This window comes from Pseudoxanthobacter soli DSM 19599, assembly GCF_900148505.1.
Classification (GTDB): Bacteria; Pseudomonadota; Alphaproteobacteria; order Rhizobiales; family Segnochrobactraceae; genus Pseudoxanthobacter; species Pseudoxanthobacter soli.
This window is the reverse complement of sequence record NZ_FRXO01000010.1, coordinates 56,479-145,402: the sequence shown is the minus strand read 5'-3', so window position 1 is coordinate 145,402 and position 88,924 is coordinate 56,479. Positions and strand designations below refer to the sequence as shown.

Here is an 88,924-nt window from a genome sequence, read left to right as displayed (position 1 = left end):
CGGATCGTCGACCATGTCGCACTTGTTGAGGAACACCACGATCGCGGGAACGCCGACCTGGCGCGCCAGCAGGATGTGCTCGCGGGTCTGCGGCATCGGGCCGTCGGCGGCCGAAACCACCAGGATCGCGCCGTCCATCTGCGCCGCGCCCGTGATCATGTTCTTCACGTAGTCGGCGTGACCGGGGCAGTCGACGTGGGCGTAGTGGCGGTTCTTGGTCTCGTACTCGACGTGCGCCGTCGAGATCGTGATGCCGCGCGCCTTCTCTTCCGGCGCCGCGTCGATCTGGTCATACGCCTTGAACGTAGCGCCGCCCGTCTTCGCGAGCACCTTCGTGATCGCCGCCGTCAGCGACGTCTTGCCATGGTCAACGTGACCAATCGTCCCGATGTTGCAGTGCGGCTTGGTCCGCGCAAATTTCTCTTTCGCCATGATCTCAGTCCTTAAGGCGCGATGTTCGCAGGCGCGTTCATTCGGCTGGCGCTTCCGCGGAGAGCAGATGCGTTCGTGGGAGCGCCCGTCAGCCAGGCGCGTTGCGCGCGCGTGAGCCCGGAGGAGGCGTCGCGCGAGACGCGCGACGACTTACGGCCCTTCGCGGCAAGGTTCAAGCGGAATTCGCAAAAACGCCCGGCGACGGACGGCAAGGCCGCTCTTGTCGTGGGGAGAGGCTGGAGCGGGTGAAGGGAATCGAACCCTCGTATTCAGCTTGGAAGGCTGCTGCTCTACCATTGAGCTACACCCGCGGCCGGCACTCGGGATGCCCACGCATCCCTCGCTTCCGAAGGCCGCCCGCGAGAGCGGAACCGGAAGCCGCGGCGCCCGGCGCGACATCGTCGCATGAGCTAACCGCTTTCGTCCCCCGCCGGCACGGCTGTCGCCGTGCGGCGCTTCCAATGCGGGAACGGATGGTGGAGGGGGTTGGATTCGAACCAACGTAGCTTACGCAACGGATTTACAGTCCGTCCCCTTTAACCACTCGGGCACCCCTCCAGGGCCGTTCCCGTGCGAACCGGTGGTCAGCCGGTCCGTGGCCGCAACCCCTTGGCCCGAAGGCCGGTCGTTGCGGCGCGTGTTATGGCGGCGCCTCCCCTTCCTGTCAACGCCGGTTCTGAGCTTCCTCCGATCCGCGACATTTTTCAGGGGATATCGTCGGGATCACGCCGCGAGCAGGCGCTCCACCTCGCGCACGAGTTCACGCAGATGGAAGGGCTTGGAGAGAATCTTGGCGTCCTTGGGGGCCTGGGAATCGGGGTTGAGCGCCACGGCCGCGAATCCCGTGATGAACATCACCTTGAGATCCGGGTCGAGGCGGGTCGCGCGACGGGCCAGTTCGATGCCGTCCATCTCCGGCATGACGATGTCGGTGAGCAGCATCGAGAACGGCTCTTCGCGCAGGCGCTCGTAAGCCGACAGGCCGTTGTCGAACGAAACGACGTCGTAGCCTGCCTTCTCCAGCGCCTTGGCCAGGAAGCGCCGCATGTCGGTATCGTCTTCCGCAAGCAGGATCCGTGACATGATCGTCAGAAGAGCCTCGTTGATCGACCGCAGGGGGCACCCGCGACAAGCCGGCGAATGCCGGGGCGGGTGCGAACGCAACACGTCCGGCGCCTTCGACACCGGGCGCGGCCGCACGCAAGGCCGCTCGTCCCGGGCGCAAGGCCCCAGCCGGGAAGGTGTCGCCCCGAACGGGGCCGCGCTGCCATGGCAGGATGCGACCCAGGATCGCCACCGTTCCGCCATCATGTGGCGCCCGAGCCAGTAAAGAACGGGTGAAAGGACTGTGTCGCCGCCGCCACAGGCGGGTATAAAACAGCTCGGCAATGGACATTCCGGCCCGGACTGTCATCATGATCGCCAGGAAGGCGGGGCCTTGCGGATGCCGGCGACAGTGCCGACAACCGCCCGATTCCGCCGCAATCAAGGCCACGACCGGCGCCTCTCACCCCGGGCGTGGCTCCAACAGAGCGCGCGTTTCCAACCGAGCGAATCTTGCCAATCGACCGGGTGTTACCGAGCCTCATGTCCTCGTCGTCGCGTTTCATTCCCCACGGTCGGGAATTGCCCCAAGGTCAGGAATTGCCCGAGATTCAGGATTTCCGGATCGTCCAGGACTTCGACACGGTGCCGGCGTTCGATGTCGTCGCGCCGGCCGTGCAGCGGGCGCCGTTCGTGTTCAATTCCCCCCATTCCGGGCGCTGCTATCCGGCCGCCTTCCTCGCCGCGTCCCGGCTCGGCAACCCGGCCATCCGCCGTTCGGAAGACGGCTATGTGGATGACCTGTTCCGGCCGGTGGTCGAACTCGGCGTTCCGCTGATGCGCGCGCACTTCCCGCGGGCCTTCCTCGACGTCAACCGCGAGCCATACGAGCTCGACCCCAAGATGTTCACAGGGCGGCTGCCGGCATTCGCCAACGTGCGTTCGCCGCGCGTGGCCGGTGGGCTCGGCACCATCGCCCGCATCGTCGCCGACGCCGAGGAAATCTATGCCGGGCCGCTGGATGTGGAAGACGCGCTGCAGCGCATCGAAGCGTTCTACAAGCCCTATCACGCCACGCTCGGCGCGCTGATCGCCCGCACCCGCGCGAGCTTCGGCACGGCGGTGCTGATCGACTGCCATTCCATGCCCTCTTCGGTGCGCGGCCAGGACCCGCGAATACGGCCCGACATGATCATCGGCGACCGCCACGGCACGAGCTGCGACCCCGCGATCAGCGAGACCGCCACCGATATCCTGAGCGATCTCGGCTTCATCGTCGCGCGCAACCGGCCCTATGCGGGCGGGTTCATCACCGAGCATTACGGCCGGCCGGCCGAGGGCATCCACGCGCTGCAGATCGAGGTCAACCGCTCGCTCTATATGGACGAGCGCCGGTGCCGGCCGACGGCTTCCCTCGCCGGCCTGTCGTGCCTCTTGACCCGCTTCGCGGCAGAGCTGATGGCGCGCTTCGGCTATGGCCGCGATGACGGAAGCCTGAGCCCGCTCGCCGCCGAATGAGGCCAGGACACGACCGCAGGCGGGCGGTGAGGCAGAGCCCGGGCCGGAGACGGAGCCGAGCCTGAAAAAGAAAAAGCCGCCTCAAAGGAGACGGCCTAAGTCTTGGGAGGAAACGCCCGAAAGGGCAAATGGAACGACGCAACGTCATTCCGCAGTGCAATATGCCTGTTGCAGCGCACTCAGTCAAGCGCTGCCACCGCATTTTTTCTCGCATCTGCGATATGGATCGCCCTGACGGTCCCGGCGGAATCGTCAGCCGGCTCTGACCCCGCCCGCACCACGCTTCTGAGATTCGCACCTTCGAGATTCACGAGAGCTGCCGTCGCCCACGCCTGTTCGCGGCATGGTAACGCGCCCGGGTGGAGCCGTGCGCCTAATGGCCACCGCAGTGCGGATCGAGCGAACGGCCGGCGGCGCGAACGGCGATGCAACGAGGCGTGCAAAAGAAAAAGGGCCGCGCGCGGAAGCGTCAGCGGCCCAAGTCTAGGGAGGAAACGCCCAAAGAGGGCTGCAAAACGACGCGGAGCCATTTCGCAAGTGCAAAATTATGATGTGCGCTGCAGCACGTCAAGGCCAATATGAACCGAATTGACCTGGAAGTGCTCGTTCTTGCGTGAATCTGAGCACTGTTGCTCAAATCAGACACCGCACCGATGCCCGGCGGGCCCGCCCGCACGCGAAGGCCCAGAAAAGAAAAAGGGCCGTCCGCGGAAGCGTCGACGGCCCAAGTCTAGGGAGGAAACGCCCAAGGAGGGCGGCGCGGCACGAAGAAAGCTCCGTGCGGCGTGCCCCCTAGATGTCAGTCGAAGGCCGCGAGATCAAGACTGGTCATACCAGTTTTGGGGCCACGCCCGGCTCGCATTGCAAAATGGCCACAGCGGACCAAACGGGTGGCACAAAGACCGGAGGCCGTATAACCCTTTGCCGATAAAGCGCTTCTTCCGCCGATGCGCGTCCTTCGCCCTCGCGCAGCGCCTCACGCATCCGCAGCATGCATAACTGCCCCGCATCCGGCGCGGTCCGGGGACGCACCGGGAAGGCCGGCCGGCGATGGCAAGGCGGGCGGGCACGGCTGGCGGGCACGCGCAAAAAAGGCGCCGGAGCTGCCGGCGCCTTCGGGAATCGGGAACGGGCGTGCGCTCGAAGCCGCGCGGATCACCAGCTGCCGCGGCACACCCGGTTCGCCCAATAGGGCGTGTAGCGGCACAGCAGGAAGGGGGCAGTCCAGCCCTGCGGCAACTGCCAGAACACCGGATCGACGCTCATGCTGACGGCACCGCCCGATTCCGGCAGCGTGCCATCGAGCACGTTGATCGAATAGGACAGCGTGTCGCCCGAGCCGGAGACATTGACGAGCTCGATCGTGACGGGCTTGCCGTTCTTGTCGCCGATGAAGGACAGCGCCGCGTTCGGCGGATCCTTCTTGAAGCCCTCCTGGGAGGCATTCCACAGCTTGACGAACTGGGCGGTGGTGAACTGCCCGACCGTCGGCTCCGGCCGCGCGGCGAAGAAGGTGGTCGAGGGCGACACGCCCTCGAGGGTCAGTGTCTTGCCGTCGAACTTCATGCCCGCGGCCTGCTGCACCAGCGTCAGCTCGACGGGACCGTTCACCTCGATCTGGGCGTTGCCTCCGCCCTCCTGGGCCTGGACGGAAGCCGTCAGGCCGTCCGCGCCCGCCAGCGCCACCACGGTCATCGTCGCAAGCAGCGGCGCCGCGAACCTGCGGCCTGCCCCCCTTCGGACGGTCGCCGACGGGCACGCGACGAATGAGCCTGCATCCGGTCGCATCGCATGTCGCAACGGCATCGTCATGTGATCCCTCTTCGTCACTCGGCGTCAGTGCAGGCCACGCGCCACATGAGCCCGCGCGGATCCGCATATGCCGCGCTAAGCATGTGCCGCGCTGAACTTATGCGGCACGGTATTCTATCTGCGGCCAGATTTGGGGCGCGATCAGAAACCGCACTTGAGGCGTCGGCAAGGCAGGAATAGCGATCTTTGGCAAACGCCGCATGTCCCTTATTCCGCCGGCTTGTCGTCGTCCCGCGTCTCGCGCTCGCGAAGCATGCCGGAAACCAGCGACACCGTTCGTCTGAGGTCGTCGATCGCCTGCTCGATATCCTGCTTCTGGCGCTCCAGCATCTCGATCTGGGCGTTGAACCGCTCGACGGCCGCGCGCATCTGCCCGAGCTGGCCATCGCGAAGATCGTAGAGATCGACCATCTCGCTGATCTCGGCGAGGGAGAGACCGACGCGCTTTCCCATCAGCACCAGCTTGAGCCGGGCGCGGTCGCGCCGACCATAGATTCGGGTCGCCCCGTCGCGCCGCGGATTGAGCAGGCCACGATCCTCGTAGAACCGCAGGGTGCGCAGCGTGACGCCGAACTCGCGGGCGAGCTGGCCGATGGTGAAGGTAGCATTGGGCGCAATGCGGCTGTCGCCCTCGTCGCGCGCGGCGCCGTCACCCATGAAATCGAGTTCGTCCATCACCGCCTCCATCGCGCGCGGAGCGCCGGAAGGCGCCGGCCGGTCTGCAGGGGATCGGCCGGCGGCATCTTGCCTTAACGTAAGCGTCATTTCCACCACTGGCGGCCGGCGACGCCCGTCCGGCGCGGGCGCGGACCGTGCGTTTCCGGTGGAAATCCGGACGGAGTCTTTTCGAATCAAGGCGTTTGGCACTACGGTCGATCTTCGTAACGCTCTGTTAACCAAGTTTGCCGATTCATTGATCATGGGCAGCATCGCGGCGGAAGCCGGCTCCAAGGCGCTCCGCGGCGGACGTGCCGTCGGACCCGCGGCGCTCCGCCAGAGCGGCGCCATCAGGAAAGGTGGCAATGCGGAGCGAAGGGGCGAGCAACCAGCCGAAAGGCAGCGAGCCGACGGACGAGCCGGGCCGGCATCTCCCGGGGCGTCGCGGCCAGGACCGTCCCGCAGGCGAGCGGCGCGGCGCTGAAGCCTTCCCCGAACCGCACCGTACCCGTCGCGTTCTCGACCCCGAAGATCCCATGGCGCCGCCGCATCGCATCCTCCCGTCCAGCACCGCACCCGCCATCGGGTCGCCGTCCGCCGCCAGCGCGGCCGGCCAGCGCGTGCGCGCGGCGGCGCGCGATGCCATCGACAGCGCCATCGAAGGCGCCTGGCCGCAATGGCCCGAGGATGTGCCCGCGCCCGGCGGCGCGGCCCGGATGGGCGCGCCGTCGACGCGCGCGCCGGCCTCGAAGCCGGCGAGTTCCGCCCCGGCGATCGGCCCCGTGCCACCGTCCACCGTCCGGCGCGCCGCGGGATACGCCTCCGCCATCCCCGCCCCGATGCCGGACGACGAGACCGTTGCGCTGCTGCGCGCGGCGCTTGCCCGCGAACAGGCGAAGCACGCGGCCGCGCCGCCATTGTCTCCGCAGGCGGCCCGGCCGAGGCACGACAGGACGGCCGCGAGGCCGGCGCATCTTCGCCTGCCGCCGGGATGGGACGACATCGCCCTCCCCTCCCTGCCAGAGCCGGCCGCCCGCACGACCATTCCGACCAGCGGTGAGCCGGCGCCGAAGCCGGCACCGGACGAGATCGAACTCGGCGAGACGGCGGCGGCCATCGTCGATGCCGCCCGGGAGCGCGCCGAGTCGATACAATTTGAAATTGCAGACGCGTCCGCGGCCATCGCGGCGCCCGCGGCGTCAGCGGTGTCCGCGGCCGATGCCGGCGACGGCCGGATCGAGCCGGCGACGGCGGGCGACATCACGGCTGGTGACATCGACGAATCCGCGTTTGCCGCGGTCGCGGCCGCCCTCGGGGAGATGGATCTCGGGGAGATGGATCTCGGGGAGACTGATCTCGCGGGCCTCGATGAAGACGCCCCGGATGAGGCTGTTGAGACTGTGCCGGCCGCACCGTCTTCCGTCGGCGACGCGACCGCAGCCCGACACTCCCCCTTCCTCGAAGGGGGAGCGGACACTGGCGAAGACGCATACGCCACGGCCTGTATAGGCGCCGACGCCGCCAAGGCCGAAGATGAGGGTACACGCGGCCTTGTCGATAGCGGGGACGATGCCGCCGAGGTCCACGGGCGCGTGCAGGATGCCGGAACGGCAGACACAGGCGCTTCCGTCGATGCAGGCGGAGACGGTAACCTGGGCGCGATGCTGGAGGCGCTCGACGAGATCGGCCGGCGCGTGCGCGCGCTCGCGGAAGGTCCGCCCGTCGCGGCGAACACCACGGCCGTTCCGGCGGAACCCGTTGCGGATGAAGCGCTTGCGCGCCCCGAACCTGCGCCTGAGCCTGTCGTTCCGCAGCCCGACCTTGCGGCCATCGAACGGCGGTTCGTGGCGCTGTCGGCCAAGATCGACCGAGCCTGGCGGCACGCGGAAGACGATCTGCGCACTGTCCGGTCCGATCTCGGCGTCGTTGTGGGCGATATCGGCGAGATAAGGCAGACACTGGCCGGACTAGCGGCCAAGGGCGAAACCCGCGACGTCGAAACCCGCGATCTGGAGCCGCTGACCGCGCGGATCGATTCGCTCGCCGCGCGCCACGAGGCGGAGCGGGAGACGGCGGAGAAGTCGCGCATCGAAATCTCCGCCGCGCAGGAGCGGCTGGTCGACGAGTTGGCGACGCTCGCCGACGCGCTGGCGGATGCGGATTTCGGCGCGCAGTTCGAGCGGTTGCACCGCGAGCAGCGGGTCCTCAATCGAAGGCTCGACGCGCTGCCCGTGCAGGCCGACCTCGCCCGCCTCGACGGCCGGATCGCCGACGTCGCCACGGCGCTGCATGCCGTGGCGGATGTCGCCCTGCAACCTCAGGATGAGAACGCTGCGGTTCTGGCGCTGGCGGACAAGGTCGACGGACTGTCCCAGCGCATGGACGTGGTCACCTCCAGCGTCGCCGCGCTGCACGCGCGGCCAATCGAGGTGGAAATCGACCGCGCGTTCGAGCGGAATCGGGAGCGGATCGCCGCCGCGCTCGGAGACCAGATTTCCGCACAGGTCGCCCTCGACGTTTCCGTTCAGGTTTCCACGGTACTTGCGGAGCAGTTCGAGGGGCTGATCGCGCTGGTCGAGGCGCGGCTGTCGGCGCCGGCCTCGCCGCTCCACCCGACGGCGGACACCGGGTCCGTGCGCGAACCTGCGATGCGGACGGCTGCGATCGCGCCCGCCTTCGCGGCGGCATCGGAGCCCGCCTACCGGCCGGCGACGACCGATGCAGCGGCCCGGTGGCCTGAGACCCCGGCCCCCGCCCCTGCCGCCACCCACCCGGCAGAGCACGAAGCCTATCGGCCGCCGCATGGCGACGCTTCGGCGACACCGCGATCCGGGCGGTCGCTCGACGCCATCCTCCGCGCGCGGGCAGCCGTCAACCGGGTGGTGTCGTCCGATCCCGAGGCCGACGCAGCCGCGGCGCCCATGCCGGTCTTCGGCGGCGAGATGGCGGCGTCTTCGCCGTCCCCTGCCGCGTTGCATGTCCGTCCGCCGGCCGCCGGGCCCACCCGGCCGGCCCCGGTCGCTCCGGTGTCCGAGCCTACGGGTCTGCGGGCCGAATCCGTGGCACCGGCAGCGCTCGCGTCACCTGTGCCACCTTCGACCGTGGCGTTTGAGGCGGACCGTGCGGCCGGGGCCCGGCCGCGTGCGGCAGCCGGGCGCGATCCGGACGCCGACAGCCTCCGGCATGGCCTATCCGACCTGATCGCGGCGGCCCGGGCCGGAATCGCGGGCCGCGACGGCGACGACAGCCCCCGGCCCGCGAGCCGGCGGTTCGGCCGCGCGCGGGTGCTTGCCGTCGCTGCGGTGTCGCTGGTCGCGCTCGCGTTGCTGGGCCGCGAGGGCGCGGCGGGAATCGCTGCCCTGTTCGGCCGTGACGCCCCGGCACAGAGCACGGCGGCGACCGACGAGGCCGACGATGCGGCGATCCGGGCGCTGGCGGCGCAGATGGTGGCGAATTCCGGCCGCGCCGCGCCGGCCGAGCCGCTCCGCACTGAGACCGCCGCACCCGCGCCGGCCGCTGTCGCGGCGCCGGCCGAGCGCTCTGCCGCAGCCCCCGCGGTGGCCGCGCCGTTCTCGCTGACGCCCGCCGATTCGACCGGGGCGGACGGCGCGGGCGGCCTGCCCGAATCGATCGGTCCGCGCTCGCTGCGCGATGCCGCGCTTTCCGGCGACCGGTTCGCCGCCTACGACATCGCGATGCGGTTCCTGGAAGGCAGCGGCGTTGCGCCCGATCCGGCCGCCGCAGCCGACTGGTTTCGCCGCTCCGCGCTCGCGGGCGACGCCCGCGCCGCCTTCCGGCTGGCGAGCATGATCGAGCACGGCACCGGCGTGGCGAAGGATCCCGCCGCGGCGCGCGGCTTCTATCTTCAGGCCGCCAACGGCGGCAACGTGCTCGCCATGCACAATCTGGCGGTGCTGCTTTCGGACGGCAGCGGCGGGACGCCGGACGCCGAAGGCGCGGCACGCTGGTTCCGCGCCGCCGCGGGCCACGGCGTCGTCGACAGCCAGTTCAATCTCGGCGTGCTTTATCTGCGCGGCTCCGGCGTGCCGGTCGACTACGCCGAGGCCTACAGGTGGTTCTCGCTCGCCGCTGCCGGCGGCGACGAACAGGCGAAGAGCCGCCGCGACGCCACGGCCCAGCGAATCGATGCCGGGACCCGCAGCCGCGTCGATGCCGAAGTCGCTTCGTGGACGCCCGAGCCCGCCGATCCCTTCGCGAACGCCGCCGAAAGCACGTCGGCGCCGGCAACGGCGCCGACGCCGGCCACATGAGCCGGCAGACGCGGCGTCACCAGCCGGTCTTCTCTCCGCGCGCGTGCCTGTCCCGGAGGATCTGCAAGGTCCGCTCGGCCGGCTGGGGACGGCCGAACAGGTAGCCCTGTCCGTATTCGCAGCCGAGTTTGACGAGGAAGCGATGGGTTTCCACGCTTTCGACGCCCTCGGCCACGACGCGCATGCCGAGATGACGGCCGAGATCGATCAGCGCCTTGACGATCGCCGCGTCGGCGGGGCTGCCCACGAGATCGCGAATGAAGGTGCGGTCGATCTTGATCTCGCTGACGGCGAGCTTGCGCAGATGGGTCAGCGAGGCGTAGCCGGTGCCGAAATCGTCGAGGGAGACCTCGATGCCCAGCAGCGCCAGACGGCTGATGAGATCGCGCAGTTCCGCCCCGTCCGGGCCAATCAGAGCGGTTTCGGTGATCTCGACGTGCAGGCGGCCGGGATCGATGGACTTGCGCTTCAGGAGATCGGCGATCCGCAGATCGTAGCGGTCACGCCGCAGTTCCACCGCAGCCGCGTTGACGGAGACGCTGCCGAAATCGAGCCCCTCCCGCGTCCACGCCTGGATGTCGCTGGTGACCTGATCGAGAATGCGGTCGGAGATGGCCCGCGCGAGGATGCCGTCGGTCAGCGCCGCCTGGAATTCACCGGGCAGCACGGTGTCGAAGCCCTGACGCTCCCAGCGCACCAGCGCCTCGAACCCGACGATGCGCAGGGGATTGAGCGCGACCTGCGGCTGGTAGTAGGCCACGATCTCGTCGCGGTCGAGCGCCTGCCGCATGGCCTCGCGCACGATCATGCCCGCTCCGGTGATGCCGTGGCCGGCATCGTGACGAAGCGCGATGCCGCGACCGGCCTCCTTCGCCCGGATCAGTGCGCCGTCGGCGGCGGCGAACATCGAGGCGCAATCGACCGCATCGTCCGGAAAGACCGCGACCCCGATGCTGACGGCGGTGGAAACGCCCTCCCGGCCGGTCGCGGAATGGGTGACCGCGATCAGATCGTCGGCGAGCGCCATCATCTCGTCGGCCGTGACGACCTCCGTCAGCACGACGCCGAACTCGTCACCCGCCATCCGCGCGACGACGCCACGATGCCCCACCGCGGCGGTCATGCGCGCCGCCACCGTACGCAGCACCCTGTCGCCCAGTCCCTGGCCATGGACGGCGTTGAATTCCTTGAAGTAATCGAGGTTCGCGATCATCAGGCCGACGCGCGTCGCCGATGCACGGGCCCGCTCGATCTCTTCCATCAGTACCGCGACCAGCCGGTGCCGCTCCGGCAGTCCCGTGAGGCGGTCGAGCGCGAGGTCGGCCGTCCCTGACGACGCCGCAGCGCCCCGCCCGGCGATGCGACCGGCGAGATGCACGAACTCCCGCATCCGCTCGACCGTCCAGGAGGAGAACCGCCTCGATTCCCGCGTCGCCGCCCACAGCACCACCTTCAGGGCGTTGCCGTCGAAGGCCTCCGCGCCGCCGATGAAACCGCGCAATTCGATGTCGGTGCCGGAGGCGCCACCGGCGACCGGCGTTGCGGCGTCCTCGATGGCAAGCGGGCCGCAGGCGTTCAAAAGCCGGCCGATCAGATCCGAAGACGCCGACGCTGCCGCTTCCATGTCTTCGAGGCCGTAGGCGGCGACCGGTTCGTGATGCGCGCCGTCGGACAGGCAGACCAGCACGAAGTCCACGTCCAGCATGTCGGCCACGAGCCGGGCGAGCATACGGCAATATTCCTCGGCGGATGCCGCAAGGGCATGCGCCAAGGTCTCCGACACGGCCGGCTCGCGCGGAACCGCGTTCACGCTATGGCCATCCTCAGACAAATACCCGTCCCCCGCCCGCAGGCGACCCTCTTCTTTCTAGTTTGCACCACCGCTCGTGCGAATTCTCTGTCTATCGAACACGACGGCGAGCGCGCGCCGGCTTTCTTTGGTTGAGGCCGCGCGATCCACCGCTTCGAAGATGCGGCGCGCCGTCGCCACCTCTCCCAGATTGTAGTAGGCCCACCCCCGCAGCAGCATATCCTCGCGCGATTCCGGCACGATGGCGTTGCGCTGCTCCATCGCGAGAATCGCATCGACATAGCGGCCGGCCTGATAGGCCGAGACGGCGCGCTGAGAGAGGATCTGCACACCGAGATCGGCGCGGCGCGAGAGGTCCTGCGGCGCGGCCGCGGCGGCGACGGCGGCATTGTCGGTGAGGCCAGCCCGGAGATAGGCGAGCGAGCGGCCGTAGGCCGCGTCGCTGGCCGTCTGCGTGCCGGGCGCGCCGTCCATCGCCGCCCCGAAGGCGACGGCGGCCTCCATCGGGCGGTTGAGATCGAGCAGGCACCAGCCCTTGGTGAGGGACTGGGAGGCGGACAGGCGCCCGGTTCGACCGACGAGCGCGCCGCAGCCGGACGGCCGCGACTGCGACTGGATCTGCGGCCGGGGCGACAGGACGCCGCCGCTGCTGCGCCCGCCGCCACCGGCGGGAGCCGACGTCGCCACCATCGGACCGCCGGCATCGGAGGCGACCTGCGTCACAGCTCCGCCGGACGCCGCAGCCGTGGCGACGACGGCCGAGCCGGCCGGAGCGGTGCCACGGATCGCAGTCGCAGCCGGCGCGGTGCCAACTGGCGACGCAACGCGCGCCTGGCCCGGGGCGAGCTGGGCCTCACCCGCTGCAACGGCGGTCCGGCCGGATGATGTCTTACCTGCCTCGGCCGCAGTCGCGGCGGTCGCTGGGTTCAGGGCCGACTGCAGCAGCGAGGGCAGCCGGGGGAACTGCGACTTCCAGGTCTCGACCGCATTCTGGAGGCCGGCTGTGTCGCCGAGCGCATTCAACGCAAGGCCCAGGCCGAAGGCAGCGGCTTCGGAGGGTTGCCAGGCGAGAGACTGGCGGAACCAGTCCGCGGCAGCCGCCGTCTGGCGGGTGTTCATCGCGTACCAGCCGAGGGAGAGCGCGCCGAGCGGCGAATGGCGCTGCATCACCACCGGCACGAACCGGTTGACGACGTCCTGATCGACCGGCGTCGCGGTGATGAGTTCCGGCGGCTTGCCGGTCTGCGACGGCGGATTGAGCAGCGTGCTCACCAGCAGGATATAGGCGACCATGTTGGCGTCGGACGCGTCGCGCCACTTGTACGCCGTCGGTTCGGCCCTGAGGTCCTGCCCCGCGGCGTGCATCGCGTAGACATAGCCTTCGGCCGCCTTCGCGCCGCCGCCCCGATCAAGGCTTTCCTTGAACCACTCGTAGGCCTGGGTGGTGTCGCCGTGGCGGGTGAAATAGAAGCCGAGCAGGTTGGCGTCGTCGGGGGACTTGCTTTCCCGCGCCGCGGCCTCGAGCAGGGAGAGTTCCTCCTCCGGCACGACGACGGATTCGTCGCGGGAGGCATCGCCGACGAGACGGCGGATGAAATCGAGCCGCGGCCCGGAGAACTCGCCCTTGCCGTCCGGCCCGATGCGCTCCATCGCGAACAGCGGCGTCACCATGGCCGACGGCAGCTTGGCGACGGCCCGGTCGATGGTGGCGCGGCGCTCGTTGGTGTTGGTGCAGTTCTTCAGGATGTAGGAATAGACGTCGCTCGCGCGCGACGGCTTGTTCGTGGCGATGAAGGCATCGGCCACCAGCCAGAGCACGTCGACGCGGCCGCAGACCAGAAGACTCGGCGTCTGGCCGGCGATGGTCAGCACCGTGTTCCACTGCTTGTTGGCGGCGGCGTTGATCATCCGCTGGCGGGCTTCGGCCTCGTTCAGCGCGGCGACGAGGTCGGCCGGGGGCTGCCAGCCGGGCTTGCTGGCCTGCAGGCGCCCCATCGCCCGCCGGGCCTCGGCGATGCGCCCCTCGCCGTAGAGGTCCCACACCGGCTGCACGTCGCTCGGTCCGCCGCCTGCCTTCGGGTCGAGCAGGTCCACCGGCGGCTGCCAGTTCGGATAAAGCGCCTTCAGCCGGCGGATTTCGGCCTCCAGGCGGTTGAGATCGCCCTGCTGGGCAAAATAGCGCAAAGCCGATTCGTCGACCGTCTGAGCCGGGGTGTCAGCCGTCGCGCCGGCGGCAGGGTTCTGGCCCGCGCCGGAATTTCCCGCTGTGGCGGCGGCGCCCGCGGCCGGCGCAGGCGTGCCCGTGCCGGCTGCGCCGCTCTGGGCCAGAGCCGCCGCCGAACCGAGCAACAGGATCGCCAGGGCGGCAACCAGCCTCACAAGCATTTCGCATACCGCCTCGCCAGGACGGTCATAGCCAGCAGATGAAGCGTGGACGCGAAATAGGACGTCGGCTGGAATTCCCGCAGATCATAGGGGACGGACGTCCCGCTGAGGGAACACGACACCAGCGCAGCCAGGATCTCGTAACCCGGCTCCGTCAGCCGTTCGACGACCTTCCCCGTCTCGACATCGACGATCAGGGGGCTGTAACGGCCGTCCTGCACCCAGGCATGATCATAGGGCTCCAGACGCTGCTTCTCGGTATGACCCGCGCCCAAAAGGTAAAGCGGTATCCTTAAGGAATTGTATCCGAACACGGGATCGAAGCCGGGCGCGGGCGCGAGATCGCCGTTCACGGAGACCTGGATCCAGTCGGACGGCAGGCTGTAGCTGCCGAACTGCGCCTTGGAAAGCAGGTCCAGCCCCGAGCGCTCGGCGCCGGTCCAGTCATAGTCGGGCGCGAGCGACGCCAGCACCGGCAGCGCCTCGAACACCCAGTATGACGGGTTGATGATGACGCCGCCGCCATCGGCCGAGTGGTCGAATCCGGCCGCGCCCGGAAGGATGAGCGTATAGCCGCCGAAGCTGCGCAGCATGGTCGAGCCGACCGCCTTGGCGATGCGGGTGGCCGCATCGCGATATCGCGGCTCGTTCCAGAGCGAGGCCGCCTGTGCCAGCGCCCAGGCGATCAGGATGTCGCCGTCCGTCGCGTTGTTGATGTCGACGACGTGCGGCTTGTGGTTCGGATCCCACTTCCAGGCCGCCAGCCCGTCGTCGCGGATCAGGAGTTCCGTGAGCGTGAACGTCCAGATCTGGTCGAACGTGGCCCAGTCGTTGGCATAGACCGCGAGGAGCAGCCCGTAGCCCTGCCCCTCGCTGTGGCTGATGTCGCCGTTGGCGGTATCGACCACACGCCCGCTGGCATCGAGGAAGGCCGCCCGCCACGCCGCCCAGATGGGAGCCGGCAATGTCCAGACCGTTGCGGCCTGCGACTGAGATGACTTGGCGGGCGCCGACTGCGACGGCGACTGGGGCGCCGCCGTCGCGGGCGCGCCCGAAGACGCGGCGGGACGCAGGCGATCGGCGGCGAAGCCGCGCTCCGCCAGGATCGGGGTGATCGCGATCGCGGCACTGAGAAGCGCCGCCGTCGAGCGGGCCCGGCGTCTTCGTGTCGTCGACGAAAGGAAGCTCACCACAAGTCGCCCTTTCGCGTCAGGTTTATCATGATCCAAGTCGCGACACCGAGTGCGGCGCTCGCAAGAATAAGGAAGAAGGCATAGCTTACGATATGCAAGGAAAACCAGTTCGCTGCGATGAGACGCCAGTTGGTGATCGAGAACGGAACCGTTTCGAACACCCGCTGCTTGAGATCGGCGGATGTGCGGACGAGACCTGTCTGCCGCAGATAGGATGACAGCTGACCGTCGAGCCGCCGCCACGCCTGCGGCGCGGTGATGCCCTCCGCCCCCGTGGCGAGCGCGGTGTTGTCGTCGGCGGTAAGCAGCGTCCAGGTCGTCATGCCGGACGATTCGGCGAAGTTCTGGGCGATGAGCGCGGTATATTGCGCCGGCACTTCAGCCTGGGAGCCGCCGCCGAGGCTCGCGCCGAGGTTCTGGGCATTGATGCCGATAGCGTCGTCGATCCAGCGCATCATGTCGCGGAACCACTTCCGCACCTGGTCCGCCCCGGACATGCCTTCGCGCCAGCGCGCATAGATTGCACCGGTATCGTCCATGTTCGCGGCGCCCGCCGCGTTGTCCGCGGCCTGATCGACCGGGACGCCATAGACCCCGTCCTGCTGCTGCTCGCGCAGCGCTTCGACCTGGCTCAGGAGAGCGTCGAACGTGCCGGCATCCTTGCCGGCCCCGCCTTGCGCCGGCACGCTCGCATCCGAGGTGTGGTTCTGCGGCAGGCTCTGCGCACCGAGCGCGAGTTCGGCGAGGCCGACCCGCGTCAGGATGCCGGGATCGAGGTCCGGCAAGGCAGAGACGATCACGGCGGGCCGGTGGTCGATCTGCGCTGCCGCGGTGGCGGCGGCGATGTTGAACACGCGGCCGCGGGACACGGCGAGTTTCGCCATCAGCGTCGCGGCGGCACCGGCGGCAGGCTGGCCGCCCGGCACATAGACCGCCACCGGCTGATCGGTGCCGACGCCGAGCGGGAAGCCGTTGGCGGAGAACGCGGCAAGGTTCGGCAGAACGCCGAGGCGGGCGAACACCGGAATGATCAGGCGCGAGGTGTTGAACAGCACGAAGCGCTTCGCCTGGTTCATCGTCGTGCCGGGAAGGCAGGCCTGATCGGTCCGCGTCGCCAGATTGGCCTCGACCCGGACGACGTTCGTGCCCGGGCGGAAGCTCTTCATCGGCACCGTGATCAGCCGCTGACGCAGGAATTCGCCATCGGTGCTGGTCAGGTTGAACGTCATCGCGATCTCGTCGTTGACGTAGAACTGCAGCGTGCTGCCGGCCAGAACCTCGGGCGTGTAGGCCGCATCGATGCGGAAGTTCACATTCGCGTAGCCCTGGGCATAGAAGTCCGGTGGCAGGTTGAACTCGAACGACGTCTTGAAGTGGCGGCCGGAGAACTCCTCCGTCGGCACGCCGAGCTCGCGGAAGGTGTAGCTTTCGCCGCCGAGATAGGCGGGCACGTCCGGCACACGCCACGGCAGGCGCCCGGCCGCGCGTGTCTGGTTGATGTCGCGCTCGACCAGGGCGTTCAGGCGGTCGATGGCGGCATCGACCTGCGCGGCATTGCCACCGGACAGCACGAGGATCGGCACGCCCCGCGACGGTTCGTTCTGGAACGCGACGATCGGGCCGTTCACCCCCTCGGAGGCTCCGGCCGAGGTCAGCGGCCGCACGTCGGCGACGGTGCCGACCGCGAGCACCATGGCCCCCGGTGCGACCGGCACCTTGTCGAGAGACTCGACGACCGTCACGACCGGATGGCGGAAGCGCCCGAGCACGCTCGCGACCTGGGCGGCCTTCAGCATCCGCCCGATGCTCACCGGGTCGCTGGCACCCGTGTTCAGCGCGTAGATCCGGGTGGCGCCGGTGTCGTCGGCGCCGACGGACGGCAGGTCGGACACGCGCGAGACCGGCTGGGCACCCGACGAGAACGAGAGGCCGGTCATCGCGGGCACGAGCTGCGTCCACAGCTCGTAGGTCCCGCCGATCGAGCAGTCCACGCGATGGCGCATGGAGGCGCCGATGCGCACCTGGTTCATACCGGGCCGCAGCAGGCCCGCCGGCAGCGGGAACTCGAAATAGAGCGGATCGCTGGTGGCCTCGATCGGCACCTCAATGGTCTTCTGGCCGTTGACCCAGACGACCAGCCGCGATGCTTCGGGCATCACGACCACGGAATTGACGAAGCCGACCGATATGCGCGCCGACTGGCTGGCCTCGGCGGGCGTGAGGAAGATCGGCGCGGAAACGGCATCGATCTCGCCGGTCAGCCGCACGTCCGGCCGGTCGAGCAGGAATCGGTTGATGCGCTGGGCGGCGGCGGGCGACACGCGCGATGCCGTCGGGCTACCGCCACCGGAGACAGGCAGATCGAAGGGAATCGGCGGCGGCATCGCGGAGCCGGTGCCGGTCCTTGCGGTCGGCGCGGCCGGCGTCACGGTCGGCGGCGGCAGGTCCTCGCCCGGCGACGAAGACGGCGCGGCGGGTGGCGACGCCTGCTGCAGGGAAAATCCGTCCGAGCCGCTTGCGGGGGAGTCGGGCGGCGCATCGACCGGCGGCAGGAACTCGCCGTCGCGCGTCGGCGTGAAGTCCGGTGCGCGCGGAACGCCACCGGCGTTGGTCTGCGAGCCCGGCGTCGGCGTGCCGTCGGTCGGCGACATCGAGAACGGCGCGACATCCGGGCCGGAAGGCGCCGCCTGGTCCGACGCGCCGGACGGGGGAGCGCCGACGGCCTGGGCGAACTGCCGCCCGCGATCTGCTTCTCCCGCCGGATTCGCCAGCGCTGCCGGCAGCGCGACTGGCATGCCCATTGCGGACAGACGGACGGCAGACGAGGCGCTGTCCGTGCCCACGGTCGCACCCGCCGGACTCGCCGCCGCGACGGTCCCCACCACGAAGACGACCGCGGCGGCTCCCCGCGCGCGGGCGACCAACGCCGCGAGCCGGCTCCGGGCCACCCGGGTGACGCGTGCCCGGTCGATGCGTGTTTCGTTCCGCAGCCGCATCATGCGCGTGCCTTGGCCGGCTTGCGACGGCGGCGCAACAGGTAGCTCAGACCACGGAGCGAATGGAACGCCGCGAGATGCAGATAGAACAGCGTGCCGTGCAGCACGCCGATGGTCCTGCGGCGACGCTGCTGGAAGTTCGACCACTGCGTTGAATCGCCGAAGACGAGATCGGCGATCAGCTTGACGTGGACCGGCTTCTCTCGCGTCGGCTGGCAGCCGAAATGCACGCCTTCGCCATCGCGGGCGACGTTGCGCACCACCATCGGCAGGCCGTCGTTGGGGATGTCCGACTTGGTCTCGAACCTCAGCACGACCTTGCTCATCCGTTCCGGCTCGCGATCCATCGGTATGAGCGGCCGCAGCCGCACGCCGCCCATCGAGCCGTCCTCGATCATCGCCGGCACCACCTGCCCGTCAAACTCCAGTTCGCCGGTGCGCGACATCTCCACACGCGGCGCCCGGCGCAGGTTGCGCCGCTCCGCCACCACGCCGATCGCGGCGGCCGCCATCAGGAGGTTGAACACGTTCCAGCCGCCCACCACCATCGTGATGTCCGAGAGATAGGGCTGGGAGTACATGCGCCAGACGGTGGCGCCGACGCCGACGAGCAGGATCGCGAACATGATGAAGTACGGCGCCGCGAGTTCGGAAACCTGATTCTCGTCGAGCGTGTCGCCCTTGGACGTCACCTTGAACGTCGGCTTGCGCGGGTTGAGCACGACCGCGACGATGGCGCGGAACAGATAGATCGACTGGATATATTCGTAGAGTTCAGAGATCCAGGGCCACCTGTACTTTCCGTACAGGTAGTTCTGAATCATCATGTTCACGATCATGTACGTGAACGTGTAGGCGAAGAATTCACCGCCGGACGACGAGAAAATCTGCAGGCCGAAGAACAGATAGAGCAGCGGCGAAATAAGGAAGACGAGCCGGCCGATCGGAAACAGCCAGAACAGCGGATTGGTCATGTAGCAGAGCCGCTGCGCCAGCGTCAGGCCGGGCCGGCCGATCGGATTCTTCAGGATCAGGATCTGCAGCATCCCCTGCGCCCAGCGGGAGCGCTGGCCGATGAAGTTCGCGAAGGTCTCGGGCTGGAGGCCCGCGATCATCGGCTTCTCGAGGTAGACACTGTGCCAGCCCTGAGCGTGCAGTTCGAGCGCGGTCTCGCAGTCCTCGGTGATGCTGACGCCGGAGAAGCCGTTGGTGATCTTCAGCGCCTGACGCCGCAGCAGCGCCGCCGAGCCGCAGAAGAACGAGGCGTCCCACCGGTCCAGCCCGCGCTGCACCATGCCGTAGAACTGCTCGTTCTCGGACGGCATCCTCTCGAAGGTGTTGAGATTGTGCTCCAGCGGATCCGGATTGATGAAGAAGTGGGGCGTCTGCACCAGGAACAGCTTCGGATCGGCGACGAAGAAGCCGACGGTGTTCTGGAGGAAATCGCGCGTCGGGCAGTGATCGGCGTCGAACACGGCCACCAGATCGCCGTTGGTCTTCTCCAGCGCGGCGTTGAGATTGCCGGCCTTGGCGTGCTCGTTGCGCGCGCGCGTCAGGTAGGTGGCGCCGAGATCGGCGCACATCTTCTGCAACGCCACCCGCCGCTGCTGCGCCTCGAGCGCCGCGGCCGCGTTGCTGGAATTGCACTTCTGGTCCGTGCCGCCGTCGTCGAGCAGATAGACCTTGAGCCGGTCCTTCGGATAGTCGAGCGCCACGGCGGCCGCGACCGTCGTCGCCAGCAAGATCTCGTCCTCGTTATAGGTCGGGATGAAGATGTCGACGCTCGGGGCCGTCTCCGGCGCGGGCGGCGGCGCCGGCTTGCGCGCGGTCGGATCGGCCACCGTGAACAGGCTGAGCGCCAGCATCAGCACGCTGTACATCTCGAAGATGTAGAGGATCACACCGGGAATGAAGTTCTCGGGCTGGTTGATCGGCGGAATGGTGCTGGTGCTGCGCCAGTAGACATAACGCAGGATGATGGTGGTGCCGAGCGCGAGGAACACCTGGCGGCGAAGGCCGACCGAGGGAAACCATTTGATCGCCGTGAGCACCAGCACGACGATGATTCCCACGATGAGATGGGCCTGCAGGCTGATCGGCTGCGTGATGAGAAACAGCACGACCACCGTGGTGAGGCCCCATGCCAGCGTGGCGAATGCCTTCGTCATGGCCTTTTCACGTCCCCAATGCACCCGATCGCCGGATGCGCCCACGTCTTAAGCCGCCCGGGGCACGGCACCGCCCACGCTCCGGCGACGAAAACCCCTGCCGGCCAACGGCTTCGCACGGTTTCGCACCACGCTCAAGCCGCGCCTTGCCCGGTGCGGCGCGCACGAACCGCCCTGACCGCCGCCGCTGGACCCTATCCCGTTCGGATCGAACCGATCCGAATCGGACGGATATGCTCAAGCCCTTGAATCCGAAGCGATTCCTTTCGATCGGATGGTTCCTGTCCGATCGGAAAGCGCTCTGGCGCCGTGCACGATAACCCGGCTTGTTTGCCAATTGCTCAACCGCAGCGCCCGGCACGCATGGTCGCGCGGCCGAACGCCGTCATTGCGCGGGGCCGATGGCGCTCGGCAGCTGCAGCGGGCCGCCAGCCGGCGCCGCCGGGGGCGAGCCGACGACGCGGATGCCGGACGACGTGGTCGCGGCGCCGCTGCCCGCGGCCGTGCCGGTCGGAGCGGCGGGCCAGCTCGGCGTGCCCGTCGGCGCAGGCGCATCCGCCTCCGCCGGCGGGGCCGGACCGCTGACGCCGAACCCGGTGGCGTTGTCGACGGCCGAAACCGGCCCCTTGCTGCCCGGCGAACCTCTGTCGGGAAGAGCCGGCGGAGCCTCGATGGCCGGCGCCTGCTGAGCCGCCGGAGCGGCGCCCGGACCGGGCGCGCCCGCAGCCACGCCGGGCACCGGCACGAGAACAGCCCCTGGCAGCGGCTCCTGCGTCACAGGCTGGCGCGCCGCCGTCGCCGCCGTGACCGCGGCGCGCGGCGCGCGGGACGAGGCGACGGGCGCGGGCGGCAGCACCCGGCCGAGCCGCGGGTCCAGCGGACCCTCGGTATAATAGGGATTGGAGCCCTGCGGCACCGGCAGCATCGGCGCGCCGAGCTTGCCGACATCCTCCGGCACGTCCGGTGCGGGGCCGTAGGGATTCCAGTTCGTCGGCAGGAAGTAGCTGTTGACGGTCAGGCCGTAGAGGAAGGCGAGGAGCTTGTCCTCGGTCACGCCCACGCGGCAGAGCCGCACGCGCAGGGTGAGCCAGCCGCGGCTGCTCGGCGCCATGAACTTGTTCACCGGCGGCCGGATGGTCTGCCAGCCATAGATGCAGGTGGTGCGGCCGCGCCGGCCCACCGCATAATTGAACGGCCCGTAGAAGTTCTGCATGTAGGTCGAGGCGACGAACATGCCGACGCCGGGAAATGCCTTGAGCATCTCGCGCTGGATATCGCCGACCATCGGGCGATCCGCAGACAGGGAATTGTCGCCCGCGCCGTAGCCGACCGGGCCGTACATCTTCACCTGGATGTAGTTCTCGCCTTCGAGCGCATCGGTGTTGGCGATGACAACCTTCTGCTCGATGGCGTTGGAGAAGCGCGTCTCGATGACGCCGACGACCGCCGGACCGCCTGGCGGCGGCAGCACGATCGCCTGGGTCGCCGGCACCTCGCGCGCCATAGTCGCCGTCTGCGGATCGTGCCCCGGTCCGTAGGGCATGGCACACGCCGACACGGCAAGCGCTATGAAGATGCTGAGCGCGTGACGCATCAAGGCCCCTGTGCCAGACGATGGTGCGGATAGCGGGCCCCGGCCTTTACCCGAAGCGTCTCCCGGGCGGAAAGCGCACCGGACTCAAAAGCTTGAGCCGATCCTTCCACCACCTCGATTAGCCATGAATAAGGTTAACAAACCGCTGACGGCGGTAACCTTCATGAACGGGGCCGGGGATGGCGGCGGGTTCAGGGCGCGGGACGGGCCGCGGGCGCGGCCGCCGGCGGCTCCGGCGCCTTCTCCACGTCCTCGCGCCCGCGTGGGGCCTCCTCGACCGGGATCACGTCCACCGCGACGCCGAGATGCTGGCCGCCGGAGGTGACGATCACGCCTTCAACCGGCGCCACGTCGGCATAGTCGCGGCCGATGGCGAGCACGATGTGGTCCAGGCCCGCCGGCACGCCGTTGGTGGGATCGAGCCCGATCCAGCCCGCATCCGGCCCGCACCAGACCGCGACCCACGCATGCATCGCGTCCGCCCCCTGAAGCCGTGCGACTCCCGGCGGCGGGATGGTGCGCAGATAGCCGGAGACATAGGCCGCGGGCACCCCGAGCCCGCGCAGGCCGGAGATCATCACATGCGCGAAATCCTGGCAGACACCGCGGCGCATCTCGAAGGAGACGGCCGGGGGCGTATCGGCATCCGTCGCCCCCGGCTCGTAGACGAAGTCCTCGATGAAGCGGTTGTTGAACTCCAGCACCGCTTCGAGGATCGGCCGGCCGGGCACCACGCTCTCGGCGGCGTAGGCGCGGATCTGAGGTTCCAGCGGGATGCGGCGGCTCGGGAACACATAGTGGGCCGGTGAAAGCCCGCCGAGGTCCGATGCGGCATAGGCGAGTTCGCGGATGGCGAGGAGGTCCGGCGTCGTCTCCGGCGCGGGCAGGTCCGGCTGGTCGACCTCGATCCGGGCGACCATAGTCACCACGAGCTTCTCGTGGGCCTCGTCGATGGCGATGGTGGTGAGCGCGTTGCCGAAGAAGTCCGTCACGTCCTCGCGCTCGGTCGGTGTCGGCTCGATGACGAGCGCGCGCGAGCGGACCTTCAGACCGTCACGGTCGCACGGCATCAGCCTGAGCACGTGGCGGGCGAACGGCGTCGGCGTGCCGTAGGCGTAGTTCGTGACGTGGCGGATGTCGTAGAGCATGCGAAGCGGTTCCCGCCCGACCGGACTGCCCGGCCCGTCGCCCTGTCGTCAGCCGAGGCTGTCCCAGGTGCTGCCGGGCAGGTTGCGGTGGGTAAAATAGCGGTGGGAGATCTCGTTCGACAATTCCATCAGCCGGCCCTCGATGCCGATGAGTTCGTCGATGGAAAGGGAGGCGGCATCCGCCGTGACGAGTTCCGCCTGCAGGCGCTTGGCGATCCGCACCGGCTCGCTGATCAGCCCGCCGTCGTCGAGGCCCGGCAGCGTCGCCAGATGATCGACCATCGCCTCGACCTGGAAGGCGACGGACCGCGGGTTGCCCGGATCGAGGGTGACGAGGTCCACCACCGGCGCGCGGGCGGCGGCCAGGATATAGCGCGTGCGATAGGTGATCTGGCTGTCGGCGAGTTCGAGCAGGATGTCGAGCCAGCGCGCCGAGGCGTTCGGCACCGCGAAATGGCGCACGAACATCGACGTCGCCAGCGCCCGCTCCAGGCGGCGCCCGACTTCCATGAAGTGCCACCCGGTGGAGCGGTTCATGTTCTCCTGGGCGAGGCCTGAGAACGCCGCGATCATCGTCAGCGCGGCATTGGTGCGCTCGAACGCATCGCCCTCCACCAGGATCGGCAGCGGATCGTTGCTGGCGAACAGGGCCTCGGTCTCGGTGAGCACGCGCCACGCGTCCGGCGACAGCCGGTCGCGGATGACGGAGGCCGTCCGGCGGGCGTTCTCCACCAGCACGGGCACGGTGCCGCCGAGATCGCGGCGGGCCAGCGCGGCGGCGGCGGCCCCGGCATGGTTGGTGAGAGCGAGGCCGACCGGCACCGCGTCCAGCCCCTCCAGAAGCGCCACGACGCGATGGCTGATGCGGTCGGAGGTGCCGACGTCTCCGAGGCGCCCGGTCATGGCCCGCACCAGCCGCAGCGTCGCCTCGGCACGCTCCAGATAGCGCCCGAGCCAGAACAGGTTGTCGGCGGCGCGGCTCGGCAGCGCCCCGGTGGTGCGGCGCACCGGCATGCGGTCGGCGGTCGGCAGCAGCGAGGATTCCGGCACCGGCGCGTCCGCCAGAACCCAGACGTCGGCGGACGAGCCGCCCTGCTGCATGGTGACGGCGCGGGCGTCCTTGTCGTTGGAGATGCGGCAGAAGCCGCCGGGCATCACCGTCCAGCCTTCCGGCGTCGCGGCCACGAACACGCGCAGGATGAAGGGTCTGGGCTCCAGCTTGCCCTTGCTCCACACCGGCATGGTGGAGAGCTTCACCACCTCCTGCCCGACCACGTCGACGCCGCGGCGATCGATCAGTTCGAGGAGGTCCCGGCGCGCCTTCGCGTCGAGCCGGGCGCCGAGTACGGCCCCGAACGAGGAGGGAAAGCCCGGCAGGCGCGCGCCGAATGCCGGGGCGACCGCCATGCGGTCCAGCCCCGCCTTCACCACCTCGCGCTCGGCCGGCTGGCCGCACCACCAGGTCGCGACGTTCGGTAGGGCGAGGCTTTCGCCGAGCACGGCGCCGCCGAGCGCCGGCAGGAAGCTCATCAGCGCCCGGGATTCGGCGAGCCCGGAGCCGAGCGAATTGGCGACGAGCACCGTGCCGTGGCGCACGGCATCGACGAGACCGGCGACGCCGATATGGGAGCGGGCGTTCAGTTCCAGGGGATCGGCGAAGTCGCCGTCGAGGCGGCGCAGCAGCGCATCGGCACGCTTGAGGCCGGCGACGGTGCGGATGTAGACGGTGCCGTCGCGCACCGTCAGGTCGCCGCCCTCCACCAGGAGGAAGCCGAGATAGCGCGCGAGATAGGCGTGCTCGAAATAGGTCTCGTTGAGGGGACCGGGCGTGAGCAGCCCGAGACGGGCATCCTCGCGCTGGACCTGCGAGGTGAGGCCGGCACGGAATGCCTGGAAGAACGGCGCCAGCCGCTCCACATGGAGCGAACGGTAGACATCGGGCAGCGCGCGCGACAGCGCGAGCCGGTTTTCGAGCGCGTAGCCTGCGCCGGAGGGCGCCTGGGTGCGGTCGCCCAGCACCCACCACTTGCCGTCCGGCCCGCGGCCGAGATCGACGGCATAGATGCGCAGATGCCGGCCGCCGAGCGGCTCGATGCCCACCATCGGCCGCAGGAATTCCGGGCTGCCGGCAAGGGCCGCCGCCGGAATGATGCCCTCGGACACGAGCTTGCCCGGGCCATAGGCATCCTGCAGCACCGCCTCGAGCAGCCGGGCGCGCTGGATGAGGCCGGCGACGAGCGTCTTCCACTCGCCCTCCGCCATCAAGAGCGGCACATGGGAGAGCGGCCACGCCCGCTCGCCGCCATCGGCCTGATTGTAGACGCGATAGAACACGCCCGAATCGCGAAGCGAGCGGTCGGCCACCTCGAAGCGGCGGCCGAGTTCCGTCGCCCCGAGACCTTCGAGCTGGGAGATGAACTCCGCCCAGTGCGGACGGGGACGCCCGTTGGCGTCCACCATCTCGTCGTAGACGCCCGGCATGGCGGAATAGTTCGCAACCAGGCTGCCGATCCTGCCGGATCGCGCCTTTCGTGCGCTCGAACTGTGTCCCGCCCCGGCCGTCATCGCCCTACATCATCGCCTCACGACAGCCGCGGACGCCGGAGATCGAGCGTTGCGGGGAATTCACCGGTCGCCTCCTCGGGCGGCGGAATCACCATGCCACCGGTATACCCGTGATGCTGGAAGCGCGCGAGCCTGCGGGCCTCCGCCTCGTAGCTGTTCACCGGGAAGGTCTCGTAGTTCCGGCCGCCCGGATGGGCCGAGTAGTACACGCAGCCGCCGAGGGAGTGATTGTTCCAGGTGTCGATGATGTCGAACGTCAGCGGCACGTTGACCGGCAGCGTCGGGTGCAGTCCGGACGGCGGGTGCCACGCCTTGAAGCGGACACCGCCGACATAGCTGCCGTTGGTGCCCGTCGACAGCATCGGCACCCGGCGGCCGTTGCAGGCGATGACGTGGCGCTGCGGATTGAAGCCGTCGACCTTGACCTGCAGGCGCTCGACCGAGGAATCGACATAGCGCACGGTGCCGCCGGAGGTGCCCTCCTCGCCGAGCACATGCCAGGGCTCCAGCGCCTGGCGCAGTTCGAGGCCGACGCCGCCGTGCTCCACCGCGCCGTAGAACGGGAAGCGGAACTCGCGCTGCGCCTCAAACCACAACGGATCGACGTCGTAGCCGCCGCGGCGAAGGTCGCCGAGGATGTCCAGGAAGTCGGCCCAGACGAAGTGCGGCAGCATGAACCGGTCGTGGAGCGCCGTGCCCCAGCGCACCGGCGGTCCGCTCTGCGGATTCTGCCAGAACCACGAAACCAGCGCGCGGATGAGAAGCTGCTGGGCGAGGCTCATGCGGGCATCGGGCGGCATCTCGAACGAGCGGAACTCGACGAGGCCGAGCCGTCCGGTCGGGCCGTCCGGCGAGAACAGCTTGTCGATGCAGATTTCCGCCCGGTGGGTGTTGCCGGTGACGTCGGTCAGGAGGTTGCGGAACAGCCGGTCGACAAGCCACGGGAACGGCACCGGACCCTGGCCGGGCGCCGGCACGCTGCCGAGCGCGATCTCCAGTTCGTAGAGCACGTCGGTGCGCGCCTCGTCGAGGCGCGGCGCCTGGCTCGTCGGACCGATGAACAGGCCCGAGAACAGGAACGACATCGCCGGATGGCGCTGCCAGTAGAGGATCACGCTCTTCAGCAGATCCGGGCGCCGCAGGAACGGGCTGTCCGGCGGGCTCGCACCGCCGATCACCACGTGGTTGCCGCCGCCGGTGCCGGTGTGGCGGCCGTCAGTCAAGAACTTCTCGGTGCCGAGGCGGGTCTGGCGGGCATCCTCGTAGAGCGTGGTCGTGATGTTGACCGCCTCCCGCCAGCTCGCGGCGGGGTGGACGTTGACCTCGATCACGCCCGGATCGGGGGCGACACGGATGACGTTGACGCGCGCGTCGGGCGGCGGAGGATAGCCCTCGATCTGGACCGGCAGGCCGAGTTCGGCGGCAGTCGTCTCCACGGCGCCGAGCAGGTCGAGATAATCCTCGAGCGTGCCGGTGGGCGGCATGAACACGCAGAGCTTGCCGTCGCGCGGCTCGACGGAGAGCGCCGTGCGCACGCTGGCACCATAGGTGAGCCGCTGCAGAACCTGCGACCTGCGCTCGGCGACGCTGGTTTGCTGATAGGCCTGCGCAATCTCGTCCGGGTCCGGCAGATCGCCATATTCGGCGAACGGATCGGCCGGCACGATGTGCGGATACGCCGCCGGCGCCACCCACGGCAGCGAGGCGAGCGGCAGCCGGAAGCCGACCGGCGAATCGCCCGGCACCAGGAACAGCTTCTTGCGCCTGAGGCCCCAGCGCTCGGAAACCCAGCCCGAACCGGCGGAGGCATTCCAGCGCTGCACCGGCAGCACGTAGCCCGCGGGCTTGGTCAGGCCGCGCTCGAACGTGCGCGCGATGCGGGTGCGGTCCTCGATGTTCTCCAGTTTGGAATCGAGCGCGTCGACGTTCTCCGGCAGGTCGGCTTCCTTGAGGATCCAGTGGGCGGGGTCCTCGTAGGCCGGCACGGCATAGTCGGGCTCGAAGCCGAGGCGCTCGGCGATACCCTCGACGACCTGCCGCGCCTGATCGACGGTGGCGGGGCTGGTCGGCACCTCCCGCGCGAACAGGTCGGGGTTGCGCCAGATCGGCTTGCCGTCCTTGCGCCAGTAGAGGCTGAACGTCCACCGCGGCAGGGATTCGCCCGGATACCACTTGCCCTGCCCGTAATGCAGGAAGCCGCCGGGCGCGAACGAGGTGCGCAGACGGTGGATCAGTTCGTCGGCCTTCTCGCGTTTGGTCGGGCCGACGGCGGAGGTGTTCCACTCCGCGCCCTCGTAGTCGTCGATGGAAATGAAGGTCGGTTCGCCGCCCATGGTGAGGCGCACATCGTTCGCCTTGAGATCGGCATCGACCTTCTCGCCGAGGGCGTCGAGCGCCTGCCAGGCCTCGTCGGAGAACGGCAGGGTAACGCGCGGCGCCTCGGCGACGCGGGTCACCTTCATGTCGAAGTCGAACGTGACTTCCGCCGGGTCGGTCGCGCCGCTGAGGGGGGCGGCCGAGTGATAATGCGGCGTCGCCGCGAGCGGCAGGTGGCCCTCGCCGGCGAACAGGCCCGAGGTGGCATCTAGGCCGATCCACCCGGCGCCGGGGATGTAGACTTCCGCCCAGGCATGGAGATCGGTGAAGTCGTAGGTGGTGCCGGCCGGGCCGTCGAGCGCGATGATGTCGGGCTTCAGCTGGATGAGATAGCCGGACACGAACCGCGCGGCGAGGCCGAGATGGCGCAGCACCTGCACGAGAAGCCAGCCGGAATCGCGGCACGAGCCCGAGGCGAGTGCCAGGGTCTCGTCCGGTTCCTGCACGCCCGGTTCCATGCGGATGGTGTAGCTGATGGCGCGCTGGATGCGCTGGTTCAGTGCCACCAGGAAATCGACGGTGCCGACGGGCTCGCGCGGGATCGAATCGACGAAGGCCTGGAAGCGCTCGCCCCCCGGCTCCTTGACCAGATAGGGCGTCAGTTCCTCGGCGAGCTGAGGCGCGTAGGTGAACGGGAACTTGTCGGCATATTCCTCGATGAAGAAATCAAACGGATTATAGACTTCAAGCGCGGCGAGAAGATCGACCTCGATGCGGAAATGGTCGGTCTTCTCCGGGAACACGTACCGGGCCAGCCAGTTGCCGAACGGGTCCTGCTGCCAGTTGACGAAGTGATTTTCCGGCGAAACCTTCAACGAATAGGCCGGCACCTTGGTGCGGCAGTGCGGCGCCGGGCGCAGGCGGATGACCTGCGGGCCGAGGGAGATCGGTTTGTCGTAGGTGTAGCTGGTAACGTGATGTAGAGCAGCCAGGATCGACATGAAGCCCCGCGTGGAAGGAAGGATTTCCTTTTCATTGAAACCGCCCGGAGACCCCGCAAAGATCAGGCCGGCTTCGACGCGCTGACCGGCGCTGCCGGTTCGCGAACGTCCAGGCCGGCATCCCCCCGCCGGATATCCAAACGATCTCCCCGAGCGCGCCCCACAGCGACGAGCACGAGAGCAGAACCAAGGTAGCGGGGGCCACCCGTCATGGGAAGCGTCGCGGCTCAGAAATTGGGCAAGCACATGAAAGTCGCAGTGCGGAACGCGACGCTGCGTCCACGAGGACGGCCGATCGGCCGGCCGCCGCCGCGACCGGGGAACAGCACCGGATTCAAGAGCTTGGCGGCAGACATGCGGTCGATCCGCGACGATGGGAGAAGACGCGGCGCCACACTTTTTCTCAACCGGTGCGTCGCGGGCGCGCACCCCCCTTTTCCTTGGTCGACGCTGGCGGAACGGCCTTTCGCTTCAATGATTTGTCTGCCAACGATCTGGCGGGCGGCGAAGCGTCTCCGCCGTTGGCCGGCACCAGCCCGGCGAGCGGATGCGCGCGCCGGTAGACCTCGAGCAGGCGGGCAGGCTCGACGGCGGTGTAGACCTGGGTCGTCGACAGACTGGCGTGACCGAGCAGTTCCTGGATGGTGCGCAGGTCGCCGCCGGCAGAGAGCAGGTGCGTCGCGAACGAATGCCGGAGGGCATGGGGTGTGGCCGTCTCCGGCAGGCCGAGCGCGCCGCGCAGCCGCTCCATGGCGCGCTGCACGATGCGCGGCGACAGCGGCCCGCCCTTGACGCCGCGGAAGGCGGGTTCACCCGGTTCGACAGGGAACGGCCGCTGGCGGCGGTAGTCCGCGACCGCCGCCGCGACCGCCGGCAGCAGGGGCACGAGCCGCGTCTTGCCGCCCTTGCCGGTGACGCGCAGCACGCCGCCCGAACCGGCGAGATCGTCGTCGGTCAGCGCCAGCGCCTCGCCGATGCGCAGGCCGGCGCCATAGAGCAGCATCAGCACGGCGCCGTCGCGGGCGGCGACCCACGGCTCGTCCTCCAGCATCCCGGCATCGTCAGCGAGCCGGAGCGCATCCGCCACCGGAAGCGCCTTCGGAAGCCCGGGCTTCGCCCGCGGCCCGGAGACGGCCCTCATGGCGGCGCCGTTGACGCCGTGATGGCGCTCCAGATAACCGGCGAACGAACGCAGCGAGGCGAGCGCGCGGGCCATGGTGCGGTCGCCGACGCCGTCCGCCTGCCGCCGCCGGGCGAGGAAGGCGCGGATATCGGCGGGCCGGAGATCGCCGAGATCCTTGATGCTCGGCGCGCCGCCGAGATGATCCGCCAGGAACGAAAGCCAGTGGCGCACGTCGCGCTCGTAGGCTTCGAGCGTGTTCGCGGAGAGCCGGCGTTCGCCGCCGAGGCGCGACAGCCAGCCCGCCACCGCGGCCATCAGGTCGGGAGCGGCGATCACGAGGGGCGCGGCGGCAAGTGAAGCGGGCACTGAGCGGGCCATCGGGCAAGCCTCGTCCGGAGCGGGGGTGTCGTCGCCGCAGCTTGCACCGGACAAGCTTAAAAGCCGGTATTCCCCCCGTCGCCGCTCACGGCCGCAGGTGGCGCGTCCACGGCCGCTCGCCGCCGGGCAATGCGGCTTCGACAACCGGCGGAACCGTCAGGTCACCGTCGGGGAAGGTCAATGTGACGGCTCCCGTTCGGGCGAGGAAGCTGCGGTCGATCACGAACCGCGGCGATGCGCAGTCCTCGCGCGCCACCGTCACCGGCGCGACGAGGATGGTGGCGTGGCGGCAATCGTCCGGCACCGCGGCGGGCGAGGCGGCGAGGCTGAGGGAGACCGCCTCCGCGGCGCCGGGAGGCGTGGCGACGATCACGCAGCCCAGAGGATCGCAGCGCGCGGCGCCGGCAAGCGACGGATCGCGCGGCAGGCGCACGTCGCCGTCGGCCGAGAGCCACGTCTCGACGGCGCGGCGGCCGTCCCGGCCGGCGACGATCGCAAGCCGCCCGTCCGCCTGACGCAAGGCCGCCGCGCGCCCGTCCGCCGTGACGAGGACATCCGGCGGGCGGAACAGAAGGAATGCGGCGACGGCGAGCCCGAGCGGCACCAGAGCGAGCACGCGCCAGGCGCCCTCGGCGATGGCGCCCCAGAGCAGCGCGGCGACCATGAACATCACCGTCCAGAACGGCAGGCGGCCGACATCGCCGGCCGAGCCCGTCCACGCCGCGACCCGCGTGGCGACGGCGGTCATGAAATCGATGCCGAACCCCATCAGCGTGAGCGGCAGGGCTTCCAGCCCGAACGGCATCAGCGCGAAGGCGGCCACGCCCATCGGCATCACCACCACCGAGACCGCCGGCATCGCGATCAGGTTCGCGACGAGCCCGAGCGGTGCCGCGCGGTGGAAATGGTAGGCCGCGATCGGACCCGAGGCGATGCCGGCGATGACGGAGGTGACCGCAAGCGCCGCGGCCCCGAGCAGGAGAGCGCGGGTAATCCGGCGAAACCGGGAGACGGGCACCGCGTCGTCGTCATCGTCCGGCGTACGGCGCCGCCGCTGCCACCAGCCGAACGCGGCGACGAGCGCGATCACGGCGGCGAACGACATCTGGAAGCCGGGATTGAGCACGGCGGATGGCTGGATCAACAGAACCACGAGCGCGCCGACCGCGACCGAGCGCAGCGTGATCGCCGGCCGCTCGACGATGACCGCGAGCAGCGCCACCGCGATCATCACGAACGAGCGCTGGGTGGCGAGATCACCCCCCGACAGCGCGAGATAGGCCGCCGTGGCCGGCAGCGCCGCCGCGGCCGCCCACCGCTTGATCGGGAACCGCAGCGCCAAACCCGGAATCGCGGCGAGCATCGCCCGCAGCGCCACGATCAGCGTGCCGGCGACGAGCGTCATGTGCAGGCCGGAGATCGACAGCACGTGGGTGAGGCCGCTCGTGCGCATGTCGTCCTCGATCTCGCGGGGAATGCCGCCACGCTCGCCGACGAGAAGCGCGACCGCGATTTCACCGGCGGGGCCGGGCAACGCCGCGCGGATGCGGACCGCGATGGCGGTACGGACGTCGTCGAGGGTTTCGGCCGCCTTCAGCCGCCACGCCATCGCACGCGAAGCGGGAGGCGGCAGCGAGACCGGCTCGACGGCCCCAAGCACGAATCCGCTAGCGCCGATGCCCTGCAGATAGAGAGAACGCGCGGGATCGTAGCCGCCCGGCAGATCGGGACCGCGCGGCGGCTGAAGACGCGCGAGAAAGCGGACGCCCTCCCCGGCCCCGACCGGCGCGCGGGCTGCCGCCGCGGTGACCATGACCCGCGCCGGCGGCGGACGGCGCTCGCCGCCCTCGCCGAAGCTCGTCACCGCCACGACGAAACGGACGCGGCCGGCCTCGCGCGGCTCGGCGCGCAACACATAGCCTTCGACGGCGACGGTCCGTTCCCGCGCCAATACCGGGGCGGCGCTGCGGGCGACCTCCCATTGCGCCATCGCCGCGCCGAGGGCGACGGACGAGACGGCCGCCGCGAGCACGAAGACGACGGGGGCGCGACGGACGACAAACGCGACAAAGGCCGCAATGAGGGCGACAGCCGGGGCAAGCCACTGTGGCGGCTCGAGGGGCGCCGCGAAATAGGCCCAGATGCCGAGCGAGAGTGCGACCGGCAGCCAGAGAAAGCCGCATCCGGCCTCGATATCCGTCTCGAACGACCGCGACAGCCACCGCGCGATCGCCGCCGGGTTCGTCCGCGCACGCGGTCGCCACCGGATGCGCTGCCGCCCGGTCGAGCCCGCTGCTGCCTCCCCCTCGCCGACGGTCATGTGCCACCCGGGCTGCGGTGCGCCGGCCGCGATGCAGGGCCGCGTTCCCGCATCTTTGGCGCGCCGGCCAAGCCATGCTACAGGAACGCGCGCCGACCGCCATCCGCCGCGCCCATGCCGGGTGGCGTTCGCGCCCGCAGCCTTTCCGCGCGTTCTCTGCGCCCCCTGCTCGTTCGAGGACACGGATGACCGAGACCGTCATCACCCGCTTCGCTCCGTCGCCGACCGGCTTCCTGCACATCGGCGGCGCCCGCACGGCGCTGTTCAACTGGCTTTATGCCCGCCACACCGGCGGCAAGATGCTGCTGCGCATCGAGGACACCGACCGCGAACGCTCCACGGATGCCGCGATCGACGCGATCATCGACGGATTGAAGTGGCTCGGCATCGACTGGGACGGCGATCCGGTCTTCCAGTTCGCCCGTGCCGGGCGCCACCGCGAGGTGGCCGAGGGCCTGGTCGCCGCGGGCCGGGCCTATCACTGCTATGCGACGCCCGAGGAACTGGTGGAGATGCGCGAGACCGCCCGCGCCGAGGGACGCCCGCCGCGCTATGACGGCCGCTGGCGCGACCGCCTGCCCGCGGAAGCGCCCACCGGCGTGAAGCCGGTGATCCGCATCAAGTCGCCGCAGGACGGCGAGACGGTGGTGGACGACCAGGTGCAGGGCCGCGTCGCCTTCCCGAACAAGGACCTCGACGATTTCGTCATCCTGCGCTCGGACGGCACGCCGACCTACATGCTGTCCGTCGTGGTCGATGACCACGACATGGGCGTGACCCACATCATCCGCGGCGACGACCACCTGACCAACGGCGCCCGCCAGACCATTCTCTATCAGGCGCTCGGCTGGCACGTTCCGGTGATGGCCCACATTCCGCTGATCCACGGTCCGGACGGCGCCAAGCTTTCCAAGCGCCACGGCGCGCTCGGCGTCGACGCCTATCGCGCCATGGGCTACCTGCCGGCGGCGATGCGCAACTATCTCGTCCGCCTCGGCTGGAGCCACGGCGACACCGAGATCATGTCGACCGAGGAGATGAGCGCGTGGTTCGACCTCGACGCCATCGGCCGGTCGCCCTCGCGCTTCGACTTCGCCAAGCTCGAGAACCTCAACGGCCACTATCTGCGCGCCACGGACGACGACGCGCTGTTCGCGATCTTCATCGAGACCCTGCCCTACCTGCCCGGCGGGCCGGAACTCGCTGCCCGCATGACGCCGGAACTCTCCGCGCAGATCCGCGCCGCGCTGCCCGGACTGAAGGAGCGCGCCAAGACTTTGGCGGAACTGCTCGACAGCGCATCGTTCCTGTGGGCCGATCGTCCGCTGGCGCTCGACGAGAAGGCGGCGGGGCTCCTGGCGGGCGATGCGCGGGCGCTGCTTGGCGATCTCCATGCCGCCTTCGCCGCCCTGCCGGCTTGGGATGCGGCGGCGACCGAAGGCGCGGTGCGCGCCTATGCCGAGGCCCATGGCCTCAAGCTCGGCAAGGTCGCCCAACCTTTGCGTGCCGCGCTGACGGGTCGCTCCACCTCTCCGGGCATTTTCGACGTCCTTGCGGTCCTCGGCCGGGAAGAAAGCCTCGTACGCATCGCCGATCAGGCCGCCTGAGCCCCCCGAAGGTTGCAGTGCCGCACCGCGGTGTGCGCTTGCGGCACTGCCACAAATAAGATACCCAAGCTGCGGTACCATCAATTTCCGCCTCGCCCGCTCCCCTGCCCGCATAAGTCCTTCCAAATCTTTGGGGATCCAGGCGAACTCGATTCCAGCCCTTGGAATCCTGCGAACGGCGTGTTCGAAAGAGGTAGGCGCGATGAGTGATAAGACAGCGACGCTGACGATCGATGGGAAAAGCTGGGAATTCCCGATAAAGAGCGGCTCTATCGGCCCGGATGTCATCGACATCTCGAAGCTCTATGGTTCGACCGGCCGTTTTACCTATGATCCCGGCTTCACCTCGACGGCTTCTTGCGAAAGCCACATCACCTATATCGACGGCGACGAGGGCGTGCTGCTCTATCGCGGCTACCCGATCGAACAGCTCGCCGAACACGGCGATTTCCTTGAGACCTGCTACCTGCTGCTCTACGGCCAGCTGCCGACCGCGGCGGAGAAGGCCGACTTCGTCAATCGTGTGACCTACCACACGATGATCCACGAGCAGATGAGCCGCTTCTTCTCCGGCTTCCGCCGCGACGCCCACCCGATGGCGGTCATGGTCGGTGTCGTCGGTGCGCTCTCCGCGTTCTATCACGACTCGACCGACATCTCCGATCCGCAGCAGCGGATGATCGCAAGCCTTCGCATGATCGCGAAGATGCCGACGATCGCGGCGATGGCCTACAAGTACCATGTCGGCCAGCCGTTCATCTATCCGCGCAATGAATACGACTACGCCTCGAACTTCCTGCACATGTGCTTTGCCGTGCCGTGCGAGGAATACAAGGTGAACCCGATCCTCGCCCGCGCGATGGACCGCATCTTCACCCTGCACGCCGACCACGAGCAGAACGCCTCGACCTCGACGGTCCGGCTCGCCGGCTCCTCCGGCGCCAACCCGTTCGCCTGTATCGCCGCCGGCATCGCCTGCCTGTGGGGACCGGCTCACGGCGGGGCCAACGAAGCCGCGCTGAACATGCTCCAGCAGATCGGCACCGTCGATCGCATTCCGGAGTTCATCGCCCGCGCCAAGGACAAGAACGATCCGTTCCGTCTGATGGGCTTCGGTCACCGCGTCTACAAGAACTACGACCCGCGCGCGCGTATCATGCAGAAGACCTGCCATGAAGTGCTCGGCGAGCTCGGCCACAAGGACGATCCGCTGCTTCAGGTCGCGCTGGAGCTGGAGCGCATCGCCCTCAGCGACGATTATTTCGTCGAGAAGAAGCTCTACCCGAACATCGATTTCTATTCCGGCATCACGCTGCGCGCCCTCGGCTTCCCCACGACCATGTTCACCGTGCTGTTTGCGCTCGCGCGCACGGTCGGCTGGATTTCGCAGTGGAACGAGATGGTCGAGGATCCGAGCCAGCGCATCGGCCGTCCGCGCCAGCTCTATACCGGCGCCAGCACCCGCGACTACGTGCCGATCACCCAGCGCCGCTGAGACGGCGCCGTCAGGCATGGACCAACACACGGCCGGGAGCGATCCCGGCCGTTTTCTTTTGCGCCCCGCCGCAACCCATCCCGATGTCCTGAATTCCTGGAGCATAACCCGTTCAGATCGAGCCGATCTGAACGACAAGGATATGCTCAAGCTTTTGAATCTGGAGCGATTTCTCGTCGATCTGATGATTCCATCAGATCGGAAAGCGCTCTAAGTCCCGGCGTCGCGGGATCTCGCTCGCGCCCCGCAGACCCGCTTCAACGGCGGTGCAGCACGTCCGCCACGACTTCGGCCGCCTTGCGGCTTGGGGAAATGCCGCCTTCGAGCCGCATGACCGTATCGAGCGTGGCGAAGGCTTCGACCTGCCGCCGCCGCTCGGGGCTGTCCGACAAGAGCGGCACGACCGCATCGGCAAGCTTCTCAGGCGCCGCGTCGTCGTCGAGAAATTCCGGCACCACGTTCTCGCCGAGTATGATGTTCGGCAGCACCATCGAGCCGACCCTGGCGAGCTTCAGCACCCGGTTCAGCTTCTTGAGCTGGCGGTAGATCGCATCGAGCCGGTAGGCGATCGCCATCGGAACCCCGGCGAGTGCGAGTTCCAGCGACACGGTGCCGGACGCCGCGAGCGCGGCGTGGGCGCGCCGGAATGCCGCGCGCTTGCCGGCTTCGCCGCGCACCACGACCGGCTTGACCGGCCAGCCGGCGGTCTCCGCCTCGATCCGGTCGGCGAGATGGGGAACCGCGGGCAGCAGCACCTCAAGCGGCCCGGTCCGAGCGACGATCAGCGGCAGTGTCCGGCCGAAATCCTCCATGAGGCGCGACACTTCGCTGCGCCGGCTGCCGGGCAGGACGAGCAGAACCGGCGGACCGTCGCCGAGCCGCGCCCGCTCGCCGGGGGCCGGGCGCAACTCGGCCAGATGATCGAGCAGCGGGTGGCCGACATAGGTGCACGGCGGGCCGCCGAGGCGGCGATGCGCGTCGGGCTCGAACGGCAGGATCGCCAGCAGGTGGTCGACATAGGCCGCCATCTTGCGCGCCCGGCCGGGCCGCCACGCCCACACCGACGGGCTGACATAGTCCACGATCGGCAGATCCGGCCGGGCCTTGCGGATGCGCTTCGCCACCCGGTGGGTGAAGTCTGGGCTGTCGATGATGATGACCGCATCCGGCTCGGCGGCAATCGCCGCATCCGCCGCCTCCCGGATGCGGCGCAGAATCGTCGGCAGGCGCGCGAGCACCTCCGTCATGCCCATCACGGCGATATCGGACAGCGGAAACAGCGAGGCGACGCCGGCCCGCGCCATGCGCTCGCCGCCGATGCCGGCGAACTCCACCGGACCGTCGATCACGCCGGGCAGCGCGCGGATCAACGCCGCGCCGAGTTGATCGCCGGATTCCTCGCCGGCCACGATGAAGAGGCGCAGCGGGCGGCCCTCAAGCGGCACACGGTGCGGCGGGTTCGTCTCCGGCATGTCGATCTCCCGCGTGCTCACGGCCCTGCCCTTCCGGCGCGGAACACCCGAAGGCTCGGGCTCCGGTTCAAGCGTTCGGCCACGGCACAGCCTTCGATGACGGAACGCCGGCGATGAACAGACCGCGCTCGTCGGCGAGAGCCAGCGTCTCGTCGCGCGAGACCATCACCACCCGGCCCGCCTCGGCGGCGATGCCGGCAAGGCCGGCGTCTGCGGCGAACTTGACAGTCTGCGGGCCTATGGTCGGCAGGTCGACGCGCAGGTCCTGGCTCGTTTTGGCCCCCTTGAACATCACGCCGACATGATCGCCGCGGCCGATGCGGCCGATCGCGCGCAGTTCGGCGACGCGCGTCAGCATCGCGTCCGTGCCCTCGGCGCCTTCGATCGCGACGACCCGGCGGCCGAGCGCCACGGCCGCCTGGCCGACATCGAGATGGCCAAGAGCCTTGACGGCGGCAGCAGCAGAGTCGGTCGCTTCCTTCGCCGCGGTGTCCGGCTTGCGCCGGCCCTGGGGACCGAGGCCAATCAGCAGTTCCGGCGCGACATCGCCGATGCCGACGATGTGCAGGCCCTCGCGCTCGAAGATGCGGATCACGCCCGTCAGCACCGTGTCGTCGCCACCGACGATGGCTGAGATGATGCGGGGGAGCCGCCGCAAAGTGCCGAAATCGCCGGCGATGGCCCGGAAGTCCGGCCGGCGGAGGATGGAGCCCACCAGCAGCGTGTCGCGCGCGCCCTCGCGGGCGAGGATCTCGAACATGCGCCCGACCTGACCCCATTCGACCCAGACCGGATCGAACCCGGCCAGCGCCTCAGGATCCGCTTCGCCGCGAACCGCGACGATCAGCATCCGCCGTCCCGTACGGGCGACGGATGCGGCGACATCGGCGGGGAGCTTTCCGCCGCCGGCCACGATGGCGAGCAGCGTCTGTTCCGCGGCAACGGACATGGCAGGCTCAGGCCTCGTCGTCTGCCGCACCGCCGTTGCCGGACAACGGCGTGCACAGCGAGCGGTGGCCGCCCGCGCGGATGAAATCCGTCACCATCGCAACCGGCTTCACATGCCCGGAGGACGCGGCGACGGCTTCGGTGCGCGATGCCAGCGTGCCGCTTTCGGCGAAGAGCGCGCGATAGGCACTGCGTACGGCGTGAATATCCTCGCGCGGGAATCCATGGCGCTTCATGCCGACGAGGTTCAGGCCGGCGAGGTGCGCGCGGTTGCCAATCGCCATGCCGAACGGGATCAGGTCGTGCTCGAGACCAGCAAGGCCGCCGAGGAACGCATAGGCACCGATGCGCACGAACTGGTGCACCGCGGAGCCGCCGCCGAGGCTGGCATGGTCACCGATCTCGACATGGCCGCCGAGCAGCACGTTGTTGACGAGAAGCACGCCGTTGCCAATCTGGCAGTCGTGGCCGACGTGGGCGTGGGCGAGCAAGAGGCAGCGCTCGCCGATCCGGGTCATCATCCCGCCGCCTTCGGTGCCGGTGTTCACAGTCACATACTCGCGGATGACGGTGTCGGCGCCGATGGAGAGCGCGCTCGCCTCGCCCTTGAACTTGCGGTCCTGGGGCTGCAGGCCGATGGCGGCGAACGGGAAGATGCGGCATCCCTTGCCGATCGCGGTGCGGCCCTGGATGACCACATGCGATTCGACCGTCACACCGTCGCCGAGTTCGACCTCGGGGCCGATGATGCTGAACGGGCCGATCCGGACGCCGGCGCCGAGCCGCGCACCGGGCTCGACGATCGCCGTCGGGTGGACGACGGTCGGGGCACTCTGCGCATCAGTCTCCACGGAGACCCCCGTCATCACGCGTCGACCAGCATGGCGCTGATGTCGGCCTCGGCCGCCTTGGCGCCGGCCACGATCGCGTCGCAGTGGAATTTCCAGATATTGCCGCGGTTGCGCACCTTCTTGACGTGGTACTCGACCACGTCGCCGGGCACGACCGGCTTGCGGAACTTCGCGGCATCGACCGTCATCAGATAGACGAGGCTCGGGCTGCCCTTGTCGGTGCGGGCATAGATGCAGAGGGCGCCGGCGGTCTGCGCCATGCCCTCGATCAGAAGCACGCCCGGCATCACCGGCTGCGACGGAAAATGCCCCTGGAAATGCGGCTCGTTGAACGTGACGTTCTTGTAGCCGATGCAGGAGTCGTCGCCCGACATCTCGGCGATGCGGTCCACCATCAGGAACGGATAGCGGTGGGGCAGCATCTTCAGGATGGCGTGGATGTCGGCGGCGCCGAGTGTCTTCGGCTGTTCGGCCGCCGGGCTCGCGACGGCGGTTTCCCCGCCGATCGTGGTTTCGTGTTGTCCGTCGACCGTCAACGTGTCGGCTCCTCGTCCTTCGTGTCCCGGGTGCGCCTTGCCTTGGCAAGCTCTGCGACGACCCGCTTCTCCTGTGTCCACTCCCGGATGGGCTGGGCGGGCGTTCCCATCCAGCGCTCTCCGGCCGGGATGTCGTGGGCGACATTGCTGCCGCCGCCGACCTGGGCGCCGGTCCCGAGCTTGAGGTGACCGGAGAGGCCCACCTTGCCGGCCAGCACGACATAATCCTCCAACACCGTCGACCCGGAGATGCCGACCTGCGAGACGATCACGCAGTGGCGCCCGACGACGACGTTGTGGCCGATTTGAACCTGATTGTCGATCTTCGTGCCCTCACCGATGATCGTATCGCGGTTGGCGCCACGGTCTATGGTGGTGTTGGCCCCGATCTCGACATCGTTCTGCACCACGACCCGGCCGATCTGCGGCACCTTCAGATGACCTCCGGCGCCCATGGCGAAGCCGAAGCCGTCCTGCCCGATGCGCACGCCGGGATGGATGATGACGCGGTCGCCGACGAGCGCATGCTGGACGACGGCACCCGGCCCGATATAGCCGTGCCGGCCGATCCGGACCCCGGCCCCGATGACCGCCGTGGCGGCGATAATGGTCCCCGCGCCGATCTCCACCCGCGGGCCGACCACGGCGCCGGCCTCGACCACCACGCCCTCCTCGAGCGTCGCCGTCGGATCGACATGGGCAGCCGGTGAAACGTCGCTGCCGCGGATGACGCCGACGGGGCGCATCGCTTCCGGATAGAGCGCGGCGGTCGCCTTCGCGAAGGCGCGATAGGACTGCCGCGCCTCGATGACGGCGGTGGCTTCGGGAACGCGGTCGACGAACTTCGGCGGGCAGAACACCGCCGCCGCCCGCGTCTCCGCCAGTTGGCCGAGATAGCGCGGATTGTCGATGAAGCTGAGATGGCTCGGGCCGGCCTCGTCGAGCGGAGCGACGGAGGCCACGAACAGGCCGGGATCGCCCCGCACCACCCGGCCGCCGCCGATCTCGGCCAGCCGTTCGATCGTCATGGGCTCGGGAACGGTGAAGAAAACGGGATCAGTCATCAAAACGCCATCGGCTGCGACGGCATCGCCGCACGCCGGGTGCGCCTGCAGGATGCCGTATCGGATTGTCCGGAGCGCCCTGCGGCCGAACGGGAACATCCGGCTTGCAGGAAACGCTCTGATTCGTGTCCCGGAGCAGATCCCGACCGTTCAGATCGACGCGGTGCCGCCGCGCCGGCCGCCGGCCACGATTCGCGCCTCCCGAAGCCTGCGCCGAATACCGCAGGCTTTCAGCGTCGGCGGCTGCGGCGCACCTCGCAGGGAATGCCACCTCGGACGATCACGCCCCGGTGCCGCGCCGCACCTCCTGATACGACAAGGGTGACCGCGCTGGCGGCCACCCTGTCGATTTCCGGAGCCTCGTGCCCCCGCCACAGCGGGAGCACCGGTGGATCAGAACCGCGTGCCGCCGCTGAGCCGGAACACTTCGGTCTGGTCGAAGCTCTCCTTCATGATCGGCCACGCGAAGTCGGCGCGCAGCGGACCGAACGGCGACTGCCAGCGGACACCGAAGCCGGCCGTCCAACGGACCGACATATCGTCGCCCTCGACCACCGTGACCGGCGACGGGAAGACGTGGGCGCCGTTGATGCCCTTGTCGACCGACCACAGCGAACCGGCGTCGGTGAACACCGCCCACGACAGACCCAGCTCCTGCGGGATGTACGGCATCGGAGCATCGGCTTCCGCGGTGACAGCCCAGAAGTACTTGCCGCCGAGCGCATCGCCGGTGGAGGCGTCACGCGGGCCGATACCGTTGTCCTGGAAGCCGCGGATGATGTCGCCACCCACATAGAGCTGCTGGGTCGCGTTCAGGTTGTCCCCGATACCCTGGATCAGACCGCCCTGGGCGCGCAGCATGCCGAGCAGACCCCAGTCCGCATAGATGCTCTGGTAGTAGCGGGTGTCGATGCCGAGCTTGTAGTAGCGCACGTCACCGCCGAGGCCCGCGAACTCCTGAGTCAGCTTGGCGTAGTAGCCGTCCTGCGGGTTCAGGTTGCTGTCGAGCTTGTTGTAGGTGAACGTCGTGCCGATCGCCGAGGTCAGCGTCGTGCCCTGCGATTCCATGATCGCCGAGGAGATCTGGCCATACTCGTTCGGCACGGTCACGTCGTTGTGGTCGAGCCGGTAGTAGGTGCCGACGTTGAATTCCTCGGTGATCGGGAAGTTGAAGCGGATGGTGCCGCCGACGGTCTTCTGCTCGTAGTTCCGGTAGCTCGTGGTGTCGAGCTTGGTGCCGTAGAGGTCGAAGCCCGCCGCGATACGCCGGCCGAGGAAGTACGGCTCGGTGAACGACAGCGCCGCGTTCTGCGAGGAGGAGCCGCCACCGACCGCCACGCGGACATACTGGCCGCGGCCGAGGAAGTTCTTCTCCGTCAGAGAGATGTCGCCGATCACGCCGTCCGTGGTGGAGTAGCCCACGCCGAACGAGATTTCACCGGTCGACTGCTCTTCCACGTCCACGTTGACGATGACGCGGTCGGGCGCGCTTCCCGGCTCGGTGGTGATGTTCACCGTCTTGAAGAAGCCGAGATTGTTCAGGCGGCGCTGGGCGCGATCGATCAGCACGCGGTTGTACGCATCGCCTTCGACCACGTCGAACTCGCGACGGATGACGTAGTCACGGGTGCGGGTGTTGCCGCGGATGTTGATCCGCTCGATGTAGGCGCGCGGGCCCTCGTCCAGCGAATAGGTGATCGAGATGGTGTGGTTCTCGTAGTCACGGTCGCCGCGCGGCCGGACCTGGGCGAAGGCATAGCCGTCCTTCGACGCCTCGATGGTGAGGTTCTCGATCGACTTCTCGACATCGGCCGCGCTGTAGACCGAGCCCTTGCGGGTCGTGACCACACGCATCATGCGGGAGGCGTCGAGCGACTGCAGCGAGCTCTCCACGTTGATGTCGCCGAAGCGGTAGAGCGGGCCCTCGTCCACCGTGAAGGTGATGAAGAAGGTGTTGCGCTCACGGTCGAGTTCCGCCGACGCCGACACCACGCGGAAATCCGCATAGCCGTGATTGTAGTAGAACTGACGCAGCTGCTCCTCGTCCGACGCGAGCCGGTCCGGATCGTAGGTGTCGGTGGTGCGCAGCCAGCCGAGCAGACCGGTTTCACGCGTCCGGATGACATCGCGCAGGCGGCCGTCGCTGAAGGCGTGGTTGCCGACGAACGAAATGGAGGAGACGCCGGTCTTGTCGCCCTCGTTGATCTCGAACACGAGGTTCACGCGGTTCTGCGGCAGCTCGATGATCTTCGGCGTCACGGTCGCGCGGTACCGGCCGCTGGCGCGGTAGGCATCGATGATGCGCTGCACGTCGCTCTGGACGCGGGCCGTGGTGAGCACCGAGCGGGACTTGGATTCGACGATGCCGGTCAGCGTCTCGGAGGAGAGGCGCTTGTTACCCTCGAACGCGATCTCGTTGATGATCGGGTTCTCGACCACCGAAACCACGAGGCTGCCACCCTGCTGGCTGATCTTCACGTCCTTGAAGAGGCCGGTCGCGTAGAGCGCCTTGAGGGACTCGTCGACATCCGCCGCGCCAAACGGCCGGCCCGGCTTGATGGTGACGTAGGCCTGAACGGTTTCCGAATCGACACGGGACGATCCGGAAACGACGATCCTGCTGACCACGTCCGCATATGCGGCGGTCACCCCCAGCAGAGGCATCTGCGGGGCGGCCAGAACGGTGGCCAGGGAGAGGGCGACCGCAAGGGCCAACCGCCTCAGCATCATGTCAACGGTACGCATGTTGAGCAAACGCATGGGGTCTTTCGGCCCTCTTCAATCCGGATCTCACGAGCAGCGCACCGGCATGGTACGCCACGATCTTATAAGCCAAGTCTCGGTATCGCAGGCTTTCCAAACCGAGGCAATACAAGGTCGAGTTCAAGGTGAACGAATGGCTTCAATGCGTTGCCGTTCGGTCACGCTGCCATAAAATTCCCCGGAAAGCCGCCGCGGGCCGTGGGAGGCGGCGGACGGCGGCCTTGGGGAAAACGCCGCGCGGGGAGCGCGGCATCGGTATCAGGAGGCGCCCGCCTGACGCATCGTCAGGTGAACGATGTCGTTCCAGGTGGCGAACACCATCAGGAGCAGCACGAGGGCCAGTCCGATTCGGAAGCCCACGTCCTGCGCCTTCGCGCTCAGCGGACGCCGCCGCACCGCTTCGATAGCATAATAAGCGAGATGGCCGCCATCCAGCATCGGCACCGGCAGCAGATTCAGGAGGCCGATGCTGACCGAGAACACCGCGGCGAGGTTGAGCAGCGCCACCATGCCCTCTCGGGCGACCTGGCCGGAGACCTCCGCCATGCGGATGGTGCCGCCGAGCTGATCGGCCTTCTCCCGCCCGGTCACGACCTTGGCGATATAGTCCACGGTGCGGTCGACCACGAACCACGTCTCGCGCACGCCCTCGACCACAGCCTCGGGAACGGAATAGGTCTGGGTGGTGATTCCGCCCGCGGACACGTCGCGGCGGATTCCGAGCACGCCGATGCGCTGCACGTTGCCGAACCGGTCGGTCATCTCGGTCGCGCGCGGCACGACGCTCAGCATCACCTTCTCGCCGCCGCGCTCGACCATCACCGCCAGCGTCTCGCCGGCCGAGGTGCTGACGATGCGCTGGACGCCGCCGAAGGAATCGATCGGCTGCCCGTCGATGGCGACGATGACGTCGCCGATCTCGAAGCCGGCCGTCTGAGCCGCGCCGCCGGGCTCGAGCCCGTCGACGCGGGCTTCCGTCACCGGGCGGCCGTAGACGGACAGCAGGACCGCGAAGATGACGATCGCCAGCAGGAAGTTCGCGATCGGCCCGGCCGCCACGACCGCCGCACGCTGCCAGACGGGCTTTGCGGCGAAACTGGTACGGCGTTCCTCGTCGCTCATCGCCTCGATGGCGGCACGATCCGGCACGCTCGCGGCGTTCTCGTCGCCGGCGAACTTGACGTAGCCGCCGAGCGGGATCGCCGAAAGCTTCCAGCGCGTGCCCTTCGAATCCGTGCGGCCGATGAGTTCCTTGCCGAATCCGATCGAGAAGGCATCGACCTTCACGCCGCACCAGCGCGCGACCAGGAAATGGCCGAGTTCATGGAAGAACACGATGATGGTGAGCACGAACAGGAAAGGCACGACGTAGCCGACAATTCCAGCCCCGAGACCGCCGATCAGCTCCATCTTCCGCACCCGCTCCTGCTTCGCCAGCCGCGCCGGGCATCCCGCCGGACGCCGCGCGCATCAGAATAATCCAATGCCTGCGTGTCTTAATGTGATTTGCCGCGCTGCGAAATCACAGAACCGAGACGCACGGCCCTTTCTCCACCAGCCGCACTGGCGCAGACGGGTCGAGACGCCTTCGATGCACCGCCAATGCGGCGTGTTTGGGGAGGAACCGCCCTCAGCCGGCGATGAGACGGGGCAGTGCGATCGCGGCGGCCACCACCGACGCCGCCATCAGCCCGTCAACACGGTCGAGAACGCCGCCGTGCCCGGGCAGGATATGACCGCTGTCCTTGACGCCGAAGCCGCGCTTGGCCGCCGATTCCGCCAGATCGCCAAGCTGGCTCGCGACCGAAAGCAGCGCGGCGATCGCAGCCGTGCCGATGCCGACGGAATGCCCCCAGGCGAGCGTCAGCCCGAGAGAGATGATGACCGCGCCGGCGACGCCGGAAATCGCCCCGGCCCAGGTCTTGTTGGGCGAGACCGCGGGCCACAATTTCGGGCCGCCGATCGCCCGTCCGCCAGCGTAGGCCGCGATATCCGTCGCCCACACCGCCAGGAACAGGAAGTAGATCGCGAAGCGGCCCTCTGGATCGCTGCGCAGCAGGATAAGGGACACCAGCGGCAGCGCCGCATAGAGCATTCCGAAGCCGGCGAGCAGCCCGGCGATCCCGGCCGTGGCGTTCTCGCGCCCGGCTTCCGCGGCGCGGCGGCGATGCGCCCCCGCCCGCAGCGCGAACAACCCTGCCGCGGCAGCAGCGCCGGCGACGATCACGATACCGGCCTGCAGAGGGCCGACGAAGACCAGGGTGGCCGCAGCGGCAACGAGCACCACCGCGCCGAGCGCGACGCCAGCCCGCTCGCGTCCGCCGGCGACCATCGTCACCCACTCCACCCACACCACCACGGCGAGGCAGGCGATCAGGAGATCGAAGCCGAGGCCGCCAAACCAGATCAGGACGAGGGTGAGCGGGCCGAGGGCGAGGGAGGACAGGATCCGCAGCACCAGCTCACGGCCGCGGCCGTTGCGTCCGCCGCGGCCTGCGGACTTTCCCGTCGCGCCATTCTTATCAGCCGCGCCATTCTTGCCCGCAGACCTGTTCTTGCCCGCAGAGCGATTCTTGCCAGCCGCGCCCTTCTTGGCGTTGCGGCCGGGTATGCCCGCGTCGGTGCGGACCGTGGGCATGATGCGCTGCTCCGTGCGGCTCACGCGCCGGCCCGGACGGACAAGCCGCCGAAACGCCGGTCGCGTGCTGCGAACTCCTCGAGTGCGCGGTCGAACGCCGCGTCGTCGAACTCAGGCCAATGCACGGCGTCGAAAACAAGTTCCGAATAAGCGGCCTGCCACAGCAGGAAATTCGACAGCCGCATCTCGCCGCTGGTGCGGATCACGAGGTCGGGGTCGGGAATTTCGGCGGTGTCGAGGCGGGCGGCGATGGCGGCTTCGTCGATGTCGCCGATCGCGAGTTCACCGGCCGCGACCGCCGCCGCGAGCGCGCGCGCCGCGCGGACGATCTCGTTTCGTGCGCCATAGTTGAACGCGATGACGAGGGTCAGGCCAGTATTGGAACGCGTCGTCGCCTCGGCCTCGTCCAGGAGCGCACAGAGTTCCTCGCCGAGGCCCTCACGCTCGCCCACGACGCGGACGCGCACATTGGCGCTGTCGAGTTCGGCGAGATCGCGGCGAATGAACATCTTGAGAAGGCCGAGCAGGAAGGTGACCTCCTCCTTCGGACGCGACCAGTTCTCGGAGGAGAAGCTGAACAGCGTGAGGAAGCGGATGCCGCGCTTGCGCGCATGGCGCACGGTGCGGCGCACCGTCTCCACCCCCTGGCGATGACCTTCGATGCGGGGCAGGCCCTGGGCGTTTGCCCAACGCCCGTTGCCATCCATGATGATGGCGACGTGGCAGGGCACGACGGCAGGACCGAAGTCCGCGCCTGCGATGGCGGCCGCAGCGGCGCCGGGCATCCGCGTCAAAGGCTGTCCCTCCCGAATTCCGTGCCGACGGGATCGCCCCGCAATCCGTTCCGGCGCCCACGACCATTCGTGCGCCGCCTCTGCGCTTCCGTCCAGCGCAGGCACCGCCCCTGCCCCGCAGCCGATCGGAAACGTCGTGACTTCAAACCGGAGCGCGCGCAGGATCAGACCTGCGCGATCTCCTTCTCCTTGTGGGCGAGCAGCTGGTCGACGTCGGTGATCGACTCGTCCGTCAGCTTCTGGACCTTGTCGGAGAGCACGCGCTGCTCGTCCTGGCCCACGGCGCCATCCTTCTCGAGCTTCTTCAGGCTTTCCATGCCGTCCCGCCGCACGTGGCGGATCGAGACGCGGGCAGCCTCGGCGTACTTGTGCGCGACCTTGATGAGTTCCTGGCGGCGCTCGGCATTGAGCTCGGGGATCGGAATCCGCATCGAAGTGCCTTCGACCACCGGATTGAGCCCGAGGCTCGATTCACGGATCGCACGCTCGACGGCGCCGGCGGTGGAACGGTCCCACACCTGAACGCTGATCAGGCGCGCTTCGGGCACGCTGACGGTCGCGAGCTGGTTGAGCGGCATGGAGCTGCCGTAGACGTCGACCACGATCGGATCGAGCAGGCTGGCCGATGCCCGGCCGGTGCGCAGCCCCGACAGTTCGTTCTTCAGAACGTCGACCGCGCCCTGCATCCGCCGCTTGATACCCGCGAGATCGAGTGCGTCGTTGGCCATGACATATCCTCACCTGTCCTGCCGCCCCGTGGCGGCGCCGTTACGGCACCCGCGCCACCGGGCTGGAAATCCGATGCCGGCCACACGCCGGCAAACGCTCAGCCGTCGACGATCGTCGCCCGGCCCCGGCCGCAGAGAACCTCGATGAAGGCTCCCGGCTGCTGGATCGAAAACACGATTACAGGAATGGCGTTATCGCGGGCAAGTGCGATTGCGGCGGCGTCCATCACCGCAAGGTCGCGCGCGAGCACCTCCTGATGGGTCAACCGCTCGTAACGCACCGCGTTCGGATCGCGCTTCGGGTCGGCGGAATAGACGCCGTCGACATTGGTGCCCTTCAGCAGCGCGTCGCAGCCCATCTCCGCCGCCCGCAGCGCCGCGCCGGAATCGGTGGTGAAGAACGGGTTGCCGGTGCCGCCGGCGAACAGCACCACGCGGCCGGCATCCATGTGCTCCTGGGCGCCGCGCTGGGTGAAGGTGTCGCAAACCGCCGGAACGGTCAGGGCGGAGACCACGCGCGCATCGACGCCGCGGCGGGTCAGCGCGTCGTGCAGCGCAAGGCAGTTCATGACGGTGGCGAGCATGCCCATGTGGTCGCCGGCGACGCGGTTGACGCCGCCCGCGGCGATGCGCGCGCCGCGCACGAAATTGCCGCCGCCCACGACGAGCCCGATCCGGGCGCCGATGGCGACCGCCTGGGCGACCTCGTCGGCAATCCGGTCGAGCGTGCGCGTGTCGATGCCGAAGCCCTGGTCGCCCATCAGGGCTTCACCCGAGACCTTCAGCAACACTCGCTTCCAGCGCAGATCCGGCTTGGGTTCGGTGCTCATGTCGCTTTCATCCTCTCGGTGCTCGGGTTCGGATCCCGCGCGCGCTTCACGAAGCGCAAGCCGGTTCCGGTCGATTGATCTACGGGCGCTCCCGCTTCGATCGGACGATCGGCGCCGACCGGGGGCGCGCTGAGAGCGCCTTCCGATCCGATGGAATCCTCGGATCGACAAGAAATCGCTGCAGATTCAAAATCTTGAGCATATCCTTGCCGTTCAGATCGGTTCAATCTCAACGGGACATGCTCGGGGAATGCAGGTGAACCGGGCGCTGACGCGTGCGCCGCACCCGTGCGGGCCCGCTCCGTTCCCGCCGCTTCGGAAGGAACCGCCGCGCGACGCCGGGTCGCGAACAGCCGCTGTAGCCGCAAGCAGCCCCACACGCCGCGCCGCCGGGCGCGACAACACGCTGCGCAACGACGATGGCCGGGACGGTCGAGACGGGAGAACGCGACGGACGGCAGGCCCGATGCCGATCGGGGGGCCCCGCCTCGCCACGGCACCGGTCCGGTGCGAGCGGCGGCGGATGCCGCAATAAAAACCGGGCGGCGGTCATGACGACCGCCGCCCGGGATAATTTTCGATCAGCCGGCGGCCGCGGCAGCGACCTCGGCGGCGAAGTCCGAGGTCTCCTTCTCGATGCCTTCGCCGAGGGCGTAGCGCACGAAGCCCGTCACCTTCACCGCAGCGCCCATGGCCTTTCCGGCCTCGGCGACGGCGGCTTCCACCGTCTTCTCCGGGTCGAGCACGAAGGCCTGCTTCAGCAGGGTGACTTCCTCGTAGAACTTGCGCATCCGGCCCTCGACCATCTTCTCGATGATGTTCTCGGGCTTGCCGGACTGGCGGGCCTGGTCGGCATAGACGTTGCGCTCGCGGGCGACGACATCGTCGCTGATGTCCTCGGCGGCGAGGCCGAGCGGGCTCGTGGCGGCGACATGCATCGCCACCTTGCGGCCGAGCTCGGTCAGCGCGGCCTTGTCGCCGGTCGACTCGAGGGCGACCAGCACGCCGATCTTGCCTAGGCCGTCGGCCACCGCGCTGTGGATGTAGGTGGCGACGACGCCGTCGCTGACCTTGAGGGCGGTCGTGCGGCGCAGCGACATGTTCTCGCCGATGGTGGCGATCGCCTCGCGCAGTTCCTCATCGACCGAGTGGGACTTGCCCGGGAAGGTCGCGGCGGCGGTGCGGTCACGGTCGCCGTGCGCCTCGAGGGCGACGCCGGCGATGGTGCGCACGATCGACTGGAACTGCTCGTTGCGGGCGACAAAGTCGGTCTCGGAGTTGACCTCGACCACCGCGGCGGACGTGCCGGCGGAGGCGACGCCGATCAGGCCTTCGGCGGCAACACGGCCGGCCTTCTTGGCGGCCTTGGACAGGCCCTTCTTGCGCAGCCAGTCGACCGCGGCCTCCATCTCGCCGGCGCTTTCAATGAGGGCCGCCTTGCAGTCCATCATGCCCGCGCCCGTCTTCTCGCGGAGCTCCTTCACCATCTGGGCGGAAATGCTCATCGATTGCCTCGTTCGAAATGTTGGCGTCTATCGTATCGACCCTAAGCCGCGACCATGTCGTTCATATCGCAGCGGGCCGTGGGAACTCGTTCCAGCATCGTCGATCTGCCCGGCTGGAGCGGGCCGCCAGACCGGAAAGGCCCGGTCAAACGCAAGCGCGCCGCGGCAGAGATGCCGAAGCGCGCTCTTTCCGTTGCGCGAAGCGGGGATCGTGCGGCCGGCGCGTTCCGGTGAGACCCGGAGCCCGGCCGCCGGCACCTCACTCCGCGGCTGCTTCGGCTTCCTCGGCCGGAGCCTCGGCGAGCGCCGGCTCCTCGACCAGGTCCTCGGCCGCGCCGATGTCGACGCCGAGCGAGCCCTGCGACCGCACCAGACCGTCGATGGCGGCGCGGGCGATCAGGTCGCAATAAAGCGTGATCGCGCGGCCGGCGTCGTCGTTGCCCGGGATCGGATAGGTGATGCCGTCCGGATCGCAGTTGGAATCGAGGATCGCCACCACCGGGATGCCCAGACGACGGGCTTCCTCGATCGCGATCTTCTCGCGGTTGGTGTCGATGACGAAGATCAGGTCGGGCACGCCGCCCATGTCCTTGATGCCGCCGAGGTTGCGCTCAAGCTTCTCCAGCTCGCGGCTGAGGTTGAGGCGCTCCTTCTTGGTCAGACCCTGCTGGTCGCCGCCGAGCAGCTCCTCGAGCTTGCGCAGGCGCTGGATCGACAGCGAGATGGTCTTCCAGTTGGTCAGCATGCCGCCGAGCCAGCGGGCGTTGACGAAATACTGCGCCGAACGGCGGGCGGAATCGGCAACCGCCTCCTGGGCCTGGCGCTTGGTGCCGACGAGCAGCACGCGGCCGCCGTTGGCGACCGTGTCGCTCACCGCCTTCAGCGCCTGGTGCAGCAGCGGCACCGACTGGGCGAGATCGATGATGTGAACGTTGTTGCGGACCCCGAACAGGAAGGGGGCCATCTTCGGGTTCCAGCGGTGGGTCTGGTGACCGAAGTGCACGCCGGCCTCGAGCAGCTGGCGCATGGTGAAATCGGGAAGAGCCATGGCTCTTGTCTCCATTTTTCCGGTTGGCCTCCGTGGGGTGTGAGAGCTCTTATCGAGCACCGGATGGCCTCCGGACGAGCCGGACGACCTGAACCCCACGTGTGGAATGGGCGCTCCTATAAGCCCGACGCCGGAAAAAAGCAAGGCGCCGGACCGGACGGGCGGAGCCTTGCGGCCCCTGCCCCGCCCGCTCCGGCGCCGGCAGGCCCGATGGGGGTGCCGCGGTTATTTCAGGCTGATGTTGACGCCGCTGCCGCCGGCGGTGAGCGACAGGCCCTTCTCGCGCGTCTCGAGCCGGAGGCTGACGCCTTTGTCGTTGCGCAGCATGATCTGGCCTTCGCCGCTGTTGCCGGCGGCGACGCCGGTCGAAAGCGCGCCGTAGACGCCTGCGAAGTCCGATAGCTTGTGCAGGTCGTAGACCGTGCCGTAGGCCTTGATGTTGGAAACGCCGACGCTGCCGAGGCCGAGCCCGCCGATGGTGAAGGGATAGCTCTTGCCCTTGTATTCGAGGGTGCCGCCGCCGGCCTGCCCGCTGATGATCAGGCCGAACTGGGTCTGGTCGATGCTGACGGTGCCCGACTTCACCATCGGGTTGTCGGCGAGGACGGTCGCGGACGTGGCGGCGAAAGCGGCGATGCCGGCCGCGAGCGCGAGGGCGGCCTTGGAACGACGGTTGATCATCGTGACGGTCTCCTTTTGGGGTCTGATCTTCCCTTGCATCAACGCCAATCAATGCCTATCCGTTGCATCCGTTCGAAGCGGCGCCCTTCCCTCGCGGGCTGGGCGCGTTCGGCGGGCGGTTAGCTCAGCTGGTTAGAGCATCTGGTTTACACCCAGAGGGTCGGGGGTTCGAATCCCTCACCGCCCACCATTTCCGGGCTCCGCGCCACCGATGTCGCGCTGCCCCGGCCAATGACCTACCCCGATTTACCCCTGCGCGAGCGATACCGGGCGCGACGCCGCCGTCAGCGCGCCGGGCCGTCGCGATCGTCCCACGCCAGCCGCGCCGCGTGGATGCGGATATCGGCCGGCCAGCCGGCGGTCGAAGCGTCGAACCGGGCGCGGTCGCCGGCGAACAGCGCCCGCGACGCCTCTTCGAAACCGGGCAGATCGCCGGCGGCGGCCGACATGAACCGGTAGGCCCGCTCGGTCGCGGCCCGGTCGCGCCCGTCATCGCGGCGGCGGGCGTCGTCGACCAGCCGCCGCAGCGCCTGCGACGCCCCGCCCTTCTGCGCGGCCAGCCACTCCCACTGCCGGGGCAGCAGCGTGACCTCGCGCGCGACGACCCCGAGCTTCGGCCGCCCCCTCCCCTTGCCGCCCGCCGGACCCGGTTCGTTCGCGCCGGCTCGCGTCTGTCCCGGAACGACACCCGTGGAAAGCCGCGCCGCGATGTCATCGCGGCCGCCTCTCAGGTCGAGATCGATCACGGCGCCGGTCGCGTCGTCGAACACCAGCGGCGTGGCTGCGGGGTCCGCTTCCGTCCGGGCCTTCACCGCCATCGCCACGTCGATCAGCGCGCCCCGGGCGACAGCACAGCCGCCCTCGAACGCGGTCGCGGGGCGGGATAGCGGGTCGGTCATCGTCGGCTCCCTGGTGGCGACATCATAACGGCGGGCTCACCGCGATAAATTTATCCGGATAAAAATTGCCTCGTCAATATCACCCGGGTATATCGGCCGGATTGCGACACCGGCGCCGCTGCGCCCCAGATGGAAACGACGATGAAGCACGAGGAACGCAGAGCGGCCGTTGCCGCCTACAAGGAGCGCAAGTCGCGCGCCGGGATCTACGCCGTGCGTTGCCTGCCGGCAGGGAAGTGCTGGGTGGGGCGCACGGCGGATGTGGGCGCGATCCGCAATCGCCTGTGGTTCACGCTGGCGAACGGCAGCGGCACACGGCCTGCGATGCAGGCGGCCTGGAACGCCCATGGTGCCGAAGCCTTCAGCTTCGAAGAACTGGAGCGCCTGCCCGACGATATCGAGGCCGTGAGCGTCGACCGCGTGCTCAAAGAGCGGCTCGCGCACTGGCGCGCCGTTCTCGGCGCGGACCTTGCCTGACCGCCGCAGAAGGGCCGGCAACACACGCCGGGCAATGGCCGCCGACAAGACAGAGCCGGACGAAGACGGGCTCGGAAAAGACAAGAGCCCCGACGCCGTCCGGCGCGGGGCTCTGCAACACTTCGGCGAATGCCGGAAGACGCGTCAGGCGTTGACGGCGTCCTTCAGCGGCTTGCCCGCCTTGAACTTCGGAACCTTCGCAGCCGGGATGTCGATGGACTCGCCCGTGCGCGGATCGCGACCGGTGGACGCGGCGCGCTCGCTGACGGCAAACGTGCCGAAGCCGACGATGCGGACTTCATCGCCCTTCACCAGCGCTTCGACGATCGCGTCGAACGCGGCGTCGACGGCCTTCGTAGCGTCGGCCTTCGTCAGGCCCGCCTTCTCGGCCACCGCCGCGGTCAGCTCGTTCTTGCTGAACCGATTCGCTTTGCCGTTCGTCATTCAATCACCTTCGATTTTCTTCCGCGCGGTCACTGGGCGCGCGGCTTTTGCACCGACAACCGCCCGTCGACCTAGTCTGCCGGCGGCGCGATGCCGCTTTCCTGCGCGGATTTCGTGACGAACGCAAGCCGAAAAGCCGCGGAAATCCGAGATTTCCGCGGCTTTCAGCCCATTTTTCAGTGCGCGGTGACGGCCGAAACGTCACCCTCGGCAGCCGGGACGGCTGCCTTGTCGGCGGCCGGACGACGCGGCCACTCGATCGGCTCGGGCACGCGAACCAGCGCCCGGCGCACCACCTCGTCCATCCGCGAGACCGGGACGATCTCCATCCCGCTCTTCACGTTGTCCGGGATGTCGGCGAGATCCTTCGCGTTGTCCGCGGGGATCAGCACCGTCTTGATGCCGCCGCGCAGTGCGGCGAGCAGCTTCTCCTTCAGGCCGCCGATCGGCAGCACGCGACCGCGCAGGGTGATCTCGCCTGTCATGGCCACGTCCCGGCGAACCGGGATGCCGGTCATCACGGAGATCACCGCCGTCGCCATGGCGATGCCCGCCGACGGACCATCCTTCGGGGTCGCCCCCTCCGGAACGTGGACGTGGATGTCCCGCTCCTCGAACAGCGGCGGCTCAACGCCGAAATCGATCGCTCGCGAGCGGACATAGGATGCCGCCGCCGAAATCGACTCCTTCATCACGTCGCGCAGGTTGCCCGTGACGGTCATCTTGCCCTTGCCGGGCATCATCAGGCCTTCGATCGTCAGCAGTTCGCCGCCGACCTCGGTCCACGCCAGCCCGGTCACCACGCCGACCTGATCCTCGAGCTCCGCCTCGCCGAACCGGTAGCGCGGCACGCCGAGATAGTCCTCGAGGTTCTTGGCCGTGATCTTGACGGCGGTCACCGGCTTTGTGGTCCGGCTGCCCGCCTTCTTCGCGGTCTTGGCCGAGGCGCCGCCGACGATGTCACGCACCGCCTTGCGGGCGAGCGTCGCCAGTTCCCGTTCCAGCCCGCGCACGCCGGCTTCCCGGGTGTAGCGCTGGATGATGGTGCGCAGCGCTCCGTCGTCGACGGAGAACTCCTTCGGCTTCAGGCCGTGGTCGGCCTCCGCCTTCGGCAGCAGGTGGGTGCGCGCGATCTCGACCTTTTCATCCTCGGTGTAGCCGGCGATGCGGATGATCTCCATGCGATCCATCAGCGGGCCGGGGATGTCGAGGGTGTTGGCGGTGGTCACGAACATCACGTTCGAGAGGTCGTACTCGACCTCCAGATAGTGGTCCATGAACGCCTGGTTCTGTTCGGGATCGAGCACCTCCAGGAGCGCCGACGAGGGGTCGCCGCGGAAGTCCATGCCCATCTTGTCGATCTCGTCGAGCAGGAAGAGCGGGTTGGACTTCTTGGCCTTGCGCATCGACTGCACGATCTTGCCGGGCATCGAGCCGATGTAGGTCCGCCGGTGACCGCGGATTTCCGCCTCGTCGCGCACGCCGCCGAGCGGCATGCGGATGAACTCGCGGCCCGTGGCCTTGGCGATCGACTTGCCGAGCGAGGTCTTGCCGACGCCGGGCGGGCCGACGAGGCACAGGATCGGCCCCTTCAGCTTGTTCGCGCGGCTCTGCACGGCCAGGTACTCGAGGATGCGCTCCTTCACCTTGTCGAGGCCGTAGTGATCGGTGTCGAGGATCTGCTCGGCATAGCCGAGATCGATCTTCACGCGCGAGCGCTTGCCCCACGGAATGCCCAGGAGCCAGTCCAGATAGTTGCGCACGACGGTGGCTTCCGCCGACATCGGCGACATCTGGCGCAGCTTCTTCACCTCGGCGAGCGCCTTCTCGCGCGCCTCCTTGGAGAGCTTGGTCTTGCGGATGCGCGCTTCCAGCTCGGCCGCCTCGTCGCGGCCTTCCTCGCCGTCGCCGAGCTCCTTCTGGATCGCCTTCATCTGCTCGTTCAGGTAGTACTCGCGCTGGGTCTTCTCCATCTGGCGCTTGACGCGCGAGCGGATGCGCTTCTCGACCTGAAGAACCGAGATCTCGCTCTCCATCATGCCCAGCACCTTCTCCAGGCGCTCGGCGACGGAAGCCAGGTCCAGGATCGCCTGCTTCTCGGGGATCTTCACCGCGAGATGCGAGGCGATGGTGTCGGCCAGCTTCGAATAGTCCTCGATCTGCCCGACGGCGCCCAGGACCTCAGCCGAAACCTTCTTGTTCAGCTTCACGTAATTTTCGAACTCGGACACCGCCGAGCGGGCCAGCGCCTCCACCTCGACCGGATCGGGGATCGCATCCTCGATGCGCTCCACCTCGGCCTCGTAGATGTCGGTGCGCTCGCGGAAGCGCACGATGCCGGCGCGCGACGAGCCCTCGACCAGCACCTTCACGGTGCCGTCGGGAAGTTTCAGAAGCTGAAGCACCGTCGCCAGCGTGCCGATGGAATAGATCGCATCGATCGCGGGATCGTTATCCTCCGCGTTCTTCTGCGTGGCGAGCAGGATCTGCTTGTCGTTCCGCATCACTTCTTCGAGGGCGCGGATCGACTTCTCGCGTCCGACGAAGAGCGGAACAATCATGTGCGGAAACACGACGATATCACGCAGCGGCAAAACAGGCACCACTTCGAGATCGCCTTTGGCTCCGGCGCGACGATTTTCGATCGAGGTCATGAGAGACCGTCCTTTCTGAGCCGTGGCCGATTCGCCCGTAACCAAGCACGAACCAAGCCAGCGTACCCCAGAGCGGGGAAAATCCAAGCGATGCGATGGGGGCCGTCCGCAGTCTCGTCGGGAGGAACGCTCTGGCGGAAGGGCCAAGCGCAGGACCGGACGGCCGTCGATCGGATTTCGCATCGCCCCGACCAAACCACGCGCCCACATCTGGCACGCGCGGCCCGGCCGCGCCGGGGTGACAGCACATTAGGTGGTCGCGCCCCTACCCGGTGTCAAGAACCGCCACCCATCGCCCTCGCGTTCTCCACGCCGCTCGGCCGGCACGCGGCCGGCTCGCCGCGAAGCCCGTGGCGCGAACCCGGCGAGACATATCCGGAACGCCTGCCGGAAACGGAAAGGGCGCCGCTGCGATCTCCGCAGCGGCGCCCTTCGATGTCGTCCCACCCGCGCGGCCGCGGGCCTTCGCCGGAAACGCTCAGGCCGAGGTAGCGGCAGCCGGCGCCGCAACGGGCGCACGATCGGCGTAGATGTAGAGCGGGCGCGCCTTGCCCTCGATCACGTCGGGGGAGATCACGACCTCCTTGACGCCTTCGAGGCCCGGCAGCTCGTACATGGTGTCGAGCAGGATCGCCTCCATGATCGAGCGCAGGCCGCGGGCGCCGGTCTTGCGCTCGATGGCCCGGCGGGCGATCGCGCGCAGCGCGTCCTCGTGGAAGGTGAGGCCGACGCCCTCCATCTCGAACAGGCGATGATACTGCTTCACCAGCGCGTTCTTCGGCTCGGACAGGATGCGCACCAGGGACGGCTCGTCCAGGTCCTCCAGCGTCGCCAGCACCGGCAGGCGGCCGACGAATTCCGGGATGAGACCGAACTTCAGCAGATCCTCCGGCTCGACCACGCGGAACAGCTCGCCGGTGCGGCGGTCTTCCGGCGCCAGCACGCGGGCCTTGAAGCCGATCGAGGTGGCGCGGCCACGCTCGGAAATGATCTTCTCGAGCCCGGCGAAGGCACCGCCGCAGATGAACAGGATGTTGGTGGTGTCGACCTGCAGGAATTCCTGCTGGGGATGCTTGCGGCCGCCCTGGGGCGGAACGCTCGCCACCGTGCCTTCCATGATCTTGAGCAGCGCCTGCTGCACGCCCTCGCCCGACACGTCGCGGGTGATCGAGGGGTTGTCGGACTTGCGCGAGATCTTGTCGACCTCGTCGATATAGACGATGCCGCGCTGGGCGCGCTCGACATTGTAGTCGGCCGCCTGGAGCAGCTTCAGGATGATGTTCTCGACATCCTCGCCGACATAGCCGGCCTCGGTCAGGGTGGTCGCGTCGGCCATCGTGAACGGCACGTCGAGGATGCGGGCGAGCGTCTGGGCGAGCAGCGTCTTGCCGCAGCCGGTAGGGCCGATCAGCAGGATGTTCGACTTCGCCAGCTCGACGTCGTTGTTCTTGGCGGCGTGGTTCAGACGCTTGTAGTGGTTGTGCACCGCGACCGAGAGCACCTTCTTCGCCTGGTCCTGACCGATGACATAATCGTCCAGGACCTTGCGGATCTCCGAGGGGCTCGGGATGCCGTCGCCCGACTTCACCAGCGAGGACTTGTTCTCCTCGCGGATGATATCCATGCACAGTTCGACGCATTCGTCGCAAATGAACACGGTCGGTCCTGCGATCAGCTTGCGCACCTCATGCTGGCTCTTTCCGCAGAACGAGCAGTAGAGGGTGTTCTTCGAGTCGCTTCCGCTGACCTTGCTCATGCTTTCATCCTCATGCCCGGCAGACGGATCGGCATCGGCCGACCGGCTCCGGCTTGTTCCGGGCCGCCTTGCGCAGGCGGCCGGAGACCCTGTGGGACGCCCCCCGATCCCCGGTCCCGGTCACGGGGGGAGTTCAGCGCTGCCGTGCAGCGCACGCCTTTGCGATCCAGGCCTGAGGCAACGGCCTTCAAGTCCGCGGAAACGCCTCGCCGGTTGCGGTTCTCAACCCGTTCCGCGATGCAATCACGCTCCGGGCCGAAAGATCAAGGACCACCAACCGGGTATTTTCGCGGCACCCCGCCGCGAGCGAGAGCCGTGCGCCGCGTCAGGCGCGGTCCGGCCCCTCGAGCGAGGTACGGTCGACGATGACCTTGTCGACGAGGCCGAACGCCTGCGCCTGGTCGGGCGTCATGAAATTGTCGCGCTCCAGCGCAGCCTCGATCGCATCGAGCGACTGGCCGGTGTGGCGCTGGTAAATCTCGTTGAGCCGACGCTTGAGAGACAGAATCTCCTTGGCGTGCAGCATGATATCGGACGCCTGGCCGCGGAAGCCGCCGGACGGCTGATGCACCATGATGCGCGCGTTCGGCAGCGAGAAGCGCATGTCCTTGTTGCCGGCCGCCAGCAGCAGCGACCCCATCGAGGCCGCCTGGCCGATGCACAGCGTCGAGACTTCCGGCCGGATGAACTGGAGCGTGTCGTAGATCGCGAGGCCGGAGGTCACGAGCCCGCCCGGCGAATTGATGTAGAGGGAAATTTCCTTGGACGGATTTTCCGCCTCGAGGAACAGGAGCTGGGCGCACACCAGCGTCGCGACCGTGTCTTCGATCGGCCCCGTCACGAATATGATTCGTTCCTTCAGGAGACGGGAGAAGATGTCGTAAGCCCGTTCGCCGCGATTCGTCTGCTCGACCACCATCGGCACGAGAGTGCTCATGTAGGTGTCGACGGGATCCTTCATGGAACGTCCTTATCCTGATCCGCGCGGGTCATGGCGGCAGCGCGCCGAACCGCTTCAACGAGAACGACGCAGGACTGCGTCACATCCGTCATATAGGACAACGATTGCAGGACCGGAAGGGACAGACGGTGGATAACGGCGGAGAGACTGCCGCCCGGGGTTCGCCGGGCGGCAGTCGGTCGATCACGCCGCAGCGGCTTCGTCTTCCTCGGCCTCAGCGAACAGCTCGTCCTTGCTGACGGTCTTGGTGTCGACGGTCGCCAGCTCGAGCAGGTAGTCGACGACCTTGTCTTCGTAGATCGGGGCGCGCAGCGCGGCCACGGCGCCCTGGTTCTTGCGGTAGTAGTCGATGATCTCGCGCTCGCGGCCCGGGTAGCGGCGCAGCTCGTCCTGAAGGGCGCGCTGCACTTCTTCCTCGGACACCTCGATGTTGTTGACTTCACCGACATGGGACAGCACGAGACCGAGGCGCACGCGGCGCTCGGCGATGCGGCGATATTCCGCGCGCGCTTCTTCCTCGGTGGTGTCCTCGTCCTCGAAGGTGCGGCCGGAGCGGGCCATGTCGGCCTGCAACTGGCGCCAGATGCCGTCGACTTCGGTCTCCAGCAGCAGTTCCGGAACCTCGAACTTGTGGGTCTCGTCGAGGGCGTCGAGCAGCGCGCGCTTCACCTTCTGGCGGCTGGCGGCGGCATAGCGGCCGGAGATCTGCTCGCGCACGGCTTCCTTGAGCTTGTCGAGCGATTCCAGGCCGAAGCGCTGGGCGAAATCGTCGTCGAGCTTGACCTCGGCCGGGGCGGCGACGGCCTTCACCTTGATGTCGAAGGTGGCTTCCTTGCCGGCGAGGTTCGCCGCGCCGTAGTCCTCGGGGAAGGTCACGGTGATGACCTTCTCCTCGCCGGCGGACAGGCCGACGAGCTGCGGCTCGAAGCCCGGGATGAAGCGGTTGGAACCGATCTCCAGGTCGAAGTCCTCGGCGCCGCCGCCCTCGAAGGGCTCGCCGTCGAGCTTGCCCAGGAAGTCGATGGTGACGCGGTCGCCCTCGGCGGCCGGGCCTTCCTTCGGCTCGAAAGGCCGCACCGACTTGGCGATGTTGGCCACCTCGGCATCGACTTCCTCTTCCGTCACCTCGGCGACGGGGCGCTCGATCTTGATCGACTTGATGTCGCCGACGACGATCTCCGGCAGGACCTCGTAGCGCATGGAGAACGCGAGGTCGGTGCCGCCGGACAGGATCGCCTCGAGCTTGTCGTCGGGGATCTCGACGGCGGGCTGCAGCGCCGGCTTCTCGTTGCGGTCGGCGACGGCCTGGCGCACGGACTCGGTCACGGCTTCGTTGACGATCTCGGTCATCGCCTGGCGGCCATAGAGCCGGCGCAGGTGGCCGACCGGCACCTTGCCCGGCCGGAAGCCGTTGATGCGCACGCGGCCGCGCAGGTCGTCCATGTAGGCGGCGAGCTTGGCGTCGATTTCAGCAGCCGGGATGACGACCGCGAGTTCGCGCTTCAGGCCGTCGGACAAGGTCTCGGTGACGTTCATGGGTTCGTATTCTTCTCGATGGAGCGTCCGCTGCGGGCGCTCGTGGTTCGATCTGGCCGCGGTTCTATCCGGAGCATCCCGCGTCCCGCCGGGCGGCAGGTCGCTCCGAAATCGACGGCCCGTGCATGGTCGTCAGCCCGGACAGGCCGGACGGACGGGACTGCGCGCGACGCCGCGACCGCGGACCGGCCGCAAGCGGCCCCGGTTCGCCCGCCGCGATACCGCCCCTTGCACAGGAAGGCAACACTTCTTCGCGTTCCGACCGCTCCGCCGGTGCAGGAAACCGCTCCGGCTTGCCGGTTTTCCCACCCGCTCAGGGGGATCGCCGTGGCTGGCGACAACGTGACCGGCAGATGGGAACAGGGCCGACACGATGCAAGCGGAACGGAGCAGCGCAGACGCGGAGGACGGCGGATGCTGCCGCCGAAGGCAGGTGGTGCGGGCGGAGGGACTCGAACCCCCAAAGCTTGCGCCACTGGAACCTAAATCCAGCGTGTCTACCAGTTCCACCACGCCCGCTCACGACACCCGACGCGGCGTCCCGCGTCCTTTCGAAGGACGCAAGACGGGCCGGCGGGTGCGATGCAGGCCGTCTCATATCATCGCCACCGCCCGCCCGGAAGCCCCGAGCGGCGATGCCCCGCGCGGGATGAGCGGTCAACTGGCATCGGCCGCGAGCGCGCGCAGCACATCGCGCAGCGCGGGCGCGAGATCCTCGGCGATAAGCCCGATGCCCGCCCGCTCGCCCGCCGCACCGTGCGCCCAGACGCCCATGGCGGCGGCCTCGAAGCCCGGCATCCCCTCGGCGACGAGGCCGCCGATGATGCCCGACAGCACGTCGCCGGACCCCGCCGTCGCCAGCCACGGCGGGGCATTGTCGTTGATCGCCGTGCGGCCGTCCGGGGCAGCGATCACCGTGTCGGCGCCCTTCAGCACCACCACGGCGCCGGAGCGCGCGGCCGCCTGCCGCGCACGGTCGGTCTTCGGCAGGCCGGCCGCGGCGATGTCGGGAAAGAGCCGTGCGAACTCGCCGTCGTGCGGCGTCATGACCACCGGATGGGACCGGCCCGCGATGCGGGCGAACAGCCCGGCCGGGTCGTCGCGGTGGCTGGTCAGGGCATCGGCATCGAGCACGACGGCACGGGGACCGTCGAGCACGGTAGCCACACGCGCGACGGTCTCCGGCCCGGTTCCCAGCCCCGGGCCGATGACGACCGCGTTGAGGCGATGGTCCGCCAGCAGGCCGGCGAGGCCCTCGGCGCCGTCGACGCTGCGCACCATCACGGCGGTGAGGTGGCTGGCATTGACGATGAGCGCGTCCGGCGGCGAGGCGACGGTGACGAGACCCGCGCCGATCCTGAGCGCCGCACCGGCCGCGAGCCGCGCCGCGCCCGTCGTCGCCACCGGGCCGGAAACGACGACAGCATGGCCGCGCACATATTTGTGACCGGAAACCGCGGGCGGATGCCAATGCTCGCGCCACAGCCCCGGGGCGTTGAGAAAGCAGCGGGCGCCGATCGTCGTCAGCACGTCCGGCTGGATGCCGATGTCGGCCACCCGCACGCGGCCGGCATATTCGCGCCCCGGCAGCAGGAAATGGCCGGGCTTGCGGCGGAAGAAGGTCACCGTCACGTCCGCCTTCACCGCGACACCCATCACGGCGCCGGTCTCGCCGTTGATGCCGCTCGGCAGGTCGACAGCGACGACCTCTCCCCGGCCGGCATTGATCGCCGCCACCGCCTCGGCCGCTTCTCCGTCCAAAGGCCGGGCGAGGCCGGCGCCGAACAGCGCATCCACCACCACGTCGGCCGCGGCGACCGCCGCCTTGTCGAGCGGCTCGATCGGCAGGCGCTGGCGCCATCGGGCGGCGGCGTCCGCGGCATCGCCCTTCAGCCGGTCGGCCTCGCCCACCAGCATCAGCCGCACCGGGTAGCCGCGCCCGGCGAGCACCCGGGCGGCGACGAAGCCGTCGCCGCCATTGTTGCCCGGGCCGCAGACGACGACGATGCGGTGTCCGAGGGGATGGCGCGTCGCCACGGCATCGGCGACCGCGAGCCCCGCCCGATCCATGAGCACGGCGCCAGGCGTTCCCGCCGCGATCGTCAGGCGGTCGGCCTCGCCCATCTCGGATGGCGTGAGCAATTCCAGCATGTTCACCTCAGGCCTATTTTTGCGGCAGATCGCCCATTTTGTAGCCATTCTTCGATGCGGTGGCGGCGCGTTAACGCTGTTGCGAGCGGCGTTGCCCGTTTCTGCGGCGCTTCGCGACCGCCGACGAACCGCGGCACGGCATAGGGAACGGAGCCCCGCCGGACGACGCGGTTCCGACATGGCACGGACCATGCATCAAAGCGGCGCGAACGGCGATACGGAACTTCGTCTCGATCGATCGGGCGGGGTTGTCCTGTGCGGACGGCATGACGGGGCGCACCCGCCCAGGTTGTCCTTGCGGAGGCTTTCCGGCCTGCCTGGCGGCACGGGGACGCATTGCGCGGCCCCGCCGTTTGGCGGATTGCGTTTGAGACAGGATTGGCATCCGCCGGTCCGGTGCCTGGAGTTGAGGGTCTGCGGCCTCCGCAGGTCCGCTGAGATTGCCGCAAAGAGGGAGGCGATGAAGAAGATCGAAGCGATCATCAAACCCTTCAAGCTCGACGAAGTGAAGGAGGCGCTGCAGGAAGTCGGCCTGCAGGGCATCACCGTCACGGAAGCCAAAGGCTTCGGTCGGCAGAAGGGACATACCGAGCTCTATCGCGGCGCGGAATATGTCGTGGATTTCCTGCCCAAAGTGAAAGTCGAGGTCGTGCTCGCTGACGACACGGTGGAGAAGGCCATAGAGGCCATCCGCAGTGCCGCGGCGACGGGGCGCATCGGCGACGGCAAGATCTTCGTGTCCAACGTTGAGGAGGCGGTTCGCATCCGCACCGGCGAGACGGGGATCGACGCCATCTGAGGACAACCGGCCCCTTCGGGCGCCTCCGGAACACGGCCCGATCCATGCGGCCGACCGGTGCGCTCGACAGCCCGCCTGGACGCTGAATTCACGGCGGGCCACCAGAACCCTTCAGCAAGTTCGTACATCTGAGGAACACAACATGACGACTGCGGACGAAGTCCTGAAGCAGATCCGTGAAAAGGACATCAAGTACCTCGATCTGCGCTTCACCGACCCGCGCGGCAAGCTGCAGCACCTGACGATGGACATCACGCAGGTCGACGAGGACATGTTCGCCGACGGCGTTGCGTTCGACGGTTCGTCGATCGCGGGCTGGAAGGCCATCAACGAGTCCGACATGACCCTCATGCTGGACCCGGCCACCTTCCACACCGACCCGTTCTTCGCGCAGTCGACCGGCGTGGTGATCTGCGACATCATCGACCCGATCTCGGGCGAGCTCTACAGCCGCGACCCGCGCGGCACGGCCAAGAAGGCCGAGGCCTACGTCAAGACGCTCGGCGTCGGCGACACGGTCTATGTCGGTCCTGAGCCGGAGTTCTTCGTGTTCGACGACGTGCGCTTCTCGGCCACGCCGTTCAACACCTCGTTCATCGTCGATTCCAACGACCACCCGACCAACACCTGGACCGAGTACGAGACCGGCAACCTCGGTCACCGTCCGCGTATCAAGGGCGGCTACTTCCCGGTTCCCCCGGTCGATTCCCTGCAGGACATGCGCGGCGAGATGCTCTCCGTCATGGCCGAGATGGGCGTGACCGTCGAGAAGCACCACCACGAGGTGGCGGCGGCCCAGCACGAACTCGGCATCAAGTTCGACACGCTCGTCCGCAACGCCGACAAGGTGCAGATCTACAAGTACGTCGTGCATCAGGTCGCCAACGCCTACGGCAAGACCGCGACCTTCATGCCGAAGCCGGTGTTCGGCGATAACGGTTCGGGCATGCACGTCCACCAGTCGATCTGGAAGGACGGCAAGCCGATGTTCGCCGGCAACCTCTATGCCGACCTTTCCGAGACCTGCCTGTACTATATCGGCGGCATCCTGAAGCACGCGAAGGCCATCAACGCCTTCACCAACCCGACGACCAACTCCTACAAGCGTCTGGTCCCGGGCTACGAGGCTCCGGTGCTGCTGGCCTACTCGGCCCGCAACCGCTCCGCCTCCTGCCGCATCCCCTATGCGACCTCGCCGAAGGCGAAGCGCATGGAGATCCGCTTCCCGGATCCGCTGGCGAACCCGTATCTCGGCTTCGCCGCGATGCTGATGGCCGGCCTCGACGGCATCAAGAACAAGATCCATCCGGGCGAGCCGATGGACAAGAACCTGTACGACCTGCCGCCGGAAGAGCTGAAGCAGATCCCGACGGTGGCCGGCTCCCTGCGCGAGGCGCTCGCCTCCCTCAACGCCGACCGCGACTTCCTGAAGGCCGGCGGCGTGTTCGACGACGATCAGATCGATGCCTACATCGAGCTGAAGATGGAAGAGAACATGCGCTACGAGCTGACCCCGCACCCGGTCGAGTACGACATGTACTACTCCTCGTGAGGGCTGCGGGCGGCACGCCGCCCCTCCCCTTCACCGGCAGCCATGCCCACGGATCGGAGCGCCCCTCGGGGCGCTCCTTTTCGTTTTCAGGGGCCGATTCGCCGCCCCCTCATAAGCCGGCTTGATTCCCCGCGGGACCTGATCCATATTGAAGGTGCAAGCTGATAGCCAAGGAGGTTAGGAATATGACGCCACCGGCGCAGTTTCGGACATCCTCGCAGGCTCGGGAAACCTGAGCCTCACGCGGATAAACTTTGACAATCTGGCTTCTCAAGCTGAACTCCACTTCTCTTCGACGGAGGTCTGGCGAGATCAGCTTTGATCTCGAATGATTTTTCTTCAGAGAATGCAGTGGAACAGATCGTGGATCTGACCAGGGGCATATTATAGGGCGATCGGCATAGGACACTCGGCCAATAGCGGCTTTCAGCCCAGCGCACGACTGCATCCTCCGCGCCTCCAATCGGACATGCCCATCAAGGGGCCTCGCCACCGGAAACGGGGCGAGGCCTTTTGCTTTTCAGGGCCCTCCGGCACAGCGATCTCCCGCCAACGCCATCGTCATCGCCTGCGGGCTGTCGTGCAGCCTGTCTTGCGGGCTGTCTGCGGCCTGTCTGCGGCCTGTCTTGGCGCCTAGTCTTGGGAGTGCCTCTCTTGGGGGGCCTTTCTTCGGGCGGCCTTTCCTCCGCGGAGTTTCGCCCCCCCCGGCCAGCGCGGCCTAACCGGTCCCCCACGGCCGGACAATCGCCGTTGAACGTCATCGGGAATCGGGCTCTCTATGCTGGGTAGGCCCGATGCGCTCCCGGCCGGCGGCCCGGTCGCAACCGATCCGAACGCACGGCCGCGGCTTCGGCCACGCTGTCCCGCAGCCTTCTTGCCCGTCCCCTCCCCTCCCCGCCTGTCCAAGGAGATACCGATGTCCGCGCTTCGCCTGCTCGTCGCCGAAGGCAACGTGGCGAGCCACCGGGAGCACGTGAAGCGCCTCACCGGGCGGACGCCGTCCGGAACCTATGCCTCCGTCCTGAAGGCGCTCGCGCCCGGTGCGGAGGTCGATATCGTCTATCCGGCGGACCCCGGTGCCAACCTGCCTGGCGCGGCCCTCGCCGACTATGACGGCGTCGCCATCACCGGCTCGGCCCTCAATATCTACAAGCGCGCGAGGACGCCTCGCTGGCACAGATCGCGTTTGCACGCGCGATCTTCGCCGCCGGCATTCCGTTCTTCGGCTCGTGCTGGGGGCTACAGGTCGCGACGGTCGCGGCCGGCGGCAGCGTGCGGCCCAACCCGAAGGGTCGCGAGGTCGGTTTCGCCCGCCACATCACGCTCACGTCGGCCGGCGCCGGCCATCCGCTCCATGCCGGCCGCAGCGCCTCGTTCGACGCGCCCGCCGTTCACATGGACGAAGTCGCAGACCGCCCGCCCGGCATGACCGTGACCGCCACCAACGCCGTCTCGGACGTGCAGGCCGCGGAGATCCGCCACGGCAGCGGCGTGTTCTGGGGCGTGCAATACCACCCGGAATACGACTTCACCGACGTGGTGGCGACGCTGGAGCGCTATCGGCCGATCCTGCTCGCGGAAGGCTTCGCGGCCAGCGAGGACGACATCGACCGGCTGACGGGCGACCTGACGGCTCTGGCCGCCGCCCCCGGCCGCCGCGACATCGCATGGCGCTACGGCCTCGGCCCCTCGCTGACGGAGCCGGACGTGAGGCTGACGGAGTTGCGCAACTGGATCGAGTGCCAGGTGCGCCCGGCCGCCGGAGAACGCGGGCGCGGCTGAACGCGATCTCGCGGACCTTCCGGTCCGCTCAAGCTCCCGCGTGGAAGCAGCTTTTCGCTTCAATCGGATGAAAAAGCGCTCCAGAGCGTATCCCGTTCGGATTGAACCGATCTGAACGGGATATGCTCAAGCCTTTGAATCTGGAGCGATTTCTGGTCGATGTGATGAGTCCATCACATCGGAAAGCGCTCTAGCCGCGCAGCAGGGCCATCGCCTCGTCGTGCAGCGCCCGGCTGCCGGCGGCGACGATGCGTCCGCCGTCCTTGGCGGGTGCGCCGTCCCACGTCGTCACCACGCCGCCCGCGCCTTCGATGATCGGCACCAGCGCGGCGATGTCGTAGGTCTTGAGCCCCGTCTCGACCACGAGGTCGACCTGCCCGGCCGCGAGCATGCAATAGGCGTAGCAGTCCGCGCCATAGCGGACATCGCGTGAAGCCGCGACCACACGCGCGAACGCGGCGGCCTCCTCGCCCTGAAACAGGTGGGGCGAGGTCGACATCACAAGGGCTTCGCCGAGGGCGCGATCCTGACGGCTGCGCAGCGGCGTGATCGTGCCGCCCCGCCGCAGTTCGGCGCTGCGGCCATCACCGAGAAAGACCTCGCCGATATAGGGCTGCGCCATCAGCCCGAGCGCAGCCCTGTCGCCGGTGACGAGGCCGATCAGCGTGCCCCACAGCGGCAGACCGGCGAGGAAGGCCCGCGTGCCGTCGATGGGATCGATGATCCAGGTGTGCTCGGCCCCGCCGCGGACCGCGCCGAACTCCTCGCCAATGATACCGTCAGCGGGGAAGGCCTCCTCGATCAGGCGGCGGATCGCCGCCTCCGCGCCGCGGTCGGCAGCGGTCACGGGATCGTACGCGCCCGGCCCGGCCTTGTTGTCGGCGGCGACGCCGACCCGGAAGTGGGCAAGCGCTTCCGCGCCCGCCGCCTCGGCAAGAGCGGCCAGGAAGGCAAAGTCGCGGGACGGCGCGGGAACGGTCGGGGAAGCGGTCATGGCGGCAGTCTCTGGCCCGGGAGGCAGGTTCTTCGATGACGACGTGGAATGCAGGCGAAGACGGCCGCGACAACGCGCGTGAACGGCGGCATCACCCAACGGCCGGGATGAGGACCTGCCGGGCGGCAGGCCGAGATCAGGCCGGCTGACGGGCCTTATGCCACCGGGGACGTCGCCCGCTCAAGCGACCGCGCCGTCGCGGGGGCAACGGACGGCCGCGTGGCGGCCACCGGCCGCCTTCAGACTGCGCCGTCGATCCAGGGCACCATCTGAGCCAGCACCTGGCCGAGCGCCGCATCCATCGCCGCGACGGCGGCGTCCGCGGTCTCGCTGGAGGCGCGGCTCTCGCCACGGAACACCTGGCTCGCGACCACGCGGCCGTTGGCATCGTCGAGAATCTGGACGGAGAACTCCACCACGCCGCGCCGCCCGTGATAGGCGTCGAGCTGGAAGGCGCGGATGTCGATCAGCACCTGATAGTTGATGAGAAGGCCCTGACCGGGCACGCCGACGGCGTGGACACGGCCGGAATTCTCCAGCGATTCCACCACCCGCGCCTGAACGACCCGGGGAAGCTGGTCCGCCCACAGCACGTTCTGGTAGTACGAGATCGCCGACGGCGAAGATTTCGCGGCAATGGAATTGGTGTTGAGCGCGGCGAGCGCGCGCGGCTCGGGCACGAGAAGCTGGACCCGGCTCGCCTTCGCCGCCGGTCGTGCCGCCGGCGTGGCGGTCGCGGCGGGCGCCGCGGTCGAGGCGCTGAGGTCATAGAGCGCCTTCGGCGGGCTGGAGACGCACCCGGCAAGCATCACGGCGACCGCCGTCGCGGCCGCGGCGTTCCCAAGCGCACGGCGCCGTCCGCGGCGCACCGGCGATCCGCCCCTCACATCGTCCGCTGCCGCCTTCATGGCTCGCCCTTCCCCGCCCTGCATCGCGCTCCTGCCCCTCAACGCCGCTGCGGCTGGAACACGGGCTGGTTCGACCCGCCGAAGATCAGGCGGTTCGGATCCCGCTCCAGAGACTGGACCGCGCTTTGAACCGTCGCAAGCGTCTGTCTGAGCTGGGCGATCGTCTCGGTCAAATCCGGCAGCCCGCGGCTGGAGAACCGGCCGAGACTGCTCATGATGCCCGGCAGCGAGTCGTTGACCGTGTCGGCCGCGACGCGGATCGCATGAGCGGCGGCCGTGGCCTCGGCGACGAGGCCCTTGCTGCCGTCGCTGTTGACCATGCCGTTGACGTTGTCGATCAGCGGCGCGAGCTTGGCCGAGGCCGCGTTCAGGCGCGCCATCATCTGCTGCGTATCGGCGGTGATGTTGTCTATCTGCTCGCGTTTGGCCGCCAATTGATCGCTGATCGAGCGCGCATTGGCCGCCGTCGCGCGCACATCGGCGATCGTGCCGTCGATCTCGGGCGCGCGCGCGGCGACGCCGGCGACCACCTTGTCGGCGTTCTCCACGATGCGGCGCACCTCCGCGGTCGGAACCGCCGCGACGATCTTGTTGACGTTCTCAAGGGTACCGTTGAGGCCGGTCGTGAACGCCTGCAGGTCGGTCGCGGCCTGCTTCACCTGGGCCACCACCTGGTTGACCTGATCGCCGGTCATGCTGAGTGAGTCGGAGAACTTGCGGACGTTGGCGACCACCACGCGAACGTCCTCCGGCGTCACCTCGGCGACGAGCTTGCGGCCCTGCTGGAGGATGCCGCCGAGATCGTCGGCCACGCCCTGCAGCACGTCGGCGACGCGGCCGGCCTGGGCGAGGAAATTGCTGATCTCGTCGGAATTGTCGGCGAGCGCGCCGGAAAACTTCTCGATGTTCGCGATGGTGCTGGTCACCGTCGGGCTGTTTTCGCGGATCAGGTTGTTGATGGCATCGACCGCGAGGTCCGTCTTCTTCAGCGTATCCCGGGCGCCGTTTAGGAGCTCCTCGATCGCCGAGCCGCCGGCCTGGATGCGGGGAATGCCCGGTTCGGCGAACAGCGAGGGCGAATCCGCGCCGCCGCCGGAGAACGACAGGTTCGCGACGCCGGTGATGCCCTGGTAGCCGAGTTCGGCGCGAACGTCCTTGCGCAGCGGCGCGTTGGGATCGACCATCGCCCGGGCGACGACCACCGGCTTTCCGGCCGTCGAGAACGACAGCGACGCGACCGAGCCGATGCGCAGGCCGTTATAGAACACCGAGGCACCGGGGGTCAGACCGGTCACGGAGCCGGAAAACACCACGTCCACCGGCACATAGCCGCTCGTATCCTGCGCCTTGTACAGCCAGTAGACGAACCCGAGTGCGGCGGCGAGCACCACCAGCACGAACACGCCGACCGTCACGTAATGGGCACGCGTCTCCATGAGAGCCTCTCGAACCGCGAGCCAGTCACCAGCGCCTTGCGGCGCAATGTTCCGCACGGCACGGGCCGCCGGCATATGCGGCGGACGACCGCCGTCCGGCCGGATGAACCCCGGTCGGGAGTCGGATAAAGCTCATCCTTTTCTCCCCGGTCCTTTGCCGATGCCCCTGAACAGGCGGGATCCGCGCACGCCGCGGAAATAGGATTTCACCCAAGGGTGATCGAAAGCCAGCATATCGTCGAGGGTGCCGGCAACAAGGACCCGCTTTTCACCGAGTACAGCGATTCGGTCGCAGATCGAATAGAGACTGTCCAGATCGTGGGTCACCATATAGACCGTCAGCCCCAGCGTCTCGCGCAGGCTTGCGATCAGGTCGTCGAAATCGGCCGCGCCGATCGGATCGAGGCCCGAGGTCGGTTCGTCGAGGAACAGGATTTCCGGATCGAGCGCGAGGGCGCGCGCCAGCGCGGCGCGCTTCACCATGCCACCCGACAGCTCCGACGGGAACTTGTCGGCGGCGTTGGCAGGCAGGCCGACGAGATCGATCTTGAGCTTGGCGAGTTCGTCCATCAACCGGGGCGACAGCTTGAGATGCTCGCGCATCGGCATCTGGATGTTCTGCTTCACCGTCAGCGACGAGAACAGCGCGCCCATCTGGAACAGCACGCCCCAGCGACGTTCGATCTGACGACGCTCCGAATCGCCGAGCGCGTCGATATCCTTGCCGAACACCTCGATGGTGCCCGAGACCTTCGGCGTCAGCCGCAGGATGGTGCGCATCAGCACCGACTTGCCGGTGCCGGACCCGCCGACGAAGCCCAGCACCTCGCCACGGTAGAGGTCGAGGTCGAGGTCCTTCAGCACCGTCTGCTTGCCGAACGCCACGGTGATGCCCCGCGCGCGCAGCACGACCTCGCGGTCGCCGGCTTCGGCTTCAGCTTCGCCCTCAGGAACGTCGTGTTCGTCGTGCGCGAGATCCGACGCCATGGCGCTCAAATCCCCACCGTTGCGAAGAACACCGCGAACACGCCGTCGACGAAGATGACCATGAAGATGGACTTCACCACAGACGTCGTGGTCTGGCGGCCGAGCGATTCCGCGCTGCCGCCGACCTTCATACCTTCGACGCACGAGATGAGGCCGATGATCAGCGCCATCATCGGCGCCTTGTAGAGCCCGACCATCAGCGTCGGAATGTCGACCGCAACCTGGAGCTGGGTGATGAAGGTATCCGGCGGCACGCCGAGATAGCTCCACATGGTCAGTCCGGCGCCGACGAGCGCCGCCATGTCGGAGATGAAGGTGAGGATCGGCAGCGCGATCATCAGCGCGATCAGGCGCGGCAGGATCAGCACCTCGATGGGGCTGACGCCGATCACCTTCATCGCGTCGATCTCCTCGCGCATCTTCATCGAGCCGATTTCGGCCGTGAAGGCGCTGCCGGAGCGGCCCGCGAACATGATGGCGGTGAGGAGCACGCCCATCTCGCGCAGCACCAGCACGCCGACGAGATCGACGACGTAGAGGTCCGCGCCGAAGCGGCGCAGGTAGAAGGCACCCTGCTGGCAGATGATCGCGCCGATCAGGAACGACATCAGCACCATGATCGGCACGGCACCGAAGCCGACGCGGTCGAGGTTGGAAATGATCGAGGGCATCCTGAGCCGCGTGCGGCCGACGAAGATGCCGCCGATGGCGATGACGAAGGCGCCGAGCACATTGGTCACCGCCGCGGCATCGGCGAGCACCGACATCGTGGTGCGGCCGACGCCCTCGGGAATCGAGAGCAGCGAGAACCGCCCGCGACGCGGCGGCACCCAGGGAACGGGCGTGCGGAAGCCGACTTCGGCGAGCAGCTTCGCGCGCAGCGGTTCGAGATTCACGAGCTCGACGCGCACGCCGGCATATTCCAGATGTGCGCGCAGACGGTGCAGCAGCCAGGCGCCGGAGGTATCGAGTTCCGCGAGATCGGCGAAGTCCATCCGCACGCGGGTGCAGCCGGGAAGGCTCACCGCGTCGATCGCGTCTTCCGCCATCCGGCCGGCCGCGATCACCCAGTCGCCGGACACTGCGATCACCGCCGCGTCGTCGTTCGCCTGGACGTCCAGCTGCGGTTGTCGTGCGACGGCGACGCTCATCGCGGCAGGCCTCCACGGTCTTGTCGCGGAAATACTCCCTTGCCTATTAAAGGCCTGAGGTGATTCCGTCGAGGCGGATGGCAACACACTTGCGGGAATTCACACCTGCGACAGCCGGCGCCGCCGGAGGCCGGCGGGACGGGCAAAGTCCGGTCCGCCCGCCGCCAGCCGGGCGACCAACACGATCGAACAGGCGGCGCGCGGCGCCTGCGGGAGCATCATGACGCACGATCCACAGCCGCCGACACAGGCCGCAGCCGGCAGGAGCCGCCGCCTTTCGGTCCACATCGAACGCTTCCCCATCGCCGGACGCTTCACCATCTCGCGCGGCGCGAAGACCGAGGCGGTGGTGGTGGTGGCAGAGATTCGCGCGGGCGACGCGGTCGGGCGCGGCGAATGCGTGCCCTATGCGCGCTATGGCGAGACGGTGGAGGGGGTCGCGGCGGCCATCGATGCGGCGCGGCCGCTGATCGAGGCCGGCATCGACCGCTTCGCGCTTTCGGCGGCTATGGGCGCCGGTGCCGCGCGCAACGCGCTCGATTGCGCGCTCATCGACCTCGAAGCGAAGCGCGCCGGGCGCGCGGCTGCCGACCTTCTGGGGCTCGGCCCGCTCCGCCCGCTCGTCACCGCCTATACCCTCAGCCTGGGCAGTCCGGACGAGATGGCGACGGCGGCGGCAGCCGCCGCCCATCGCCCCGTCCTCAAGATCAAGCTCGGCGGCGAGGGAGACCCGGAGCGGGTGCGGGCCGTGCGCGCCGCCGCGCCCTCTGCCTGGATCATCGCCGACGCCAACGAAGCGTGGAGCGAGAACACCTTCGCCGCGAACATGGCGGCCTGCGCCGAGGCCGGCGTGATGCTGATCGAACAACCGCTGCCGGCGGGAGATGATGCGCTGCTCGGCCGCGTCGCCCGGCCGGTGCCGGTCTGCGCCGACGAAAGCCTGCACGTCGCCGGACAGGTGGCGGCACTCGCCGGACGCTATGACGCGGTCAACATCAAGCTCGACAAGACAGGCGGGCTGACCGAGGCGCTGCTCGCCGCGGCCGAGGCCCGCAGGCTCGGCCTCGACATCATGGCCGGGTGCATGGTGGGCACGTCGCTGGCGATGGCCCCAGCGCTGCTGCTTGCCCAGCACGCGACGTTCGTGGATCTCGACGGTCCGTTGCTGCTGGCGCGCGACCGCGAACCGGGCCTCGTCTATGACGGCTCGACGGTCTCGCCGCCGGAACCCGCGCTCTGGGGATAACCCGCTCCCTTGGGATAGAGCGCGCGCACCGGCGGAAGGACCGAAGGTCAGGCCGTGAGGGCGCGGACCAGCATGTCGTCGTCGATATTGCCGCCCGAGGCGACCACGACGACCGTGCGGCCGGCAACGTCGAGCTTGCCGGACAGCAGCGCCGCGAGGCCGACCGCGCCGCCGGGCTCGATCACCAGCTTTAGTTCCCGCACGCCGTGGGCAACGGCGGCGAGCGCTTCCGCATCGCTGACGGCCGCGCCGCCGGCGAGATGCCGGCTGTTGACCGCGAAGGTGACGCGACCCGGCGTCTGCGCCATCAGCGCATCGCAGACGGAGCCCGACGGCTCGGCATTGGAGACCCGCTTGCCTGCCGCGAGCGACCGGCCGTGGTCGTCGAACCCCTCAGGCTCGACCACGACGACCTGCGTTTGATGGAAGGTTTCGTGGATCGCAAGGGCGATGCCGCCGATCAGGCCGCCGCCGGAGGCCGGCGCGAGCACGAAATCGGGCACGATGCCGAGGGTGGCGGACTGCGCCACGATCTCCAGCCCGACGGTGCCCTGCCCGGCCATCACGCCGGGATCGTCGTAGGGATGAACGAAGGTGGCCCCCGTCTTCTCGGCGATGGCGTGGGAGATCGCCTCGCGATCCTCGGTCCGGCGGTCGTAGAGCACCACCTCCGCCCCGAGCCGACGGGTGCGGGCGATCTTGCTCGCCGGCGCGTCGCGCGGCATCACGATGGTGGCCGGAACCTCGTAGAGCGCGGCCGCCGCGGCGACGCCCTGGGCATGATTGCCCGAGGAACAGGCCACGACGCCGCGCTGGCGCACGTCCGCATCGATCAGCGACAGCCGGTTGAAGGCCCCGCGGAACTTGAACGACCCTGTGCGCTGCAGGCATTCCGCCTTCACGAACACGTTCGCGCCGGTCAGGCGGCTCAATTCCGAGGCCGGCAGCAGCGGCGTCTTCACGGCTGCGCCTTCGAGACGGCGGGCGGCGGCCTCGATATCGGAGAAGTTCGGCGGCGGCAGCGGATGAACGGTCACGGGATACTCCCTTGAGGACGGCCTGGAGCGCCCCCGCGACCGGATCGACGATCCGTCCGGCGGGGAACCGCACCGGCTTCAGACACGCGACATTCCGCCCGGGCCATGACGGCCTCGGCGGAAACACCGCGTCGGAGCCGGTGGGCGGTTGCCGCGCCGGCGATGAAACGGGCGACGGGACAGGACGAATCCGGCCCCGGAAAACGCGCAGGCTAATCCCTCCGGCGCGCCGGGCAACCCTGCTCTGCGCGAGGCACGCCTGCTTCGCGTTAGGCTCAACCGCTTTGCGATCCAATCGCGCGATCGGATCGGGAGAGGCTCCCGCCCGCGGCGGCGGCTGACGGCGCCTGCGGCCAGAGCAGTGGGAAGATGTGGTCGCGGGTCAGCGGCGCGACGGCCTCCCACGGCGGCAGCGTCTCGGGAGCGGCCGGATCGACCCAGCGAACCTCCTCGATCTCGGCGGCGGGACGCACCGGCGCGTCGACGCGCAGGCGGAACAGTTCGGCCTCGACGATGTGGCCGCGTTCGTTCGCGGCGGGCGCGGAGAGGCGGCCGACGTGGGCGGGTTCGGAAGGCGCGACGGCGAGACCGAGTTCCTCGCGCAGCTCGCGACAGAGCGCCTCGACGGGCGTTTCCGCCGCCTCGATCTTGCCGCCGGGCTGGATGAAGACCGCCGAGCCGCGCTTGCGCACGAGAAGGGTCATGCCATCGGCGCGCACGATGACGGCGGCGGCGATGCGAATCGGGTGCTGTGTGGTCACGGCGGCCCCCTTCTGCCGGTGCGCTTGAGCATATCCTTGTCGTTCAGATCGGATCGATCTGAACGACAAGGATATGCTCAAGCTTTTGAATCTGGAGCGATTTCTGGTCGATCTGATGATTCCATCAGATCGGAAAGCGCTCTAACGGGCCACGACGGCCGCCGCTCGACGGCGGCTCGACCCGGCCGGCCGGCGCTCAGAGACGGCGGATATGATTGTCCCAGGAGATGTCGCTGTCATGGCGCGTCTCCGCCCCGTCGCGCTCGACGATCACCGCGCCCTCCCCGCTCGTGAGCACGAAGCCGGATTCGGGGGCCGGCGCCGCGCCGCAGCCATCCGTGAGGTCACGGCTCTCGATGATCGCGCGCGTCGCGGTGTCGAACACCATGACCGTGCTGCCGACCGGGCTCGCGAGCACGATGCGGTCGCCCGCGACGTTGGCGGCGACCGAGCCGATATATTGCCCGAGGCTGAGGCGCTGATGTGCCGTCATCTCGACGAACTGCAGCGGCTTGCCGGCCTCGTGGACCGCGACCAGCGGCACCGCCTCGGCCTTGTCGCCCCACCACTGGCAGCCGATCCAGGTGCGGCCGGCGCCGTCCACCGCCATGTGGCGCATGCTGAGCTGGCGGAGGTCGCCGGGCGGTTCGGCCTTGTCGCGGAGATCGCCGGTGCGGCGGTCGATACGCACCAGCGACGGTTCCATCGCGGCGAGGTCGAGATTGGCGCGGGGATAGTCCGGATGGGTGTAGATGCCGCCGTTGGCGACGATCAGCGTCTCGCCGTCGGGATCGAGCAGGAGTTCGTGGGAGCCGATGCCGTGGCCGTCGAGTTCCCCGACGCGGGCGAATCCGACCGTGGCGTCGTAGATTCCGACCACCGCGATGCCGTCGTCGTAGGCGTTCTCGGTGGCGTAGAGTAGCCGGCCGTCCGGCGAGAACACGCCGTGACCCTCGAAATGACGGCCCGCCGGGGTGGAGAAGGCATGGACGGCGCGGCCGGTCTCGCGGTCGAGCGCCACGGCGAAGGTGCCGGGCCGGCGGGCGAAGGCGACGATCCACCGCCCGCTGCCGTCGACGGCAAGCGAATGGCCGCGGGCCGCGAGAATTTCCGAGGAATGGACCCGGCCTTCGAGATCGATCAGCGCCACCGCGAAGCGGCCGTCCGGCAGGCGGCAGCAGGTGGCGTAAAGCGGCTCTCCCTCCGCCGCGCGGGCGACCATGCCGAGCGACGGCAACCCGGCGAATGGCGTGAACCCAGCAAGCGGCAGCGCCGCGGCGAGGCCGAGGAAGCGGCGGCGATCAATCGCCATCGAGCGCATTGAACCCGACATTGAGGCCGACGGCGGAGGCGAGCGGCCCGGCGATGGTGTCGCGGATGCTGCCGAGGGTGATGCGGACATAGTTGAGCTTGGCGCGGCTCTTCGGGTCCGCCGCCATCTCCATCGGCGGCTCGTCGATGGATTTCAGCACCCGCTCCGCGTTGCCGAGTTCGAACAGCAGCGAGGTCCTGAGCCACGACTGCTCGGGGCGCAGGTTGTCGGCGATGCCGCTCGCCTCGATCAGTTGCCGAAGCCCGGTGATGTTGGCGGCGATCAGCGCGAGGGTGTTGCCGCTGCGGACATAGGGAAAGCGCAGCGGGCGCGCGTCTTCCGGCGTCGCGCCGAGCGCCGGGGTGATGGCGAGATCGCGCACCTGCTCGATGCCGGTCAGGAGCGCCTTCAGGATCTCGTCGGCGGCCTCGGCCTCGGTGCGGTAGAGCGGATCGTCGGGGCCGGGCTGCAGCATCTGGTGGGAGATGCCGTCCGGATCGATCCAGGCGTCGCGGATGGTGTCGGCGATGTCGCCGATATTGGTGGCGATCAGCCCGGCGAGGCGGCAGCGGCGGCTGAAGGCGTCGGAATCGGGATCGACCTTCTCGGAACCGTCCCTGGCCGGTGCCAGCATCAGCCGCTCGAAGGCGGGCAGACCCTGCACCGCAGCGCTCTGTCCCTTGAGGCGATCGAGATCGAAGCTGTCGAGATCCGGGGACGCGAGCAGCGTGCGCAACTGCCGCTCGACGAAATTGCGCGGATCGGGCCAGAAGGAAATCCGCTCCAGCCGGTGGTCGGTGGTGGCGGGGCCGAAGCGCAGGAAATCGACGCCACCCCAGGCGACGAGCGTGTCGCGGAAGGCGTTCTCGAGCCCCTTCATGTTGGTGGCACTGGGTTGCGCGCAATAGCGCACCGTGGCGGTCCGCAGGCCGTTCGCGGCATCGGCGACGTTGGCGTATGCGGGACGGATGTAGCGCTCGACGGCGAGGGCGACGAGGGTGCGCTGGTGCGGTGCCGCTTCCGCCTCGGTGGCGGGCGCGGGCACGTTGCCCTCCGCCGCGCGGGCGGGCACGGACAGCGTGCCGGCCGCGGCCATCGTGCCGGCCAGGAAAAGGGCGAACGTCGCGACGCGCATGTCTCACAGGTCTCCGAGATACGCCATCAAGGCCGAGCGCTCGTCCGGCGTCAACGCTTCATAGGCCTTCCGCGCGCGCTCCGCCTCGCCGCCGTGCCAGCGGATCGCTTCATCCACAGAGGCGGCGCGGCCGTCGTGCAGATAACGCCGCGAACCGGGCACGCCCGACGACAGGCCGACGAGCGGCGCGGTGCGCCATTCGGACGGCATCGCGACGCCCTCCACGGCGGGATCGGCGAGGTCCGCGCCCATGTCGTGGAGCAGGAGATCGGTGAAGGCCGCGACCGTTCCGCCGCCTGCCGCCGGCATCGCCGGAACGTGGCAGGCGGAGCAACCGGACGCCGCGAACAGCGCCTGGCCTTCGGCCAGCGCGGCTTCGCCCGACAGGGCCGTGACGTCGCCCGCCGCGCGCGGCGTGCCGGCGGCCTCGGCACGGGCGAGCCGCTCCGCGCGCTTCGACGGCTTCGGCCGGTCGAGGCTTTGCAGATAAGCGGTGAGCAGGCCGAGCATCTCGGCCGTGACTTCGGTCTCGGTCAAGCCGTCCCGGTCGCCGTGCCGGGCGTCGCGGCAATCGGCCTGCGCCGCGGTGCAGTCGCCGGCGGGATCCGGACGCATCGGCGTCGACAGGCCGAGATCGTTGGCGAAGGCGCTCGCGACCTGATCGGCGAGATCGGCATGGCTCGCCCGCCAGCCGAGCCGGCCGAGGCGGACCGTGCCATCCGGTCCCGCGAGCCATTGCGGCCGGCCGGAGATGCCGTCGCCGTCGCGGTCCTGCGGATCGGCGCGCGCGAGGATCGCGGCCTCGTCGATGCGATCGAGGGCGGCGCGGCCGGCAAGGTCGGGGCCGAGGCGGAGGCCCGCGCGCGTGTCGGACGCGAGAGGGCCGTAGGCGAAGGCGTCGAGGTCGATCTCGACGCGCGGGCCGGGATCGCCCGGGGCGCCCGGCACCTCCCGCACGGTCACCCGCGCCTCGGCGGTCTGGCCGGGGACGGCGCGGGGCTGGATCTGGCGGCCGTAGACCGGATCGGGCGCGCCTGCCTCGGTCGACAGGCGGACGACGAGGCCGGGTCCGCTCAAGGTGCCGTCGGCCTCCAGTGCGACGCGGGACGGCCCGGCGCCGGCATGGCAGCCGGAACACGAGCGGGCGTTGTAGAGCGGGCCGAGCCCGTCCGCCGAGCGGGTGGACGCGCCGCCGGCGACCCACATCCGTTCGAAGATCGCCTGCCCCAGCACGACATCGAGGCCGCCGGCGGCGACCGGCGCGGCGGCGGCAAGGAAAGCGGCAAGAAAAGCGGCAAGGCCGGCACCGAGCGCACGGAAGGCGCGCCGGCCCGGGACGATGGAGGAAGGCGCGCGCGGACGCGTGGCCCGGGCGGAACCGGGCGCAGGCCGGACGGCCGCGGTCGCGACCAGACCGCTCATGACGTCCGCATCATCGGCTCTGCACGCCGTGCTCTGCATCCCGGCTCTGCTCCTCCGTCTCACGCGACCTTCACATAGCCCATCATGCCGGTCTCCTGGTGTTCGATGATGTGGCAATGGAACATCCAGTCCCCGGGATTGTCGGCGACGAAGGCGACTTCCAGCCGCTCCTTCGGCGCCACCAGCACGGTGTCGGCGAAGTGGGGAACGACCGGCCCGTCGTTCGACTTCACCACCCGGAAGGTGTGGCCGTGGATGTGGATCGGGTGGATGCGCGGGGTGACGTTGCGCAGTTCGAACACATAGGACCGGCCGCGCTCCAGCACGGCGAGCGGCGGGGGCAGCACGGCATGGCCCTTGTTCGGCCACGGCGCCTTGTTGATGGCCCAGAAGGTGCGCTCGGTCAGGCAGAGCGGACCGATCGGCACGCCTTCCGGCAGGTCGCCGACGGCATCGACCGCCGCACGCCCGGCGGCGGTGGCGCTGAACACGAACGGCAGCCGCACGGCGTCGGCGAGGTTCGGCTCCGGGATCACGGGCTTTACCAGCGGGGCCGGATCGAACGCGCCGCGCTCGAGCATCGGTCCCGTGCCGACGAGGCGGGCGAGTTCGACCGGCTGCGGCGCGAAATAGTCAACGATCCGCGCCACCTCGCCCGGTTTCGGCGCGCGGACGACGAGGTCGAGCCGCATCGCCGGGCCCATCCGCCACGATTTCAGCGGGAATGGCGGAATGCCGGCGCCGTCCACCGCGATCACGGCGGCTTCCGCGCCCTCGACGCCGATGTCCGGGACGCGGGTCGGGTCGACATTGACGATGCGCAGGCGCACGTCGCCACCGGCCGCGACGGCGATTTCCGGGTTCGTCACGCCGTTGACCGCGCGGACGGTGCCGAAGGTGCCGGAGGTCGCCGCGCCCTCGTCGGTCATGAACGGCAGAAAGCCATCGGGGCCGATGCGCCAGTCCTTCAGCACCAGAAGGTGGTCGCCGTCATAGGGGCGGGTCTCGTCCCCCTCCACGATGAGGATTCCGACGAGCCCGCGGCCGATCGATTCCACTGTGTTGCAGTGGGTGTGGAACCAGTAGGTGCCGGTATCCGGCGGCGTGAAGCGATAGGTGTAGTCCGCGCCAGGGGCGATCGGCGGCTGGGTCAGGTAGGGAACGCCATCCTCGGCATTCGGCAGGCGGATGCCGTGCCAGTGGATCGTCAGTTCCTCCTGCCCGACGGGAATTCGGTTGCGCACCCGCGCGACCAGGGTGTCGCCGATGCGAAGGCGGATCACCGGCGGAAAGGGCTGGGCGCGATCGAACGACCAGAGATCGGCCTCGACCCCGCCGAATGCCGGCAGGGTGCCGCGATAGGGCGCGGCATCGAACGCGACCTCGACGGTGCGGCCTTCCGGCCCCGCGCCGGCCGGCCGCGCCGGCAGTTCGGTCGCCGAATAGGCCGCCGCCCGCCCGATGACGCGAGGCGCGGCGAGGCCGATGGCGCCTGCGCCCGCAAGCGCACCGAAGCCGAAGGTGAAACCGCGCCGGGTGAGCATGGCTGGCTTTCGCATGGTCGTCCTAGGGCGCTTTCCGATCTGATGGAATCATCAGATCGACAAGAAATCGCTCCGGATTCAAAAGCTAGAGCGGGGCGCCGTCCGCATTCGGACGAGGCCCCGGAACCGGTTCGGGCGGCCGCTGCCGGCCGCCCGCCGATTGAGAGTGACGCGGCCCGGAGAACCGGGCCGGTTCGCGGGTCAGTTGGCGGAGACGGCCGACGGATTGTCGAGCGAATCCGAGCCTTCCACCTCGATCTTGAGGCCGAGGCCGGACACCACGCCCTCGATGGCGCGGGTCTGGGCGACGAGCGCGGTGACCACGTTGTCGATGATCTTGTTGCCATCCGGATTGTCGGGGCCGATCATCTGGTCGTAGGCCTCCTTGCCGGAGTCGGCGCGGTCCTTCATCACCTGCATCCGCGCGAGCGTCTCGTCGAACGCCGCGTCGAGGCGCTTGGCGGCTTCCGGCGCCTTGGCGGCGGCGTAGGCCTGAAGGCCCGGGCCTTCCAGGGTGGTGCCGTCGATGCGCTTGTAGGCGCCGGTATAGAGCGCCTTCATGCCCACCTCGTCATAGAAGTGCGAGTTGTGGGTGTTGTCGGAGAAGCAGTCGTGCTCCTCCTCCGGATCGTGGAGGATAAGGCCGAGCTTGATGCGCTCGCCGGCGAGTTCGCCATAGGACAGCGAGCCGAGGCCGGTGAGGATGGTGGAGAGCCCGCCCTCCGGCCCCTTGGCGAGAAGCTGCTTGCGCGCCTCGCCATCGGCCTTCCAGGCGTCGGCCATGTCCTTGAGATCGGCGACGAGCAGGTCGGTCGCCGCGGTCAGATAGGCGCGGCGGCGGTCGCAGTTGCCGTTGGTGCAATTCTCAAGCGAGTAATCGGTTGCCGGGCGGTTGCCGGCACCGGGGCCAGTGCCGTTGAGGTCCTGCCCCCACAGCAGGAACTCGATGGCGTGATAGCCGGTGGCGACGTTCGCCTCCACGTCCTGGGCTTCCTGCAGCTTCTCGGCCAGCAGCACCGGGGTGATGGTGGTGAAGTCGACTTCCTCGGCGCCGATGCGGATCTTGGTGTTGGCGATCACGTCGGCGGTGTAGAGCGGGTTCTCGTCCGAGGACTCGCCGTAGGACTTCTTGTCGACATAGTCGATCAGCCCCTCGTCGAGCGGCCAGGCGTTCACCTTGCCCTCCCAGTCGTCGACATAGGCGTTTCCGAAGCGCAGGCCTTCGGTCTGCTGGTAGGGAACGCGCGCGGCCTTCCAGGCGGCGCGGGCCTCGGCGAGGGTCTCGTCGTTCGGCTTGGCGAGGAGGGCGGCGACGGCGGCCTTGAGCGCCTCGGCGCTCGTCAGGCTGTCGGCATACATTGCCGCGGCCACGTCGGCATAATGGGCGACGACCGCGTCGGGCGCCGGGGCATCCGCCGCCAGGGCCGGACCGACGCAGACGGCCACCCAGGCCGCTGCGGTGGCGAGCAGAAGTTTCGAACGGCGCATCTTTCAGCCTCCTCAAGATGTTCGCGCTGCCTTGCGAACCTCGGCCACCCCTGGCCAAGGCCCGTTGATGACGGTCTGTCCCGCATCCACCCGCCGTCCGGGCGGGTCTGTGGTCCGGACGGAAAGCGCTCTGGAGCATGTCCCGTTCAGATCGAACCGATCCGAACGACGAGGACATGCTCAAGCCATTGAATCTTGAGCGATTTCTGGTCGATCTGATGATCCCGTCAGATCGGAAAGCGCTCTAGCGCGACGGGCCGGCGTCGAAATCGACCTTGTCGACGAGTTCGCTCGCGGCCTTGCGGTATTTCGCGAGTTCGGAAAGCGGCAGCGGATCAGGCTTCAGCGTGCCGAGCGCCTGCACCACCGCGTTCGGCTTCAGGCCCGGCCGAACCGGGTATTCGAAATTGGCATCGGCATAGAGTTCCTGCGCCTCGTCGGAGGTGAGGAATTCAATCAGCTTCAGCGCGTTGGCCTTGTTCGGCGCGTTCTTGGCCAGAACCACGCCGGAGATGTTGACCTGGGTGCCGCGCCCCCCCTCGTTGGGGAAGATCACGCGGATCGCCTTGGCCCATTCCTTCTGCTCGGGCTCGCGATCGTCCGTCTCCATCAGCCCGACATAATAGGTGTTGCCGAGGGCGAGATCGCATTCGCCGGCCCAGATCGCCTTGGCCTGGGCACGGTCGTCGCCGGACGGCTTCATCGCGAGATTGTCGCGGATGCCCGCGACGATCTTCTCCGCCTCGTCCATGCCGTCGTTGGCGATGAGGGAGGCGATGAGGCCGATATTGTAGACGTGCTGGCCGGAGCGGGTGCAAAGGCGACCCTTCCACTCCGGCTTCACCAGATCCTCGTAATCGAGCGCGGTTTCCTTGACCCGCTCGCGGGAGGCATAGAACACGCGGGCACGCATCGTCAGCCCGACCCAGCCGCCTTCCGGATCGCGGTAGATCGCGGGAATGTTCTCGTTCACCACGCGCGAGACGATGGGCTGGGTGATGCCGAGCGCCTTGGCGTTCTCCAGCCGGCCGACATCGACCGACAGCAGGATGTCGGCGGGCGAGAACTCGCCCTCGGCGGCGATGCGCTCCTCGAGGCCGGCCGACGCGGTGACGACGTTGGTGCGGATGCCCGTCTCGGCGGTGAAACGGTCGAGCAGCGGCTGGATCAGCTCCGGCTGACGATAGCTGTAGATGTTGACCTCGCCGTCCTCCGCCGCGGCAGGCCCGCCGGAGCCGCACAGCGACAGCCCGGCAAGCACCGTGAGCGACAGGCTTGCGAGGACCGTCCATCCCGCCGCGAACGCGACATGGCCACGGCCGCTGGACCTGCGCCGATGCGGCGACCCCGACCCGTGCCCGGCCTCGCTCCGAACGTTCGCCCCGGTCTGCCGGAAACGCACCATAACCATCCCTCGATCAGCACTCGCCGGCCCGGAGCCGCGAACAGCACCCTAGGCAGCAGCGGCGGGCTTCGGTGGGGCGGCAAGGAGAACGGCAGCCGACCCGTATCCGGATCGGCCGGAAGATCACGCCGGAGGGAGAACTATCCCCCGCATCGCTGCAGCCCACCGAAAAGCAACTCCTGTGGGCACACAAAGCGAACGGAAAGTTTCATGTCAATTGAGAATGAAGATGCAAGCCGCAAATTAAAACGGTTCCAATCCACGCCACGACAAGCAGAACGTAGATTGAAATTATTCTATTCTTGCCAAATCTCAAGAAAAGACCGGCCGAGTGCACGCGAACGTGGCATTCGCCGCCATGCGCATGCTGCCGGGCGCGTTGCGCGCTTACGGTTCGCATGGGAATGGCGGCGATGCCGAGCGGCGCGTCAGCCACGCCGAAGAAATGCCACGGCTTCGATATGCGGCGACCACAGGAACTGGTCGACCGGCACGACCTTCTCGGCGCGGTAGCCGCCGGAGACGAGCACCGCGAGATCGCGGGCGAGCGTCGCCGGGTTGCACGAGACCATGACGACGCGCGGCACGGCCACTAGCGCAAGCGCCTCGGACTGCGCGCGGGCCCCTGCGAAGGGCGGATCGAGCACCACGGCGTCGTAGCGGGCGAACTCCTTGCCCTGGAACGGGCGCCGGAACAGGTCGCGGACCTCCGCCGTGATCGGTCGCCGATCCGTCGCGAAGCGGCGGGCATCGCCGAGGGCGGCGACGGCAGGGGCGTCGCCGTCCACCGCGTGAACGGAGGCGGTGCGGGCGAGCCGGAGCGCGAAGGTGCCGATGCCGGCGAACAGATCGAGCACGCGGCGGGCATCGCCGACGCCCTCCACCACCAGCGCCGCCATCGCGGCCTCCGCGCGGGCGCTGGCCTGCAGGAAGCCGCCCGGCGAGGGAACGACCGCGACGCCATCGACATCGATGGTCGGCGGCTGCGGCGCGACGAGGACCTCGCCTTCGAGCGAGAACCGCGCGAAGCCGAGGGAAAGCACCTGCGAAACCAGACGGTCGCGGGCGCGCTCGTCGAGCGGGCGCGCATCCGTCGCAGCGACGTCGAGGCCGGCGCGGGTCGCCGTCACGGTCAACCGCAGCGGATCGCGGCGGCCGGCGAGCGGCTCGGCGAGGCGGCGCAGGGCCGGCAGCGCGGCGACGATCGCGGGATCGGCCACCGGGCATTCCTGAAGATCGAACAGGCCGTGGGAAGCGCGCTCGTGGAAGCCGACCACCATGACGCCGCCGATGCGCTCGGCGGTGAGCGACACCCGGCGGCGCTCACCCGGCCGGCTGGCCACCACCGCCTCGACCGGTGCCTCGATACCGTGGCCCGCCAGAGCGGCCACCAGCTGCTCGCGCTTCCACGCGCGATAGGCATCGCCCTGCCAGTGCTGCAACGCGCACCCGCCGCAACGGCCGAAATGGACGCAGGCCGGCTCGACGCGCTCCGAGGAGGGAACGACGATCTCGACGATCCGTCCGCGCTCGCCACGGCGCTCGACGACGAGTTCCTCGCCCGGCAGCGCGAACGGCACGTAGAGAGGCCCCGAGGCGGTCTCGGCGATGCCGTCGCCGCGATGGCCGACGCGATCGACGAACACGGTCTCGGACACCGCGGGAGCCGCCTCGGGGGCTTGCCGCGCCGTGCGACCGGGACGACCGCCGCCAGCCGGGCGCGCGGCGTTCGAGCGCGTGGTACGCTGGCCCTGGTTGCGCTGACCTTGGGGACGCGCGGCGTTCATTGCCGAACCCCTTCGGGGCAACCGCAATCACGGGCGGACGGGCGGGCATTCATCGGGCGGACCTTCCTGCGGCGTTGCCGTGCGCATCGCCCCGGTCGCGGCCGGCACCATTCGGCCAAGCTCAAGATGGGGGCGGTTTGCGGCGGGCAGAAACTGCCCGGGCGGCGCTCACGCCATCGAAGCGGGCGCCGGATGTGCGCATAGACCAGAAAAGCCGGGATCGCCGCAAGCGGGAACTGGACGCGTTCCAGAAAGGGCAGCCGGCCGGCAGGTAGCGGTCAGCGGTCCAGAAAGCGCTCAACGGTCCTTGCGGGCACCGAGCAGGAACTCTCGGTTGCCGTCGCCGCCGGCGATGGGCGACGGCGCCTCGCCGACCACGCGCCATCCCGGACGGCCGTCGAGCCAGGCGCGAACCGTCGCGAGCGCTTCGGCGGCACGCGCGGGATCGCGCACGAGCCCGCCCTTCGACAGGCCGTCGCGGCCGACCTCGAATTGCGGCTTCACCAGGAAGACGCCGAACGCTCCCTCACCCGCGAGATCGAGCGCGGCGGGCAGCGCGACCATCAGGGAAATGAAGCTCACGTCCGCGACGAGCGCCATCGGCGGTTCCTCCAGATCGGAGGCGGCGAGATAGCGCACGTTCAGCCCCTCGCGCACGGCGACGCGCGGATCGGCGGCGATGCGAGGATGCAGCTGGCCGTGACCGACGTCCGCCGCCAGCACCCGGCGCGCGCCGCGGTGGAGCAGCACCTCGGTAAACCCGCCGGTGGAGGCGCCGAGGTCCACGGCATAAAGGCCGGCCGGATCGAAGCCGAAGGTATCGAGGCCGGCGATGAGCTTCTCCGCGCCCCGCGACACCCACTCCGGGGCTTCCGCCGCGAGTGTCAGCAACGCGTGGGCGGCAACCGTCGCGCCCGGCTTGGCGACGACCGCACCGTCGAGCCGGACGAGGCCACGACGGATCAGGTCCTGCGCCCGCGCCCGGCTCGGCGCGAGCCCGCGCGCGACCATCGCCAGATCCGCCCGCATGCCGCCCTCGGCGGGTGCGGCGGAGACGGCGGGTTCCGTAGGGGGCGTATGCGAGCGGCGTTCCCGCACCGGCGTGGGCTCCTGCATGGAAATTTCGGATGTACATCCCGGGTATGTAAATCCCGGGCAGGCTCTATGGAAACCGGCGCCGGTTCGCAACGAATATCATCGTGGGATCGGTGCCACCGGGACTATGGCGCGGCGTCACATTTCCCATTAGCATCGCACCTCAAAACGAGGCAGGGCCATGGATGAAGTCCGCTACCGCGAATACAAGATTCTGTTAAGGGCCGAGAAGTTTTTCGCCTCGACACAATTTGAAGTTTTCTGGGATCTGGTTTGCCAGATTGCCAAGAAGAGCGACGTCGGCGTTCACACGAACAAGGATGCGTTCCATCGCCTTGTGCGGGAAGTGCTGTTCTACGATACGCCCAATTTCGATCTCTATCGCAACGCCTTCATATTGCGCAAACGCACGTTCTATGAAGACGGCTGGCCCCGGAACGACCACGAACTGACGGTGAAATTCCGTCACGCCGACCTCGGCAGAGCCTCCAAGGTCGACATGACGCCGCACCTGAACGGCATCGCCGAGATCAAGTTCAAGGAGGAGATCCTGCCGCTGAAGGATCAGCTCGGCGGGATGCGCAGCCTCTATTCCCACAATTGCGTGCTGAATTCGCCCAACATCGTGCTGACCCAGGGCCTCGACCACATCTCGGCGGTGTTCCCGCCGATGGGGCTGATCGACCTCAGCCCGGAGACGGAGATCCACCTCGTCAACAACGTGGCGGTGGAGGAAATCCAGGTCGATGCCGGGGTGTTCGATTTCGGCCATGGCCTGACCGCCAAGGCGACCGTCGCGATCTGGCGCAACCGCGCCTCCGAGGTGTCGCTGATCGGCGAGTTCGCGTTCCAGGCGAAGTTCGAGCACTATTCGGACCTTCACAAGAAGGCCAAGGAGCGTTCCGAGCATTTCTACCGGGCGATCCAGATGAACGCGCCGGAGTGGGTGGCGCTCGGCACCACCAAGACCGCCATGGTCTATGGCATCGGCAACACCGTCGTGGTGCACAATGAGTGACGCGGCCAAATCCGGACCGGGCAACGCCGCGCCGGCCGGAACCGGCCGCGTCGGCATCGGCGAGATCTTCCTCACCTTTCTCGTGATCGGCGCCACCAGCTTCGGCGGCGGCGTCGTCGCCTACCTGCGCAACAGCCTCGTGACCACCAAGAAGTGGCTCGACGAGGACGAGTTCATGGTGGCGCTGTCGATCTCGCAGGCGCTGCCGGGGCTGAACGCCACCAACATGGCGATCATCGTCGGCGACCGGCTGCGCGGCACGGTCGGCGCCATCGCCGGCTTCATCGGCATGACGCTGCCGGGCGGGCTGCTCGTGCTGGTGCTCGGCATCGCCTATGCGTCGAACCACGACAATCCGTGGATCACGGCGGCGCTTGCCGGCGTCGGCGCGGCCTCGGTCGGGCTGCTCGCCGCCATCACCATCCAGATCGGCAAGAAGCAGCTCGTCCACATGCTCGACCTCACGCTCGTGATCGTGACGGTCGTGCTCGTCAGCTTCGTGCACGTTTCGCTCGTCTGGGTGCTGCTGACCGTCGGGCCGGTGGCGATCTTCCTGTTCCGGCCCCGCAAGGAAAAGCCCCACGCGGTGCCCGAACCCCACGACCACCCCGTCGACTGACGGCGACGATGACCGCCCGCTCCGCCACCACGATCCGCTCCGACAAGGCCGCGCCGCGATGAACGAAACCAACTGGAGCCTGCTCGGCGTGTTCTCGCTGCTGTCGATCCTGGCGATCGGCGGCGGAACGGCGGTGCTGCCGGAGATGAAGACGCTCACGATCGAGGCGCATCACTGGCTGACCGACGACCAGTTCCGCAACATCTATTCCCTCGGCCAGCTCGCGCCCGGGCCGAACATGCTGATGGTGATCGTGATCGGCTATCACGTCGCCGGCTTCACCGGCGCGCTGATCGCCTTCGTCGGCTTCTTCGGCCCCGCCGGCTTCATCGCGCTCGCCACCAACCGGCTGTGGGGCCGGTTCGAAGGCTCGCCGTGGCGGCTTTCGGTGCAGCGCGCGATGGCGCCGATCGTCGTCGGTCTGATGGCCTCCGGCACCATCGCCGTCGCCCGCACGGCGACGACCGAGGTGATCACGGTGATCTTCGCCGCGGTGGTGTTCGCGGTGATGTTCCTGCGCAAGATCAACCCGGCGCTGCTGATTCTCGCCGGCGCCGGCGCGGGCGTGCTGCTGCTTCGCTGATCAGGACGCGCCCGGCGTCGCCACCAGCCGCACGCGGGACATGACCGAGCCAGTCGAGAGATCGACCACGACCACCGAGCGGCCGGCATCGTCCTCGACCAGCATCGCGAGCACGTTGCCGTCGAGATCGGTGGAGAGGATGCGCGCGCCGGAGGCCGCGCTTACGGCGATATCGGCGCTGTGGACGGCACGACGGTCCTGCGCGCCGCCACCGATTGTGCGATAGAGGATCACTGAGAAGACGGCGAGCAAGCCGGCGGCCATGATCAGGCCGGACGTGCGAACGAGGCCGGT

At 68.7% G+C, this 88,924-nt stretch carries 65 protein-coding genes and 4 tRNA genes (1 of these 69 cut by a window edge); 14 read left to right on the top strand and 55 right to left on the bottom strand.

Translation table 11 applies throughout. The annotated features are described in order from the left end of the window. The 4 genes from BUF17_RS18970 to cpdR form a co-directional block, all read right to left on the bottom strand. A partial coding sequence (locus BUF17_RS18970; protein WP_139282605.1) for a GTP-binding protein occupies positions 1-432 on the bottom strand: 432 nt, incomplete at its 3' end. 237 nt (positions 433-669) lie between these two features. After that, a tRNA-Gly gene (locus tag BUF17_RS18965) sits at positions 670-743 on the bottom strand. A 163-nt stretch (positions 744-906) separates the two neighbouring features. Further along, positions 907-990, bottom strand: a tRNA-Tyr gene (locus BUF17_RS18960). A gap of 165 nt (positions 991-1,155) precedes the next feature. Beyond that, positions 1,156-1,515, bottom strand: a complete 360-nt coding sequence (gene cpdR, locus BUF17_RS18955) for a cell cycle two-component system response regulator CpdR (protein WP_073631647.1) — start codon at positions 1,513-1,515, stop codon at positions 1,156-1,158. 561 nt (positions 1,516-2,076) lie between these two features. Here cpdR and BUF17_RS18950 point away from each other — a divergent pair. Continuing rightward, positions 2,077-2,994: an N-formylglutamate amidohydrolase gene (locus BUF17_RS18950; protein WP_084564926.1), complete on the top strand. Its 918-nt coding sequence runs from the start codon at positions 2,077-2,079 to the stop codon at positions 2,992-2,994. Positions 2,995-4,149: 1,155 nt separating this feature from the next. Here BUF17_RS18950 and BUF17_RS18945 read toward each other — a convergent pair. Together BUF17_RS18945 and BUF17_RS18940 are read right to left on the bottom strand one after the other, a co-directional pair. Continuing rightward, on the bottom strand, positions 4,150-4,683 hold the full coding sequence (locus tag BUF17_RS18945; RefSeq protein WP_139282603.1) for a hypothetical protein: 534 nt from the start codon (positions 4,681-4,683) through the stop codon (positions 4,150-4,152). A 330-nt stretch (positions 4,684-5,013) separates the two neighbouring features. Continuing rightward, the gene (locus BUF17_RS18940) at positions 5,014-5,463 is read right to left on the bottom strand and encodes a MerR family transcriptional regulator (protein WP_073631684.1); all 450 of its coding nucleotides are present in this window, start codon (positions 5,461-5,463) and stop codon (positions 5,014-5,016) included. Positions 5,464-5,999: 536 nt separating this feature from the next. On the opposite strand from BUF17_RS18940, the gene BUF17_RS18930 reads away from it, so the two are divergent. Further along, on the top strand, positions 6,000-9,734 hold the full coding sequence (locus BUF17_RS18930) for a tetratricopeptide repeat protein (protein WP_073631641.1): 3,735 nt from the start codon (positions 6,000-6,002) through the stop codon (positions 9,732-9,734). Between the two features lie 16 nt (positions 9,735-9,750). Here the strand turns inward: BUF17_RS18930 and BUF17_RS18925 are convergent, their stop codons facing one another. The 11 genes from BUF17_RS18925 to BUF17_RS18875 form a co-directional block, all read right to left on the bottom strand. Next, positions 9,751-11,544, bottom strand: coding sequence for a putative bifunctional diguanylate cyclase/phosphodiesterase (locus BUF17_RS18925; protein WP_073631639.1), 1,794 nt, complete (start codon positions 11,542-11,544; stop codon positions 9,751-9,753). 57 nt (positions 11,545-11,601) lie between these two features. Continuing rightward, positions 11,602-13,929, bottom strand: coding sequence for a hypothetical protein (locus BUF17_RS18920; protein WP_139282602.1), 2,328 nt, complete (start codon positions 13,927-13,929; stop codon positions 11,602-11,604). After that, the gene (locus BUF17_RS18915; protein WP_244530955.1) at positions 13,920-15,119 is read right to left on the bottom strand and encodes a family 8 glycosyl hydrolase; all 1,200 of its coding nucleotides are present in this window, start codon (positions 15,117-15,119) and stop codon (positions 13,920-13,922) included. Before BUF17_RS18915 ends, BUF17_RS18920 begins: the two co-directional genes overlap by 10 nt. Continuing rightward, positions 15,116-17,917 (bottom strand): cellulose biosynthesis cyclic di-GMP-binding regulatory protein BcsB, encoded by a 2,802-nt coding sequence (locus BUF17_RS18910; RefSeq protein WP_210215473.1) that lies wholly within the window; start codon positions 17,915-17,917, stop codon positions 15,116-15,118. The genes BUF17_RS18915 and BUF17_RS18910 overlap by 4 nt, the downstream gene beginning before the upstream one ends. A gap of 200 nt (positions 17,918-18,117) precedes the next feature. After that, positions 18,118-20,286: a UDP-forming cellulose synthase catalytic subunit gene (bcsA, locus tag BUF17_RS18905; protein ID WP_073631633.1), complete on the bottom strand. Its 2,169-nt coding sequence runs from the start codon at positions 20,284-20,286 to the stop codon at positions 18,118-18,120. Between the two features lie 385 nt (positions 20,287-20,671). Further along, on the bottom strand, positions 20,672-21,829 hold the full coding sequence (bcsN, locus tag BUF17_RS18900) for a cellulose biosynthesis protein BcsN (RefSeq protein ID WP_175563748.1): 1,158 nt from the start codon (positions 21,827-21,829) through the stop codon (positions 20,672-20,674). Positions 21,830-22,071: 242 nt separating this feature from the next. Further along, positions 22,072-23,028 (bottom strand): transglutaminase family protein, encoded by a 957-nt coding sequence (locus BUF17_RS18895; RefSeq protein ID WP_073631629.1) that lies wholly within the window; start codon positions 23,026-23,028, stop codon positions 22,072-22,074. A gap of 48 nt (positions 23,029-23,076) precedes the next feature. Beyond that, positions 23,077-25,593, bottom strand: a complete 2,517-nt coding sequence (locus BUF17_RS18890) for a circularly permuted type 2 ATP-grasp protein (protein WP_073631627.1) — start codon at positions 25,591-25,593, stop codon at positions 23,077-23,079. 17 nt (positions 25,594-25,610) lie between these two features. Next, the gene (locus BUF17_RS18885; protein WP_073631626.1) at positions 25,611-28,910 is read right to left on the bottom strand and encodes a transglutaminase family protein; all 3,300 of its coding nucleotides are present in this window, start codon (positions 28,908-28,910) and stop codon (positions 25,611-25,613) included. 403 nt (positions 28,911-29,313) lie between these two features. Then, entirely contained in the window at positions 29,314-30,411 is a 1,098-nt protein-coding gene (locus tag BUF17_RS18880) for a tyrosine recombinase XerC (RefSeq protein ID WP_073631625.1), read from the bottom strand. An 85-nt stretch (positions 30,412-30,496) separates the two neighbouring features. After that, positions 30,497-32,731, bottom strand: coding sequence for a ComEC/Rec2 family competence protein (locus tag BUF17_RS18875; RefSeq protein WP_073631624.1), 2,235 nt, complete (start codon positions 32,729-32,731; stop codon positions 30,497-30,499). A gap of 185 nt (positions 32,732-32,916) precedes the next feature. Between BUF17_RS18875 and gltX the strand changes: the two genes are divergently transcribed. The 3 genes from gltX (at position 32,917) to BUF17_RS22745 (ending at position 36,047) form a co-directional block, all read left to right on the top strand. Further along, positions 32,917-34,338 (top strand): glutamate--tRNA ligase, encoded by a 1,422-nt coding sequence (gene gltX, locus BUF17_RS18870; protein WP_073631623.1) that lies wholly within the window; start codon positions 32,917-32,919, stop codon positions 34,336-34,338. A gap of 202 nt (positions 34,339-34,540) precedes the next feature. After that, a complete protein-coding gene (gene gltA / locus BUF17_RS18865) occupies positions 34,541-35,833 on the top strand; it encodes a citrate synthase (RefSeq protein WP_073631622.1) in 1,293 nt (430 codons plus the stop codon). 16 nt (positions 35,834-35,849) lie between these two features. Next, the gene (locus tag BUF17_RS22745) at positions 35,850-36,047 is read left to right on the top strand and encodes a hypothetical protein (protein ID WP_139282601.1); all 198 of its coding nucleotides are present in this window, start codon (positions 35,850-35,852) and stop codon (positions 36,045-36,047) included. A 43-nt stretch (positions 36,048-36,090) separates the two neighbouring features. On the opposite strand, the gene lpxB is transcribed toward BUF17_RS22745, so the two are convergent. The 14 genes from lpxB to BUF17_RS18795 form a co-directional block, all read right to left on the bottom strand. Further along, entirely contained in the window at positions 36,091-37,305 is a 1,215-nt protein-coding gene (gene lpxB / locus BUF17_RS18860) for a lipid-A-disaccharide synthase (RefSeq protein ID WP_073631678.1), read from the bottom strand. Between the two features lie 67 nt (positions 37,306-37,372). Further along, entirely contained in the window at positions 37,373-38,254 is an 882-nt protein-coding gene (locus BUF17_RS18855) for an LpxI family protein (protein ID WP_073631621.1), read from the bottom strand. Positions 38,255-38,261: 7 nt separating this feature from the next. Further along, positions 38,262-39,119 (bottom strand): acyl-ACP--UDP-N-acetylglucosamine O-acyltransferase, encoded by an 858-nt coding sequence (lpxA, locus tag BUF17_RS18850; RefSeq protein ID WP_073631620.1) that lies wholly within the window; start codon positions 39,117-39,119, stop codon positions 38,262-38,264. Further along, complete coding sequence (gene fabZ / locus BUF17_RS18845; protein ID WP_073631676.1) at positions 39,119-39,610, bottom strand: 3-hydroxyacyl-ACP dehydratase FabZ; 492 nt, start codon at positions 39,608-39,610, stop codon at positions 39,119-39,121. The genes lpxA and fabZ overlap by 1 nt, the downstream gene beginning before the upstream one ends. A gap of 26 nt (positions 39,611-39,636) precedes the next feature. Then, positions 39,637-40,704, bottom strand: coding sequence for a UDP-3-O-(3-hydroxymyristoyl)glucosamine N-acyltransferase (gene lpxD, locus BUF17_RS18840; RefSeq protein WP_073631674.1), 1,068 nt, complete (start codon positions 40,702-40,704; stop codon positions 39,637-39,639). Positions 40,705-41,097: 393 nt separating this feature from the next. Then, entirely contained in the window at positions 41,098-43,464 is a 2,367-nt protein-coding gene (gene bamA, locus BUF17_RS18835) for an outer membrane protein assembly factor BamA (RefSeq protein WP_244530954.1), read from the bottom strand. Positions 43,465-43,725: 261 nt separating this feature from the next. Next, on the bottom strand, positions 43,726-44,877 hold the full coding sequence (gene rseP / locus BUF17_RS18830; protein WP_073631618.1) for an RIP metalloprotease RseP: 1,152 nt from the start codon (positions 44,875-44,877) through the stop codon (positions 43,726-43,728). Positions 44,878-45,097: 220 nt separating this feature from the next. Further along, on the bottom strand, positions 45,098-46,105 hold the full coding sequence (locus tag BUF17_RS18825; RefSeq protein ID WP_084564920.1) for a phosphatidate cytidylyltransferase: 1,008 nt from the start codon (positions 46,103-46,105) through the stop codon (positions 45,098-45,100). Positions 46,106-46,125: 20 nt separating this feature from the next. Further along, positions 46,126-46,890 (bottom strand): isoprenyl transferase, encoded by a 765-nt coding sequence (locus BUF17_RS18820; protein WP_073631616.1) that lies wholly within the window; start codon positions 46,888-46,890, stop codon positions 46,126-46,128. 173 nt (positions 46,891-47,063) lie between these two features. Continuing rightward, positions 47,064-47,627: a ribosome recycling factor gene (gene frr, locus BUF17_RS18815; RefSeq protein ID WP_073631614.1), complete on the bottom strand. Its 564-nt coding sequence runs from the start codon at positions 47,625-47,627 to the stop codon at positions 47,064-47,066. A gap of 98 nt (positions 47,628-47,725) precedes the next feature. Further along, entirely contained in the window at positions 47,726-48,457 is a 732-nt protein-coding gene (pyrH, locus tag BUF17_RS18810; RefSeq protein ID WP_073631612.1) for a UMP kinase, read from the bottom strand. Between the two features lie 581 nt (positions 48,458-49,038). Next, entirely contained in the window at positions 49,039-49,962 is a 924-nt protein-coding gene (gene tsf, locus BUF17_RS18805) for a translation elongation factor Ts (protein ID WP_073631610.1), read from the bottom strand. Between the two features lie 259 nt (positions 49,963-50,221). Beyond that, positions 50,222-51,010 carry a 30S ribosomal protein S2 gene (rpsB, locus tag BUF17_RS18800; protein ID WP_073631608.1) on the bottom strand — a complete coding sequence of 263 codons (789 nt, stop codon included), beginning with the start codon at positions 51,008-51,010 and terminating at the stop codon, positions 50,222-50,224. 225 nt (positions 51,011-51,235) lie between these two features. Next, a complete protein-coding gene (locus BUF17_RS18795; RefSeq protein WP_073631606.1) occupies positions 51,236-51,691 on the bottom strand; it encodes a hypothetical protein in 456 nt (151 codons plus the stop codon). Between the two features lie 113 nt (positions 51,692-51,804). On the opposite strand from BUF17_RS18795, the gene BUF17_RS18790 reads away from it, so the two are divergent. Further along, positions 51,805-51,881: transfer RNA gene (locus BUF17_RS18790), tRNA-Val, on the top strand. Positions 51,882-51,975: 94 nt separating this feature from the next. Here BUF17_RS18790 and BUF17_RS18785 read toward each other — a convergent pair. Next, positions 51,976-52,590 carry a DUF2239 family protein gene (locus BUF17_RS18785; protein ID WP_073631604.1) on the bottom strand — a complete coding sequence of 205 codons (615 nt, stop codon included), beginning with the start codon at positions 52,588-52,590 and terminating at the stop codon, positions 51,976-51,978. Between the two features lie 141 nt (positions 52,591-52,731). On the opposite strand from BUF17_RS18785, the gene BUF17_RS18780 reads away from it, so the two are divergent. After that, complete coding sequence (locus BUF17_RS18780; RefSeq protein WP_073631602.1) at positions 52,732-53,067, top strand: GIY-YIG nuclease family protein; 336 nt, start codon at positions 52,732-52,734, stop codon at positions 53,065-53,067. Between the two features lie 144 nt (positions 53,068-53,211). Here the strand turns inward: BUF17_RS18780 and BUF17_RS18775 are convergent, their stop codons facing one another. From BUF17_RS18775 to BUF17_RS18745, 7 genes are all read right to left on the bottom strand, one after another. Then, positions 53,212-53,511: an HU family DNA-binding protein gene (locus tag BUF17_RS18775; RefSeq protein ID WP_073631600.1), complete on the bottom strand. Its 300-nt coding sequence runs from the start codon at positions 53,509-53,511 to the stop codon at positions 53,212-53,214. Positions 53,512-53,687: 176 nt separating this feature from the next. After that, the gene (gene lon / locus BUF17_RS18770; protein WP_073631598.1) at positions 53,688-56,165 is read right to left on the bottom strand and encodes an endopeptidase La; all 2,478 of its coding nucleotides are present in this window, start codon (positions 56,163-56,165) and stop codon (positions 53,688-53,690) included. Positions 56,166-56,643: 478 nt separating this feature from the next. Further along, positions 56,644-57,921: an ATP-dependent Clp protease ATP-binding subunit ClpX gene (gene clpX / locus BUF17_RS18765; protein ID WP_073631596.1), complete on the bottom strand. Its 1,278-nt coding sequence runs from the start codon at positions 57,919-57,921 to the stop codon at positions 56,644-56,646. A gap of 325 nt (positions 57,922-58,246) precedes the next feature. Continuing rightward, positions 58,247-58,882: an ATP-dependent Clp protease proteolytic subunit gene (locus BUF17_RS18760; protein ID WP_073631595.1), complete on the bottom strand. Its 636-nt coding sequence runs from the start codon at positions 58,880-58,882 to the stop codon at positions 58,247-58,249. A 183-nt stretch (positions 58,883-59,065) separates the two neighbouring features. Next, positions 59,066-60,418, bottom strand: coding sequence for a trigger factor (gene tig, locus BUF17_RS18755; protein WP_073631593.1), 1,353 nt, complete (start codon positions 60,416-60,418; stop codon positions 59,066-59,068). A 434-nt stretch (positions 60,419-60,852) separates the two neighbouring features. Continuing rightward, positions 60,853-60,937, bottom strand: a tRNA-Leu gene (locus BUF17_RS18750). 138 nt (positions 60,938-61,075) lie between these two features. After that, positions 61,076-62,569 (bottom strand): NAD(P)H-hydrate dehydratase, encoded by a 1,494-nt coding sequence (locus BUF17_RS18745; RefSeq protein WP_244530953.1) that lies wholly within the window; start codon positions 62,567-62,569, stop codon positions 61,076-61,078. A 460-nt stretch (positions 62,570-63,029) separates the two neighbouring features. Between BUF17_RS18745 and BUF17_RS18740 the strand changes: the two genes are divergently transcribed. From BUF17_RS18740 to BUF17_RS18730, 3 genes are all read left to right on the top strand, one after another. Further along, on the top strand, positions 63,030-63,368 hold the full coding sequence (locus BUF17_RS18740; protein WP_073631591.1) for a P-II family nitrogen regulator: 339 nt from the start codon (positions 63,030-63,032) through the stop codon (positions 63,366-63,368). 142 nt (positions 63,369-63,510) lie between these two features. Further along, the gene (gene glnA / locus BUF17_RS18735) at positions 63,511-64,920 is read left to right on the top strand and encodes a type I glutamate--ammonia ligase (protein ID WP_073631589.1); all 1,410 of its coding nucleotides are present in this window, start codon (positions 63,511-63,513) and stop codon (positions 64,918-64,920) included. A gap of 1,170 nt (positions 64,921-66,090) precedes the next feature. Next, entirely contained in the window at positions 66,091-66,702 is a 612-nt protein-coding gene (locus BUF17_RS18730; protein ID WP_342186244.1) for a type 1 glutamine amidotransferase, read from the top strand. A gap of 190 nt (positions 66,703-66,892) precedes the next feature. On the opposite strand, the gene hisN is transcribed toward BUF17_RS18730, so the two are convergent. From hisN to BUF17_RS18705, 5 genes are all read right to left on the bottom strand, one after another. After that, positions 66,893-67,696, bottom strand: coding sequence for a histidinol-phosphatase (gene hisN / locus BUF17_RS18725; protein ID WP_073631588.1), 804 nt, complete (start codon positions 67,694-67,696; stop codon positions 66,893-66,895). A 239-nt stretch (positions 67,697-67,935) separates the two neighbouring features. Then, entirely contained in the window at positions 67,936-68,604 is a 669-nt protein-coding gene (locus BUF17_RS18720) for an ABC-type transport auxiliary lipoprotein family protein (RefSeq protein WP_175563747.1), read from the bottom strand. 38 nt (positions 68,605-68,642) lie between these two features. Continuing rightward, the gene (locus BUF17_RS18715; protein ID WP_073631586.1) at positions 68,643-70,040 is read right to left on the bottom strand and encodes an MlaD family protein; all 1,398 of its coding nucleotides are present in this window, start codon (positions 70,038-70,040) and stop codon (positions 68,643-68,645) included. 132 nt (positions 70,041-70,172) lie between these two features. Further along, entirely contained in the window at positions 70,173-71,027 is an 855-nt protein-coding gene (locus BUF17_RS18710; RefSeq protein WP_073631584.1) for an ABC transporter ATP-binding protein, read from the bottom strand. A gap of 5 nt (positions 71,028-71,032) precedes the next feature. Then, on the bottom strand, positions 71,033-72,178 hold the full coding sequence (locus tag BUF17_RS18705; protein ID WP_073631582.1) for an ABC transporter permease: 1,146 nt from the start codon (positions 72,176-72,178) through the stop codon (positions 71,033-71,035). Between the two features lie 220 nt (positions 72,179-72,398). Between BUF17_RS18705 and dgcA the strand changes: the two genes are divergently transcribed. Further along, entirely contained in the window at positions 72,399-73,424 is a 1,026-nt protein-coding gene (dgcA, locus tag BUF17_RS18700) for an N-acetyl-D-Glu racemase DgcA (protein ID WP_073631579.1), read from the top strand. 47 nt (positions 73,425-73,471) lie between these two features. Here dgcA and BUF17_RS18695 read toward each other — a convergent pair whose 3' ends face one another. The 10 genes from BUF17_RS18695 to BUF17_RS18650 all read right to left on the bottom strand — a co-directional run bounded on the left by BUF17_RS18695 (position 73,472) and on the right by BUF17_RS18650 (position 86,344). After that, a complete protein-coding gene (locus BUF17_RS18695) occupies positions 73,472-74,461 on the bottom strand; it encodes a threonine ammonia-lyase (protein WP_084564914.1) in 990 nt (329 codons plus the stop codon). 275 nt (positions 74,462-74,736) lie between these two features. Further along, a complete protein-coding gene (locus tag BUF17_RS18690) occupies positions 74,737-75,222 on the bottom strand; it encodes an NUDIX hydrolase (protein ID WP_073631577.1) in 486 nt (161 codons plus the stop codon). 196 nt (positions 75,223-75,418) lie between these two features. After that, complete coding sequence (locus BUF17_RS18685) at positions 75,419-76,534, bottom strand: DUF1513 domain-containing protein (RefSeq protein WP_175563746.1); 1,116 nt, start codon at positions 76,532-76,534, stop codon at positions 75,419-75,421. Beyond that, positions 76,524-77,669: an imelysin family protein gene (locus BUF17_RS18680; protein ID WP_073631573.1), complete on the bottom strand. Its 1,146-nt coding sequence runs from the start codon at positions 77,667-77,669 to the stop codon at positions 76,524-76,526. Before BUF17_RS18680 ends, BUF17_RS18685 begins: the two co-directional genes overlap by 11 nt. A 3-nt stretch (positions 77,670-77,672) precedes the next feature. Beyond that, on the bottom strand, positions 77,673-79,091 hold the full coding sequence (locus tag BUF17_RS18675) for a di-heme oxidoredictase family protein (RefSeq protein ID WP_139282600.1): 1,419 nt from the start codon (positions 79,089-79,091) through the stop codon (positions 77,673-77,675). A 59-nt stretch (positions 79,092-79,150) separates the two neighbouring features. Next, on the bottom strand, positions 79,151-80,635 hold the full coding sequence (locus BUF17_RS18670) for a multicopper oxidase family protein (protein WP_073631571.1): 1,485 nt from the start codon (positions 80,633-80,635) through the stop codon (positions 79,151-79,153). 201 nt (positions 80,636-80,836) lie between these two features. Then, positions 80,837-82,123: an imelysin family protein gene (locus BUF17_RS18665; protein ID WP_073631554.1), complete on the bottom strand. Its 1,287-nt coding sequence runs from the start codon at positions 82,121-82,123 to the stop codon at positions 80,837-80,839. A gap of 244 nt (positions 82,124-82,367) precedes the next feature. Continuing rightward, positions 82,368-83,528 (bottom strand): Fe(3+) ABC transporter substrate-binding protein, encoded by a 1,161-nt coding sequence (locus BUF17_RS18660; protein ID WP_084564910.1) that lies wholly within the window; start codon positions 83,526-83,528, stop codon positions 82,368-82,370. Between the two features lie 428 nt (positions 83,529-83,956). Then, positions 83,957-85,315 (bottom strand): class I SAM-dependent RNA methyltransferase, encoded by a 1,359-nt coding sequence (locus tag BUF17_RS18655; protein ID WP_084564908.1) that lies wholly within the window; start codon positions 85,313-85,315, stop codon positions 83,957-83,959. 297 nt (positions 85,316-85,612) lie between these two features. Continuing rightward, positions 85,613-86,344, bottom strand: a complete 732-nt coding sequence (locus BUF17_RS18650; protein WP_073631550.1) for a TlyA family RNA methyltransferase — start codon at positions 86,342-86,344, stop codon at positions 85,613-85,615. A gap of 247 nt (positions 86,345-86,591) precedes the next feature. Here BUF17_RS18650 and BUF17_RS18645 point away from each other — a divergent pair, with 247 nt between their 5' ends. The 3 genes from BUF17_RS18645 to BUF17_RS18635 are packed head-to-tail and all read left to right on the top strand — an operon-like array spanning position 86,592 to position 88,630. After that, on the top strand, positions 86,592-87,428 hold the full coding sequence (locus tag BUF17_RS18645; RefSeq protein ID WP_073631548.1) for a hypothetical protein: 837 nt from the start codon (positions 86,592-86,594) through the stop codon (positions 87,426-87,428). Further along, positions 87,421-88,047: a chromate transporter gene (locus BUF17_RS18640; protein ID WP_073631546.1), complete on the top strand. Its 627-nt coding sequence runs from the start codon at positions 87,421-87,423 to the stop codon at positions 88,045-88,047. Before BUF17_RS18645 ends, BUF17_RS18640 begins: the two co-directional genes overlap by 8 nt. Positions 88,048-88,105: 58 nt before the next feature. Further along, on the top strand, positions 88,106-88,630 hold the full coding sequence (locus tag BUF17_RS18635; protein ID WP_073631544.1) for a chromate transporter: 525 nt from the start codon (positions 88,106-88,108) through the stop codon (positions 88,628-88,630). On the opposite strand, the gene BUF17_RS18630 is transcribed toward BUF17_RS18635, so the two are convergent. Further along, positions 88,631-88,924, bottom strand: the 3' portion of a protein-coding gene (locus tag BUF17_RS18630) for a hypothetical protein (protein WP_073631542.1). Its footprint extends 84 nt past the window's final position; only the last 294 of its 378 coding nucleotides appear in the window; the start codon falls outside the window, past its right edge; it ends in the stop codon at positions 88,631-88,633. It abuts the gene before it with no gap.

Excerpts from the sequence above, each read along its gene's own strand:
- cpdR (WP_073631647.1), bottom strand. The coding sequence starts at position 1,515 with ATGTCACGGATCCTGCTTGCGGAAGACGATACCGACATGCGGCGCTTC.
- BUF17_RS18940 (WP_073631684.1), bottom strand. The coding sequence starts at position 5,463 with ATGGGTGACGGCGCCGCGCGCGACGAGGGCGACAGCCGCATTGCGCCC.
- BUF17_RS18930 (WP_073631641.1), top strand. The coding sequence starts at position 6,000 with ATGGCGCCGCCGCATCGCATCCTCCCGTCCAGCACCGCACCCGCCATC.
- BUF17_RS18920 (WP_139282602.1), bottom strand. The coding sequence starts at position 13,929 with ATGCTTGTGAGGCTGGTTGCCGCCCTGGCGATCCTGTTGCTCGGTTCG.
- BUF17_RS18910 (WP_210215473.1), bottom strand. The coding sequence starts at position 17,917 with ATGCCAGTCGCGCTGCCGGCAGCGCTGGCGAATCCGGCGGGAGAAGCA.
- bcsA (WP_073631633.1), bottom strand. The coding sequence starts at position 20,286 with ATGACGAAGGCATTCGCCACGCTGGCATGGGGCCTCACCACGGTGGTC.
- bcsN (WP_175563748.1), bottom strand. The coding sequence starts at position 21,829 with ATGCCCTACGGACCGGGGCACGATCCGCAGACGGCGACTATGGCGCGC.
- BUF17_RS18895 (WP_073631629.1), bottom strand. The coding sequence starts at position 23,028 with ATGCTCTACGACATCCGCCACGTCACGAACTACGCCTACGGCACGCCG.
- BUF17_RS18890 (WP_073631627.1), bottom strand. The coding sequence starts at position 25,593 with ATGACGGCCGGGGCGGGACACAGTTCGAGCGCACGAAAGGCGCGATCC.
- BUF17_RS18885 (WP_073631626.1), bottom strand. The coding sequence starts at position 28,910 with ATGTCGATCCTGGCTGCTCTACATCACGTTACCAGCTACACCTACGAC.
- BUF17_RS18880 (WP_073631625.1), bottom strand. The coding sequence starts at position 30,411 with ATGGCCCGCTCAGTGCCCGCTTCACTTGCCGCCGCGCCCCTCGTGATC.
- BUF17_RS18875 (WP_073631624.1), bottom strand. The coding sequence starts at position 32,731 with ATGACCGTCGGCGAGGGGGAGGCAGCAGCGGGCTCGACCGGGCGGCAG.
- gltX (WP_073631623.1), top strand. The coding sequence starts at position 32,917 with ATGACCGAGACCGTCATCACCCGCTTCGCTCCGTCGCCGACCGGCTTC.
- gltA (WP_073631622.1), top strand. The coding sequence starts at position 34,541 with ATGAGTGATAAGACAGCGACGCTGACGATCGATGGGAAAAGCTGGGAA.
- BUF17_RS22745 (WP_139282601.1), top strand. The coding sequence starts at position 35,850 with ATGGACCAACACACGGCCGGGAGCGATCCCGGCCGTTTTCTTTTGCGC.
- lpxB (WP_073631678.1), bottom strand. The coding sequence starts at position 37,305 with ATGCCGGAGACGAACCCGCCGCACCGTGTGCCGCTTGAGGGCCGCCCG.
- BUF17_RS18855 (WP_073631621.1), bottom strand. The coding sequence starts at position 38,254 with ATGTCCGTTGCCGCGGAACAGACGCTGCTCGCCATCGTGGCCGGCGGC.
- lpxA (WP_073631620.1), bottom strand. The coding sequence starts at position 39,119 with ATGACGGGGGTCTCCGTGGAGACTGATGCGCAGAGTGCCCCGACCGTC.
- lpxD (WP_073631674.1), bottom strand. The coding sequence starts at position 40,704 with ATGACTGATCCCGTTTTCTTCACCGTTCCCGAGCCCATGACGATCGAA.
- bamA (WP_244530954.1), bottom strand. The coding sequence starts at position 43,464 with ATGCGTTTGCTCAACATGCGTACCGTTGACATGATGCTGAGGCGGTTG.
- rseP (WP_073631618.1), bottom strand. The coding sequence starts at position 44,877 with ATGGAGCTGATCGGCGGTCTCGGGGCTGGAATTGTCGGCTACGTCGTG.
- BUF17_RS18825 (WP_084564920.1), bottom strand. The coding sequence starts at position 46,105 with ATGCCCACGGTCCGCACCGACGCGGGCATACCCGGCCGCAACGCCAAG.
- BUF17_RS18820 (WP_073631616.1), bottom strand. The coding sequence starts at position 46,890 with ATGCCCGGCGCCGCTGCGGCCGCCATCGCAGGCGCGGACTTCGGTCCT.
- frr (WP_073631614.1), bottom strand. The coding sequence starts at position 47,627 with ATGGCCAACGACGCACTCGATCTCGCGGGTATCAAGCGGCGGATGCAG.
- pyrH (WP_073631612.1), bottom strand. The coding sequence starts at position 48,457 with ATGAGCACCGAACCCAAGCCGGATCTGCGCTGGAAGCGAGTGTTGCTG.
- tsf (WP_073631610.1), bottom strand. The coding sequence starts at position 49,962 with ATGAGCATTTCCGCCCAGATGGTGAAGGAGCTCCGCGAGAAGACGGGC.
- rpsB (WP_073631608.1), bottom strand. The coding sequence starts at position 51,010 with ATGGCTCTTCCCGATTTCACCATGCGCCAGCTGCTCGAGGCCGGCGTG.
- BUF17_RS18795 (WP_073631606.1), bottom strand. The coding sequence starts at position 51,691 with ATGATCAACCGTCGTTCCAAGGCCGCCCTCGCGCTCGCGGCCGGCATC.
- BUF17_RS18785 (WP_073631604.1), bottom strand. The coding sequence starts at position 52,590 with ATGACCGACCCGCTATCCCGCCCCGCGACCGCGTTCGAGGGCGGCTGT.
- BUF17_RS18780 (WP_073631602.1), top strand. The coding sequence starts at position 52,732 with ATGAAGCACGAGGAACGCAGAGCGGCCGTTGCCGCCTACAAGGAGCGC.
- BUF17_RS18775 (WP_073631600.1), bottom strand. The coding sequence starts at position 53,511 with ATGACGAACGGCAAAGCGAATCGGTTCAGCAAGAACGAGCTGACCGCG.
- lon (WP_073631598.1), bottom strand. The coding sequence starts at position 56,165 with ATGACCTCGATCGAAAATCGTCGCGCCGGAGCCAAAGGCGATCTCGAA.
- clpX (WP_073631596.1), bottom strand. The coding sequence starts at position 57,921 with ATGAGCAAGGTCAGCGGAAGCGACTCGAAGAACACCCTCTACTGCTCG.
- BUF17_RS18760 (WP_073631595.1), bottom strand. The coding sequence starts at position 58,882 with ATGAAGGATCCCGTCGACACCTACATGAGCACTCTCGTGCCGATGGTG.
- tig (WP_073631593.1), bottom strand. The coding sequence starts at position 60,418 with ATGAACGTCACCGAGACCTTGTCCGACGGCCTGAAGCGCGAACTCGCG.
- BUF17_RS18745 (WP_244530953.1), bottom strand. The coding sequence starts at position 62,569 with ATGCTGGAATTGCTCACGCCATCCGAGATGGGCGAGGCCGACCGCCTG.
- BUF17_RS18740 (WP_073631591.1), top strand. The coding sequence starts at position 63,030 with ATGAAGAAGATCGAAGCGATCATCAAACCCTTCAAGCTCGACGAAGTG.
- glnA (WP_073631589.1), top strand. The coding sequence starts at position 63,511 with ATGACGACTGCGGACGAAGTCCTGAAGCAGATCCGTGAAAAGGACATC.
- hisN (WP_073631588.1), bottom strand. The coding sequence starts at position 67,696 with ATGACCGCTTCCCCGACCGTTCCCGCGCCGTCCCGCGACTTTGCCTTC.
- BUF17_RS18720 (WP_175563747.1), bottom strand. The coding sequence starts at position 68,604 with ATGAAGGCGGCAGCGGACGATGTGAGGGGCGGATCGCCGGTGCGCCGC.
- BUF17_RS18715 (WP_073631586.1), bottom strand. The coding sequence starts at position 70,040 with ATGGAGACGCGTGCCCATTACGTGACGGTCGGCGTGTTCGTGCTGGTG.
- BUF17_RS18710 (WP_073631584.1), bottom strand. The coding sequence starts at position 71,027 with ATGGCGTCGGATCTCGCGCACGACGAACACGACGTTCCTGAGGGCGAA.
- BUF17_RS18705 (WP_073631582.1), bottom strand. The coding sequence starts at position 72,178 with ATGAGCGTCGCCGTCGCACGACAACCGCAGCTGGACGTCCAGGCGAAC.
- dgcA (WP_073631579.1), top strand. The coding sequence starts at position 72,399 with ATGACGCACGATCCACAGCCGCCGACACAGGCCGCAGCCGGCAGGAGC.
- BUF17_RS18685 (WP_175563746.1), bottom strand. The coding sequence starts at position 76,534 with ATGGCGATTGATCGCCGCCGCTTCCTCGGCCTCGCCGCGGCGCTGCCG.
- BUF17_RS18680 (WP_073631573.1), bottom strand. The coding sequence starts at position 77,669 with ATGCGCGTCGCGACGTTCGCCCTTTTCCTGGCCGGCACGATGGCCGCG.
- BUF17_RS18675 (WP_139282600.1), bottom strand. The coding sequence starts at position 79,091 with ATGAGCGGTCTGGTCGCGACCGCGGCCGTCCGGCCTGCGCCCGGTTCC.
- BUF17_RS18670 (WP_073631571.1), bottom strand. The coding sequence starts at position 80,635 with ATGCTCACCCGGCGCGGTTTCACCTTCGGCTTCGGTGCGCTTGCGGGC.
- BUF17_RS18665 (WP_073631554.1), bottom strand. The coding sequence starts at position 82,123 with ATGCGCCGTTCGAAACTTCTGCTCGCCACCGCAGCGGCCTGGGTGGCC.
- BUF17_RS18660 (WP_084564910.1), bottom strand. The coding sequence starts at position 83,528 with ATGGTGCGTTTCCGGCAGACCGGGGCGAACGTTCGGAGCGAGGCCGGG.
- BUF17_RS18655 (WP_084564908.1), bottom strand. The coding sequence starts at position 85,315 with ATGAACGCCGCGCGTCCCCAAGGTCAGCGCAACCAGGGCCAGCGTACC.
- BUF17_RS18650 (WP_073631550.1), bottom strand. The coding sequence starts at position 86,344 with ATGCGGGCGGATCTGGCGATGGTCGCGCGCGGGCTCGCGCCGAGCCGG.
- BUF17_RS18645 (WP_073631548.1), top strand. The coding sequence starts at position 86,592 with ATGGATGAAGTCCGCTACCGCGAATACAAGATTCTGTTAAGGGCCGAG.
- BUF17_RS18640 (WP_073631546.1), top strand. The coding sequence starts at position 87,421 with ATGAGTGACGCGGCCAAATCCGGACCGGGCAACGCCGCGCCGGCCGGA.
- BUF17_RS18635 (WP_073631544.1), top strand. The coding sequence starts at position 88,106 with ATGAACGAAACCAACTGGAGCCTGCTCGGCGTGTTCTCGCTGCTGTCG.